The following is a 113945-nucleotide window of genomic DNA, read 5'->3' as shown; positions in this document are numbered from 1 at the left end:
CCCGAGGCGCCCCATACGGCATAGGTGAACCTTGACGGCTCGCTTCGCATCGCGCTGGGGTGTGGCCCGCCCTGCGGGCGGGCCACACGGCTACCAATCGTTACTTTGGCGGACCGGCTCTTGCAAAAAAGGCCTGCCCTCTTCCCCATCACCCGCAGCGGGAGGCGCGTAAACCAATGGTCAACCCAAACCTTGCAGGTTGTAGCCGTGTTTTCCGCCCGTGGGGCGGCAAACACCGTCCCGCGATGCGAAGCGAGCCGTCAAGGTTTTCCTAGCCCGTATGGGGCGCCTCGTCGGCAGGCAAAAAGAGCGGAAAAGAGGGGGCCATGTTTGAGTATCGCCTTAAGGCGATGCGAGTTTGGCCCCCGGCCGCTCTTTTTGTCTGACGGCGAGGAGGCTTTCGCCCCATCCGGGTCGCCTTCTTTGCCTACTTTCTTGGCGAGACAAGAAAGTAGGTCGCCCCCCGCAGGGGGGTGAAACCGCCTTTGACTTTGACTTTAACTTCCAAGTCAAACAACAGAATCCCCCCACCCCACAAACAAAAAAAGCCCACGTTTTCACGTGGGCCTCCATTCTATGCCACCTGCCGGCCTTGGACCTGCCGGCGAGGCACTCCCTGCACTCAGGAAGTTTGTTGGATCCCTGCCAGCAGCCAGCCGCCGGGGCCGCTTACCGGCTTGGCCAGGTTCCAGACTTCGGCGAAGGACTGCGCGGGATCGCCAGCCTTTTCGCGGATCATGCCGGAGAAGCGCACGCTGGCCAGATGCTGGGCCGGGCTGTCTTCGATGCCGAGCAGTTCGGCTTCCAGCGTGACCACGTCGGTCTTGTTGACCTCGGCGCCGCGTTCGGACAGGTCCATCTTGATCTCGGCGAACATTTCCGGCGTGGTGAACTCGCGGATGTCTTCAAGATTGCCGGCGTCCCAGGCTGCCTGCAGGCGGACGTAGTAGATCTTGGCATTGCGCAGGAAGGCTTGGGTGTCGAAGTCGGCCGGCACGCCCCAGGGCTGGGCCGCGCCTGCGGCTGCACCAACGGCGGCGCCAGCCATCACCGGTGCGGCGGACTGCATCGAGGCGACGGAACCGGGCGCAGGCATCACCGGGTTGGGTGCGCCGACCGGCACTTGCTGGCGCAGGACCGGTTCGTTGCTGCCACCAAATCCGTTACCCGAGCCGCTGCCGGCACCGGCTGCCGCACCTGCATAGGCCGGTTGCTGCGGCGCCTTGGCGCCGCCGCGGAACTTGCGGATCAGCCAGATTGCGGCGAATGCCACCAGGGCGATCAGGATCAGGTTGGACAGGAAGCCCATGGCGGCGCCGCCCAGGCCGAAGTGCGACAGCAGCCAGCCAATACCCAGGCCGGCGGCGATGCCGCCGAGCATGCCACCCCAGTTACGCTTGGGCGCCGCAGCAGCAGCAGCGCCGGCGCCTGCTGCTGCGGGCGCGGCTTGCTGGGCCGGTGCCTGCTGCGCGGGCGTCTGGTTCGGCGATTGCTGTGCCGGTGCCTGCTGGCGTTGCGTCACGCCGGACGATTGCTTGCCGATGCTGCGCGACCCGCCGAGGCGTTTGGCATTGGCGTCGAGCGCCATGCCGAGGGCAAGCGTGCCAATCAGCACACCCGCCATGAATTTTGCGCGAAATAGCGACATATCAGTGCTTCCCCTGTTAAGTTCGCTCATTTTTCTTTGAGCCTATATCAGTCTAGTACTTTCGCCCGACGTGGAGTGCCACCACTCCCGCCGTCAGGTTGAAGTATTCGACATTCTCCAGGCCCGCATGTTCCATAAGACGTACAAGTGAAGCCTGGTCTGGATGCATTCTGATCGATTCGGCCAGATAGCGATAGCTATCGGAATCCTGTACCACGCGCTGCCCCAGCCACGGCAGGAACTTCAGCGAATACATGTCGTAGGCCTTTTCCAGCGGCTTCCACACCTTGGAGAACTCCAGCACCATGACTTTGCCGCCCGGCTTGATCACCCGGCGCATCTCTGACAATGCCACCTCCTTGTGCGTCATGTTGCGCAGCCCGAAGGACACGGTGACGAGGTCGAAGTGGTTGTCCGGGAACGGAATCCGCTCAGCATCACAGAGACAGGTGGGGACGACGATGCCTTTATTCAACAAGCGGTCCCGTCCAACCCGGAGCATCGACTCATTGATATCGGTCAGCCAGACCTCGCCGGTGGGCCCGGCCTGGCGTGCGAAGGCCTTGGCCAGGTCGCCGGTGCCGCCGGCGATGTCGAGCACCTTGAAGCCAGGCCGCACGCCGGCCTGCGCGATGGTGAACATCTTCCACAGCCGGTGCATGCCGCCGGACATCAGGTCGTTCATGACGTCGTACTTGTTGGCCACCGAATGGAAGACTTCGGCTACCTTGCCGGCCTTCTCTTCTTCCTTGACCTTCTCGAACCCGAAGTGGGTCTCGCTCATAACTCGCTCCAGAACTCAGTAATGGCCCGCGGGGGCACGCAATCTCAATGGCTGCCGCAGGCATGGCCGCCGGGGGCCACCATGGGGGCGTCGCGATCGACGCCGGCCGCGTCCAGCCGCTCCAGGTAGGACTGCCAGATGGCGTCCTGCTGGGCGCCCAGGCGGTAAAGCAGTTCCCAGGAATAGATGCCGGTATCGTGGCCGTCGGAAAAACGGATCAGGATGGCGTAGTTGCCGACCGGCTCCACCGCGGCGATGGTGACGTCGCGCTTGCCGGTCTGCAGCACTTCCTGGCCCGGACCGTGGCCCTGCACTTCGGCCGAGGGTGAGTTCACCCTCAGGTATTCGAACGGCAGCCGGAAGCTGGAACCGTTGTCAAAACCCACCTCCAGCACGCGCGACTGGGTGTGCACGGTAAGGGCGGTGGGATGGGGAGTATCTTTTTCAAGGCCTGCCATGATGGGTGGCGCGCGGCTGTGGGCGAGCCGCAGGTTGCGGCCACACCGGCCTTTACGCTTCGTGTACGACCCGATAGCTTACCGCAGCCGCCTCGCCTTGCCCATTGTGCTCCGCCTCCCAGTGCGCTCCGTCGGCCGCGACATAGCGCAGGCGCTTGCCATGGAAGGCGGCAACCGTGCTGCGGTGGGCGATGCTGATGATCGCCGCGCCGGGCAGGGAGTCCACCATCAGGCGGTACATCGCGCTTTCCGTTTCCTCGTCGAGCGCGCTGGTGGCCTCGTCCAGGAACAGGTAATCGGGCTTTTGCAGCAGGGCGCGCGCAAAGGCCAGGCGTTGCTGCTCGCCCGGCGACAGCCGCAGCGACCAGTTATCGAACACGTCGAGCTGCTCGGCCAGGGCGCCGAGCCGGGCTTCGCGCAGCACCTTCTGCAAGGCTTCACGGCTATGCACGGTGCCGGCGTCGGGATAAGCCAGCGCATCAGCCAGCGAGCCGATCGGCAGGTAGCTGCGTTGTGGCAGGAAAAGCAAGCTGGCCGCACGCGGCATGGCTACCTTGCCGCTGCCATAGGGCCAGATGCCGGCCAGCGCGCGGAACAACACGCTCTTGCCGCAGCCAGAGGGACCACTGACCAGCCAACGTTCGCCGGCGCCGATCTCCAGCGAGAACGGCGCCACCAGCGGCCGCTGCTGGATTTCGCCGCCATTGCCGGTGCGCACCGGCAGCGCCAGCGCGAGGGTGTCGATGCGGATGCCGTCGGTATCGGCCTGGTCCACCTCGATATCGCGCACACCGGTGTGCTCCTCGTCCTGCCGCTCGGCTACCCGGATGGCGTCGCGGAAGTCGATCAGCCGGTTGGCCGCGGCCTTCCAGCCGACCAGCGTCGCGTAGTTATCGACGAACCAGGACAGAGCGCCCTGCACCGACCCGAATGCGGAACTCACCTGCATCAACCCGCCAAGCGTCAACTTGCCGGCGAAGTAGCGTGGAGCGGCCACGATCAGCGGAAAGATGATGGCGAACTGGGCATAGCCGGAATTGACGAAGGTCAGGCGCCGCGTATAACGCATCAACTGGTTCCAGTTGGCGCGAATGCGGTCGAAGCGCGAGCGTAGGCCGGCCTTCTCGGTCGGTTCCCCCCGGTACAGCGCCACGGGCTCGCTGTTCTCGCGCAAGCGCACCAGCGTGAAGCGGAAATCCGCCTCGTACTGCTCCTGCTGGTAGCTCAGGCCAATCAGCGGCCGTCCCACCAGGTGGGCGATCAGCGAACCGATCACCGCGTAGCCGATGGCGAACCACACCATATAGCCGGGAATGATGATCTCATTGCCGCCGAGCATGAAGCTGATCGGCCCTGACACCGCCCACAGGATGCCGACGAAGGACAGCAGCGTTACCACTGAGTTGAGCAGCCCGAGCGACAGCGTCAGGGCGCCGTCGGTAAACGAGCGCAGGTCGTCAGCCAGCCGCTGGTCGGGGTTGTCGGTGGTATGGGTCTGCTCGATGCGGTAGTACGCCTGGTGACTGAGCCAGTGGTCCATGAAGCGCCCCGTCATCCACGTACGCCAGCGCATTTGCAGCATCATGGTGTAGTACTGGCGCGAGATGGCCGCCACGATGAAGAAGCCGGCAATCCACGAGAAACGGATCAGCAGCGCCTTGAAGGAGGCGTAGTCGTGCTGCTCCAGCGCGTTGTAGAACACGCGGGTCCAGTCATTGAGCAGCACGTTGATATAAACGATGCCGAGATTGAGCGCGACCACGAAGGCCAGCAGCCCGAGGCCGGCCTTGCGGTCCTCGGATTTCCAGTAAGGCTTGATCAGGTCCCACGTCTCAGCCACCCGCAGGCGGCTCTGGATCTTGAGGGCACGGGCCGGCACGGCCGGGCCTGGAACAGTAACGGAAGTCGGTGTGGACATGGCACCTTTCGCGCAAGCGGGCCATGGCAGATCCACCGGCCCCGCTCTTGTGGGAATGAAGACAACGGGTATTAGAAGACGGCGCTGCCCGGCTGGTTCCGGAAATTCAAAAAAACCGACAGCAATGCCAACACGGCACGGGTACGGCTAGGCCAGGCGTCAGCCTGCTTCGTCCAGTTTCGCCAGGGCCGCACGCAACGCCGGCAGGCGCTGCGCAAGGCCGGCCAGGCGCTCAGCATCAGGCTCGCGCTGCACAGCCGCCCAGACGGCTTCGGGAAAATGGGTGTCCCAGCGGTAGCGTGGAATGATATGCCAGTGCAGGTGCGGCACCATATTGCCGAAAGCGGCCAGGTTGACCTTGTCGGGCACCATGGTCTCGCGCACCGCGCGCTCCACCCGCGCCACCAGCCGCATCAGCCAGGCCTGGTCGTCCTCGGGCAGGTCGGTCTGCTCGGCCACGTGGCCATTCCACACCACCCTGCAGAAGCCGGGAAAGCGCTCATGCTCGACCAGGATGACCCGGGCGCGCTCACCACGCCAGACCAGTTCGCCGCCGTCGGTCTCGCACAGCGGGCAGTTGGGGACGAGGTTCATGCGGGCGCTCCCGGGACTCCGAGGGCGTCAGTCAAATACCCAGGGTTGGCTCCCCTCTCTCCCGCAAGCGGGAGAAGGGAGAAAACCAGTGGCACCGCCCCCGCCTCCCCCATCACACCAGCACCCGCTCGATGCCGCCCGAGTTGGCCTTGGCCACGTAGTCCGGCATCCAGTTCTCGCCCAGCAGGTGCTTGGCCATCTCCACCACGATGTAGTCCGCCGTGACCGTGGCGTCTTCCTTGTAGCGCGACAAACCCTGCAGGCAGGACGGGCAGCTGGTCAGGATCTTGACGTCGCCCACAAAGCCGTCGGTGCGCAGCTTGTCCGCGCCCTTGGTCATTTCCTCTTCCTTACGGAAGCGGATCTGGGTGGAAACGTCGGGGCGCGACACCGCGAGCGTGCCGGACTCGCCGCAGCAACGCTCGTTCTTCTCGATCTTGCCGCCGCCTTCATTGCCGCCCATCAGCTCGTTGACGAGCTTGGTCGGGTCCATGGTCTTGATCGGGGTGTGGCAGGGGTCGTGGTACATATAGCGCGTACCGGTCACGCCCTCCAGCTTGACGCCCTTCTCCAGCAGGTATTCGTGGATGTCGATGATGCGGCAGCCCGGGAAGATCTTGTCGAATTCATACCCGGCAAGCTGGTCGTAGCAGGTCCCGCAGCTCACCACCACGGTCTTGATATCGAGGTAGTTGAGCGTGTTGGCGACCCGGTGGAACAACACCCGGTTGTCGGTAACCATCTTCTCGGCCTTGTCGAACTGGCCGTTGCCGCGTTGCGGATAGCCGCAGCACAGGTAGCCCGGCGGCAGCACGGTCTGCACGCCCACATGCCACAGCATGGCTTGCGTGGCGAGGCCCACCTGCGAGAACAGCCGCTCCGAGCCGCAGCCCGGGAAGTAGAACACCGCCTCGGTCTCGGGCGAAGTCCGCTTCGGGTCGCGGATGATCGGCACGATCTCGTTGTCTTCGATGTCTAGCAGCGCGCGCGCGGTCTTCTTGGGCAGGTTGCCCGGCATCTTCTTGTTGATGAAGTGGATCACCTGCTCTTGCACCGGCGCGCGGCCCACCGTGGCGGGCGGATGCGCGGTCTGCTTCCTGGCGAACTTCTTGAGTACGTCGTTGCCCAGGCGCTGCGCCTTGTAGCCCCAGTCGATCATGACCTTGCGGGTCATGTTGATGGTCTGCGGGTTGGTGGCGTTGAGGAAGAACATCGACGCGGCAGTGCCGGGATTGAACTTCTTCTGCCCCATCTTGCGCAGCAGGTTGCGCATGTTCATCGACACGTCGCCGAAGTCGATCTTGACCGGGCACGGCGTCACGCACTTGTGGCAGACCGTGCAATGGTCGGCCACGTCGGAGAACTCGTCCCAGTGCTTGATCGAGATGCCGCGGCGGGTCTGCTCCTCGTACAGGAAGGCCTCCACCAGCAGCGAGGTCGCCAGGATCTTGTTGCGCGGGCTGTACAGCAGGTTGGCGCGCGGCACGTGGGTGGCGCACACCGGCTTGCACTTGCCGCAGCGCAGGCAGTCCTTGACGCTGTCGGCAATGGCACCGATATCGCTCTGCTGCATGATGATGGACTCATGCCCCATCAGCCCGAACGACGGCGTATAGGCATTGCGCAGGTCAGCGCCGGGCAACAGCTTGCCCTTGTTGAAGCGGCCCTGCGGATCCACGCGCTGCTTGTACTCGCGGAATTCGCCGATCTCGTCCTCGGTCAGGAACTCCAGCTTGGTGATGCCGATGCCGTGCTCGCCGGAAATCACGCCGTCCAGCGAGCGCGCCAGCGCCATGATGCGGGCCACCGCGCGGTGGGCGTCCTGCAGCATGTCGTAGTCGTCGGAGTTGACCGGAATATTGGTGTGCACGTTGCCGTCGCCGGCGTGCATGTGCAGCGCCACGAAGACGCGGCCGCGCAGCACCTGCTTGTGGATCTTCTGCGCTTCGTCGAGGATGGGCTTGAACTCGCCGCCGTTGAAGATATTGCGCAGCTCGGCGCGCACTTCGCTCTTCCAGGACACGCGGATGGTGCGGTCCTGCAGCAGGTGGAACACGGTGGCATCCGGCTGCTGCTCGAGGCGCGCCTCGAAAGCCTGGCCGAGCAGGCCCAGGCCGTGGCCGATCAGCGACGCGCGCGCGGTGGCCAGCGGCGTATCCAGGTGGTCCTGCAGGTAGGTCCAGCGCGAGCGGATCTCGCGCAGCAGCTGCAGCGCGTGCTGCACGCGGTCTTCCAGCAGCTCGGCGCTGGGGATCTCGTTAGCGTCGTCGCTGCGGCCCAGCGGCAGGTTGCCGCGCGCGAAGAAGGCTTCCAGCGCATCGGTCAGCTGGAGCTTGTTCTTGATCGACAGCTCGATATTGATGCGCTCGATGCCGTCGGTATACTCGCCCATGCGCGGCAGCGGGATCACCACGTCTTCATTGATCTTGAAGGCGTTGGTGTGCTTGGCGATGGCGGCGGTGCGCGAGCGGTCCAGCCAGAACTTCTTGCGGGCTTCCGGGCTGACCGCGACGAAGCCTTCGCCGCTCTTGCCGTTGGCCATGCGGATGACTTCCGAGGTGGCGCGGGCGACCGCGTCCTGGTCGTCGCCGACGATGTCGCCGATCAGCACCATCTTCGGGAAGGCGTTGCGCTTGCTCTTGGTGGCGTATCCCACCGCACGCAGGTAGCGCTCGTCCAGGTGCTCCAGGCCGGCCAGGATGGCGCCGCCAGGGGTGCGCGATTCGGCGTCGAGGTAATCCTTGATTTCCACGATGCTCGGAATGGCGTCGCGCGCCTGGCCGAAAAACTCCAGGCAGACGGTGCGCACATGCGCCGGCATGCGGTGCAGGATCCAGCGCGCGCTGGTGATGATGCCGTCGCAGCCTTCCTTCTGGATGCCGGGCAGACCCGCCAGGAACTTGTCGGTGACGTCCTTGCCCAGGCCTTCCTTGCGGAACTTGCGCCCTTCGATGGCCAGGGTTTCCGTACGCAGCGGCTTTTCGCCGGGCGCGCGGTTGCCGTCCGACCACTTGAGCTCGAAGGTGGCGACCGCCACGTCATGGATCTTGCCCAGGTTGTGGTCCAGGCGCGTGACTTCCAGCCAGTTGCCTTCCGGATCCACCATGCGCCACCAGGCCAGGTTATCCAGCGCGGTGCCCCACAGCACGGCCTTCTTGCCGCCGGCGTTCATGGCCACGTTGCCACCGATGCAGGAGGCATCGATCGAGGTCGGGTCGACCGCGAACACCAGCCCGGCCTTGTCCGCCGCATCCGCCACTCGGCGCGTCACCACGCCAGCGCCGGAGAAAATGGTGCCGACCTTGTGCGACACGCCCGGCAGGTCGGTCTGCTCGACCGGCCCGAGTTGTTCCAGCTTCTCGGTGTTGATGACCGCGCTCATCGGCGTCAGCGGCACGGCGCCGCCGGTATAGCCGGTGCCGCCTCCGCGCGGGATGATGGTCAGGCCCAGCTCGAAGCAGCCCTTGACCATGCCGGCGATCTCTTCCTCGGTGTCCGGGGTGAGGACCACGAAGGGATATTCCACGCGCCAGTCGGTCGCGTCGGTCACATGCGAGACGCGGGACAGGCCGTCGAACTTGATGTTGTCCTTCTGCGTGATGCGGCCCAGCACGCGCTGGGTGCGCTTGCGCAGGTCATAGGCGTTGGCGAACTCCTGCTTGAAGTCCTCGATGGCCTGCTTGGCAAAGCTGACCAGCTGCTCGACCCGGTGGGAGCGGTCCTCGGCGGCCGGCTCGGCGTGCTCGGCACGGTCGGCGGCACGGCGTTTTTCCACCTCGGAGAGCCGGTGGTGCAGTGCCGTAACCAGCATCTGGCGACGCTTGGGGTTCTCCAGCAGGTCATCCTGCAGGTAGGGATTGCGGCGCACCACCCAGATATCGCCCAGCACTTCGTACAGCATGCGGGCGGAGCGGCCGGTGCGGCGTTCGCCGCGCAGCTCGGCCAGGATACGCCAGGCTTCTTCGCCTAGCAGCCGGATGACAATCTCGCGATCCGAGAATGACGTGTAGTTATAAGGGATCTCTCGCAGGCGCGCAGGCGCATCCTGCGCGGCGAGTTTGGCATCGAGCACGAGTGGGGCGTTCATGGGGAGGGGACCGCTTCCTGTAGCGCACGGGGACGGTGCGCCGGATCGTCTTTAAAGGGCAATTGTACTTCAAGGCCTGCTTTCGCCGCACCGCAACATGGCAGAACCTTGCTTGGGCAAGGGTTGCCTTACCCTTGCCGTGCCGTGAGAGGCGCTAGCTAGAACAGGCTTTTGAGGCTGGCTGCGATGCCGTGCCAGAAACTATCCGGGATCCAGAGCAGGGCAATCGTCATGGCAAGGTAGCGCAGAAACTTGCCAATCGCCATGTAAACCAGGCTCGGCCAGAATGACAACCGGAGCCAGCCGGATAAAGTGCACAAAGGATCACCAATTCCGGGGAGCCACGATACCAGCAGGGTCGGCGGCCCCAGCCGGCGCATCCACCGGAAGTAGCGCGCATCCAGCGACGGCTTGCGCGGCTGGCGGGGATGGCGGCGGTGTTCGGCGTGCTCCTCCTCGTGCACGCGCTGCTGGCGCCGCTTGCGCAAGCGCACCACGGCCAGCTTGGCCGCGTAGCCAAGCCACCAGTCGATGGCGCCGCCCGCGGTATTGCCGAGCGTGGCGATGACGATGGCCGGCCAGAACAGATGCGGATTGAGCTTGATATACGCGAAGACCGCCGGCTCCGAGCCCAGGGGCAGCAAGGTGGCCGACACCAGGCTGACCACGAAGATAGCCGGCAAGCCCACCTTGGGCAGGGCAACGGTTTCGAACAGCCAGTCGATAAAGCCTTCCATATTGAGAGATCTGGTGCCGGAGCGAGGTGAATGCGGTGTGGCGGCCGGACGGCGGGCCATTCTAGCAGCGCCATCCTGCACGCCCGCGCCCGACGCCGTCCGCACCCTCTGGCAGCGCCAGGTGGCGAAGGGGCAACCCGCATGGCATGCGCCGGAGATTTGTGATTAACTGTTAGAGCATGTCGTGGCCAAACGTTCGTGGCACGGCATTGCCAGGCCATTGTCAGGCATTGACGGGCAGCACCGCAGTACCAACATCACGAAATAGCCGTACCCAACAAACGGCAGTAACGCGTCGTGGCCAGTCCCGCGCAGTTTTTTCGGGATTCAGGGATTGGTCGTGCACGTGTCCACCCACATGGAGACAAGCATGGCGATTCCTATCCGCCTGACCGTCAACGGCCGCGCCGTCGACGCGCAGGTAGAACCCCACACCCTTCTCGTCCAGTTCCTGCGCGAACAACTCCGCCTGACCGGCACCCATGTCGGCTGCGACACCGCCCAGTGCGGCGCCTGCACCGTGCACATGGACGGCCGCGCGGTCAAGTCGTGCAACATGCTGGCGCTGCAGGCGGATGGCGCCAGCATTACCACCATCGAAGGGCTCGCCCCGGAGGGCCAGCTCCACCCCATGCAGGAAGCCTTCCGCAACTGCCACGGCCTGCAGTGCGGCTTCTGCACGCCCGGCATGGTGATGAGCGCCATCGCCCTGGTCACGCAGCAGCCCAATGCCGACGCCGCCGCCATCCGCGAGCAGCTCGACGGCAACCTGTGCCGCTGTACCGGCTACCACAACATCGTGCGCGCGGTGCAGGAAGGCCAGTCCGCGATGCATGGCGTCAGCGCTGAATAAGGGGACCGCCATGAACGCACCTGACAACCAGCACAACCAACACCTGATCGGCGCCTCGGTCAAGCGCAAGGAAGACTACCGCTTTCTCACCGGCAACGGCCAATACACCGACGACATCGTGCTGCCGCAGCAAAGCTACGGCTACTTCCTGCGCTCGCCGCACGCGCACGCCCGCATCGTCTCCATCGACAAGACCGAAGCACTCGCCTCGCCCGGCGTGGTCGCCATCTTCACCGGCGACGACGTGGCGGCCGACAAGGTCGGCGGCCTGCCCTGCGGCTGGCTGATCCACAGCATCGACGGCAGCCCGATGAAGGAGCCGCCGCACCCCGTGCTGGCGCAGGGCAAGGCCCGCCACGTGGGCGACCAGGTCGCGCTGGTGATCGCCGAAACGCTGCAGCAAGCCAAGGACGCCGCCGAGAAGATCGACGTGCAATACGATGAGCTGCCCGCCGTGGTGAACACCGCCCACGCTGCCTCGGCCACCTCGCTGGTGCATGACGACGTGCCCGAGAACACCAGCTATGTCTGGGGCCACGGCGACCGCGCCGCCACCGACGCCGCCTTTGCCAAGGCCGCCCACGTGACCACATTGGAGATCATCAACAACCGGCTGATCCCCAATGCCATCGAGCCGCGCGCCGTCAATGCCAGCTACACCCGGCAGGACGACAGCTACACGGTCTATGTATCGAACCAGAACCCCCACGTGGAGCGTCTGCTGATGGGCGCCTTCGTGCTTGGCCTGCCGGAGTCGCGCCTGCGCATCATCGCGCCGGATGTGGGCGGCGGCTTCGGCTCCAAGATCTTCCTGTACGCGGAAGACGTAGCGCTGACCTGGGCCTCGAAGAAGATCAAGCGCCCGATCAAGTGGACCGCCGAACGCTCGGAGTCCTTCCTGACCGATGCGCACGGCCGCGACCACGTCACCAAGGCCGAGCTGGCGATGGACGCCGACGGCAAGTTCCTGGCCATGCGGGTGCACACCACCGCCAATATGGGCGCCTACCTGTCGACCTTCGCGTCCAGCGTGCCGACCATCCTGTACGCCACGCTGCTCGCCGGGCAGTACACCACGCCGGCGATCTATGCCGAAGTGCGCGCCGTGTTCACCAACACCGCGCCGGTGGATGCTTACCGCGGCGCGGGCCGCCCGGAAGCCACCTATGTGGTGGAACGGCTGGTGGAAGCCGCGGCGCGCGAAATGAAGATGGACCCGGCGGAAATCCGCCGCAAGAACTTCATCCACGACTTCCCCTACGCCACCCCGGTCGGCCTGACTTACGACACCGGCGACTACGAACCGTGCCTGGCACGCGCGCAGGAACTCGCTGACGTCAAAGGCTTTCCCGCGCGTCGTGAAGAAGCGAAGCAGCGCGGCAAGCTGCGCGGCCTGGGCTACTCCTGCTACATCGAGGCATGCGGGCTGGCGCCGTCGAATATCGCCGGCGCGCTGGGCGCGCGCGCGGGACTGTTCGAAGTCGGCGAGATCCGTGTCCACCCGACCGGCACCGTGACCGTCTTCACCGGCTCGCACAGCCATGGCCAGGGGCATGAAACCACCTTCGCGCAGATCGTGGCGGACCGGCTCGGCATTGCACTGGATGCCGTGGAAGTGGTGCACGGCGACACCGGCCGCGTGCCGTTCGGCATGGGCACCTATGGCTCGCGCTCGCTGTCGGTAGGCGGCTCGGCCATCATGAAGGCGCTCGACAAGATCGAAGCCAAGGCCAAGAAGATCGCGGCCCACTTGCTGGAGGCCTCGGACGCCGACATCGAGTTCAAGAACGGCACGTTCAGCGTGGCCGGCACAGACCGCAGCAAGACCTTCGGCGAGGTGGCGCTCACCGCCTACGTGCCGCACAACTACCCGCTCGACAAGCTGGAGCCGGGCCTGAACGAGAACGCCTTCTACGACCCGACCAACTTCACCTATCCGTCGGGCGCCTACATCTGCGAGGTGGAAGTCGATCCGGACACCGGCGAGAGCAAGGTGATCAAGTTCACCGCGGTGGACGATTTCGGCAACATCATCAACCCGATGATCGTCGAAGGCCAGGTACACGGCGGCATCGGCCAGGGCCTCGGCCAAGCCATGCTGGAGCAGTGCGTGTACGACGACGACAGTGGGCAGTTGCTGACCGGCTCCTACATGGACTACGCCATGGCGCGCGCCAGCGACCTGCCGGACTTCACGGTGGAGACCGCCAAGGGCACGCCCTGCACGCACAACCCGCTTGGGGTGAAGGGCTGCGGCGAAGCCGGCGCGATCGGCTCGCCGCCGGCCTTCATCAATGCGCTGGTGGATGCGCTCTCGCCGCTTGGCGTGCACGACATCCAGATGCCCGCCACGCCGCATCGCGTGTGGCAGGCCATCCGCCACGCGCAGGCCCCTAACTGAGATCGGAGGCACATCATGTACGCATTCAATTTCGAACGCGCCGCCGATACCAAGGCGGCCGTGGACAAACTCAAGGCGGACCCCGACGCCAAGTACCTCGGCGGCGGCCAGAGCCTGCTGGCCGCGATGAAGCTACGCCTGGCCGCGCCATCCGCGCTGATCGACGTAGCCCGCATTCCCGGCATGGCGGATATCCGTGTCGAGAACGATGAGCTAGTGATCGGCGCGGCGGCACGCCATGCCGACGTGGCGGCCAACGCCGACGTGCGCAAGCGCATTCCCGCGCTGGCCGCGCTGGCCGACGGCATCGGCGATCGCCAGGTACGCGCGATGGGCACGCTGGGCGGCTCGCTCGCCAACGACGATCCGGCCGCCTGCTACCCAGCGGCCGTGCTCGCGCTCAACGCCACGGTGGTCACCGACCGCCGCAATATCGCCGCAGATAGCTTCTTCAAGAGCCTCTACGAAACCGCGCTGGAACCCGATGAGCTGATCACCGCCGTGCGCTTCCCCACGCCGGACAAGGCCGCCTACATCAAGTTTCGCAACCCGGCATCGCGCTTCGCGCTGGTGGGCGTGATGGTGGCGCAGTTCGGCAAGGTCGTGCGGGTCGCGGTCACCGGCGCGGCCGACAGCGTGTTCCGCAGCGCACCGCTGGAGCAGGCGCTGGCAGCCAGCTTCACGCCGGCGGCAGCACGCGCGGTGGTGGTGGATGCAAGCAAGCTGAACACCGACTTGCATGCTTCCGCCGAGTACCGTGCGCACCTGATCCCGGTGCTGGCGGCGCGCGCGGTGGAGCAGGCGTTGAAGGGATAAGGGAGAAAGCCGGAGCGAAAGCGCCGGCACTCGCCAAGCCGGGCGTGTTCACTTCGAGCGCACGCCCGCCCTCTCCCCCAGCCCCTCTCCCACGTGGTGGGAGAGGGGAGCCAACCGGCTAGCACCCATGCTTCCCCAGTCCATCGATCAAACCGCTGCCCTGCTGGAGGCACAGCAGTACTTCGCCGATCGCGAAACCGCCACCGTGCTGTACCTGGCACTGCGCATGCAGCGCCCGCTCTTCCTCGAAGGCGAGCCCGGCGTGGGCAAGACCGCGCTGGCGCGGGCCATGGCCGACGCGCTCGGCACGCGCTTGCTGCGCCTGCAATGCTACGAGGGGCTCGACGCCTCCAGCGCGCTGTACGAATGGGATTACCCGCGCCAGATCATGGCGCTGCGCCTGGCGGAAGCGCGCGGCGAGCGGCCCGACACGCAATCGCTGTATCACGACGATTTCCTGCTCAAGCGCCCCTTGCTGGAATCCCTGCTGCCCGACCCGGCCGCGCCCGGCATCCCGCGCGTGCTGCTGATCGACGAGATCGACCGCGCCGACGAGCCCTTCGAAGCCTTCCTGCTGGAGGTGCTGTCCGAGTTCCAGGTGTCGATCCCCGAAATCGGCGTGATCCGGGCCGAGCAGCCGCCGCTCATCATCGTCACCTCCAACCGGACCCGCGAGGTGCATGACGCACTCAAGCGCCGCTGCCTGTACCAATGGATGGGCTATCCCCAGCGCGAGCGCGAACTGCAGATCGTGGCCGCGCGCGCCCCCGAGGCCGCCGCCGCGCTGCAGCACCAGGCCATCGACTTCATCCACCGGCTGCGCGGCATCGACCTGTTCAAGTCGCCCGGCATCGCCGAGGCCATCGACTGGTGCCGCGCGCTGGCCGCGCTGGGCGTCTGTGAGCTCGATCCGCAATCGGTGCGTGACACGCTGGGCGTGCTGCTCAAGTACCAGGACGACCTGGCCCGGGTCGATGGCCCCACCGTGGCCGAGTTGCTCGCCAGCCGGGCGCCGGGAGCCTGAACCATGCCCCGGCTCCATCCGGACGCTCCGCTGGCCACCGTGCCACCCGCCGGCACGCTGCCCATGCTGGCGCGCAACGTCACGCATTTCGTGCGGCTGCTGCGCGATGCCGGCTTTGCGCTGTCGCCCGCACAGGCTGTGGATACGCTGCTAGCGCTGCAATACGTGGACATCGGCAGGCGCGATGAGGTGCGCGCAGCCATGGCGGCCCTGATGGTGAGCGGGCCCGATCAGCGCCTGTTGTTCGACGCCGCCTTCGACCTGTTCTGGCGCGACCCGGACTGGGAGGGCAAGCTGCGCGCCCTGCTGCTGCCGCGCGTGGATGCCGGCGCACCGCCGCCGCCGCGCAACAACCGGCTGGCCGACGCGCTCGCCGCCCAGCGCCCGCCCGAGTCCGGCCGACGTGGCGAGGACCATGTCGAACGCTTTACCGCGCCGCTCACCTTCTCCGCGCAGGAGCGCCTGGCGCAGCGCGACTTTGAAACCCTGGGCGCGGAAGAATGGCGCGCGCTGCAGCACATGATCCGCGCGCGCCACGCGCGCCTGGCCACCGAGCGCACGCGCCGCCTGCGCGCCGCCACCAGCGGGCCGTACGCCGACCTGCGCGCCAGCGCGCGGCTGGCGGTACGCCAGCAAGGCGAATGGCTGCGCTGGAAATACCGCCGCCGCGCCGAGCGCCGCCCGCCGCTGGTGCTGCTGCTCGACATCTCCGGCTCGATGAGCCAGTACTCGCGCGCGGTGCTGTACTTCTGCCATGCGCTGATGCAATCGCGCGAGCGGCTGTCTGTGTTCCTGTTCGGCACCCGGCTGACCAACATCACCCGCTGGCTGCGCGAGCGCGACCCGGACGAAGCGGTTGGCGCCATCACGGGCCAGGTGCGAGACTGGGCCGGCGGCACCCGCATCGGTGCCGCGCTGGCCACCTTCAACCGCCAGTGGGCGCGCCGCACGCTGTCCGGACGCGCCACGGTGCTGCTGGTCACCGACGGGCTCGACCATGAAGACATCGACCTGCTAGACGCCGAAATGGCACGCTTGCGCCGCTTCGCCCATCGCATCGTCTGGCTCAACCCGCTGCTGCGCTATGCCGGCTTCGTGCCGCAGGCACGTGGCGTGCAAGCCATCCTGCCGCATGTGGACGCCCTGCGCTCGGCGCACAACCTGGACAGCCTGTTCGCGCTCGAATCCCTGCTGGCCGCGCGCGACACCCTGGCCATGCCCGCGTTTCCCGCGGCGCCAAGGCCCGCAGACATTAAAAACATGAAGGACACCAAGGAGACGCCCCAACCATGGAAATGACACAGACGCGGCAACTGCCGGTAGCGCAGCAAACCGCCTGGGAAGCCCTGAACGACACGGCGCTGCTCAAGCAATGCATCCCAGGATGTGAGAGCATCGAGCCTGACGGCGACAACGCCTACCTGGTGGCGCTGACCGCCGCGGTGGGCCCGGTCAAGGCGCGCTTCAAGGGGCGCATGGCCCTGCAGGACATCCAGGCGCCCGACAGCTACACCATCCAGTTCGACGGACAAGGCGGGGTCGCCGGTTTCGGCAAAGGCACCGCGGCCGTCACGCTGGCCCCCGAAGGCGACGCGACGGTGCTGACTTACACGGTCAACGCCCAGGTTGGCGGCAAGATCGCGCAGATCGGCTCGCGCCTGGTCGACGCCGCCGCGCGCAAGATGGCCGATACCTTCTTCGACCGCTTCACGGCGGCGGTGAGCGGGTCCGGCGCGCAGGGTGACGAGCCAGGCACGGATGACAATGTCGCCAAGGACGGAGCGGCGGCCGGCGAAGGCAGCGCGCCCGATGAACAAAACGGTGAAACGAAGCGGAAACGATCATGGACAGCGTGGATCTCGAAGTCCTGAAAAGCAGTGTGAAGTGGCAGGCCGAAGGCCATCGCACGCTATTGGTGACGGTAGTCAGAACCTGGGGCTCCTCGCCCCGGCCGGAAGGCGCCATGCTGGCCGTGCGCGACGACGGCCTGGTGGTCGGCTCGGTCTCGGGCGGCTGCATCGAAGATGACATCATCGACCGGGTACGGCGCGAAGGCATTGCCGGCGCGCACCCCGAAGCCGTCAAGTACGGCATCAGCGCCGAGGAAGCGCACCGCTTCGGCCTGCCCTGCGGCGGCACCATCGAACTGGTGACCGAGCCGCTCGGCGCCGATAGCCACCTGGACGAACTGCTGGCCGCCGTGGAAGGCGGCAAGCTGGTAGCCCGCACGCTCGACATGGCAACTGGCCGCGCCACCCTGGGCCCGGCCGAGGCCACCGACGGCCTTGCCTTCGACGGCGCCACCCTGCTCACCATTCACGGGCCGCGCTACCGCATGCTGGTGATTGGCGCGGGACAGCTGTCGAAGTACCTGAGCCAGATCGCTGTTGGCCTGGGCTTCCAGGTCACCGTGTGCGATCCGCGCGAGGAATACACCGAGACCTGGGACATCCCCGGCGTCACCATGGTGCGCACCATGCCGGACGACACCGTGACCGACATGAAGCTCGACGAGCGCTGCGCGGTGATCGCCGTCACGCACGACCCCAAGCTCGACGACCTGGCCCTGATGGAAGCCTTGCGCACGCGCGCCTTCTATGTCGGCGCCCTCGGCTCGCGCCGCAACAACCAGGCGCGCCGCGAGCGGCTCAAGGAGTTCGACCTCAACGACCTGCAGCTCGCGCGGCTGCACGGCCCGGTCGGCATCTACATCGGCAGCCGCACGCCCCCCGAGATCGCCATCTCGATCCTGGCCGAAGTCGTCGCCGCCAAGAACCACGTCTCGCTGCCCGACATCCTCCAGGTAGAAGGCGCCAAGGCCGCGCGCGAACTGGCCGCCAACGAAGGCAGCACCTGCAGCCCCACCCCGTGACCAGCCCGCTGACGGGCCCCATCAACGGCGCCATCCACACTGCCGAGCCCCCCACCGGCATCTTGCTGGCAGCCGGCTACGGCCGCCGCTTCGACCCCGCCGGCCAGCGCAACAAACTCCTGGCCACGCTGCCCGACGGCCACACCGTAGCCGCCCGCAGCGCCCGCACGCTGGTCTCCGTGCTGCCCGGCACGCTAGCCGTGATCCGCCCGGGCAACGCCGCGCTAGCCGCCGAATTGCAAGCTGCCGGCTGCCGGGTCCTGGAGACGGCAGCCGCCGAAGCCGGCATGGGCGCCGCGCTGGCCGCGGCGGTGGCCGCCACGCCCGACGCCAGCGGCTGGGTAGTGGCGCTGGCCGACATGCCGTGGCTGCCGGCCGAGCTGGTGCGCGCGGTGGCGTTGACGATCACGACACGTGACGCGATTGCCGCACCGTGGCGCGACGGACGGCGTGGGCATCCGGTTGGATTCGGGTCCGCGTGGCGGGATGCCCTGCTGAAGCTTGATGGGGATGAAGGCGCGCGGGAATTGTTGAAGACGCAGCCGGTGATGAGGATTCTGACTGAGGATGAGGGGGCGTTTCGGGATGTGGATACTTTGGGGGATTTAGGGGGGAGGGGGTAAGGGGGTAAGGGGGTTGGGGGGGTGGGGGGTATTGGGGTGTTTGCTGGCGGTGTTGGTTTTTGCACCCAAGGGCCGTACGACATCTGCCTGCGGGGTTGGTCGCTGTTTGTTTCATCGGCGTTGGTTTTTGCACCCAAGGGCCATACGACATCCCCCTGCGGGGGCTGCCGGTCACTTTTCTTTGACCGGCAAAGAAAACTAACGAAAAGAAAGCCGCCCTGCCGGGAGCAGAGCAATCAGGCTGTTTTTGCCTCGGTGGTTGCGTCGTACGGCCCAGAGTGTTGGCTGGCGGATCCTACCGACTCAAAGGATATCGCACTTACATGACCCAATGGTCACGTGGTGGTGCCCCTGATCGCTTTGCTCGGTGAGCGTTCGAGCATCTGCCGTTCGCGGTGCGTAGCACCACTATCCTGCCTGCCTCGGTGGTTTCGTGGTTTTGTCTCTGGCGGCGGGCGCCCGGCCATTTGATGCCCTGCCGTACCGGCGCGAGCGGCGCCTTGCTTCACCCCCCTCTGGTTTCGTGGTGGGCACCGTGTCCCGTGCGCGAGGGCCGCGCTCGCACCCACGGCGCTCGTCCTCCGAGACAAAACCACGAAACCGGCCACACCCGAAACGGCGCAGCACTTCGCACCGCGAACGGCAGATGTGGGAACGGGCACCGCACACGAGGTCAGGGGCCGCACCACGTAACACATGGGCCATGCAGAAACGATGCCCTTGGGGTCGGTAGGATCGGCTAGCCAACACTCCGGGCCGTACGACGCAACCACCGCCCCACATAAGCCTGATTGCTCTGCTCCCGGCAGGGTCGGCTTTCTTCTCGTTAGTCTTCTTTGCCGACGCAAAGAAGAGTGACCGGCAGCCCCCGTAGGGGGATGTCGTATGGCTTTTGGGTGCAATAACCAACGCCGCTCAAAGAAACAGCAACCAAGCAAGCAAGGGCGATGTCGTCCGGCCCTTGGGTCCAAAAACCAACACCGCCAGCAAACACCCCAATACCCCCCTACCCCCTTACCCCCTCCCCCCCTTTACCCCCCATCCGTCTCCGCCAAAGTCCTCAAATACTCCCTCCTCCACCAATGCACATCCTGCGCCCGAATCCGCTCCAGCAGCTTCTGATGCCGGGACTGCCGCTCAGCCAGCGGCATATGCAAGGCCTGCTGAATCGCCTGCGCGGTAGCATTGATATCGTAAGGATTCACCAGCAACGCCTCGCGCAATTGCTCGGCAGCACCAGCAAACCGCGATAGCACCAGGACCCCGGGATCGTCCGGATCCTGCGCGGCAACAAACTCCTTCGCGACCAGGTTCATCCCATCGCGCAACGGCGTCACCAGCGCCACGCGGCAAGCGCGGCAAAGGCCCGGCAAACGGCGCCGTGCCGTGGTGCGGTGGATATAGCGCACCGGCATCCAGTCCAGCTCGCCATACTCGCCATTGATCGCCCCGGACAGCCCTTCCAGCTCGCGCCGCAGATCCGCGTAGGCGTCCACCGTTTCGCGCGACGGCGCGGCAATCTGGATCAGCGTGGCGCTGCGGCGGTTCTCCGGATACTGCGCCATCAGCGTCCTGACCGCCTTGAGCCGCTGCGGCAGCCCCTTGGAGTAATCGAGCCGGTCGATCCCAAGCAGAAGACGGCGGCTCGAATACTGGCCGCGCATCATCTCGTACGTCTCGCGCGATTCCTCGCACTGGCCCAGCGCGGCGAACTCGTCGACGTCGATGCCGATCGGAAACGCCTGCGCGCGCACGGTGCGGTGGAAAGCCCGGAAGCGATACTCGCCCATGGGCTCGGCCTGCGCTTCGCTTTGCACGTAGCGCGAGAAATGCTCGAGATCGAGCTGGCTCTGGAAGCCAACCAGGTCATAGGCGAACAGGGCTCGCATCAGCCATTCGTGCTGCGGGATGGCGGCAAGGATCAGCGGCGGGGGCAGCGGGATATGCAGGAAAAAACCCATGCGCTGGCCGCAGCCCATGGCGCGCAGCTCCGACGCAAGCGGGATCAGGTGGTAGTCGTGGATCCAGATCACATCGTCCGGGCGCAGCAGCGGGGCAAGCTTGCGTGCAAAGAGCTGGTTGACGCGGCGGTAGATGTTGAGATAACCGGAGTCGAAATCCGCCAGGTCGATGCGATAGTGGAACACCGGCCACAGCACGCCATTGCTGTAGCCCTGGTAGTACGCGTCGTGGTCCTCGCGGCACAGGTCGACCGTAGCCAGCGTGACATTGCCGGCTTGCTGGATATGCAGCTCGCCCTCGCCCGGCGTGCCGCCCTGCGCGGCCTCCACAATCTTGCCGCTCCAGCCGAACCACATGCCGCCGGTAGCCTTGAGCGCTTCGCCCAGTGCCACGGCGAGGCCGCCCGCGGCAAGGTTGCGCGGATCGGCCACGCGGTTGGATACCGCTACTAGTCTGCCCATACATTCCTTTGCGCTGGCCTTGCCGCGCGCGCCTTCAGATCACGGAATCCCATGGCGCGGACAGGCGCATGGCGCCGTTGATCAGGCCCACCATCGAGTAGGTCTGCGGAAAATTGCCCCACATCTCGCCGGTCACGGGGTGCGTATCCTCGGACAGCAGGCCAAGCGGATTGCGCGCCGCCAGCATGGCCTCGAAGATCTCGCGCGCTTGCTCCCGGCGCCCCACGCGCGCGAGCGCATCGATACGCCAGAAGGTGCAGATGTTGAAGGCGGTCTCGGGCTTGCCGAAGTCGTCCGGCGCCTCGTAGCGACGCATATAAGGCCCGTCGCACAGCGACGCTTCCATGGCCTTGAGCGTGGACATGAAACGTTCATCCCTGGGCTCGATAAAGCCGACCTCGGCCATCAGCAGCACGCTGGCATCGAGCTCGCGCCCGCCGAAGCTCTCGGCGAACGCCTGGCGTTCCTCGCTCCAGGACTCGCGCACGATGCGCACCTTCATGCCGTCGGCATGCTGGCGCCAGTAAGCCGCGCGATCGGGCAATTGCAGCGCATCGCCGATCTTGGCGAGGCGGTCGCAGGCGGCCCAGCTCATCAGCGCGGACGAGGTATGCACCCGCGCGCGCGTGCGCAGCTCCCACATGCCCGCATCGGGCGTGCCGAACACGCGTACCGCCTGCTCGCCCACGGTTTCCAGCACATGGTACTCAGCCACCCCGCCGCGGTGCAGCAGGCGATGGTCGTGGAAAGCCTGCGCCGCGCCCAGCACCACGTTGCCGTAGACATCATGCTGGAAGTGCTCCTGTGCCTGGTTGCCCACGCGCACCGGACCCATGCCACGGTAGCCGGACAAATGATCGAGCATGCTCTCCGGTAATTCGAGTTCCAGCCCGATGCCGTACAGCGGCTGGATATGGCCATTCTTGGATTGCATCACCACGTTGGACAACCAGCGCAGGTAGTCCTCCATGGTGCCGACCTCGGACAAGCTGTTGAGCGCACGGATCACGAAGAAAGCATCGCGCAGCCAGCAGAAGCGGTAATCCCAGTTGCGCCCGCTGCCGGGCGCCTCGGGAATGCTGGTGGTCATGGCCGCGACGATGGCGCCCGTCTCTTCATACAGCGACAGCTTGAGCGTAATGGCGGCGCGGATCACCGCGTCCTGCCACTCGCGCGGCACCGCAAGACGGCGGCTCCACATCCTCCAGTAAGCCGTGGTTTCCTGCTCGAAGTCGCGTGCGATTTCCTCCACGCCGCCCTGCAGGGTTTCGTCCGGCCCAAGGATGAAGTTGAGGTCGCGCGTGAGCAGGAAAGGCGTGTGCGACAGCACATAGGTCAGCGGCGCGTCGGTGGTCATGCGCAGCGTGGTGCCGTCGCCGATATAGCGCACGTGGCTGCTGCCGCGCGTGATCTCGGGCTTGATGCGCCCCCAGTCAAAACGCGGCGCCACCGTCACGCGCACACGCGGCGCGCCCTGAACCGGCCGGATGCGGCGGATCAGCGAGGTGGGGCGGAAGTAACGTCCGATGCGAAAAAAACGCGGCGCGAAATCGGTGATCTCAAGGCTGTTGCCATGCCGGTCGGTCAGCCGGGTCCTCAGCACGGCCGTATTGGGCTCGTACCACTGGTGCGCTTCCTGGAAGTCCTCGATTTCGATGGCAAAGTGGCCAGCGTTCTCGCCCGGATCGAGCAAGGCATTGAAGACCGGGTCGCCGTCAAAGCGCGGCAGGCAGCACCACACAATGCGCCCGCGCCCGTCGACCAGCGCGGAGATCGCGCAGTTGCCGATCATGCCCAGCGATAGCGAAGGGTCGGCGTAGCGGCCGGCACCTCCGGCGCGCGCCGGATTATCCTCGGTGGATGGGTTGCTCACAGCGAATCCCCCTCAAGACGTCGTTGTGGATGTAGCTCCGGAAACCTGCTGCTTGCCCTGCGCGGCGGCCATGACTTCGAGTGCCTTGGCGGAGCGATGCAGCCAGCAGCGCAGCGCGGCCGGGCCGGTCACGCTGACGGTGGCGGCGCTGGGCCGCGCGCCAACCAGCAGGCCGACGCCGCCGAGGCGGCGCACCACGGCAAAACCAGCCTCGTCGGTAATATCGTCGCCGGCAAACAGCGGCGTGCGCCGCGCAAATGGCGGGCTGCGCATAAAGGCGTCGATGGCGCCACCCTTGTCGATGCCTGCCGGCTTGAGCTCCACCACCATCTTGCCGTGCAGGACTTCGATGCCGGGCACGCCGCTGGCGAGTTCGGCCGCGAAGTTGCGCACCATGCCTTCGAGGTGGGGAACGGCGCGGTAGTGCACCGCCACCGCGACCGACTTGCGCTCGAGCTGCAAGCCGGGATGCGTACCGACCAGGACTTCCAGCGGCGGGAGCAGCAGCGGCACGCCGGGGTCGGGCTGGCGCAGGCGGTGGCCGCCCGCGTCGCGCAGCTCCGCGCCATGCACGCCGGCGCACGGCAGTTGCAGCGGATGCAGGAAATGATCCAGCTCGGCGATCGGCCGGCCGGAAACCAGGGCTAGCGCGCCACCCAGATGCAGATGCAGGGCGCGCAGCGTCCCCACCAGTTCCGGTTCGACCTGCACGAGGTCAGGACGCGGCGCAAGGTCGGCCAGCGTACCGTCGAAATCCAGGAACAGTGCGGTGTTCGGTTCGATGAGAGGTAGGGAAGGCATTGCGTTACACCGTATCACGAGTGTTCCGGCAGCGTCCACCGGGCTTCGTCCTACAAGGTGCGCAAGCGCCCCTTGGGCGCGCCACGGCGGTGCCTGCACCGCTGCGGTGCACAACGCGCCTCGGCGCACGAAGGTGAGCTTGCCTGCCCTTCGCGGCCGCCTGCACAGGGGTGCAGCCATCGCCGCCCCCCGCCATCCTTTATCATTACCGGTTTCCGCCAATCCCCGCCCCGGCTGTCCACGATGACCCGCAAACCCGATTACCTGAGAAAGATCCTGACCGCCAAGGTGTACGACGTGGCCCAGGAGACCGATCTCACCTATGCAAACCTGCTCTCCGCGCGCACCGGCAACAAGGTGTGGTTCAAGCGCGAGGACACCCAGCCGGTGTTCTCGTTCAAGCTGCGCGGCGCGTACAACAAGATGGCCTCGCTGTCGCCGGAAGAGCTCAAGCGCGGCGTGATCGCCGCCTCGGCCGGCAATCACGCGCAGGGCGTGGCGCTGTCGGCCGCGCGCCTGAAGTGCAAGGCGCTGATCGCGATGCCGGTCACCACCCCGCAGGTGAAGATCGACGCGGTACGCGAGCGCGGCGGCGAGTGGGTGGAAATCGTGCTGCACGGCGACTCGTACAGCGACGCCTACAACCACGCCGCGGTGCTGGAAAAAAAGCACAAGCTGACTTTCATCCACCCCTTCGACGATCCCGAAGTCATCGCCGGCCAAGGCACCATCGCCATGGAAATCCTGCGCCAGCACCCGGGCCCGCTGCATGCGGTGTTCGTGGCGATCGGCGGTGGCGGGCTGATCTCCGGCATTGCGTCCTACATCAAGGCCGTGCGCCCGGAGATCAAGGTGATCGGCGTGCAGACCGTGGACTCCGACGCAATGAAGCGCTCGGTGGACGCGGGCAAGCGCGTGGAGCTCAAGGAAGTGGGCCTGTTCTCGGACGGCACCGCCGTGAAGCTGGTCGGCAAGGAAACCTTCCGCATCACGCGCGAGCTGGTCGACGAGATCATCCTGGTGGACACGGACGCCATCTGCGCCGGGCTCAAGGACGTGTTCCAGGATACCCGCAGCATCCTGGAGCCGGCCGGTGCCATGGCCGTGGCCGGCCTGAAGCTCTACGCCGAGCGCGAGAAGCTCAAGGGCCAGCACCTGGTGGCCATTGCCTGCGGCGCGAACATGAACTTCGACCGCCTGCGCTTCGTGGCGGAGCGCGCCGAGGTGGGCGAGGCGCGCGAGGCGGTCTTCGCGGTCAGCATCCCCGAGGAACGCGGCAGCTTCAAGCGCTTCTGCGAGCAGCTCGGCACGCGCAATGTGACCGAGTTCAACTACCGCATCGCCGACAAGAGCATGGCGCATATCTTCGTCGGCGTGCAGATTGCGAGCCGCGCGGAGAACGAGAAGATCGCCGCCGGATTCCGCCGCCACGGCTTCGATACGCTGGACCTGTCCAACGATGAACTGGCCAAGCAGCACATCCGCTACATGGTGGGCGGGCACTCGCCGCTGGCGCATGACGAGCTGCTGTACCGATTCGAGTTTCCCGAGCGGCCGGGCGCGCTGATGCGCTTCCTGTCGAGCATGAGCCCGAACTGGAATATCAGCCTGTTCCACTACCGCAACCAGGGCGGCGACACCTCCAACATCCTGGTTGGTATCCAGGTGCCCAAGAACGAGAAGCGCGCCTTCCGCGCCTTCCTCGCCACGCTGGGCTATGTACACTGGGAAGAGACCGAGAATCCCGTGTACAAGCTGTTCCTGTCCTGATCATCCGAGGCAACCATGAGCCTTCCCGAACAATCGCCGCTAGGCAAACCCTCGGCCTACAAGACCGAGTACGACCCGACGTTGCTGTTCCCGATCCCGCGCCAGCCCAAGCGCACGGAGATCGGGCTGGCGCAAGGCCGCGCGCTGCCGTTCTTCGGCGTGGACATCTGGAACGCGTACGAGCTGTCGTGGCTGAACATGAAGGGCAAGCCGCAGGTGGCGCTGGCCAGCTTCATCATTCCGGCCGACACGCCCAACATCGTCGAGTCCAAGTCGTTCAAGCTCTACCTGAATTCATTCAACCAGAGCAAGATCGCCTCGCCCGAGGCGTTGCAGCAGTTGCTGCACCACGACCTGTCCGAGGCCACCGGCGGCACGGTGCAGGTGCGCCTGGTGACCGAGGCTGATCTCGGCACGCAGAAGATGGCCGAGCTGGACGGCGTGCAGCTGGACCGGCTCGACATCGAAACCGACATCTACGAGCCGGCGCCGCACTTGCTGCATGCCGCCCAGGACGAATCGCCAGTGGAAGAAACACTGGTCTCGCACCTGCTCAAGTCGAACTGCCTGGTAACCGGCCAGCCGGACTGGGGCAGCGTACAGATCCGCTACGTGGGCGCGCCGATCAACCAGGAAGGACTGCTCAAGTACCTGATCTCGTTTCGCAACCACAACGAGTTCCACGAGCAATGCGTGGAGCGGATCTTCACCGACGTGATGCGGCAGTGCAAGCCGGTGAAGCTGGCGGTTTATGCGCGCTATACGCGGCGCGGCGGGCTGGATATCAACCCGTTCCGCACCAACTTCAACACGCCGTGGCCGGACAACCGGCGCAACGCACGGCAGTGATGCCGTAGGCCTTGCAGCCAGCAGAGAAGAGAGAAGGCCCGGCGCGTGCGCCGGGCTTTTTTACGCCATCAGAACTTGTGCCAGTCTCCCGATTGCTCGAAGGCATGCGCGGCACGGTAGATGGTCGCCTCATCCCAATGCTTGCCCACCAGCATCAAGCCGATCGGCAGCCCGTTGCCCAGCCCGCAGGGCACGCTCATGGCCGGATGACCGGTGGCGTCAAACGGCGCCGTATTGGCCACCATCTCGAAGGCGCGCTGGATCACTTCGGCCAGCGGCGCACCGGGCGCGGGAATCGGCTGCGCCTTCAAAGGCAAGGTCGGCATCAGCAGCAAGTCATAGCGCTGCAAGGTGTCGTCATAAGCCTGGCGCAGCTGACGCGCGAGGTTCTGCGCCTTGGCATAGAAACGCCCGCCATACTGCTGCATGAAGAACTCGCCGACAAACATCGACAACTTGAGCGAGGGCGAAAGCTGGTCCGCCTGCTCGCGCCAGCCCGCATGGCGCTCCAGCAGGCTCGTGGTGTAAAGGCCCTTCCAGTTGAAGCCCATGCCGTTGCCATGCATCATCTGCGCCTGCAAGCCTTCCAGCGCGATGGGCGTCCAGATGGCGGCGCCGTCCAGATGCATGGGAATGCCGACTTCCTCCACCACCGCGCCAAGCCGCGCCAGGCGCTGGGCGCCCTCGCGTACCTTGGCATCGACATCGGCCTCGCTGTTGGCCAGGCCGAATCCTTCGCGCACCACGCCGATGCGCAAGCCCGCCACGCCCCTGCCGAGCGCCTCGGTATAGCGCTCGACCCTCGGCGCGTACTGGCGTGGGTCCAAGCCATCGGGCCCGGCGATCACCTCCAGCAGCAAGGCGTTGTCAGCCACGGTGCGGGTCATCGGGCCGGTGTGGTCGATGGTGGATTCGATCGGCATGATGCCGGTATAGGGAACCAGCCCATGCGTGGGCTTCATGCCATAGCAGCCGGAAAACGCGGCGGGAATGCGGATCGAGCCGCCCTGGTCGCCGCCGATCGCCATGTCCACCTCGCCCGCCCCGACCAGTGCGCCGCAACCGGAGGACGACCCACCCGCGATATAGCCCATCCGATAGGGGTTGTGCACGGGGCCGGTGGCGTTGGTATGGCTGCCACCGGACAGACAGAAGCACTCGCAATGCGCCTTGCCGACGATGGTGCCGCCGGCGTCGAGGATGCGCGTCACCACCGTGGCGTCGAGATCGGGGACGTAGCCTTGCAGCGTCGACGAGCCGTTCATCATCGGCACCCCGGCCAGGCAGATATTGTCCTTGAGCACGATCGAGCGCCCTGCCAGCGCGCCGCCGGCGGCCCCCTTCACTTCGGTCTTGACGTACCAGGCATTGAGGCGGTTTTCCTGGGGCGGCGGCTGGTGGCCCGCGTTGCGCGGGTACTTCGGCTCGGGCAGGAAGTCAGGCAGTTCGTCGACGCGGTCGTAGGCCTGGATGCTGCCTTCCATCAAGGCGAGGTACTCGGCGCATTCGGCCTCGCTCATCGTCATGTGCAGGCTGGCGATCAGCTCGTGCATCTGGGCCTGGGTGGGGCGCTTCACGGTCATGGCGTACTCCTGTGCAAGGTGGGAAAGGCATGAGAAGAATGGCCCGTTATCCTGGGGCAGCCGTCATATTATTTTCCAAAGAAATAATTTCCAAGGAAAATATTTAGCGGCTAGGGAAAACCATGGCGACACAGCCGTGGACTCAGAGTTGCCTGACGACGTTGAAAAAGTGGCCGTTGGCCTCGGCAAGGAAGACCGGTTGCTGCACCCGTGCATTGCCGCGCCACGACAGTCCGCGCACGCTGCGGAAAACCAGCGGCGCTGTGCGCCGCGCACGCTGCGGCGCAGCGGCCAGCGCCGCCAGGAAGTGCACGCCATCGTAGACGGACTGCCCCAGCGCATTCAGCACCGGTGCCCGTTCACCAAAGCGGCCGTGATAGCGTTCCTTGAAGGCCATGTTGGCCTCGTTGGGCAGGGCGGCGAAATAGCCGGCGGCCGCGAACAGCCCCTCGGTATTGGCGGCCCCGATGGCAAGCAAGCCGTTTTCCTCGATGGCGCACGACAGCCGGCGCACACGCCGCTGCAGGCCCGATGCGCCGAACTCGCGGTTAAAACGCACGGCATCTTGCCCGATCAGCGAAAGCAGGACCGCATCGGGCCGCAGCATCTCGATCTCCTGCAGGACCTTGCGATAGGACGCGCAACCGTGTTCCACATAGCGATCGGCCAGCACTTCCCCGCCCAGCGCCCTTAGTGCGCCGCTGGCCAGCCCGTGCGAGGCACGCGGCCAGACGCAGTCATTGCCGACGAACACCCAGCGGCGCGCGCGGTACTGGCGATACATCGCCGCCAGCGCGGGCAAGAGTTGCTGATCCGGTGTTTCGCCGATCGCGTAGACACCGGGCGCGCATTCGCCGCCTTCGTAGAGCGGCGTATAGACAAACGGAATCCGTCCCCCCGTGGCGGCGCGCACGCGCGAGCGCACCGCGCTGGTATGCATGCCGACCACAGCGTCGATTTCGCCCTCGCGCACCAGGCCGCCGAGCAAGTCGGGGATATCGCGGCACTCGTCGACGGCGTTGAACACGTGGAGGCGGAGCTCCCGCCCGCGTATGCCACCCTGCCGGTTCAGTTCTTCCGCCGCGAGCTGCGCGCAGGCGCGTGCCGACGGGCCCCAGATCCCTGCGGCGCCCCGCACCGGGACTAGCAGGCCGACGTTCAGGCAATCGGCGCGGCGCGCGCCGTAGCCGGCCGGCGGCGCATCGACCAGGCAGGTCAAAGCCGGGTCGTCCGGCGCCGGGGCGCAACTGGGCTGCAGTGGCTTCCATTGCATGGCTTCGTCTCCTTGCCGGGCGGGGCGGCAACGCCGCGTCTTGTCAGCGCGCCTCGATCCGCACGAATAGCAAGCGAGGACAAGGCCAGAAAACTTTCCTGGGAAAGTTTTCCCGTATTTTTCCCGTATACTAACGCAGTGTTTCACGCAGGCCTGCTCATGAGCGATTTCGACAGCTACCTAGCCCAACTCCTGTCACGCGCCCACCTCGCCGTCCACGCCCGGCTGGAACAGGCGCTGGCGGCGGAAGGCGTACAGGTCGAACATTGGAAAGTACTGCGGGTGCTGGCGGACGAGCAAGGGCACGCCATGGGCGAGGTGGCCCAGGCGCTGGCGATGCATCCGCCCACCCTGACCAAGCTGGTTGACCGCATGATCGGCCATGGCCTGGCCATGCGCAGCCCCGACCTGCACGACAACCGCCGCGTGCTGCTTTACGCCACCGACGATGGACTGGCTCTGTCCAAGCGGCTCAATCGGCTGGTGCAGCAGCATGAGGACGGCATCGTGCGCAGCCTTGGGCCCGCCAAGGCGAAACAGCTCAGGGCATTGTTGAGCGCGCTGGGCGACTGAGCCACCGGCAAGCCGCCGCCCCCGGGACTCAGAACTCCGCGTGCAGGCGCACGCCGTAGAACATCGCCGGGCCGCGGTCGCGGTTGTAGCCAGGATTGCGGATGTACTGGAAGTCCGGGCTGATGCTCAGGTACTTGACCGGCTGGAAGCTATAGAACAGCTCAACGACCTGCTCAGGACCATAGCGCAACGCGCCATCGCCAAGAAAGGCGCCCTGCCCGCCGGCAGCCAGGTAAGCCTGGTGCCGCGACCCCAGCATATTCACCGACATCGCCAACCCAACCACATCGCGCGGCCGGCCCCACGCATTGCCGTTGAGCACGCCGCCGGCGGCGACCTGGCGGCCGATTTCCGTAAAGGCGTAGGTCTCGGTCTTGTCGTCCGACATATTGGCGCGCGCGAACACACCGAGCGATTCGTTGACCCGCTGCATCAGCGACAATCCCGCGCCGATCTTGGCGTGCTCCTCGCGCACATTGGCCACGTCCGGCGCGGCGCCAGTGGCGGCGCCGAGTTGCACGGCATCGCTGAACGCGCCCATGCGCGCCTTGTTGCGCCAGAGCAGCAGGCGCGCCACGCCGGGCTGGCCGGCCAGGTTGTAGCGCTTCTCGAACTCGAGGATGTCGCCATAGTGCTGGAACATCCGCGTATCGAGTTCCAGCCCGTTGGACTCCAGCGGCTGCAGGAAGCGGCCAAGCCGCACCGACCACATGTCGCCGATGTACTCAAGCGCCACGCCCCAGTTGTAGCCGCGCGCATCGGCCGGGTAATCGAAGGAGCCGTGCGCCATGAACGACCAGTTCATGAACTGGGTGCGCGGGTCGGAGCCGTACTCGTTCTGGTCGAACACATCGAGCACGCCGAAGTTGCCGGCGGTCAGCACCACGCGGCGCTTGTCGACGCTGCCGGCCAGCTGGTTGAAATCGGCGTCCAGCTGTTCGCTGCCGCCGCCCAGCCCCCAGGTCTGGCGGACAAACGCGCGCGCCCGGTAGAACACCGGATTGGTGCTCGATACCTTGGCCAGCTCGCCGTTGCTCAGCCCGCCCAGGCCGTGCAGCTCGGAAAACGGCACGCCCTGCGTCACCTCCGGATTGAAGTGGAACTCCGCGCCGCGCCACAGGCGCAAGCCAAGATCGAGCGTGGTGCTGAACGAGTAGCTCTTGGCGCGGTCCGCCGTCAGGCTGTTGGCGCCGGAGTAGGCCGCGCCAAAGGACGGCTTGCGCTGCCAGATATAGGTGGTCTGGCCATGGAAGGCGTAGTCCTCGGGGGCATCGGCCTGCGCGGGCGCGTCGCTGCTTGTCCCGGCTTTTCCCTGCGCCAGGGCGGGCATGGCCGCCATGCCGGCAAGGCCGGCCAGCGACAAGGCCACACCCGCCAGGCGAGTGGCAAAAAACAGGCGTAGCCGCGCTGGGGCGGCGTGGAAGCGACAAAGCAGCATGAAAAAATCCGGGGAACAGCCGCAGGCAAATTCAGGGGCAAGCCCGGCTGATGGGCGGACGAAGCATAGCCAAGCGTTTATGACATGTCTACCTTGCATTGCTGCGGCGCAACATAATGAGAAGACAAGTTGCTTAAACATCACGTTGTAATCGGCCTTGAATTAATTAATTCACAAATTAATATTATCTGCAGATTCAGGAGCCGCCATGCCGCCTGCTACTGCCACCCCGCCCCCAAGCCGCCGTCCGGGCCGGCCTGCCGCCGGGCATGGGGGTAGCGCGGGCCAGCGCGAGCAATTGCTGGACGCCGCCACCGAGCTGTTCGCCCAGCGCGGCGTTGCCGCCACGCCGATCAAGACCATCGCCATCCATGCTGGCGTCACCCCGGCGCTCGTGCACTACTACTTCCGCGATCGCGACCAGTTGCTTGACGCGGTGGTCGACGAGCGCCTGCAGCCGCTGGTGGAACAGGTGTTCGCGCCGGCCGCCGCCGACAGCGCGGACGCGGCAGCCATGCTGGTGGGCATTGCCGGGCGGCTGATCCGCACCGCCGCCGCCACGCCATGGTTTCCCGGGCTGTGGATCCGCGAGATCGTCGGCGCGGACGGCCAGCTGCATCAGCGCGTGCTGCAGAAGATCGCGCTGCAGCGCGCTGGCCTGGTGATCGGCCCGCTGGCCGCGGCGCGCGCGCGCGGCGAGATCAACGCCAGCCTGGAGCCGGCGCTGCTGATGGTGTCGCTGATCGGCCTGACGCTGCTGCCGCTGGCCACTACCCATATCTGGCGCCGCCTGCCCGGCGCCGGCGCCATCGACAGCGAGGCGCTGGTGCGTCACGTGAGCGCGCTGCTGGCGCACGGCTTGGGCGTACCGCCGATCGCGCCGATCGCGCCGATACCGCATCCCGGGCCGGCCGCGCCGCCGTCCGCCTGAACCCAGCCTGCCCGCCACGGAGCCCGCATGCCTCGCCACGCTCAGCCTCATTCCTCCCGCCTCGTCGCGAACCTGCGTGCGGGCTGGCCATCGGCCGCCCTGATCGGCGCGGCGCTGCTATCTGCCTGTGGCGAGCCTGCGCCACCCTCCTGGCAAGGTTATGTGGAGGGCGAATTCGTCAGCGTGGCCTCCCCCTTTGCCGGCCGGCTGGACCAGATCTCCGTCCAGCGCGGGCAGCAGGTGGCAAGTGGCGCGCCGCTGTTCGCGCTGGAGGCCGACGACGAGCGCGCGGCCCGGCAGCAAGCGGCAGAACAAGTGCGCGTGGCCGAGTCCCAACTCGCCGACCTGCAGACCGGCAAGCGCGTGCCGGAAGTCGACGTGAGCCGAGCCCAGCTGGCGCAGGCGCAAGCCGCCTCGGTGCGCAGCGCCGCGCAACGCAAGCGCGACGAAGCCCAGTACGCCATCGGCGGGATCGCGCTGGCGCAGCTGGAAGAGAGCCGCGCCACCGCCGCCTCCGACGCCGCCCGCGTGCGCGAGCTGCAGCGCGATATCGACGTGGCCCGGCTGCCGGGACGCACCGCGCAGCAGGCGGCCCAGCAAGCCCAGGTGGCCGCCGCGCGCGCCGCGCTGGCGCAGGCCGAGTGGAAGCTGTCGCGCAAGACCGTGGGCGCCACGCAGGCCGGCCTGGTCTACGACACGCCCTTCCGCCTTGGCGACTGGGTGCCGGCCGGCAGCCCGGTGGTGCGGCTGCTGCCGCCGGGCAACGTCAAGGTGCGTTTCTACGTGCCGCAGGCCGTGCTCGGCGCATTCAAGAACGGCCAGGCCGTGCGCGTGCGCTGCGATGGCTGCGCCGCGCCCATTGCGGCCACGGTCACCTACATCTCCAGCCAGGCCGAGTACACGCCGCCGGTGATCTACAGCAATGAAACGCGCAACAAGCTGGTGTTCCTGGTGGAAGCGCGGCCCGCACCGGCCGACGCGCCCAAGCTCCATCCGGGCCAGCCGGTCGAGGTGGCAAGGCCATGAACGCGACCGTTGCTCCCCTGGACGGCGGGCCCGGCAAAGCCAGCGCCCTGGCCATCGACGTGCACGGCATCAACAAGCACTACGGTGACAAGCACGTCGTCAACAACCTGACGATGCAAGTCGCGCGCGGCGAGATCTTCGGCTTCCTCGGCCCGAACGGCAGCGGCAAAACCACGTCCATCCGCATGATGTGCGGGCTGCTGACGCCGGACTCCGGCACCGGCACCTGCCTGGGCTACGACATCCTGCGCGAGACCGCCGAGATCAAGCGGCGCGTGGGATACATGACACAGAAGTTCTCCTACTGGGACGATCTCTCCATCCGCGAGAACCTGGATTTCGTGGCGCGCGTGTACGGCATGCCGCGCCGGCGCGAGGTGGTGGACCGGGCGCTCGAGCACCTCGGCCTGGCCAGCCGCGCGCAGCAACTGGCCGGCGCGCTCTCGGGCGGCTGGAAGCAGCGCCTGGCGCTGACCGCCTGCCTGCTGCATGAACCGGAACTGTTGCTGCTGGACGAGCCCACCGCCGGGGTCGACCCGAAGGCGCGCCGCGATTTCTGGGAGCAACTGCACCAGCTAGCGGCGCGCGGCATCTCGGTGCTCGTCAGCACGCACTACATGGATGAAGCCGAGCGTTGCCACAAGCTCGCCTATATCGCCTACGGCAAGCTGCTGGCGCAGGGCACGGCAAGCGAAGTGGTAGCCGGCCAGAAGCTCGTCACCTGGAGCGTGCAGGGCGAGCAGCTCTCCGCGCTGTCGGATCAGCTCAAGGGCGCGCCGGGCGTGGAACAGACCGTGGTGTTCGGCAGCGCCCTGCACGTCACCGGGCACGACGCGCCCGCGCTGGAAGCCACGCTGCGCCGCGTTGCCGGCCCGCAGCACCGGATCGAGCCGATCGAGACCAGCCTGGAAGACGTCTTCATCCACATGATGAGCGGCGCTGAGGACAATATGCGCGCGGGCAAGCAAAAGCAAAAAACCAGGCAGGACGGCAAGGGAGCCCGGGCATGACGCGCGACGCAGGCGAACCGGCCAAGGCCACCAACGGCGCACGCTTCCCGCTCTCCCTGCAGCGCTGGTGGAGCATCGTGCTCAAGGAGTTCCTGCAGCTGCGCCGGGACCGCGTCACCTTCGGCATGATCGTCGGCCTGCCCATCGTGCAGCTGATGCTGTTCGGCTTCGCCATCAACACCGATCCACGCCACCTCACCACCGCGGTCATCGCCGCGGACCAGAGCGAGTTCACCCGCTCCTTCGTGGCCGGCATGCAGGCAACCACCTACTTCAACGTGGTCGGCACCCTGCCCGACGAAGCCGCCGGGCGCGAGGCGCTGATGAAGGGCGAGGTGCAGTTCGTGCTCAGCATCCCGCCCGACTTCACCAGCCGGCTGCTGCGTGGCGAACGCCCGGCGCTGCTGGTGGAGGCCGATGCCACCGACCCTTCCGCCACCGGCTCGGCCATCGCCGCGCTGTCGCAGCTGCCGTTCTCGGTCGCGGACAAGGACCTGCAGGGCGCGCTGGCGCACCTGGCGGGCGGCAAGCCGCCGTTCGACGTGCAGGTGCAGCGCCTCTATAACCCGGAGGGACTCACGCAGTACAACATCATTCCCGGATTGATGGGCGTGATCCTGACCATGACCATGGTCATGATGACGGGCCTGGCGATGACGCGCGAACGCGAGCGCGGCACCATGGAAAACCTGCTTGCCACGCCGGTCAGGCCGCTGGAGGTGATCAGCGGCAAGATCATCCCTTACATCTTCATCGGCCTGATCCAGTCCACCATCATCCTGCTGGCCGCGCGCTGGGTCTTCGGCGTGCCCTTTGTCGGCTCGGTGGTCGCGGTCTACCTGGCGGCGCTGCTGTTCATCGCCGCCAACCTGACCGTGGGCATCACACTGTCGTCGCTTGCGCAAAACCAGTTGCAGGCGGTGCAGCTGACGTTCTTCTACTTCCTGCCGAACCTGCTGCTATCCGGGTTCATGTTTCCCTTCCAGGGGATGCCGCGCTGGGCGCAGGCCATTGGCAACGTGCTGCCGATGACCTACTTCAACCGCCTGATCCGCGGGATCCTGCTCAAGGGCAACAGCTGGACCGAGCTATGGCCGAACGTGTGGCCGATGGCCCTGTTCACGGTCGTCGTCATGACCATTGCAGTGCGCTTCTATCGCCGCACGCTGGATTGAGGAGCCTGCCATGCCAGCCTCGCCACACGGTAAATCCACATCCCGCACGGTCCTCGCCGTGCTGGCGGCAGCCATGCTTTCGGCATGCGCGGTGGGCCCGGACTTCACCGAGCCGGCCGCGCCCGCTGCGCCGTCCTATACCGAGGGCACACAGCCAGCGCGCACCAGCGCCGCCGACGCACCGCACGGCCAGGCACAAACGCTGGAGAGCGGCGCCGACGTGCCGGCGCAATGGTGGACGCTGTTCCGCAGCCCCGCGCTGGACCACGCCATCCGCGCGGCACTGGATGCCAGCCCGACGCTGGCGCAAGCACAGGCCCGCATTGAACAGGCGCGCCAGGAACTGGTGGCCACCACCGGCGCGCGCCTGTTGCCGCGGGTGGACGCCAAGCTCAACACCACGCGCCAGCAGGTCGACTTCAACTCGCTTGGTATCACCGCCTTTCCCAGTCCCGGGCCGTTCACGCTGTACGGCGCCAGCGTGGAAATCTCCTACTCGCTCGACCTGTTCGGCGGCCAGCGCCGCGAACTGGAAGGCCTGCGCGCGGCGGTGGACTATCAACGCTTCGAGCTGGAAGCCGCGCGCCTGACGCTGGCCGGCAACGTGGCCACGGCCGCCATCCGCGAGGCCGGCTTGCGCGCGCAGATTGCCAACACCGAGGCCATCGTGGCGGCGCAGCAGCGCCAGCTCGCCATCACCGAGCAACGCTTGCGCGCAGGCGGCGTGGCGCAGGTGGACGCGCAGCGCCAGCACAATGAACTGGCGCAGAGCCAGGCCTTGCTGCCGGGCCTGGTGCAGCAGCTTGCGGCCACGCGGCATCAGCTTGCCGTGTACCTGGGACAGGCGCCCGCGAGCGTCCAGCTGCCCGAGTTCCGGCTGGAAGATCTCACCTTGCCCGCCACGCTTCCGGTGAGCCTGCCCTCCGCCATGGCGAAGCGGCGCCCGGATATCCGCGCGGCCGAGGCGCTGCTGCACCAGGCGTCGGCCAATATCGGCGTGGCCACCGCGCAGCTCTACCCGCAGCTCACGCTGTCCGGCAGCGCCGGCACGCAGGCGCTCTCCGCGCGCGATCTGTTTGGCAGCATCAACGTGTGGTCGCTGGCCGCGGGGCTGGTGCAGCCGGTGTTCCGGGGCGGCGAGCTGGTGGCGCGCAAGCGCGCGGCGCAAGCGGCCTACGCGCAATCGCTCGCGGCCTACCAGCAAACGGTGCTGCAGGGCCTGCGCGAAGTCGCGGATTCGCTGCGCGCGCTGGAGGCCGATGCCAACACCTTGCAGGCGCGCGCCGACAGTGCGAAACAGGCCGCCGATACGCTGTCGATCGTGACCGGCCAGTATCGTCTCGGCGGCGTCAGCCAGCTTGCGGTGCTCGATGCCGAGCGGCAGTACCGGCAGGCCGCGCTTTCGCTGTCGCAGGCTACCGCCAGCCGCTTTACCGATTCCGCGGCGCTGCTGCAGGCGCTAGGGGGCGGCTGGTGGCAGGCAGAAGCGGCCGCTGCGCAGTGAAGCGTAGTGCTAATGCTAGTGCTAGCGGTGCCGTCTCGACATGAAGATGGCGCACGCCAGCCCGCTCGCACCGCGAACGGCGCGGCGCTCAACGCCCCAGGAAACCGCGCAACCGCCGCACACCTTCATCCAGCCTCGCCGGATCACACGCGTAGCACCACCGCACAAAGCCCTCCCCCTCGTCCCCGAACGCGCTTCCCGGCGCCAGCCCGAGCCGTGCCTCGCGCACCAGCTGCTTGCACAACGCCAGGCTGTCGCTGGCGCCGGCCAGCCGGAAGAACACATACATGGCCCCCTCGGGCGCATGCACATCCACGCCTGGCACCACAGCCAACGCACCCACCAGGTGATCGCGCGCCGCGCGCAGCCTGCCGACCAGTTCACGGGTAAAGGCCTCGCCCTCCCGCACCGCCACAATGCCGGCTTCCTGCACGAAGGACGGCGCGCACGACGTGTTGTACTCAACCAGCTTGCCCAGGTCGTCGGTGAGCGCCGCGGGCAGCACCATCCAGCCCAGCCGCCAGCCGGTCATCAGCCAGGCCTTGGAGAACGAGTTGACGCAGATCACCCGCTCGTCGCGGCTGGCGATATCCAGGAACGACGGCGCGATGGCGCCATCGCCTTCGCCGTAATACAACCGTTCGTACACTTCATCGGCAATGATCCAGATGCCATGGCGCCGGCAGTGCGCGAGCACCGCTTGCTGGTCCGCGCGCGACATCACCCAGCCGGTCGGGTTGTTCGGCGAGTTGATCATGAGCAAGCGCGTATCAGGCGTCAGCGCGGCCAGCAGCTTGTCGAGATCCAGGGTCCAGCCGTGCGCGCCGTAATCGAGCGAGACGGTTTCCACCTCGGCGCCAAGGATCTTGGGGATTTCCACCAGGTTGGGCCACAGCGGCGTGACGGCAACCGCGCGGTCACCGGGCCCGGCCACCAGTTGGGCAGCCAGCATCAGCGCGTTGACGCCGGCGCTGGTCACCACCACATTGTCCAGGGCGGTGGCGCCATGCAGCGCGCTGACGTAGTCGGCCAGCGCGCTGCGCAGCGGGGCGATGCCCAGGTTGTGCGTGTAGAACGTCGCCCCGCCGGCCAGTGCCCGGCTGGCGGCGTCGCGGATAAAGGCGGGCGTGACCTGGTCGGATTCGCCGAACCAGAAGGGCAGTACGTCGGGCAGGCCGATGCCGGCATTGGCCACCTCGCGGATGCGCGAGGCGCGCAGGTGATGGACGGTGGCGCGGGCTGCGGCCGGGGCGCACGCAAAGCCGGACGGGCTGGTGGACATCTGAGCTCCTTGCGGTGTAAGGGTCGGACTGCGGGTCGGACTGCGGAACCCACAGAGCGTACCGCAAAGGCACTGCCGCCGGTATGCCCGGCAGCATGCCGAGCTGGCTGGCTAGCGCCCGGGCCCGCCGGAGTCGTCCTGCTGCGGCCAGCCGGGTTTCATCCGCAGGCCAAAGCTGCTGCGCGGCTGCACGTCGCGCTCGGGGCGCAGTGCGTATTGGTCGTGGTTGACCTGCGGCGCGGTGGTGGCTTGCTGAACGGCCCGGGAGGTTGGCGTCGGCGCCGAGGCCGCGCGCTTGCCCGCCTTGGCAGGCGCGCGTGCGCCGCTAGCGTCCGATGCGGCAGCGGGTGCCGCCAGCGCGGACGTGCTGGCCAGGGCGAGCCATAGCGCCGTCACGATGGCGGGTAGGGAGGGGAGGGAGAAAAGGGAAAGGGGTTTTGCTATCACGCTGTCATGCGGCGGCTACGCATGGCCCGCCCGGCCGCCACCTCTGTGGCGCACGGCTGGACTGGCGGCGGCCACCAGTTGCTGAATCCGTCATTGTGTCAGCTACCGGGGCCGCCGGGTGAAAACGGCCTGCAGCCTCGCCCTCCGGGGAGGGGCGAGGCCGCCGCGCTGGCTTTACTGCGCCGCCGCAAGGCGGTGCCCGGCGTCGTTGCCGCTCTCCGGCATTGCCTTGCCAGCCGACTTGCCGCGGGCCAGCACCGGCGCCAGCGCCGCGCCGGTGTGGCTGGCCCGCACCCGCACCAGCCCCTCGGGGTCGGTCGCGGCGACAATGCCGCCGCCCGCCACGCCGCCTTCCGGGCCCAGGTCGAGGATCCAGTCGGCCTCGGCGATCACGTCGAGATCATGCTCGATCACCACCACGCTGTGCCCGCCATCGGCCAGCCGGTGCAGCACGCGGATCAGCTTGGCCACGTCGGCCATGTGCAGGCCCACGGTAGGCTCATCCAGCACGTACAGCGTATGCGGCGCCTGCTGCCCACGGCGGGTGATGTCGTCCCGCACCTTGGACAGCTCGGTCACCAGCTTGATGCGCTGCGCCTCGCCGCCGGACAGCGTGGGCGACGGCTGGCCCAGCGTCAGGTAGCCCAGGCCCACGTCCTTCATCAGCTGCAGCGGGTGCGCGATATTGGACATGGCAGAGAAAAATTCCACCGCCTCGTCGATCTCCATCGTCAGCACGTCGCCGATATTCTTGCCGCGCCAGGTGACCGCCAGCGTCTCCGGGTTGAAGCGCTGGCCGTGGCAGACATCGCAATGCACCTTCACATCCGGCAGGAAGCTCATGCCGATGGTGCGCACGCCCTGCCCCTCGCAGGCCGGGCAGCGCCCGTCGCCGGTGTTGAAGGAAAAGCGCGAGGCGGAATAGCCGCGCGCCTTGGCCTCCAGCGTCTGCGCGAACAGCTTGCGGATGGTGTCCCACACGCCGATATACGTGGCCGGGCAGGAGCGCGGCGTCTTGCCGATCGGGGTCTGGTCGACCTCCAGCACGCGGTCGATGCTCTCATACCCGGTGATGGACTCGCAGCCCTGCCAGTTGTGCGTGACCTCCAGCTTGCGGCGCGGCTCGGTGCGCGCCGTGGCCTGCGAGCGCGCGGGCGCCTCGCTGCCCGCCGCCTTGCGCGCGCGCCGCGTGGCCGGCGACGACATCACCGAGCGGCCCACCGCGTCGAGCAGGTTGGCCATCAGCACATCGCGCGCCAGCGTGGACTTGCCGGAACCGCTGACACCCGTGATGGCAACCAGCCGCGCCAGCGGAATGCTGGCGGTCACGTTGCGCAGGTTATGCTTCGTGGCGTGATGCACGGTCAGCCAGCGCTCGGGTACGGCCTCGCTGTTCTTGCCCGCCGGCTTGACCACGCGGCGTGGCTGCAACGGATGCAGGATCGGATGGGCGAGGAACTGCCCGGTCAGCGAATCCGCACTGGCCGACAGCGCGGCCACGCCGCCTTGCGCCACCAGCGTGCCGCCGCGCTTGCCGGCGCCGGGGCCGATGTCGATGATGTGGTCGGCGCGGCGGATGGTGTCCTCGTCATGCTCCACCACCACCAGCGTGTTGCCCTTCTCGCCGAGCTTGCGCAGGGCGTCGAGCAGGATCTGGTTGTCGCGCGGATGCAGGCCGATGGTGGGCTCGTCAAGCACGTAGCACACGCCTTGCAGGTTGCTGCCAAGCTGCGCCGCCAGCCGGATGCGCTGCGCCTCGCCGCCGGACAGGCTGGGCGCGGCGCGATCCAGGCTCAGGTAGCCCAGGCCGACTTCTTCCAGGAACTGCAGGCGGCTGCGGATCTCGCTCACCACGTCGCGCGCGATCTCGCCTTCGCGCCCGGCCAGGTGCAGGCCCTGCACCCAGCGGTGCGTGTCGGACACCGTCCACTGCGCCACTTCCACGATGGGGTGCGCGTCGAAGGTGACCGCGCGCGCCACCGGGTTCAGCCGCGTGCCGCCACAATCTGCGCACGGGGTATCGGCGACGTCATCGGGCTCTTGCTGCTCCGAGGGCAGCGTCTGCTCGCGCCCGCGGTTGTCGTCGGCCATCACGGTATCGTCGTAGACCGCGCGCTGCTCCCGCGTGAGGGTCAGGCCGGTGCCGACGCAACTGGTGCACCAGCCGTGCTTGCTGTTGTAGGAGAACAGGCGCGGGTCCAGTTCCGGGTAGCTGGTGCTGCACACCGGGCAGGCGCGCTTGGTCGAGAACACGGTGGTGCTGCCGACGCGGGCGGTGCCGCCGTTGCCCATCGCGTGCTGCAGACCATCGAGCGGCGCCAGCAGGTGCATCACGCCCTTGCCGGCTTCCAGCGCCTGCCCGAGCAGCGCGCGCAATGCGGCTTCGTTGTCCGCGGACACGATGATGTCACCCACCGGCAGTTCGATGGTGTGCTCGCGGAAACGGTCCAGGCGCGGCCACGGGTCCACCGGCAGGAATTCGCCGTCGACACGCAGGTGCGTGTTACCGCGCGCCTTGGCCCATTTGGCCAGGTCGGTATAGACACCCTTGCGGTTGACCACCAGCGGCGCCAGCAGGCCCACATGCTGGCCCTTGTAGTCGCGCAGCAATTGCGCCGCGATGGACTCGGGGCTTTGCGAGGTGACTGGCGTGCCGTCGTGGATGCAATGCTGGATGCCCAGCTTCACATACATCAGCCGCAGGAAATGCCAGACCTCGGAAGTGGTCGCCACCGTGCTCTTGCGGCCGCCGCGCGACAGGCGCTGCTCGATGGCCACGGTGGGCGGAATGCCGTACACCGCATCCACCTCCGGGCGCCCGACGGGCTGCACGATGGAACGCGCATAGGCGTTGAGGGATTCGAGATAGCGGCGCTGCCCTTCATGGAAGAGGATGTCGAAAGCAAGCGTGGATTTGCCCGAGCCCGACACACCGGTGACCACATTGAATTTGCCGTGCGGGATATCGACGTTGAGCGCCTTCAGGTTGTGCTCGTGCGCGTTGACGATGCGCACCACGTCCTCGCCCTCGATGGCGCGGCGCGCGCGCGCCGCGCGCAAGGCGGCCTGCAAGGGCACGCCCGCGTCCTCCGCGACGAAGGCATGGCCGACGGCGCGGTCGTATTGCAGCAGCGCCTTGCCGGTATGCGAGTGCGCGCAGCGCTTGACGTCTTCCGGCGTGCCCACGCACAGCACTTCACCGCCGGCGTCGCCGCCCTCGGGGCCGAGGTCGATGATCCAGTCGGCGGCGCGCACCACGTCGAGGTTGTGCTCGATCACGATCAGCGAGTGGCCGCCATCGAGCAGCTTGCCGAATGCGCGCATCAGCTTGGCGATGTCGTCGAAGTGCAGCCCGGTGGTGGGCTCGTCGAACATGAACAGCTTGCACTCGTACGGCATCGGCTTGGCGCGCGTATTGCTCGCCTGCGCGGTCTCGGCCAGGTAGCCGGCCAGCTTCAGCCGCTGGGCCTCGCCCCCCGACAATGTCGGCACCGGCTGGCCCAGCTTCACATATTCCAGGCCCACGTCGACGATCGGCTGCAGCACGCGCAGCACCGCCGCGTCGCCAGCGAAGTACGCCACGGCCTCGCTCACGGTGAGTTCCAGCACATCGGCCACGCTGAACGCGCGCGGCGGCTGGCCCGGCAATGCGCGCTCGATCTTCACTTCGAGGATTTCCGCGCGGTAGCGCCGTCCATCGCAATCCGGGCAGCGCAGGTAGACGTCGGAGAGGAACTGCATCTCGACGTGCTCGAAGCCCGAGCCGCCGCAGGTGGGGCAGCGCCCGTCGCCGGAGTTGAAGCTGAACATGCCCGCGGTATAGCTGCGCTGCAGCGCCATCGGCGCCTTGGCGAACAGCTTGCGGATCTCGTCGAAGGCCCCCACATAACTGGCCGGGTTGGAGCGCGCGGTCTTGCCGATGGGCGACTGGTCGACGAACACCACATCGGCCACCTGTTCCGCGCCCGTCAGGCTGCGAAAGGCGCCGGGCGCATCCGTGGACTTGCCGAATTGGCGCGCCATGGCGGGATACAGCACGTCCTGCAGCAAGGTGGACTTGCCCGAGCCGGAAACGCCGGTCACGCATACCAGGCGCTGCAGCGGGATCTCCACGGTGACGTCACGCAGGTTGTGCTCGGAGGCGCCTTCGAGCACGATGCGCGGCGTGGCGGCATCCACCGCGCGAGGTTGCCAGCGGGAAAGATCGGTTACCTGGCGATGGCCGGCAAGATATTCGCCGGTGAGCGTGCCCGAGCCGCGGATATCGGCAGGCGTGCCGTCAAAGATGATGTTGCCACCACGCTCGCCCGGGCCGGGGCCCATGTCGATGAGCCGGTCTGCCGCGAGCATCACCGAAGGATCGTGCTCCACCACCACCAGCGTATTGCCGGCGTCACGCAGGCGATGCATGGCCTCGACGATGCGGTTCAGGTCGCGCGGGTGCAGGCCGATGCTGGGCTCATCCAGTACGAACAGCGTCTTGACCAGCGAAGTGCCCAGCGCGGTGGTGAGGTTGATCCGTTGCACCTCGCCGCCGGACAGCGTGCGGCTCTGGCGGTCCAGCGTCAGGTAGCCCAGGCCCACGTCGCACAGGTATTTCAGGCGCGTGCGCACTTCGGCCAGCAATAGCTTGAGCGCGTCATCGAGCATCAGGCTCGGCAGCGTGAGCTCGTCGAAGAACTTGCGGATGCGCTCGATCGGCATCAGCATCAGGTCGTGCACGGTGAGGCCCGGCAGCGCTTCGAGCTGCGTGCGGTCCCAGTCCACGCCGCGCGGCAGGAAGCGCTTCTCCGGCGCGCACACGGCGTCCGCACCCGGCTTGCTGCCCAGGCGCCACAACAGCGCCTCGGTCTTCAGCCGCGCGCCGTCGCAGGTCTCGCACGGCGTATAGCTGCGGTACTTCGATAGCAGCACGCGGATGTGCATCTTGTACGCCTTCGACTCCAGGTAGTCGAAAAAGCGCTTGACGCCATACCAGTGCGTATTCCACTTGCCGTTCCAGTCCGGCGAGCCGTCGATGACCCAGGCGCGCTCGGCCGGGGTGAGGCTCGACCAGGCCACGTCGCGCGGAATGCCCGCCTTGGCGGCGTAGCGCATCAGGTCGTCCTGGCACTCCTTCCAGGCCGGCGTCTGCATCGGCTTGATGGCGCCGCCGCGCAGCGTCTTGCGCTCGTCCGGGATCACCAGGCCGAGGTCGACGCCGATCACGCGGCCGAAGCCGCGGCAGGTCTCGCAGGCGCCGTAGGCGGAGTTGAAGGAGAACAGCGCGGGCTGCGGATCGGCATAGCGGATATCGCTTTCCGGGCTGTGCAGGCCGGTGGAGAAGCGCCAAACCTGTGGCTCCGCGCCCTCATTGGCAGTGTCGGGCACATAGACGTTGACCCGGCCGCTGCCGCGCTTGAGCGATGCCTCGATGGCTTCCAGCGCCCGCACCTTCTCGGTATTGCCGAGACGGAAGCGGTCGGCCACCACGTCCAGCACCTTGCGCGGGCCGGTGGGCGAGGCCACCACGCGCTGCGCCTGCACGCGCGCGTAGCCGCTGACGGAGAGCCACTGCTCGATCTCGGCATCGGTGGTGGTTTCCGGCAGTTCCACCGGGAAGGTGACGACCAGGCGTGGATCGCCCTGGGCTGCACGTGCTTGCAGCTCCGCGTAGATGGTCTCCGGCGAGTCATGCCGCACGGGCTGCGCGGTCTGGCGGTCGAACAGCTCGGCGGCGCGCGCGTACAGCAGCTTCAGGTGATCGTTGAGCTCCGTCATCGTGCCGACCGTGGAGCGCGAGCTGCGCACCGGGTTGGTCTGGTCGATGGCGATGGCCGGCGGCACGCCGTCCACCCGGTCCACCTGCGGCCGGTCCATGCGGTCCAGGAACTGGCGCGCATAGGCGCTGAAGGTTTCGACATAGCGCCGCTGCCCTTCGGCGTAGAGCGTATCGAACACCAGGCTCGATTTGCCCGAGCCCGACGGCCCCGTCACCACGGTCATTTCGCCGGTGTGCAGGTCGAGGTCGAGATTCTTGAGATTGTGCTGACGGGCTCCGCGGATACGGATGACACCGGATGACATGGGATGCGTCCTTTAAAGCGTGGCTTGCGAGTGGCTAGCTGATAGCTTGCGTGCGGCGTGCGAATTGCGAAGACAGGCCTGGCAGGGCACACGGGCCCCGGGAGCGCGGCGAAAGCCTTCGCGAGTCGCGGTGTTGGTACGGTCAGGCCGCTATCCTATCCCGAAGGACGGCAGCGTGCCGCGCGCTGAAGTGTGGCGCTGACATCTCCTGACAGCACGGTGTCAGGAGGAAATGGGGACGGATTGGAAAAAGGAAAGGCCTGCGAGGCGCCCGGCACGTTGCCGGGCGCCTGCCCACCCACCAAGGCGTGCTAACCCGAAAGCACCGGCAAACAGCCACTGCCGCCAGGTCCCTCAATGGGTTGCAGGCAAGCGGTAGCCGTCGTTGAGGGTCTTCAGGAACACGATGACGTCGCGGATCTCCGCCTCCGACAGCGCGGCCTTGCTGCCTGGCGCGCCGCCAAACGGGGGTTCCATATTGACGTTGTCACGATACCGCACCGGCAGGTCGTCGAACTTGTCGATGCTGCCGTCGGCCTTGCGCGGGTACCACTTGCCGGGATTGCTGTCCCGTTGCACGTAGAAACGCAACACCTCTTCCAGCGAATGAAAGGCGCCGTTGTGGAAGAAGGTCTTGCGTTGCGCCACGTTGCGCAGGCCAGGCGTGCGGAACAGCCCACAGTACTCTGCGCGCGCCTTCAGGTCGGTGCGATCCGGCCCGCACAGGCCCATGTCGAAGAAGGCCGGATCGGCATTGACCGCCAGCTTGCGGTTGCGCGGCACGCCCAGCGCGATGAAGCCAAAATCGCTGAAGGCGGGAAAGACGCCATCGGCGCTGATCGCGCTGGGGTGGCAGGCCGCGCAGTTGCCCTTGGCGGGATCGTTGAACAGACGCAGGCCGCGCGCTTCCTGCTCGCTCAGCTTGACCTTGCGCCGCAGGAACGCATCGTACTTGCTGCTGTAGGGATAGAACTCGGACGGGGTTTCCTGGAACACCTCGAGCGCCATCAGCGCTGCCTGGAAGGCTACCTCGTCGCGCTCCAGGATGTCGGCGCCGAACACCTCGCGCAAGGTCTGTGCATGCTTGCCGGCGCGCAGCCTGGCGGCCACCGCCGCCGCGTCCGCGTTCGCCATCTCATGCGGTGACAGCAAGGGAATGCGGGCCTGCTCGTGCGTGGAAGACGCCCGCCCGTCCCAGTTGTGGCCGCCGGTGGGGCCCTGGTCCTCGCTGTCGTTGCCGTCGTTCTCGTGGAAATGCTCGGAGAACGGCGGCACGTTCTGCACATAGCGCAGCGACGGCGCCGCGCGCGCGCCGGCGCGCAGCATGTCGGGGCCGCCCAGTTGCACCGACAGGTCGTTGGCCGGCCCATAGGCGTGTTCCGGGCTGTGGCAGCTTGCGCACGCGAGCCGGCCGGACGCCGACAACGCGGGATCAAAGAACAGCGCCTTGCCAAGCGCGGCCATGGCCGGCACCTGCGGCCGGCGCGTTGCCATCATGGTGTAGAACGCGTCGGCATAGGCTGGCCGCGAAGGCGCGGCGACCCGGCTGGCAGCCGGCGCGGATGCCGGGGCCGCGGCCACGCCCTCCTGTGCGGACTTGCCACAGCCCGCCAGGGTCAGGGCGAAAGACAGCAGCAAGGCCCCCGTGGCAAGGCGGCGGATCGGGGAAGGAACTGGCGGCAGAACAAAGCGCGGTGGCATCTGTGCGGCGAAGTGGAATGGCCAGGGCGGGATGGGTGCGGCAGCCCAGGCACAGGAGATTCAGGAACGGGCCGCCACGCTAGCACGCGTGCATGACAGCGGCGTGTCATGCGTGGCGGATGTCTTTTTCTCGTCCCGGCGCCATCATCAATCTGACATGGAGCGGCGCGAGAATCGCGCGGCTGTCCCAAAAAAACCGCCTTACACATAACGAAAAAAGGATATTCCATGCGCCGAGCCTTAAAACTTTATCCCCTTGCAGCGGTGGCCGCCGCTGCCATGGCCGCCTGCGGCGGCAGCGACTCCGGGAGCGGAAGCACGCCCGCAGCCGTCACCACCTCGGGCGTGGTGACCGGCAGCTATTTCGAGCACGCCAAGGTCTGCATCGATGCCAACAACAATGGCAAGTGCGAAAGCACGGAAACCAGCACCTACACCGACAAGAACGGCGCCTTTACGCTCACCGGCCAAGGCGCGATCGCCGCCGAGATCGGCAGCGACGCCTTCCGCAACGATGACACCGGCGGCCACGCAGCCGTGACCCGTCCGCTGGTGTTCCGCGCACCGGCCAGCGCCAACGGCGTGCTCAGCGCCATCACGACCGAACTGGTCGCGCTCATGGAGTCCAACGGCGGCGACCTCACCGCGGCCAAGGCACGTCTGGCCGCCCGCATCGGCGTGACGGCGGACAAGCTGCTGGCCGACCACAACAAGGAAACCGACAAGACCATCAAGGCGACCCTGCAGGCGGAGATCGATCAGACCATCGACCTGATCGCCGACTCGGTCGCCGGCGGCGGCGACATCGCCCAGGCCCTGCGCGACGGCGTCGCCAAGCGGGTCGCCCTCGACAACATCAAGACCGTGGTGGTGATCTATGCCGAGAACCGCGGCTTCGACAATCTCTACGGGCTGTTCCCGGGCGCCAACGGCGTCCCCGGCGTGAACCCCACCTCGACCGGCACCGTCGAACCGCAGAAGGACTTCGACGGCTCCGTGCTGCCGGTGCTGCCGCCGACCTGGGGCGGGCTCACCGCGGCAGGGCAAGCCGTGCAGCTGCCGCAGGCAAGCACCGCCAACTGGGCCAACAAGCCGTTCCAGATCGACACGCCACTCGCGTCCGGCGGCATCAACGGCAGCAACGTGGAGATTGCGCAGTCCGTCACCACACGCGACCTGGTGCACCGCTTCTACAACAACCAGATGCAGATCAACGGCGGCAAGAACGACAAGTACGCCGCGTTCTCGGACGCGGGCGGCCTGACGATGGGCTATTACGACGGCAGCCAGATGCAGATGTGGCAGCTCGCCAAGCAGTACGTGCTGGCCGACAATTTCTACATGGGTGCCTTTGGCGGCTCGTTCCTGAACCACCAATACCTGATCTGCGCCTGCGCGCCGCAGTACCCGAACGCCGACGCGGCCACCTCGCCGGCCAAGAACTCGATCTCGGCGATCGATGTCGACGCCAATGGCAACTTTGTCCGCCTGACCCCCGGCACCGGCAATCCCGCCTCGGTCCTCACCGGCAAGGCCACGTACCAGAACGACAGCACGTTGACGCCCGCGGATAAGAGCGGCATGTTCTACGCCGTCAACACCATGCAGCCGGACTACCAGCCGAGCGGCAACAAGCCCGCCACCACCGATACCACGGGTCTCTACGCCGACCCCACCAAGGCGACCACGCTGCCGCCGCAGACCCAGACCACCATCGGCGACCTGCTGAACGCACGCGGCGTAAGCTGGGCCTGGTACGCCGGTGCCTGGGCCAAGGCCACGCAGGACCCGACCGCCATCTACAACAACACGGTGCCCAACTTCCAGCCGCACCACCAGCCGTTCAACTACTACGCCAACTTCGACCCGGTCAACCAGGCCGCCAACCGCAGCGCGCACCTGAAGGACTTCGACAGCCAGTTCCTGCAGGACGCCGCCGCCGGCAACCTGCCCGCGGTCGCCTTCTACAAGCCGCAGGGCAACCTGAACCAGCACCCCGGCTATGCGAGCGTGACCGACGGCGACACGCATATCGCCAGCGTGATCGCGCAACTGCAGAAGAGCCCGCAGTGGAAGAACATGCTGATCCTCGTCACCTACGACGAGAACGGCGGCTTCTACGACCACGCGCAAGTGCCCACCGGCGACCGCTGGGGCCCGGGCACGCGCATCCCGGCGATCCTCGTGTCGCCGTACGCGAAGAAAGGCTTTGTCGACCACACGCAATACGACACGGCCTCGGCGCTGCGCTTCATCACCCGCCGCTTTGTCCTGCCGACTCTGCCGGGCCTGCAGCAACGCGATACCGCCCTGCTCGCCAACAAGGGCAAGGCCATGGGCGACCTGACCAACGCGCTGGACTTCACCGCCATGCCGCACTGAGCACGCACGGCGCCTTCGAGGAGCCAAGAAACAAAAAACCCCGGGAATCAACGATTCCCGGGGTTTTTTGTTTGCCGGTGCAGGCCGTACCGACTGTGTCGGCCTGGGATGGCGGGGATGCTCAGAACGGTCAGAACGGAATATCGTCGTCCATGTCTTCAAAGCCGTTCGACGGAGCCTGCTGCTGGCGACGCGCGCCGCCAGCACCTTGCTGGCCGCCGGCAGCCTGGCCGCCACCGCTGCGCGCACCGCCGCCGTAACCACCGCCGCCGCCCGACGATTCGCGGCCACCACCGTAGCCACCGCCGCCACCGCCCATGTCGTCGCCACCGCCGCCACCGCCGCCGCCCATGCCCTGGCGCGAGCCCAGCATCTGCATTTGCTCAGCCACGATTTCGGTGCTGTACTTTTCCGCGCCAGACTGGTCGGTCCACTTGCGGGTACGGATGCGCCCTTCGATATAGACCTGCGAGCCCTTGCGCAGGTACTGGCCGGCGATCTCGGCCAGCTTGCCGAAGAAGGCGATGCGGTGCCACTCGGTGGCTTCCTTCATCTCGCCGCTAGTCTTGTCCTTGTAACGATCGGTGGTCGCCAGGCGGATGTTGCTCACGGCGTCGCCGCTGGGCAGGTAGCGGGTTTCCGGATCCGCGCCCAGGTTGCCGACGAGGATGACTTTGTTGATCGATGCCATGTGAATGTTCTCCCAGGGCCACGCCCTCTGCTGCAAGCGGCGTGGCAATGCCTTGACTGTTGACTGATGCGTAAACGAATAACGCGCCCCCGGCCAAGAAGTCGGGCGCGCGGTCATGCTAGTGCCTAATTACGGCAAAAAGCTATACGAAGTGATGCGGGCAGCCCTTGCGGACCAATGACCGCGGGCTGCCAACTTCAGGCAGCGACGGCCTGGGCACTGCTTTTCCGGGCCGGCGGCGACTTCATGTTCCAGGCGATTATAAGCCAGAGGAGGAGCACCACGGCGCAGCCGATGAAGACCGCGCTACGGCCTTCGTGCTTGAGCAGCCAGCCACCCACGGCGCCGCCCAGGAACAGTCCCATCGCCTGCGTCGTGTTGTAGACGCCAAGCGCCGCCCCGCGCGCGGCGGCGGCGTAGCGCGACACCAGCGAGGGCTGCATGGCTTCCAGCACGTTGAAGGCCACGAAGAACAGCAGCAACACACCCACGATGCCCCACAGGCCGTGCACGGCGGCAAACAGCAGCTGCACCGCGGTCATCAGGCCGACCGCGCCGAGCAGCACGGGGCGTACCTTGCCATAGCGCTCGGCGGCCATCATCGGCCCGAGCATCAGCACGAAGGACACCAGCACCACCGGCAGGTAGACCTTCCAGTGCTGGTCCAGCGACATGCCGGCATCGCTGAGCATGGCCGGCACCACCATGAACATGGCCACCTGCGACGCGTGCAGTGCCAGCACGCCCACGTTCAGGCGGACCAGGTCGGGGTTGAGCAGCACGCTGCGAAACGGCAGCCGCACGGGATGCGGCGGCGGCGGCGTGGGCACCAGGAACAGGGTCACCAGGATGGCGACCACGCCCAGCACCGACATCAGCGTGAAGATCCCGGGCATGCCGATGCTGTGCAGCAGCGGCGAGGCAATCACCAGCGACAGCGCGAAGGTCAGGCCGATGCTGCCGCCCACCATGGCCATGGCCTTGGTGCGATGCTGCTCGCGGGTCAGGTCAGCGATGCAGGCGGTGATGGCCGCGGAGATCGCGCCCATGCCTTGCAGCGAGCGGCCGATGATGATGCCGGACAACGTGTCGGAGTTGGCCGCCACCAGCCCGCCGGCGACAAACAGCAGCAGGCCCGCCACCATCACCGGCTTGCGGCCAACGCGGTCGGACAGCCAGCCGAGAGGAATGTGCAGGAAGGCTTGCATCAGGCCGTAGATGCCCATGGCCAGGCCCACGCGCTGGGCGTCGTGCCCGTCGGGCAGGCCATGCGCATATTCGGCGAACACAGGCAGGATCAGGAACAAGCCCAGCATGCGCAGCGCAAAAATACTGGCGAGCGAAATGCTGGCCCGCACTTCCATGCCGGTCATGCGGTCGCGCCCGGCAGCGGGCTGAACCTTGGAATCGTCGGCCTTGGCCGCATCTTGGGAGGAGCTATGGATCGACGACATTGCGATCGTGGGGAATTTCTATGACGGATTGCCGGGTCGTGCACCGCGCACGCACCGCATCACCCCAATGCTGACGGGGCGGCGACAACTTCGATCCATGGCCGGAGCGGAAGTTGCGGCGCTTCTGCCACCGTTGCTGCAGGGCGCAGTCAATTGGCCCAAGCAACCCCCGGAAACCGAAGTTCGGTATATTAACAGGTTTGCTCCGCTGCGCTTTCGGCTCCGAATCGGACACCGCGAGCCCCGGCGCGGGCCGGCAAAGCCCGGCCTGAGGCTGGCCTGAAGCCGGTCGCAGCCCTGCTGGCATACTTTTTTCTTGAAATTCCGTGAGACCCGGCCTGTCGACCCGACCGGCGGCCCCGCCTGGCGAAGACAATCGGTATATGGAAGAAATTAGAATCCGTGGTGCCCGTACCCACAACCTGAAGAACATCAATCTCGATCTGCCGCGCAACAAGCTGATCGTGATTACCGGGCTGTCCGGATCGGGCAAGTCCTCGCTCGCCTTCGATACCCTGTACGCGGAGGGCCAGCGCCGCTACGTGGAGTCGCTGTCGGCCTACGCGCGCCAGTTCCTGCAGCTGATGGAAAAGCCGGACGTCGACCTGATCGAGGGGCTATCGCCCGCGATCGCCATCGAACAGAAGGCAACCAGCCACAACCCGCGCTCAACCGTGGGCACGGTCACCGAGATCCACGACTACCTGCGGCTGCTGTTCGCACGCGCCGGCACGCCTTACTGCCCCGACCACAACCTGGCGTTGCAGGCGCAAAGCGTCTCGCAGATGGTCGACGCCGCGCTGGCGCTGCCGGAAGACACCAAGCTGATGATCCTGGCACCGGTGGTGGCCAACCGCAAGGGCGAACATTCCGACCTGTTCGACACCATGCAGGCCCAGGGTTTCGTGCGCTTTCGCATCCGCTCCGGCGGCGGCACCACGCATGAGGCACCGGCGGTGGTCTACGAGGTGGACGCGCTGCCCAAGCTGAAAAAGACCGAGAAGCATTCCATCGACGTGGTGGTGGATCGCGTCAAGGTACGCCCGGACATCAAGCAACGACTGGCGGAATCGTTTGAGACCGCGCTGCGCCTGGCCGATGGCCGCGCCATCGCGCTGGAGATCGACACCAACCAGGAGCACGGGTTCAGCTCCAAGTTTGCCTGCCCGATCTGCTCGTACTCGCTGCAGGAGCTGGAGCCGCGGCTGTTCTCGTTCAACAACCCGATGGGCGCCTGCCCGAGCTGCGACGGCCTGGGCCAGATCACCTTCTTCGATCCCAAGCGGGTGGTGGCCTTCCCTAACCTGTCGCTGGCCTCGGGCGCCATCAAGGGCTGGGACCGCCGCAACCAGTTTTACTTCCAGATGCTGCAAAGCCTGGCGGCCTACTACGACTTCGAGCTCGATACGGCCTTCGAGGACCTGCCGGCCGAGGTGCAGGAAGTCGTGCTGCACGGCTCGGGCGACGTGGAGATCCCGTTCACCTACATGAACGAACGTGGCCGCACCACGGTGCGCGAGCATGCCTTCGAGGGCATCATTCCCAACCTGGAGCGCCGCTACCGCGAGACCGACTCCATCGCGGTGCGCGAGGAGCTCGCCAAGTACCAGAACAACCAGGCCTGCCCCGCCTGCCACGGTACCCGCCTGCGCACCGAGGCGCGCCACGTCAAGCTGGGCGAGAACGACCAGGCGCGCGCCATCTACGAGATCAACGGCTGGCCGCTGCGCGACGCGCTCACCTATTTCCTCACGCTGGACATGCACGGCGCCAAGCGCGAGATCGCCGACAAGATCGTCAAGGAAATCAGCGCGCGCCTGAACTTCCTCAACAACGTGGGGCTGGATTACCTGTCGCTCGAGCGCAGCGCCGACACGCTGTCGGGCGGCGAGGCGCAACGCATCCGGCTGGCGTCGCAGATCGGCTCCGGCCTGACCGGCGTGATGTACGTGCTGGACGAACCTTCCATCGGCCTGCACCAGCGCGACAACGACCGCCTGATCGGCACGCTCAAGCACCTGCGCGACATCGGCAACTCCGTGCTGGTGGTGGAGCACGACGAAGACATGATCCGCGCCTGCGACTACGTGGTCGACATCGGCCCGGGCGCCGGCGTGCACGGCGGCATGATCGTGGCCGAAGGCACGCCGCAGCAGATCGAGCAGTCGGCCAATTCGCTCACCGGGCAGTACATGTCCGGCGCGCGCCGCATCGAGGTGCCGAAAGAGCGTGCCGCGCCCGACGAGGAAAAGCTGCTGCGCATCATCAACGCAACCGGCAACAACCTGCGCAACGTCAGCGCCGAGATCCCGGTGGGCCTGCTCACCTGCGTGACCGGCGTGTCCGGCTCGGGCAAGTCGACGCTGATCAACGACACGCTCTACCACGCGGTGGCGCGCCACCTGTATGGCTCCACGGCGGAGCCGGCCGCGCACGACCGCATCGACGGGCTGGAGCATTTCGACAAGGTCATCAACGTCGACCAGAGCCCGATCGGCCGCACCCCGCGCTCCAACCCCGCTACGTACACCGGCCTGTTCACGCCGATCCGCGAGCTGTTCGCGGGCGTGCCCTCGGCCAAGGAGCGTGGCTACGATCCGGGCCGCTTCTCGTTCAACGTCAAGGGCGGGCGCTGCGAGGCCTGCCAGGGCGATGGCGTGATCAAGGTCGAGATGCATTTCCTGCCGGACGTGTACGTGCCTTGCGACGTCTGCCACGGCAAGCGCTACAACCGCGAAACGCTGGAGGTGCTCTACAAGGGCAAGAATATCCACGAAGTGCTCGACATGACGGTAGAGCACGCGCACGAGTTCTTCCTAGCGGTGCCTGTCGTGCGGCGCAAGCTCAAGACGCTGCTGGACGTGGGCCTTGGCTACATCCGGCTGGGCCAGTCCGCCACCACGCTCTCGGGCGGCGAGGCGCAGCGCGTCAAGCTGTCGCTGGAGCTGTCCAAGCGCGACACCGGCCGCACGCTCTACATCCTGGACGAGCCCACCACGGGCCTGCACTTCCACGATATCGAGCTGCTGCTCAAGGTCATCCACAAGCTGCGCGACCAGGGCAACACGGTGGTCATCATCGAGCACAACCTGGACGTGATCAAGACCGCGGACTGGCTGCTCGACATGGGCCCGGAGGGCGGTGCGGGCGGTGGCCAGGTGATCGCCAAGGGCACGCCGGAAACGGTGGCGGCTAGCCGCGCGAGCTTCACCGGCAAGTACCTGGCGCCGCTGCTCGAGCGCCGCTGACCACGGTGCGCACGCGTTTCCGCCTCATCCTTTGCGCCTGGCAATGCGCGCTGCTGCTCGGCAGCGCCGCCGTTGCCGGCCCGGCTGTGGCGCAAGCCACCGTCACGCCGATCGACCTGGCCGCGCCGGCGGCGCGAGCACTCGATGAACCCGCCGCGCCGGCGGCATCCGCTCCGCCCGCGCAAGGCGCCCGGGAGGCCAGTGCCGCCAGCGCTGCCCAGGTACCTGCCAAGGCGAGCGGCGCTGTATCCGGCAATCTGGCGCTGACGCTGGGCGGCGCGGCCGTGCTTGTGGCCATCGCCGCGATGCTGCAGCGCGCGCGCCGCAGACGCCGCCCGCCCTCCTCGAAGTAGGCCCGCGCTGCGCCTTGCATTCGACCTTGCCCGGCCTACCATAGACTGCGGAAGGCCGCGCCTCCTGAAGCCCTTTCCGGGGCTGGCACAGGCCAATGCAGGAGCACGGCCATGGAACTCACCGTAGTGCCGATCGCCAAGCCCGAGGCGACCAACTTCATTTTCGGGCAATCCCACTTCATCAAGACCGTGGACGACATCCACGAGGCGCTGGCCGGCGCGGTGCCGGGCATCCGCTTTGGACTAGCGTTCTGCGAGGCCTCGGGCAAGCGCCTTGTGCGCTGGTCCGGCACCGACGAGGCGATGATCGACCTGGCGTGCCAGAACGCGCTGGCAATCGGTGCCGGCCACTGCTTCCTGGTGTTCCTTGGCGACGGCTTCTATCCGGTCAATGTGCTCGCGACCGTGCGCGCGGTGCCGGAGGTATGCCGGATCTATTGCGCCACGGCAAACCCGACCGAGGTGGTGGTAGCGCAGACCGCGCAGGGGCGCGCGGTGCTTGGCGTGGTAGATGGCGCTTCGCCGCTCGGGCTGGAAACCGAGGCTGACATTGCCTCGCGGCGGAACCTGCTGCGGGAGATCGGCTACAAGCTGTAGCCACTCCTTAGTGGCTCCTTAGTGCGCCTGCGCGGACGGCACAGCCCTGGCCGGGGGTTCGCCATCATCTTCCTTCATGCGGCTGCGGTTAAGCACGCCAGCTTCTTCCAGCACCGGGTAGGCGGTGGCGCAGAACAACGAGTTCAGGCGCTTGAGATCGCTGATCACGTCGAGGTGCAGCGAGCTGGTCTCGATGCTCTCGGCGGTCTGCACGGCGATGCGTTGCAGGTGGGTGCGCGCGTACTGGCGCTCCAGCTCGCGGAAAGTCGCCTTCTCCGCCATCAGTAGCTGCGCGCTTTTCAGGTCGCCGGAGAGGAAGACCGACAGCCCGAGCCGCAGGTTGGCCACCACGCGCGCGTGCATCTGCGAGATCTCCTGCATGCCCGCTTCCGAGAAGGCCAGGTTATGAGCGATCTTCTTTTCGCGCGCGTCTTGCAGGATGCGCTCGATGATGTCGCCGGCATGCTCGAGGTTGATGGTGAGCGAGATGATTTCCGTCCAGCGCCGGCCGTCGCGCTCATCCAGCGCCTCCAGGCTGATCCGGGTCAGGTAGAGCTTGATCGCGGTGTAGAGATCGTCCACCTCGTCGTCGATGCGGCAGGTGGCGGTGGCGAGCTTGGCATCGTTGGTGCGCAGCACGCGCAGCATGTTGTCCAGCATCTGCTCGATGCGGTCGCCGATGCGCAGCACCTCGCGCGCGGCATTGGACAGCGCCAGCGCCGGCGTGGGCAGCGCGGCGGGATCGAGGTGGCGCGGGGTGACCTGGCTGTCGCCGGTGTTGCGCCCGGGCAGCACCGCCTCGCACAGGCGCGCCAGCGGACCGGTGGCGCCCAGCAGCAGCACTGCCAGCGCCACATTGAAGAGCAAGTGGAAATTCACGACCAGCCGCTGCGGATCGGCGTCGACCAGCGCCAGCAGGTGTTCGGCCTGCCCCAGCAAAGGCAGCGCGATCACGCAGCCGAGCAGGCGCGACAGCAGGTTGCCCAGCGTGACGCGCTTGCCGGGCTGGTTGTTGCCGGAGGTGGTCAGCAACGCGGAAATGCCCGAGCCCAGGTTGGCGCCTAGCACCAGCGCCATCGCCACATGCAGGGACACCACCCCGGCCGAGGCCAGCGCCCCGCAGAACAGCACCACCGCCAGGCTGGAATAGCAAAGGATGGTCAGTAAGGCGCCAATCAGCATGTCCAGCGTGGGGTCTCCGGTGAGCGTGCCGAACAACACCTTGACGCCAGCCGCTTCCACCACGGGGCGGGTGGCAATGGAGATCAGCTCCAGCGCCAGCGTGATCAGCCCCAGGCCGATCAGCACGCGGCCCACGTGGCCAGGCTTGTTGCCCTTCCAGGACAGATGCAGGATCACGCCAACGAAGATCAGCAGCGGCGACAGCCAGGACAGGTCCAGCGAGAACACTTGCACCATGATGGCGGTGCCGACGTTGGCGCCCAGCATGATGGCCAGCGCCGGCGCCACGGCAATCAGGCCCTGGCCGACGAAGGAACTGACGATGACGGCGGTCGCGTTGCTGCTCTGGACCAGGCCGGTCACGCCGAGGCCGGCGGCAAAGGCCGTGAACCGGTTGGAAATGCTGGACGAGAGCACGTGGCGCAGGTTGGCGCCATACACGCGCAGGATGCCGACCTTGACGATGTTGGTGCCCCACACCAGCAGCGCCACGCCGGAAAGCAAATGTAGTAGTACGCCCATGCTGCGCCCTTATGCCCTTATGTGACCGGTGCCTCCATTGCGGATCGCAAGATTTCGCCCGGCCATCGTATCGTTGTCAATGGGGCATTATGCGCCTGCCGGCATGTGTGGGCAACGCCATGTCCACGCGGTGGAAATGGCCGCAAGCCCAATGCGCAAGCCGCTCGGAGAGCGGCCGTCAATGCGGGTCAATGCCCGTCAAAGCGGCAAACCGTGAACAGCGGCAGGCCGCTATCCAGCAGGTGGCGCGAGCCGCCGAGCTCGGGCAGGTCGACGATGGCGGCGCCTTCCACCACGGTGGCGCCCAGCCGCTCAAGCAGCTTGCGGCCAGCCATCATGGTGCCGCCGGTGGCGATCAGGTCGTCCACCAGCAGCACGCGGTCACCCGGCTTGCAGGCATCGGCGTGGATCTCCACCGTGGCGCTGCCGTACTCCAGCTCATACTCCTCGGCCACGGTCTCGAACGGCAGCTTGCCCTTCTTGCGGATCGGCACGAAGCCCAGGTTCAGCTCGTACGCCACGATGGCGCCCAGGATAAAGCCGCGTGCGTCGATGCCGGCCACCACGTCGAGCTTGGCGTCCATGTAGCGGTGCACAAAGACATCGATCAGCACGCGCAGGGACTTGGGATCCTGCAGCAACGGCGTGATGTCGCGGAACATCACGCCGGGCTGGGGCCAGTCCGGCACGGTACGGATGCGTTCGCGCAGGTAGTGGGTAACGTCGCCAAGGGCGGACGACTGGATAGTGGTGTTGGGCATGGGGACTCGTTCGGGCAGCCCGCCAAATCGGCAGGCTGGATGCGGTAATGGGTTACCACCCGGGCTGCCGCAAACGGCAACACAATGGGCAACGCCTGGGCGGATGGCACGCTTTGCGGCGTGGCTCCCCCAGGACAACCGTAACCATACAGGAGACAGCGATGGCGAAAAAGATCTTGATGCTGGTCGGCGACTACGCCGAAGACTATGAAACCATGGTGCCTTTCCAGGCACTCCAGATGGTGGGCCACACGGTCCATGCGGTGTGTCCGGACAAGGCGGCCGGCGCCAGCTGCCCCACCGCCATCCATGATTTCGAGGGCGACCAGACCTATAGCGAAAAGCGCGGCCACAACTTCGCGCTGAACGCGAGTTTTGCCGATGTGGATCCGGCGGCCTACGACGGGCTGGTCATCCCGGGCGGGCGCGCCCCGGAATACCTGCGCCTGAACGAGCGGGTGCTGGAAATCGTGCGGCACTTTGCCAGCACCAACAAACCAATCGCCGCGGTGTGCCACGGCGCCCAGCTGCTAGCCGCGGCCGGCGTGCTGGAAGGCCGGACCTGCTCGGCCTATCCGGCCTGCGCGCCCGAAGTGCGCCTGGCGGGCGGAAAATATGCCGACATTCCAGTCGACCAGGCCTACACGGATGGCAACCTGGTAAGCGCACCGGCCTGGCCCGCGCACCCGGCGTGGCTGGCGCAGTTCCTTGCCGTCCTGGGCACCAGGATCGTACATTAGAGGCTACCGAACGCGGCCCGCGAGCCCACCTAGGGCTATCGCGGGCCGTTAAGCACGGGAGTTCTTCTATGTGTGAAATCTTCATCCGGGCTACCCCGCAGTCGTACCAGGGCCAGTCACGCTCGCTCCGGCTGCATGGCGTGGCCACCAGCATCCGGCTGGAAAGCCTGTTCTGGGAAGTGCTCGAAACGCTGGCACGCCGCGATGGCATGAGCGTGGGCCAGCTCATCACCCGGCTGCACGACGAACTGGTGGCCTACCGGGGCGAGGCGGCAAACTTCACGTCCTTCCTGCGCGTATGCTGCCTGCGCTACCTGATGCTGCAAGGCGAAGGCCGCATTCCCGCCGACCCGCGCGTCCCGATCGGCTCGCTCGACGCGCGCTCCGTGCTAGAGGGCCTGCCGGCATCGTGGGCGGAAGAGGCGCACACCGGCAGCCGCGTGGCGGCATGAACCCGAACTTGCGGCCACTGAGCGCATAGCGCAGGCTCAGCCGGCCAGCATGCGCGCCTCGGCCGCTTCCAGCGCCTCTGGCTGGCCGCGCAAGACCACGATATCGCCCGGCTCCAGTACGGTATCGGGCTCCGGATCGAACGCGCGGATGCCACGCCGGCGCACCGCCGTCACTTCCACCCCGATACGGTCCAGCCCGAGCGCGCCCAGGCGCCGCCCCACCGACGTGGCCTCCGGGCCAAGCGAAATGGAGTGCAGCCGCACGGACTCTCGCTCCACCATGTCTTCCTCGTCGTCACGGCCGTGGAAGTAGCCGCGCAGCAGGCTATAGCGCGCATCGCGCGCCTCCTGCACCCCGCGCACCACGCGCCGCATCGGCACGCCCAGCAGCACCAGCGCGTGCGAGGCCAGCATCAGGCTGCCCTCGATGCTTTCCGGCACCACCTCGGTGGCGCCCGCCTTTTGCAGGATATCGAGCTCCGAGTCGTCCATGGTGCGCACGATCACGGGCAGCGCCGGCTCCAGTTCCTGCACATGGTGCAGCACCTTGAGGGCCGAGGGCGTGTTGTTGTAAGTGATGATCAAGGCGGCCGCGCGATGCAGGCCCGCTGCGATCAGCGCCTCGCGCCGGCCGGCATCGCCGTACACCACCGTATCGCCCGCGCCGGCGGCTTCGCGCACCCGGTCCGGGTCGAGGTCCAGCGCCACATAGGTAATGCCCTCGCGCTCCAGCATGTGCGCCAGGTTCTGGCCGCTGCGGCCAAACCCGCAGATGATGGCGTGCTTCTCGGTCTGCAGGCTCTGCACCGCGATGCGCGTCATGTTGAGCGACTGCATCAGCCATTCGTTGGCGGTAAAGCGCAGCACGATGGCGTCGCTGTACTGGATCAGGAACGGCGCCGCCAGCATCGACAACAGCATCGAGGCCAGGATGACCTGGATCAGCACCGGGTCGACCAGGTTCAGGCCGTCGATCTGGTTAAGCAGCACAAAGCCGAACTCGCCGGCCTGCGCCAGGCCCAGGCCGGTACGGATCGCCACCCCCTGGCGCGAACCGAACAAGCGGGCCAGGCCGGAGATCAGCACCAGTTTGAAGACAATGGGCACCACCAGCAGCGCCAGCACCAGCCACAAGTGATCGAGCACCACATGGATATTGAGCAGCATGCCGATGGTGACGAAGAACAGCCCCAGCAGCACATCGCGGAAGGGCTTGATGTCCTCCTCCACCTGATGGCGATACGGCGTCTCGGAGATCAGCATGCCGGCCATGAAGGCGCCCAGCGCCATCGAAAGGCCTAGCCGCTCGGTCAGCGCGGCCATGCCCAGCGTGACCAGCAGCAGGTTGAGCATGAACAGCTCTTGCGAGCGGCGCGCCGCCACGATGTGGAACCAGCGGCTCATGAAGCGCTGGCCGACGAAGAAGATCAGGCTCAGGGCCACCACGATCTTCACCGTGGCCAGGCCCAGCGCCATCATCAGGTCGCCCGGATCGCGCGAGAGCGCCGGGATCACGATCAGCAGCGGCACCACGGCCAGGTCCTGGAACAGCAGGATGCTGATGATGTTGCGCCCGTGCTCGCTCTCCAGCTCCAGCCGCTCCGACAGCATCTTGGACACGATGGCGGTGGATGACATGGCCAGCGCGCCGCCCAGCGCCACCGAGGCCTGCCAGGACAGCGGAAACAGCCAGTTGAACGCCCAGCTCGCCGGAATCACGGCTAGGAGCGACAGCACCACCTGCGAGCCGCCCAGGCCGAACACCTGCCGCTTCATCGCCTTGAGCTTGCCCAGGCTGAACTCCAGGCCGATCGAGAACATCAAAAAGACCACGCCGAACTCGGCCAGGTATTTGGTTTGCGCGGTATCGCTGGCCAGGCCGAGCGCATGCGGCCCGATCAGGATGCCCACGACCAGGTACCCCAGCATCGGCGGCAACTGCAACATGCGAAACGCGACCACGCCAAACACGGCGGCGGCCAGCAGGACAAGGGTAAGGTCCAGCGGAGAGTGCATCGACAGGGTCAGGGTACGCCGCGCCGGGCACCGGGCCGGCCCGGTGCGGGCGGCCCTGCCGGCGGATTACGGCAAGCGCGATGGCCGCCCCGGCCGCCCGATCCCAGGAACAGCCCAAGCGCCATCGCATTCGTTGGTATACTTCGTCGCCATGATAGCTAATTTCAATGCGGATCGAGCACTTAGGCTCGCTCGCGAAACCCTCCAGATCGAAGCCGACGCCGTCGCTGCCCTCGCAGGCCGCCTGGACGACGGATTTGCGCAAGCCGTGCAACTGACGCTCAATTGCAGCGGGCGCGTCGTCGTGTCCGGCATCGGCAAGTCGGGCCACATCGGCCGCAAGGTCGCGGCCACGCTGGCCTCGACCGGCACGCCCGCGTTTTTCGTGCATCCGGCCGAGGCCAGCCACGGCGACCTGGGCATGGTCACGCGCGACGATGTGCTGATCGCCTTTTCCAATTCCGGAGAGACCGCCGAGTTGCTTTCGATTGTCCCGATCGTCAAGCGCATCGGCGCCAAGCTCATCTCCGTGACCGGCAACCCCGCCTCCACGCTGGCCCAGCTGGCCGACGCGCACCTCAATGCCGGCGTGGAAAAAGAAGCCTGCCCGCTCAACCTGGCCCCGACCGCCAGCACCACCGCCGCACTGGCGATGGGCGACGCGCTCGCGGTGGCGGTGCTGGATGCCCGCGGCTTCGGCGAGGAAGACTTTGCCCGCTCGCATCCGGGCGGCGCGCTCGGGCGCAAGCTGCTGACCCACGTGCGCGACGTCATGCGCAGCGGCAACGCGGTGCCCAAGGTACGCGAGAGCACGCCGCTGGCACAGGCCCTGATGGAAATCACCCGCAAAGGCATGGCAATGACCGCGGTGGTGGACCCGGACGACCGCCTGATCGGCGTCTTCACCGATGGCGACCTGCGCCGCCTGCTTGAAACCCCGCGCGACTGGAAGACCGTACCCATCAGCGAGGTCATGCACCGCACACCGCATACCGTCGGGCCGGACCAGCTGGCCGTGGAAGCCGTGCAGGTGATGGAGGCGAACCGCATCAACCAGATGCTGGTGGTCGACGCAGAGCGGCGCCTGGTCGGCGCGCTCCACATCCACGACCTGACCCGCGCCAAGGTCATCTGAGGCCAGCCCATGCCTATGCGGGAAATCCTGTCCTCCCTGAGCCGGCTTGCCATGCGAGCCCTGCCCCTGCTGCTGATGGCACTGGTGGCGGGCAGCACCTTCTGGCTGGTGCAGGTCAACTCCCCGAAAGAAGCGGACACCGGGCCGGTAGGCAAGAAGCATGAACCGGATTACTACATGATCCGTTTTTCCGCGACCGAGCTTGCCGAGGACGGCAACACCAAGCTGCGCTTCACCGGCGACAAGATGATCCACTTCGAGGACGACCAGACCTACGAAGTGACACGCCCGGCCATGCGCTCCTATGAAATCGACCGTCCGCCCGTCACCGGCCACTCTGATCGCGGCACGATGAACGCGGAAGGCTCGGTCATCGACCTGTTCGGCAATGCCTTCATCGTGCGTACCCAGGGCCCCGACCCCGCCAAGGATCCGCAGATGACGGCCGCCTCGGAGTATTTCCAGGTGCTGGTGAACGATGACATCGTCAAGACCGACAAGGCTGTCAAGCTGACCCGCGGCCCGTCGGTGATGACCGCCAACGGCCTGGTCTTCAACAATGTCACTCGCGAAGTACAATTGCTGGGTAACGTACGCGGCACCATCATCACGGGGCCGCCGCCGGCGAGTCCCACGAAGTAGCCCCGAAGCCGCCCGCGGGCACCAACCGCCCGCGTCAACCGCCATCACGCCAACATGAATCCATTCCCGACGACTTCGTCCTGTCTGCGCCGCAGCACGGCCGCTTTGCTGACGCTGGCCGCCGTCCTGGGCCTCACGCTGGCCGCGCCCGCCAGCGCCGAAAAGGCCGACCGCGAAAAGCCGCTGGTCCTGGAGGCCGACAATGCCAGCTACGATGACGTCAAGCAGGTCTATGTACTGACTGGCAACGTGGTGCTGACCAAGGGCACCATGGTGCTCAAATCCGACGCAGCCGAAGTCCGTACCGATCCCGAGGGCTACCAGTACGCGGTCGCGACCTCCAAGGGCGGCAAGCAAGCCTATATCCGCCAGAAGCGCGACAACGTCGACGAGTACATCGATGGCTGGGGCGACCGCATCGAATATGACGGCAAGCAGGAGTTGTCCAAGCTGATCGGGCGCGCCCGCATGGCCCGCCTGGCCGGCGCCAAGCTGGTCGACGAGATCCGCGGCGCGGTGATCACCTATGACAGCCGCAACGAGTTCTACACGGCCAGCGGCGGCGCCGAGAACGCGACCGCGGGCAGCCCGTCGGGCCGCGTGCGCGCCGTGTTGTCGCCGCGCCAGGAGCAGCCCGCCAGCGGTGCCGCAGCCAATCCGCTGCCGCTCAAGCCGGCAGCTGCCCCCGTCAACCCCTGACCTGACGCCGCCACGTCCCTGATCCACGGATTCTGACTTCACCTTCATGACCGCTACCCAAACCGCACCGTCCCAGCCCGCCACCCTGAAGGACAGCAGCACGCTGGTCGTGCGCCACCTGAAGAAGCGCTACGGCTCGCGCACCGTGGTCAAGGACGTGTCGCTCGACGTGAAGAGCGGCGAGGTGGTCGGCTTGCTGGGCCCCAACGGCGCGGGCAAGACCACGTCGTTCTACATGATCGTGGGGCTGGTGGCGCTGGACGAGGGCGATATCGTGCTCGACGACAAGCACATCAGCGGCCTGGCCATCCATGAGCGAGCGCGCATGGGCCTGTCCTACCTGCCGCAGGAAGCCTCCGTGTTCCGCAAGCTCAATGTGCAGGAGAACATCCGCGCAGTGCTGGAGCTGCAGCTCAACGATGGCAAACCCCTGGGCAAGGCCGAGATCGAGCGCCGGCTGGACACCCTGCTGGATGACCTGCAGATTGCCCACCTGCGCGACAACCCGGCGCTGTCGCTGTCCGGCGGCGAGCGCCGCCGCGTGGAAATCGCCCGCGCGCTGGCCTCCGCGCCGCGCTTCATCCTGCTCGACGAGCCCTTCGCCGGCGTCGACCCGATCGCGGTTGGCGAAATCCAGCGCATCGTCAGCTTCCTCAAGGCACGCAATATCGGCGTGCTGATCACCGACCACAACGTGCGCGAGACGCTAGGCATCTGCGACCACGCCTACATCATCAGCGAAGGCGCGGTGCTGGCGTCCGGGCAGCCTGAGGACATCATCGCCAACGAGTCGGTGCGCAAGGTCTACCTGGGCGAGAACTTCCGCATGTAAGGGCGCGCGGCGCCTGCCGCGCATCGCCCCCCCGGGCGGCTTCGGTGTCGCCTTTTATCCTTCAAACGATCATAGCGACACCAGCGATAGCAATTTCCGTTCCATCAGTACGGAAGTTGGGCATAAAATAGGTCGCATGAAACCGTCGCTACAGCTCCGCCTCTCGCAGCATCTCGCGCTTACGCCGCAACTCCAGCAGTCGATCCGGCTGCTGCAACTGTCCACGCTTGAACTGCAGCAGGAAGTGGAACAGGCGCTGACCGAGAACCCCTTGCTCGAGCGTGAGAACGACTGGCTGGACAGCCCGTTGCGCGTGTCCTCGGACGGCTCGGTGAACCTGCAGAGCGCGCCCGCGCCAGCGCCCGCCGATGGCCAGGGCACCAGCGAAAACCGTCCCGATGGCGCCCCCGAAGCCGACGACAGCTACTCCGACAGCAATGAGGATTACGGCAGCGACTGGAGCCTGGACGACTTCGCCCGCCGCCCGCAAGGCGAAGACGACGAAAAAACCCCGATGCAGCTGCGCGACGCCGAGCCCACGCTGCGTGAACACCTCATGGAACAGCTGGCGCCGCTCAAGATTTCCCTGCGCGACAAAGGGCTGGCTATCTTCCTGGTCGAGTCCCTGGACGATGACGGCTACCTGAGCACCACGCTCGAGGAAATCTGCAGCGAGCTGCCGGAGGAGCTCGAGTTCGAGGTCGACGAGATCCAGGCTGTGCTCACGCTGCTGCAGAGCTTCGATCCGCCGGGCGTCGGGGCACGCAACGCCGCCGAGTGCCTGGCGCTGCAATTGCGCAGGCTCAAGCATCCGCAGCGCGAACTGGCGCTGAGCATCGTCACCAACCACCTCGAGCTGCTGGCGGTGCGCGATTACACGCGCCTTAAAAAGGCGCTGCAAGTGGACGAACCGGAACTCAAGGCCGCACATGAACTGATCCGCTCGCTCGCGCCCTATCCTGGCCATGCCTACAGCCGGCCAGAAGCGGACTTCGTGGTGCCTGATGTTTTTGTTCGAAAGTTGAGCGGCGGATGGATCGCCCACCTCAACCCGGATGTGATGCCGCGGCTACGCATCAACGACATGTACGCGCAGATTTTGCGCGGTGCAAAAGGCGATGCAGGCGCGGCCGGACTGCAGCAAAAGCTGCAGGAAGCACGCTGGTTGATCAAGAATATCCAGCAAAGGTTCGACACGATATTGCGCGTCGCACAAGCCATTGTCGAACGTCAAAAGAACTTCTTCACCCACGGTGAAATTGCGATGCGCCCCTTGGTTTTGCGGGAGATTGCCGATACACTGGGTTTACACGAGTCCACCATCTCTCGGGTGACTACCAATAAATACATGGCAACGCCGATGGGGACTTTCGAGCTGAAGTATTTTTTTGGCTCTCACGTATCCACAGAAACCGGCGGCGCGGCCTCATCAACGGCAATCCGTGCGTTGATCAAGCAATTGATAGGAGCCGAAGACGCTAGGAACCCCTTGTCCGATAGCCGGATTGCCGAATTGCTCGGCGAGCAAGGCTTTGTGGTAGCACGGCGTACCGTTGCCAAATACCGCGAAGCGCTCAAGATTCCCGCGGTCAATCTCCGTAAGACTTTGTAGCCGAGCTGCATCGCCTGCCTGATGCAGCTCTTTCAGAAGGAGAAACGCTATGAACTTCAAGATCAGTGGACACCACTTGGACATCACGCCCCCTCTGCGTGAGTACGTGGAAACGAAACTGGAGCGTATCGTCAGGCATTTCGATCAAGTCATTGGCGTAAGTGTGCTGCTCTCTGTCGACAATACAAAAGAAAAGGACCGGCGGCAGTACGCGGAAATCAATCTACATCTCAAGGGCAAGGACATCTTTGTCGAAGCGCATCATGAAGACCTGTATGCCGCTATCGACGCACTGGTCGACAAGCTCGACCGGCAGGTGATTCGCCACAAGGATCGCGTGCAGAGCCACGACCGTGAAGCGGTCAAGTATCAGATGGCCGCATCGCAGATGCAGCAATGACCGTGCCTGGCGGCCCACATACCGGGCCGTCGGTGTCAGTCCCTTGAAAAATGGAATCAAGCCGCGCCCAGAGCGCGGCTTTTTCGTTGCAGCCTACCCGATCGGGCCACACAGGGGATTCCGCAACGCATATGTACCAGTGTATGCTGTGCAATACATGGTTGACCGGCCTAGCCATTCCGGTGCATGCAGCACCGCTTGAGCGCATCGGCTATTGCAATGCACAAAGCGGAAGCGGGCCTGCTCTATAATGGCCAGACGCCCGACACCGGCATGGGGGGACACCCGGTGGAAACCTCGGGCCTTGGTTTTTTACCTCTTTCCGCCCGGTGGGACGCCTCCTGGCCCCGGGCCTGCTTACTAGAAAACCCTGCGCATTCCACATGAATCGTTTGGCTAAATTGCTGCCACCCGGCAACATCAACCTCGACGTCAGCGTCACCAGCAAGAAGCGCGTGTTCGAACAGGCCGGGCTCCTCTTCGAGAACAACCATGGCGTAGCGCGCGCGACCGTGACCGACAACCTGTTCGCCCGCGAGTCGCTCGGGTCCACCGGCCTGGGCGCGGGGGTTGCGATCCCCCACGGCCGCATCAAGGGACTGAAGCAGCCACTGGCCGCCTTCATGCGCCTGGCTGAGCCGATCCCCTTCGAGTCGCCCGACGGCAAGCCGGTCGCGCTGCTGATCTTCCTGCTGGTGCCCGAACAGGCCACCCAGCAGCATCTGGAAATTCTCTCCGAGATCGCCCAGTTGCTGTCCGACCGCGAGATGCGCGAAGGACTGGCTACCCTGCCCACCCCCGACGACGTGCACCAGTTGCTGACGCAATGGCACCCTTGATCCGGCACTGAAAGCCCGTCCCTGAAAGCACCCGAATGGAACTCACTGGCGTCACCTCGCAGTCGATCTTCGACGACAACGCAGCCGATATCAAACTCTCCTGGGTAGCAGGACTGGAGGGCGCGGACCGGGCCTTCGATGTCGAGTTCGCGCGTGAAGCCACGTCCGCGGCCGATCTCGTCGGCCACTTGAACCTGATCCACCCGAACCGGATCCAGGTGCTGGGCAAGCCCGAAATCACGTATTACCAGCGCCTCGATGACGAGATGCGCAAGCGCCAGATGGGCGAGCTGATCCTGCTTGAGCCGCCGTTCCTGGTGATCGCCGACGGCATGGAGCCGCCGCCCGACCTGGAACTGCGCTGCACGCGCTCGTCCACACCGCTGTTCACCACGCCGGTGTCTTCGGCCGCGGTGATCGACCACCTGCGCCTCTATCTGTCGCGCATTTCCGCGCCGCGCGTGACCATGCACGGCGTATTCCTCGACATCCTCGGCATGGGTGTGCTGGTGATGGGCGAATCCGGCCTGGGCAAGAGCGAGCTCGGCCTGGAACTGATCTCGCGCGGACATGGGCTGGTCGCGGACGATGCCGTCGATTTCGTGCGCCTCGGGCCGGACTTCATCGAGGGCCGCTGCCCGCCGCTGCTGCAGAACCTGCTGGAAGTGCGCGGCCTGGGCCTGCTCGACATCAAGACCATCTTTGGCGAGACTGCGGTACGCCGCAAGATGAAGCTTAAGCTGGTGGTGCAACTGGTTCGCCGCAACGATGGCGAATTCGAGCGCCTGCCGCTGGACTCCCAGTATCTCGACGTGCTCGGCCTGCCCATCCACATGGTCAAGATCCAGGTGGCGGCCGGCCGAAATCTCGCCGTGCTGGTCGAGGCCGCCGTGCGCAACACCATCCTGCGCCTGCGCGGCATCGACACGCTGCGCGACTTCATGGACCGCCAGCGCGCCGCGATGCAGGCCGATGTCGCATCGCGGGGTCAGGGCCGGCTACTCTAGGTTTGGCGGGCCCACGCCATGCGACCACGACGGGGCCGTTTTCAATTGCTTACATCCGGCCGCGCTTCGATGGTCAACGCGATTGGGGCATAGGCCGTTTTGTGCAGTAATGGGCATTGGGCCCAGCCCCGAGTTGCCGAGCCGACAGGCCAGCAGCCATGAAGTCTTCCACAGCCAGGAGAGCAAGCATGAAAAAATTGATCGCGATGTGCGTGCTGGTAGCCCCGCTTTTTGCCACCGGCGCCTTCGCCCAGAATGCACCGGCCGCTGCACCCGCGGCACCGGCGGCACCTAACACCCAGCAGGACAAGATGAAGGCTTGCAACACGCAGGCCACCGGCAAGAAGGGCGATGAGCGCAAGGCCTTCATGAGCAATTGCCTGTCCAATAAGCCCGCGGCCGCACCCGCCAAGAACAGCCAGCAGGAAAAGATGAAGACCTGCAACGCCCAGGCCACCGGCAAGAAGGGCGACGAGCGCAAGGCCTTCATGAGCGACTGCTTGTCCAAGTAAGCTACCGGCATCACTTGCGGCGCGGACGTGTAAAAATGGCGAACCTCTTCGGTTCGCCATTTTTTCTGGCACGGCGCCGTCATGACGGCGTCATCACCTGATGTTATGCTTGTCGTGCTATGCGCATCATACTTATCACCGGGATCTCCGGCTCCGGCAAATCCGTTGCCTTGAACGTACTGGAAGACGCGGGCTACTACTGCGTCGACAACCTGCCGGCGCAGTTTATCCCGGAGTTGGCCCAGTACCTGGCGGCGCAGGGCTACACCCATCTGGGCGTCGCCACCGATATCCGTAGCCGTGAATCGCTGGACGAGCTGCCCGGCACGCTGCGCGACCTCGCCTCCGAACACCAGGTCCGGGTGGTCTTCCTGACCGCCAATACCGATGCGCTGGTGCAGCGTTATTCCGAGACGAGACGGCGCCATCCGCTGTCGATGCGCGCAGCCATGGCTGGCCTCTCGGCCAATCCCAGGAACGAGAATCTCGCCGATAGTGCCGCCGAGACCGCACTCAACGACACCTCGCTGATCGAGGCCATCGAGATGGAGCGCGAGCTCCTGAGCCCGCTGGCGGAGGCTGCGCACCGCATCGACACCAGCAATGTGCGCACCAATACATTGCGCGCGTGGATCAAGGAATTCGTGCGCGGCGATGACCTCAAGCTCACATTGCTGTTCGAGTCGTTCGGCTTCAAGCACGGCGTGCCCAGCGACGCCGACCTGGTGTTCGACGTGCGCTCGCTGCCCAACCCCTACTACGACCTGGCACTGCGCCCACTGACCGGCCGCGACGAGCCCGTGATCGACTTTCTGCAGAGCCAGCCGATGGTGCTGGCCATGGCCGAGGACATACGCGCCTATGTGGAAAAGTGGCTGCCAAGTTTCATCGCTGACAATCGCAGTTACCTGACCGTCGCAATCGGTTGCACTGGGGGGCAGCATCGCTCCGTGTACATCGCGGAAAGACTTGCCAACTATTTTCGCGCCCATGGTAATGTGCTGGTGAGACACCGCGAGCTCGCGCCGGGCGGCTAAACGCCGCACCGCCAGGTTTCGCGGTCAGGCTCGGCAATCCTCGCCCGAAACCTTTGCTGGCTCAGCATGTCCTCACCCGCCACGCCCGGCTCATCCGCATCGTTCGCCGCCCCGCACAGCACCTCGGCGGGGCCTACGTTGGATAGCCTGCCGCTGTTTCCGCTGCATACCGTACTCTTTCCCGATGGGCTGCTGCCACTGCGCGTGTTCGAAGCGCGCTATGTGGACATGGTGCGCGCCTGCATGCGCGATCGCACGCCCTTCGGTGTCTGCCTGATCGCCAGCGGCAATGAGGTCGCCCGCCCGGACGAGCCCACCATGCCCGAGACGATCGGCTGCCTGGCCGACATCATCGACTGCAATATGGAACAACTGGGTGTGCTGCTGATCAGCGCGCGCGGCCGCCAGCGCTTCCGGCTGCTGGGCCACAGCGTGAGCCCGGACGGCTTGCTGGTCGGCCAGGCGGAATTGCTGCCGCCCGACATCATCGACTGCAAGCTCGAACTGCTGGGCGAATGCCTGGCCGTGCTGCGGCGTATCGTTGCCTCGCTCCATGCCGAGCATCCGGGCGAGCTGCCTTTCTGCGAGCCGTTCCTGTGGGATGACCCCAGCTGGGTGGCCAATCGGCTGTGCGAGTTCTTGCCGGTGCCGCTCAAGGCCAAGCAGATGCTGATGGCGCTGCCGGACGCGGGCATGCGGATCGAGATCGTGCATAAATACATGCACCAGCACCACATCCTCTAAGCAACGTTAAAACAATCCCCCTTGGGCTTGCGCCTCCAGCAGCTTGCGCACCGGCGCGGGCGTGCCTACCGCATCCAGATCGTCCAGTGACAGCCAGCGTAGTGCGGGGCCGTTGGCGGCATCGCGCGCGGTGAGGCCGGTGACGTCGACGCGAATGGCGCGGATCAGCAGGCGGAAGTGAGTGAAGACGTGGGTGAGCTCGCCGACCATATTGGCCGTGCTGGGATTGCCGAATTCGCGGGCGCGTTCCAGCGCAGCGTCTTCGGCCAGTTCCGCATCGAAGGGCACGGTATCGACCGGCATTTCGGGCAGGCTCCACAGCCCGCCCCAGATGCCGCTGTCCGGGCGCAGTGCGAGCAGGACCTCGCGGCCGCGGCGGACCAGCAGCATCACGGTGCTGCGCTCGGGAATGGCGGCGCGCGGCTTCGGCGTGGGCAGCACGCCGGTCAGCCCGTCGCGGCGCGCCACGCAGTCGCCGGCCAGCGGGCACGACGCGGCGGCGGCGAGGCAGGCTGGCTTGCCGCGCGAACAGACAGTGGCGCCAAGGTCCATCACGCCCTGGGTGTAGGACACCATGTCCTCGGCTTGCGCCGGCCCCTTGGCGGGCAGGACCGCATCGGCAAGCTGCCACATGCGATTCTCCACCGCCTTGACGCCGGGATGGCCATGGATGCCAAAGAACCTGGCAAAGACGCGCTTGACGTTGCCATCCAGGATCGGCGAGCGCACGCCGGCGCTGAACGCGGCCACGGCTGCCGCGGTGGAGCGGCCGATGCCGGGCAGCGTCACCAGCACCTCGGGGTCGGTCGGGAACACACCGCCATGCTCGCTCATCACGGCCTTGGCGCAGCGGTGCAGGTTGCGCGCGCGCGAGTAGTAGCCAAGCCCGGCCCACAGCGCCATCACCTCATCCGCGCTGGCCTCGGCCAATGCGGCCACGGTTGGCAGCCGGCCGACGAAACGCTGGAAATACTCGATCACCGCACTGACCTGGGTCTGCTGCAGCATGATCTCGGACAGCCAGATACGGTAAGGGTCGCGGGTGTTCTGCCACGGCAGGTCATGGCGCCCGTGCAAGCGCTGCCAGCCCACCACGCGCGCGGCGAAATCGGCAGGAACCACGGCGGGGGAAAGATCGGATGAAACGGCAGGAGAAGCAGCGGGCTTGCGGGGCATCGGGTACGTGACGGGTAAGGCAACACAGCAACAGCGCCGGAAGCGGCGGCGCGTCATGATACCGCCTCGCCGCCACCAGCCCTCGCCACCTGCATTCGCCGCCGGACTTGCGCCGGCCGCGCTTCAGGCCGCGAACGCCCTGGGCTGCCCCTCGTTGGCGTCCGGCTGCAGAATCTGCCTGGAGAAGGATTCGATGCGCCCGCTGCGATCATCCAGGCCGTTGAGCACTTCCTCGAGCTGCGCGATGCGGCTCTCGAGCGTGTCGGTGGCCTCGTGGATGCGCTCGATCGAATCGACCCGGCGGCGCAACTGTTTCTGGTGCTCGCGCACCTGCGCCTCCAGCGGCGTCATCACCGACTTGAGCCAGATCTCGATATCGCGGTTCAGATCGCGGAAGGTTTCCAGCACGCGGGTGGCGATGGTGGAAAACGCGCTCTGCACCAGCTGCGGGCGCGAGCGCGTGAGCATGTTCATGGCGCCGAAGTGCGTGTGGGCCAACGCCAGCGTCTGCTGCAATTCGCTGACGTAGCGCGCGGTGACGAACTGGATCGGCGCAGGCAGCGTAAAGCCATGTTCGGCATTGAAGCGGCGGTACATGCTGTCGGTGAGCTGGTGGAGCTGGGCGATCTTCTGGTCCGCCTCGCTGACCAGTTCGCCAAGCCGCGCGAACAAGGCGTCCATGTCCTCGCGCATGCCGCGCGAGAAGAAACGCTCCTTCATCTGCTCGCGGCGCTCGCGCATGGTGCGGCGCACGTCGCGCAGCTGCAGGCTCTTGATGATGTCCGCGCTATGGCGCCCGAACACCAGCCGCAGCGCCTGGAACTTGGCGATGCTCTGCTCGAACTCTTCTTTCTCCGACTGCACGCGCATCAGCATGTGCTTGACCATCGCGTGGTTCTTGCCGCGCAGCCCGCGCAGCTCGAACAACTGCTCGACGATGCTGCGGCGGCGGCTTTGCAGCAGTTGCTGCGCGCCGCGCGCCATCTCCTCCACCGAGCGCTGCACCTGGTCGGCGACGATCTCGCGCCGCTGCGGGATCAGCTGGTCAGACAGCACGTGCTCGAATTGCGGCAGGCCGCTGCGCGCCAGCAAGTCGTCGTCGTTGGTGACCTTGGCCACCAGGCCCTTCTGCGCCGACACCGGGTAGACGCGCGACTCGTCGATGCCCAGCACATGAGCGCTGGTGGTGACCTGGCGCGTGATCTCGGCCGCGGTCTCGGCCGGCGACTTGAGCGGGTCCCACAGGCCGTCGATCTTGTTGAGCACCGCCAGGCACCCCTTGCGGTGGCCTGCGCTCACATGGCTGCGCCAGAGGTCGAGGTCGCTCTTGGTCACGCCGGCGTCGGCCGCCAGCATGAACACCACGACATGCGCATCCGGGATCAGGCGCAGCGTCAGCTCGGGCTCGGTGCCGATCGCGTTGAGGCCCGGCGTGTCGAGGATGACCAGGCCCTGGCGCAACAGCGGATGCGGGAAGTTGATGACCGCGTGGCGCCAGCGGGAAATCTCGACCATGCCGTCGGCATCGAGCGCGTAGGCGGCGTCGGGATCGTTCTCGTTGTACAGGCCAAGCGACTCGGCCATCTCGCGCGTGACACGGTTGGTCTCGACCACGTGCCGGAACGCATCCAGCATGCCATCGGGCGACGAGGGGTCGAGCGGCACGGTGTGCCAGTGCGCATCGACGTCAAGGAAATCGGCGGTGGAGGCTTCCTGCAGGCGCGTCTCGATCGGCAGCAGCCGGATGCACGGCGCCTCGGCTTCGTCGTAGCGCAGCTCGGTCGGGCACATTGTGGTGCGCCCGGCGGAAGACGGCAGGATGCGACGGCCGTAGTCGGCAAAGAAAATCGCGTTGATCAGCTCGCTCTTGCCCCGCGAGAATTCCGCGATGAACGCCACCTTGAGCCGGTCGCTCTTGAGCACGCCCTGGATGCGCTGGACGCGTTCGTCGGCCTGGGCGTCGTAGAGATCGTGCTGCTGCAGCCAGGAGCGGAATTCGGCCAGGGAATGGAGTACCCCGGTTCTCCAGGCGCCGTATTGTTCGAATTGAAGGGCGAGGGTTGTCATTGGCACTGGGATCGGCTTGGCGAAAAGCCCCCGCGACGGCGCTGCAGGCCTGACATCTTGATGTCCGATGGCCGGCACTCGGGCGGTGACATGGTGTCTTTGTAACACTTTTTTACGTATCTTCAAGATACAGGTTTACGGCGGATTTTTGTGAAATTCGAGTCGCCCGCCGCCCTCCCTGTTGCGCCGGGCCATCGGGTTGGCGCCACATTCGCAAGAAGATGGGCAATCATCACTCTCGTACGGCCTGCGCAACGAGAGCGGCAGGCCCGGCGCCGCCGCACTCAACGTTGGCAGCTCGGGCAGTAGAACGTCGAGCGCTGCCCCTGGACGATCTGCCGGATGGTGGTGCCGCAGACCCGGCATGGATGGCCGGCGCGGTCGTACACGGCGCAATCCAGCTGGAAATAGCCACTGCTGCCATCGCTGCCGACAAAGTCGCGCAAAGTGCTGCCGCCGCGCTCGATCGCGCGGGCCAGCGTGTCGCGCACGGCCTCGGCCAGGCGTTCGCAACGCGCCAGAGACAAGCGCCCGGCCGGCGTGGTGGGGCGGATGCCTGCGGCAAACAGGCTTTCCGATGCATAGATATTGCCCACGCCCACCACGATGTCGCCCGCGAGAAGCACGGTCTTGATGGCCGCGCTGCGCCCGCGTCCCAGGCGATAGAGCCAGGCCCCGTCGAAGCGTGGGTCGAAAGGCTCGATGCCGAGCTTGCTCAGCAGCGGATGGGTCGGCAATTGCGACTCTTCGAGCAGGCTCCACAGCACCGCGCCAAAGCGCCTCGGATCGCGAAAGCGCAGCACCAGGCTGGTGGCTGCGCCGGGCTGTGCATCGCCCGCACCGTCGGGGTCGGCAAGGACCAGGTCAAGGTGATCGTGCGTGCCCGGCGGCGGCGCCTGCGGCAACACCCGCAACGTGCCGGTCATGCCAAGGTGGATCAGCAGCCATCCGGGAGCCTCGCCGTCCGGGCGCACGCACTCCAGCAGCAGGTATTTGCCACGCCGCTCGATGCGCGCGATCACCCGCCCGGCCAGTTGCGACTCCAGATCCGGCTCGACCGGCCAGCGCAGGCCGCGATGGCGCACCACCACTTCGGCAATGCGCCGCCCAACCACATGCGGCAGCAAGCCGCGCCGGGTCACTTCGACCTCCGGCAACTCAGGCATCGAACCTCTCCCTTTTGTGCCACTCAAACCGCCAGAGACCCCAGCCGTGCCGGTGCCATGCGGATAAGCAAAGCATTGTAGCGGCAGGCTACAATGCCTTTACCTTCCCCATCGCCTTTGAGTGCTGGAGCACCCACCCACATGTCGGACCGCCTGGACCGTACCCCGATGACCACCGCTCAACTTCTCTTCCCCCGGCGGCCGCTGCGTCACAGGCTCGCGGCCACGGCTGCCGCCGCGGTGGCAGTCTGCGCCCTGGCGCCGCTCGCCAGCCACGCCGCGCCCGCGGACGGCAAGCCCGCGATGAAGGTCGCCGCGGAGGCCACCACGCCAATCCGCTCGAACCCGCTGCCACCGAAGATGCCCCTGCCGGCGGTGCCACTGACCGCGGACATCCTCTACCGCGTGCTGGCCGCTGAAATCTCCGCCCAGCGCGGCGTGGTCGGCCCCGCGTACCAGACGTACCTGGAGCTGGCGCGCAATACGCACGACCCGCGCTTTGCCCAGCGCGCCACCGAGATCGCGTTCAATGCCCGCAGCGCCCAGCAAGCGCTTGACGCCGCGCGGCTGTGGACAGAGCTTGCGCCCACCTCCGCCGGCGCGCGGCAAGTGCTGTCGACCCTGCTGGTCCTGAGCGGCCGATGGGACGAAGCCGAACCCCTGCTGGCCCTGCAGCTCAATGGCGTGCCGCCGAGCCAGCGGCCGGAGGCCATCCTGCAGATGCAGCAGCAGCTTTCGCGCACCAGCGATCCCGCCGGCGCGGCCGCGCTGCTGCAGCGCCTGGTGGCCAACGACCTGAAGTCGGCCGAGACTCACCTTGCCCTCGCGCGCGCCAAGGAAACCGCCAACGATATTCCTGGCGCCCTGGCGGAGCTCGACGAGGCCCAGAAGATCCGTCCCGACTTCGAAGGCGCCGCGCTGATGGCTGCCGAGCTGCGCGCCGACAGCGCGCCGGACCAGGCCATTGCCGGGCTCAAGGCGTTCGTCGACAAGGCCCCGGCCTCGGTCAACGGGCACATCACGCTGGCCCGCCTCTACCTGCAGCAAAACGACCTGCAAGCCGCGCGCTCGGAGTTCGAGACGCTGCGCAAGATTGCGCCGAAGGATCCGCGCGTGCCGCTCGCCCTCGGCCTCACCAGCCTGCAGTCCAAGCGCTACGACGAAGCCGAGCTGTACCTGAAGGAATACCTGCAGCTCGCCGAGCAAGTGCCGGCGGCCAGCCCGGATATCGCCTACCAGTACCTGGCGCAGATCGCCGAGGAAAAGAAGGACTACCCGGCAGCCGTAGCCTGGCTCGACCGCATCGACGACGCCCGCCTCGCGCCGGCTGCAGCCGTCAAGCGCGCGCAGTTGCTAGGCCGCATGGGCAAGCTCGACGACGCCCAGGCGGTATTCAATGACATGCTGGCCGATGCCGAGGATATACCCGAGCCCGACCAGCGCGCGCAGCGCATGACCGCTATCCGCCAGGCCGAAGTTGGCATGCTGATCGACGCCAAGTCCTATGACCGCGCCCGCAAGGTGCTGGATGAACGCGCCGCGGCGGAGCCCGACAACTCGGACTGGGTCTATGAACTCGCCATGCTCGATGAGCGCGAGAAGCGCTACGACAGCATGGAAAAGCTGCTGCGCCGCGTGATCGCCATGCAGCCGGAAGCCAAGCAGGGCTACAACGCGCTGGGCTATTCGCTTGCGGACCGCAACGTGCGCCTGCCCGAGGCCCTCAAGCTGCTGGAAAAGGCCTCCGCGCTGGGTCCGGACGATCCCTACATCATGGATAGCCTGGCCTGGGTCAAGTTCCGCCTGGGCCAGTTGCAGCCGGCCGCCGAACTGCTGCGCAACGCTTACGCCAAGGCACCCGAGGCCGAAATCGGCGCCCACCTCGGCGAGGTGCTGTGGCAACTCGGCCAGCAGGACGAGGCACGCAAGACCTGGACCGAAGCCGCCAAGATCGAGCCGGATAACGTCATCCTGATCGACACCCTGCGCCGCTATAACGTCCCGCTCTCCGCGCTGTCCAAGTAGCATCCTGCCGTACGCAGCCGTCACGCGGCATTCCGATCACCCGCAATCATCCGCCGCCCGGCCCTCGCGCCGGGCCGGCAGCCCGGCGCCCAGCGGCGCCGGCGCGCACGCCAAACGCCATGCCCAGATCCCGACGCCTTGCCCTGCTCTGCCTGAGCGCCCCCTTATGGCTCGCCGCCTGCGCCAGCATCACGCCCACGCGGCAGTTCGATGCCGGCGAGACCGCCCAGGCTCGCGACCTCAGCGGCCGCTTCGCCGCCAACTACGTGCGCTATGGCCGCGATGAAGGCGTGCAGGGCAGCTTCCAATGGCATGAGCAAGGCCGCAATGTGCGCCTGGACCTGATCTCGCCGCTGGGCCAGACCCTGGCGGTGGTCACCTCCACGCCTTCCGGGGCCACGCTCGACCTGCCCAACCAGCCACCACGCAACGCGCCCGAAGTCGATACCTTGCTGGAGGAAGCACTTGGGTTTTCGCTGCCGGTGGCAGGCCTGCGCGACTGGCTGCACGCGCGCCCCGCACCCGGCAGCCCGGCGCGCACCACGCGTGACGACAGCGGACGGCTGGCCACCCTGGCGCAGAACGGCTGGACCGTGCGCTACGTGGCATGGCAGGAAGCCACGCCCACAACGCCATCCACGCCGGCCACGGCGAGCCCGCGCCGCATCGACCTTGCGCGCGACGGCGCAGCCAACCCGCTCTCGGTACGCCTGGTCATCGATCCGGAGCAAGCACAATGAGCACGGCCCGCACCCTGCCTCCGCCTGCGCTGCGCGACTGCCCGGCGCCCGCCAAGCTGAATCTCTTCCTGCATGTGACCGGACGCCGCGCGGACGGCTACCACACGCTGCAGACGGTTTTCCAACTGGTGGACTGGAACGATACGCTCGACTTTTTCCGCCGCGATGATGGCCGCATCGAGCGCATCAACGACGTGCCGGGCGTACCGGCGCAGAGCGACCTGATCGTGCGCGCCGCGCAGGCCTTGCAGCAAGCTGGCGGCACCCGCTTTGGCGCGGACATCGCCATTGCCAAGCGGCTGCCGATGGGCGGCGGCATCGGCGGCGGCTCATCGGACGCGGCGACCACGCTGCTGGCACTGAATCATCTTTGGGGCCTGGGCCTGGGACGCGACGAACTCAAGCGCATCGGCCTTTCACTAGGTGCCGACGTGCCGTTCTTTGTGCATGGGGAAAACGCGTTCGCGCAAGGGATAGGCGAGGAACTGACGACGGTTGAATTGCCTGAAAGCTGGTTCGTGATCATCCATCCGCGGCAGCATGTTCCGACCGCTGCAATTTTTTCGGACAAGCGCTTGACAAGGGATACGGCGATCACCATAATAGCGGACTTCACTGGATGCACAAACAAGTTCGGTTTCGGTCGCAACGACCTGGAAGCGATAGCAACAGTGAAGTTCGGCGAAGTTGCCCGAGCCCTTGAATGGTTGAGACAGTACAGTCCACATGCAAGGATGACCGGTTCCGGAGCCTGCGTGTTTGCACGATTTAACGACGAGCAAACTGCGCAGCAGGTACTAGACCGGTTGCCTCCCGAATGGGATGGCAGGTGTGCGAAGAGTTTATCGCAACACCCACTCGCAACGCTCGCATAAAGAGTTTTTCGTTCGGCGTCGCATGCAGTTGAATGTGACGATGGACGTACCCGGTTGTGTAGGGGAGTCGCCAAGTTGGTCAAGGCACCGGATTTTGATTCCGGCATTCGAAGGTTCGAATCCTTCTTCCCCTGCCATTACATCCTACAGTGTCCTTACGGACCTGCACGAAAAGCTGCCGGCACTAGCCGGCAGCAATCGTTCCCCCTCCAGTAGCAAGACAGGTGCACCGAATGAGCAGCGAAGGCTTGATGGTTTTTACCGGCAACGCCAACCCCAAACTCGCGGAGGCTGTCGTTCAGCACCTCGGCATCCCGCTCGGGAAGGCCCAGGTCGGTCGGTTCTCCGACGGCGAAGTCCAAGTTGAAATCCAGGAAAATGTTCGCGGCAAGCACGTCATCGTGCTGCAGTCCACCTGCGCGCCGACCAACGACAACCTGATGGAACTGATGGTGATGGTCGATGCGCTCAAGCGCGCTTCGGCACGCAGCATCACTGCCGCCATGCCCTACTTCGGCTATGCCCGCCAGGACCGCCGCCCGCGTTCGGCGCGCGTCGCGATCTCGGCCAAGGTGGTCGCCAACATGCTGGAAGTTGCCGGCGTCGAGCGGGTCCTGACCATGGACCTCCACGCCGACCAGATCCAGGGCTTCTTCGATATCCCGGTTGATAACATCTACGCCTCCCCGGTTCTGCTGGGCGACCTGCGCGAGAAGAACTACGGCAATCTGCTGGTGGTCTCGCCCGACGTCGGCGGCGTGGTGCGCGCCCGTGCGCTGGCCAAGCAGTTGAATTGCGACCTGGCCATCATCGACAAGCGTCGCCCCAAGGCCAACGTGGCCGAGGTGATGAACATCATCGGTGAAGTCGACGGCCGCAACTGCGTGATCATGGATGACATGATCGACACCGGCGGCACCCTGTGCAAGGCGGCCCAGGTGCTCAAGGAACGCGGCGCGCTGAAGGTATTCGCTTACTGTACCCACCCGGTCCTGTCCGGTGGCGCGGCTGCCCGCATCGCCGACTCCGAACTGGATGAAGTGGTGGTGTGCGACACCATTCCGCTGCGCGACGATGCCATCCAGTCCGGCAAGATTCGCCAGCTCTCGACCGCATCGCTGCTGGCAGAGACCTTTACCCGGATCGTCAAGGGCGACTCGATCATGTCGCTGTTTGCCGATTCCTGATAGAATTCAAGGCTTTACCGCGTTTGCGGCTGTTTTTGGGGAGTAAGACCCCTACTACGGCACGTGACGAGGTTCATCGGGCTGTCTGGTCGCGGACAGCCCTCTTACATTTGGAGTCATCATGAAAGTAGTAGCCTTCGAGCGTAGCGTACAGGGAACGGGTGCGAGCCGCCGCCTGCGCAACGCCGGCAAGACCCCCGGCATCATCTATGGCGGCGCAGCCGAACCCAAGATGATCGAACTCGATCACAACGCACTGTTCCACGCGCTGAAGAAAGAAGCATTCCACTCGTCGATTCTCGACCTCGAAGTGGAAGGCAAGGCTGAAAAGGCCCTGCTGCGCGCTTTCCAGATGCACCCGTTCAAGCCGCTGGTCCTGCACGTTGACTTCCAACGCGTGTCGGCCACCGACAAGATCCACGTCAAGGTGCCGCTGCACTTCATGAACCAGGAAAACGCCCCGGGCGTGAAGCTGGGCCATGGCATCGTCAACCACATCCTGAACGAACTGGAAGTGTCGTGCCTGCCGGCCGACCTGCCTGAGTTCATCGAAGTGGACCTGGGCAATGCAGAACTGGGCCAGACCCTGCACCTGTCCGACGTGAAGCTGCCGAAGGGCGTGAGCGCCATCACCCACGGTGACGAAAACCCCGCTATCGCCAGCATCTCGCTGCCGGCCGGCGGCGTGTCGGAAGCTGCCGAAGGCGAAACGCCTGCTGCCTGAGTACCCTGAACGCGGCCTTTGGGCCGTGCAACAGGATGGCTCTCGCAGCCGCAAGAAAAAACCGCCGGCGCGTCCGGCGGTTTTTTTTCGTCCCGAGGTTCGCGTATGCTTGGCTTCTGGCAGCACACCCATGCGCGATGCGAAGCGAGCCGTCAAGGTGTGCCAAGGCCGTATGGCGCGCCTTTTTTGCCTACGTTTTTGGCAAGACAAAAAAGTAGGTCGCCGCCCCGCAGGGGTGGTGAAACTGCAGTTGATTTTGACTTTGCAGTTGTAGTTGCAGCCAAGCAGTTGCCAGCCGCCCCGCGCCTCGTGCGTCGAGCCCCATCAACCAAGAAGTACAACGCATGATCAAACTCATCGTCGGCCTCGGAAACCCCGGGGCGGAATACGAAGCCACGCGCCACAATGCCGGCTTCTGGCTGGTCGACCAGCTGGCCCGCATGGGCGGCGTCACCCTGCGCGTGGAAGGCCGCTTCCACGGGCTGGCAGCGCGTGCCCGGCTGTGGGACCAGGAGATCTGGCTGCTCAAGCCGTCCACCTTCATGAACCGTTCCGGGCTGTCCGTGGTATCGCTCGCGCGCTTCTACAAGATCCTGCCGGACGAGATCGCGGTGGCCCATGACGAGATGGACCTGCCCTCGGGCACCGTCAAGCTCAAGCGTGGCGGTGGCGCGGGCGGCCACAATGGCCTCAAGGACATTTCCGCACACCTGACCACCCAGGACTACTGGCGCCTGCGCATTGGTGTCGGCCATCCGCGCAATTCGGCCGGTGGCGGCGGCGAGCGCGAGGATGTGATCAATTTTGTGCTGAAGCCGCCGCGCCGCGAGGAGCAGCAGGCCATCGACGAAGCCATCGACCGCAGCATCGCACCGCTTGGGTTGCTGGCCAAAGGCGAGTCCGAACGCGCCATGCTGGAACTGCATACGAACCGCTGAAACCGCTGAATGCGCGCGCCCAAACAAAAAGCCCCATCACCGCGAAGGTCATGGGGCTTTTTGTGCTGCGAACTTCGTGCCGCCAGCCGCGGTGGTAGCTCAGGCTGCCCGTTTGGCCGCCGTAAGGAGACGGTAGCGATCCATCAGGATCTCGCGCGTCTCAATGCGGTTGGGATCGTGCGGGATGCAAGCCACAGGGCAAACCTGCTGGCATTGCGGCTCGTCGAAGTGCCCAACGCATTCGGTACATTTGTTGGGGTCGATCTCATAGATCTCGGGCCCCATCGAAATGGCTTCGTTTGGGCACTCCGGCTCACAAACGTCGCAATTGATGCAGTCGTCGGTGATCAATAGTGCCATGGTGTTTCCTTTGAACCCAGCATGTCCCGCGCCCGACTGGCCGCGGCCGACATGTTGCAAGACTCTATCTTATTCCGTTTTGCTGCTGATCTTTTCCGCAAGCCAGCGTTCGACCGAGGGGAACACAAACTTGCTGACATCGCCGCCAAGCACCGCGATCTCGCGCACGAAGGTGCCGGAGATGAACTGGTACTGGTCGGACGGCGTCAGGAACATGGTTTCCACGTCCGGCAGCAGGTAACGGTTCATGCCCGCCATCTGGAACTCGTACTCGAAGTCGGATACCGCGCGCAAACCCCGCACGATCACGCGCGCATTGTTCTTGCGGACAAAATCCTTGAGCAGGCCGGAGAAACCTTCGACGCGCACATTGGGATAGTGGCCCAGGACTTCACGGGCAATGCCTATGCGCTCTTCCAGCGAAAAGAACGGGCGCTTGTTGGGGCTATGCGCCACCCCGACCACGAGCTCATCGAAGATATTGGATGCTCTGCGCACCAGATCCTCGTGGCCCCGGGTCATTGGGTCGAAAGTGCCGGGATAGACCGCGACGACCATGCTTCCTCCTTGTTCTGCCCGCCGCCGGTCCTGGATGGACCGATCGACCCCGCCCACTATGGTGAGGGCTGGAGCCAAGGCTGCGTGACGAGCGTTGGCGACAGCGGCGTAGTGTAACTCTAAACGCGGCACTTGCAAGCCGCCACATCGCGGTTTTGCCGCGCCGCCGCATCTTGCGTTCAGGTGACCGGTCACAATGCTCGCGGCCACTGGCCCTTCAAAGGTTCCTGTGTTGCAGCAAATGGAAGTGCACCGCGCCAGCCCGCGCATGCCGCACGATCTCCAGCGCAGCCGGCACGGGCGCGTCGGGGCCGATCAGGGCGCGATCCGTTTCCACATACACGGCGCCGCCTGGACGTGATAGCCGCGCCGCATGCTCCAGCGCGGGGCCAAGCCAGTCTTCGGCAAAGGGCGGATCGAGGAACACCACGTCGAAGCTGGCCGACGGCATCTGTGCCGCGGTCGCGAATGCATCGCCTTGCACCACCCGGATCTGCTGGGCGTCGAGCCGGTACTGGTTGTCGCGCAGCTGCTTGGCCACGCGCGGATTGGCTTCGACCATGGTGACCTGCTGGGCACCCCGGGAGGCAGCCTCGAAACCCAGTGCGCCGGAGCCGGCAAACAGGTCGAGGCAAGCCAGCCCTGACATGTCCTGTCCAAGCCAGTTGAACAGGGTCTCGCGCACGCGGTCAGGGGTGGGACGCAGGCCTTCGGCATCGAGCACGGGCAGCGGCGTGCGCTTCCACTTGCCGCCAATGATGCGGACCTGGGCAGGAGACTGCCGCGGCGAGGGGGATGGGGATCGCCCGCTGGCTGCGGGCGAGGGAGATCGGGTACGCGAATTCATGCCGTGATTGTAGAGCCTGCGGCGCGGAAAAGCGCAAGCGCCGGGAACGCCTCCCGGCGCCCGCGCCTGTCACTGCGTTATTCCGGTCCACCCACGATGACAGTCGCCATGGCGTCCGGGAACACGTGGCGCTGGAAGGCTTCGCGGACCTGGGTACGGGTGACCTTGCCGATCTGGGCGGTCCAGGTGTCAAGGTAGTCCAGCGGCAGCCCATACCAGCCGATATTGGCCACATTGGTCAGCAGCTTGCGATTGCTGTCGATGCGCAGCGGGAAGCCGTTGACCAGATTGTCCTTGGCAGCCTTCAGTTCGGTGTCGGTGGGGCCTTGCGCCACGTACTGCGCCAGCACCTTGCGCACCAGCGCCAGCGCTTCGTTGGTCTGTGCCTTCTTGGTCTGCAAGCCGATGCCGAAGGGCCCTGCCTGCTTGGCCGGCGCGAAGTAGCTGTCGACGCCGTAGGTGAGGCCGCGCTTTTCCCGCACCTCGTCGGTCAGGCGCGAGCTGAAGCCGCCGCCGCCGAGCACGTAGTTGCCCACCAGCAGGGCAAAGTAGTCGGGATCACCACGCGCAATGGCGGGCTGACTGATGGCTACCGTAGCCTGCTGCGCCGGATGCGGCACGCGCTGCTCGCTGGCCGGGATCTTGAGTTGCACGGGGGGCATCGTGGGCGGCGTGGCGCCAGCCGGCAGGCCGCGCGTCAGCTGCTCGGCAATGGTCTCAGCCTGCTTGCGGTCGATGGCGCCGATCAGCGTCAAGACGGCACGCGACGCCGCGAAATTATCCCGCCAGAAGCGCTCGATATCGGCTCGCGTGATCGATTCGACACTGGCCTCGGTCGGCGACACACCATACGGGTGCGACGGATAGATCGCACGCGACACCATCTTGTCGGCGATCACGCCGGGCTTGGTATCGGCCTCGCGGATGGCGGTGATCAGGCGTTGCTTCTCGCGCGCCACCACGGCATCCGGGTAGGACGGCGCCTTGATCAGCTGCCCGGCCAGCGCGAGCGACTGGCTGAGCTCCGGCTCGGAGGTCAGCGTGCGCAGGCCGATGCCGCCGCGATCGCTGCTGGCGGCGCCGCCGAAGTCAGCGCCGGTGTCGGCGAAGGCATCAGCCACCTGCGCTTCATTGCGGGCCGGCTGGCCATCCTGCGCGGCCGCGCCCTTGTCGAGCAGGGCCGAGGCGAGCGTGGCAAGGCCGGCCTTGCCGGCCGGGTCGTAGCGGCTGCCGGCGTCGAAATCCATATTGACGTCGAGCATGGGAATGGACGGGCTGCGCACGAAATACACGCGGGCGCCGGTGGAAGTGGTCCACTGCTCGATCGGGATCGCAGCCAGCGCGGCCTGCGAGGCGATCAGGGCAAGCGCACCGCAAGCCGCGCCTGCCAGGCGGCGCAACAGGCGTGGCGACGGGATCGTCGGGGCAAAGAGAGGCATCTTGGGTCCTGTCCTCTAGAGAGCTCAGCGGAGCGAGTCGGCGGCGGCCGGAGCCTTCGCCTTGTTCGGGTCGATCGGCTGCGGCAGCAGGGTCGCCACGGTCAGGTTATCGTCATTGAAGTATTTGCCCGCCACCGCCTGCACCTGTTCCGGCGTGACGGCCTTGATCTTGTCGAGCATGCGGTCGAGCTGGCGCCAGGAAATGCCGGCGATCTCGGCCACGCCGATCTCCATGCCCTGCCCGAACACCGAGTCGCGCTTGTAGATCTGCGCCGCCACCACCTGCGCCTTGACCCGCTTGAGCTCTGCGGGCGAGACGCCTTCGCGCGCAATACGGGCGATCTCGTCGCGCAGCGCGCGCTCGATCTCCTCGGTGGTATGGCCAGTGGCCGGCGTACCGTCGAGCACCATCAGGGACTCGCCGCGGTTGATGCTGTCGTAGCCCACGTTGACGTCGTCGGCGATGCGGCGCTCGCGCACCAGGTCGCGCGTCAGGCGGGCGTTGTCATAGCCATTCAGTACGGCAGAGAGGACCTCCAGGGCGTAGGGATCGACGTCCTTCTCGACATCGTGCAGGCGCGGCACCTTGTACGCCAAGACCACGTAGGGGTTCTCGGCCGGGGCCTTGACCCAGATCCGCTTGATGCCCTTCTGCGCCGGCTCCTGCTGGTCCTTGCGCAGCGGCAGCGGGCGGGCCTTGAGCTTGCCGTAGGTGCGCTCCGCCAGCGCCTTGACCTCGGCCGCCGTGACGTCGCCCGTTACCACCAGCATCGCGTTGTCGGGCACGTACCAGTTCTTGTACCAGGCCTGCACGTCTTCCACGCGCATGTTGACCAGGTCGGCCGGCCAGCCGATCACGGGATGCCGGTAGGGCCCGGCGGTGTAGACGGTGGCCAGCAACTGCTCGTAGACGGTGCCGCGCGCGGAGTCGTCCGTGCGCAGGCGCCGCTCTTCCATCACGACCTTCATTTCCCGCTCGAACTCATCCTTCTTGATGATGAGGTTGGCCATGCGGTCGGCTTCCAGCTCCATCATCTTCGGCAGGTACTGCTTGCTGATCTGCTGGTAATAGAGCGTGAAGTCGCGGTTGGTCATGGCGTTCTCGCGCCCGCCCAATGCGGCGATCTGCTTGGAAAACTCGCCCGGCCCGACCTTTGGTGTACCCTTGAACATCATGTGTTCAAGCATGTGCGCCACGCCAGTGGTGCCACTGACCTCGTCCATGCCGCCTACGCGATACCAGATCTGGTGGGCTACGGTGGGCGCGCGATGGTCTTCCTTGACGATGACCCGCATGCCGTTGGACAGCTTGAACTCGGTGGTATCGGCCTGCGCCGCGGCGGTTTGCGCGGCGGTGGCCTGGCCAGTCGGCAACGGCGGCGCCACGGCGGTCTGCGCATAGGCAGCGCCGAACCAGGGCATCGCGATCAACAAAAGGGTGGGAACGAGGCGCCGGGAGAAAGCGGCCGGGCGAACAGCGCCGGCGCCGGCAAGAAGCGAAGCGGTACGGGCGGCGCCCGACCTGGACCTGACAGCACAATGGTTCATGCGACCCCGTCTGCTAGAATTTTGGCGATTGATTCTACCGGGGTATTGACCCCTTTCCCAATGTTTAGTTTCTGGAAGAAGCGCAAGGCCGAACCGGCCGGTGCGCCGCCCGAGGTGCAAAGCCCGGCGCCCGCCGCCACACCGGCCGCGGCGCCCGCCAGCGCACCAAGCCCCATTCCCGCGGCCGGGCCTGCCCCGGCCGCCGTCGTTCCCGTCCGGCCAACCGCCATCCAGCCAGTCCAGAACATGACTCCGGCCGCTGCCGAGGAACTGGTCCTGACCCCGCCGCCGGCCGCCTCCGCCGAAGCCAAGCGCGGCTGGATGCAGCGCTTGCGCACCGGGCTATCCAAGACCAGCCGCAATCTGGGCACGCTGTTTGTTGGCGTCAAGGTCGACGAAGACCTGTTCGAGGACCTGGAAACTGCCCTGATCATGGCCGACGCCGGCGTCGAGGCTACCGAGCACCTGCTGAGCGCGCTGCGCCGCCGGGTCAAGAACGAGCGCATCGATACCTCCGAAGGCGTCAAGGCCGCGCTGCGCGAACTGCTGACCGACCTGCTGCGCCCGCTCGAGAAGACCATGTCGCTGGGGCGCGAGCAGCCGCTGGTGATGATGATCTCGGGCGTCAATGGCGCCGGCAAGACCACCAGCATCGGCAAGCTGTGCAAGCACTTCCAGAGCTATGACCAGTCCGTGCTGCTGGCCGCGGGCGACACCTTCCGCGCCGCCGCGCGCGAGCAGCTGACCATCTGGGGCGAGCGCAACAACGTCACCGTGGTATCGCAGGAGAGCGGCGACCCGGCCGCGGTGATCTTCGACGCGGTCAACGCGGCACGCGCACGTGGCATCGATATCGTGATGGCCGATACCGCGGGCCGCCTGCCCACGCAGTTGCACCTGATGGAAGAGCTGAAAAAGGTCAAGCGTGTCATCGCCAAGGCGATGCCGAACGCGCCACACGAATCGCTGCTGGTGATCGACGCCAACACCGGCCAGAACGCGCTGTCCCAGGTCAAGGCGTTCGACGATGCGCTGGGCCTGACCGGGCTGATCGTGACCAAGCTCGACGGCACCGCCAAGGGCGGCATCCTGGCCGCGATCGCGCGCCAGCGCCCGGTGCCGGTCTACTTCATCGGCGTGGGCGAGAAGGTCGAAGACTTGCAGCCCTTCAAGGCCGAGGAATTCGCCGACGCACTGCTCGGCTGAGCAGTCCACCCGGCTCGCCAGTAAAAAAGCCCCGCAATCGCTTGCGGGGCTTCTTGCTTTTTGCGGCCTGCCGAACCTGGCGTGGCAGCTTATTCGGCGTCCGGCTGCGCCTTGGGCTCGGCCTGCTGGAACGCAGGCAGCGCCATGCAGGAGTCGAACACCTTGGCAATGGCCGGGTAGCGGGCCACGTCGATATTGAAGCGCTGCGCGTTGAACACCTGCGGTACCAGGCAGATGTCCGCCAGCGTCGGCGTATCGCCAAAGCAGAAACGCCCTGCCTTGCCCGAGCGCACGAGGTTGGTATTGACCGACTCGAAACCCAGCTCGACCCAGTGGCGATACCACGCGTCCTTGGCCTCCTCCGCCACGCCCAGCGTGTGCTTGAGGTACTTCAGCACGCGCAGGTTGTTCAGCGGATGGATCTCGCACGCGACCTCCAGCGCCAGCGCGCGGATGTAGGCGCGGTCGAGCGCGCTGCCCGGCAGCAGAGGCGGCTCGGGATGCGTCTCGTCGAGGTACTCGACCATCGCCACGGATTGGATCAATACGTGATCATCATCCAGCAGGGTCGGCACCAGCGCATCGGGGTTCAGCGCCCGGTAGGCCGGCAGCAGTTGCTGGCCGCCGTCGCGCAACAGATGAACTGGCATGTACTCGTAAGGCAGGCCCTTCAACTGCAGGGCAATGCGCACCCGGTACGAGGCGGAGCTGCGAAAGTAGCTGTAAAGCTTGAGCATGGACTCAGACTACCTTGACGGTGAGCTCGCCCACGCCTTCGATCTTGCACAGCATGACATCGCCCTTGACCACCGGGCCCACGCCTTCGGGCGTGCCGCTGTAGATCAGGTCGCCGGGTTGCAGCTCGAACAGCTTGGAGAGATACGACACCATCTCGGGCACCGACCAGATCAGGTCCGACAGGTCGCCGCGCTGCTTCTCCACACCGTTGACGGACAGCGTGACCGCGCCCTTCTCCGGATGGCCGATGGCGGACACCGGCACGATCGGGCCGATCGGGGCGGACTTGTCGAAGGCCTTGCCGGTTTCCCAGGGGCGACCGGTCTTCTTCGATTCGTTCTGCAGGTCGCGGCGCGTCATGTCGAGGCCGAGCGCGTAGCCAAACACGTGGCTCGCGGCATCCGCCTCGGCGATGTCCTTGCCGCCCTTGCCGATGGCAACGACCAGCTCCACTTCATAGTGGCAATTGCTGGTGCCCTGCGGATAGGGGAAGGCGCCTTCGGTACCGTCAGCCACATAGCTCACGGCGTCGGCAGGCTTGCAGAAGAAGAACGGCGGCTCGCGGTCGGGATCCGAACCCATTTCACGGGCGTGGGCGGCATAGTTGCGGCCCACGCAGTAGACCCGGCGCACCGGGAACTGAGTGCTGCTGCCGCGCACGGGCACGCCATTGGGCGCCGGCGGGGCAAATACGAATTCGGTCATCCATCTCTCCAAGCATATTCTGTGTTTTAGACTACGCGCCAGCATGCTGGCATCGCCAGTAGACGCCCTGCCGCGCAGCAGGGCAATAGCATACACCGGCGGTTCTGGCCGCGTGCGCCGGCAACCATTGAATCCGGGAAACCCCGCAATACAATGAAAGGCATCTCGGCGCGAATCTTGCATGGCAAGAGGCATTCCAAGTGACGCCATGAACAGACGCCCCCCTGCCCCCTCCACCCCGACGAGTCCTGCCAGCCCCGCGCCCGCCGCGTCGGGTTCACGCGCGCTGCGCATTTTGCTGGTGCGCGATCCGCATGACGAGGATCCGCTCAATATCGAGACGATCCGCGCCGGGCTTGTCTCTGCGGGCTTCACGGACATCGAAACGGTGGATGCCGACCTGCGGCTGCCCGACGCAATCGTCGCGCGGCAGCCGGACCTGATCATCATCGCCTCGGAGTCCGCTGCGCGCGATACAGTCGAGCATGTGTGCGTGTCGACCCAGCACGCGCCGCGCCCCATCGTGCTCTTCACGGACAACGACGACGCCCAGCGCATCAAGGCCGCGCTGAGCGCAGGGATCACCGCCTACATCGTCGACGGCCTGCGCGCCGATCGCGTCAAGACCGTGCTGGATGTGGCCTATGCGCGCTTCGAACTGGACCAGGAACTGCGCGCGGAGCTGGATGCCACGCGGCTGCAGCTAGCCGAGCGCAAGGAAGTGGAGCGTGCCAAGGGCCTGCTGATGAAGGAGCGCGGCATGACCGAGGACGAGGCTTACAAGCGGCTGCGCAGCATGGCGATGGAGCGCGGCATCAAGCTCGTCGAGGCGGCGCGGCGGGTCATCGATGTGATGAGCTAAGCCCGGAACAAACCATGATCGGGCGCCTCAATGCGCCCCGCACGCGCTTGGTGCAATGCACAAGGATGGCGCGACCGCATCACCTTTCACGCACCGGCAGCGCACGGACGCCGCTTTGGCGCGCCCGCTTCTGGCTCCTTGTCCACCCTCGCTGGCAGTCAGACCCCGACAACAGCCCTCCCAACCCTTGGCACGCGGCTTGCATAATCGAAGCATCGGCCAACGACGGCCGATCACATACCGATGTGCGCCGCCAACGACGGCCGCGCCGCATCACGGGACAACGGCGTCCTGACCTGCCCCCCGCATTTCTGGCGAAAGCGGAGCAGTTCAGGACGCTTTTTATTTGGAGCCGTGTCAATGCCCTCTCGCCTGAAGATTGCCAAGTCGCTGCATGCAGCAGTTGCCACCGACGCCAGCACCACGGGAGCCGATGCGGTGCCCGCCAGCAACGGACGGCGCCGCGCCCTGGCCACCATCGCCGGCGCCAGCGTGATCACCCTGGTCGATCCCCTGGTACGCGCTGGCGCATGGGCGGCAGGCTCCGACGCGCCGGAAAAACCGGAGGTGCGGATCGGCTTCATCCCGCTGACGGACTGCGCCTCGGTCGTCATGGCCGGCACACTCGGCTTCGACAAGAAGTACGGCATCAAGATCACGCCCACCAAGGAAGCCTCCTGGGCCGGCGTGCGCGACAAGCTGGTCAACGGCGAACTCGATGCAGCGCATGTGCTGTACGGGCTGATCTATGGCGTGCAGCTTGGCATTGGCGGCCCCAAGAAAGACATGGCGGTGCTGATGAACCTGAACCACAACGGCCAGGCCATCACGCTGTCATCCAAGCTGGCGGAGAAAGGCGTCAAGGACGGCGCCAGCCTGAAGGCGCTGATGATGAAGGAAAAGCGCGAGTACACCTTCGCCCAGACCTTCCCCACCGGCACCCATGCCATGTGGCTGTACTACTGGCTAGCCGCCAACGGCATCAACCCGATGCAGGACGCCAAGGCCATCACCGTGCCGCCGCCGCAGATGGTGGCCAACATGCGCGTGGGCAATATGGACGGCTTCTGTGTGGGCGAGCCGTGGGGGGCGCGCGCCATCGCCGACAAGATCGGCTTTACCGCGGAGACCACGCAGGCGATCTGGAAGGATCACCCGGAAAAGACCCTGGGCACCACGGCAGAGTTCGTGCAGAAGTATCCCAACACGGCACGCGCGATGGTGGCCGCCGTGCTCGACGCCTCGAAGTATATCGACGCATCGGCCTCCAACCGCCGCAAGACCGCCGAGACCATCGCCGCCAAGTCCTACGTCAACACCGACATGGACATCATCCTGGACCGCATGCTGGGCCGCTATGACAACGGCCTGGGCAAGACCTGGGACGACCCGGACTCGATGAAGTTCTACCAGGACGGCGCCGCCAACTATCCCTTCCTCTCCGACGGCATGTGGTTCCTCACGCAGCAAAAGCGCTGGGGCTTGCTCAAGGATCACCCTGACTACCTGGAGGTGGCGAAGAAGGTCAACCGCATCGACATCTACAAACAGGCCGCTGCGGCCGCGCAGGTGCCACTGCCCAAGAGCGATTTCCGTACCGCGAAGCTGATCGACGGCGTGGTGTGGGACGCTAGCAAGGACCCCAAGGCCTACGCCGACGGTTTCAAGATCAAGGCCTGAAGCGCACGCGCCCCGGCGTGATTCCGATTTTGATTGCCGCTTGAACGCCGGCGTGGCGACACGCCGGCTACCGAAGGAGCCTGACGTGAATGCACTAGCCCAGCCGGCCCCGCATGCCGCCAACCAAGCCGCCCCCGCCGATGCCGGCATCACCGCCGAGCTAGCCGTGGTTGGCGACACGCAAGCCCATGAACGCGCCCAGCTCCGCGCGCTCGCCGCGCAAACCGAGGCCCGCCGCGCGGCGCGGCGCGACGCCATCACCGCCGTGGTGCTCAAGGTGATGCCGCCCGTCGCGGGCTTTGCGCTGTTCCTGCTGATGTGGCACGGCATCGCCACCATGATCCCCGCCATCCCTACGCCGGCCGCCACCTGGCATGCCGCCGTGCCGCTGTTCGCCGACCCGTTCTACCGCAACGGCCCCAATGACCAGGGCATCGGCTGGAACGTGCTGGCGTCGCTGGCGCGCGTGGCGGCGGGCTTCGGGCTGGCCGCATTGATCGGCATCCCGGCCGGCTTCGCGCTGGGCCGCTTCGCCTTTCTCAACGCGATGATGGCGCCCATCATCAGCCTGCTGCGCCCGGTCTCGCCGCTGGCTTGGCTGCCCATTGGCCTGCTGCTGTTCAAGTCGGCAAACCCGGCGGCGATCTGGGCCATCTTCATCTGCTCGATCTGGCCGATGGTGATCAATACCGCGGTGGGCGTGACCCGCGTGCCGCAGGACTACCTGAATGTGGCGCGCGTGCTCGACCTTTCCGAATGGAAGGTGTTCACCCGCGTGCTGCTGCCCGCCGTGCTGCCGTACATGCTCACCGGCGTGCGGCTGTCCATCGGTACCGCCTGGCTGGTGATCGTGGCCGCGGAAATGCTCACTGGCGGCACCGGCATCGGCTTCTGGCTGTGGGACGAGTGGAACAACCTGAAGGTGGAACACATCGTTATCGCGATCTTCATCATCGGTGTGGTCGGGCTGCTGCTCGAATATGCGCTGCTCAGCCTGGCCAAGCGCTTCAGCTACGGCAACTAAGACGCTAAGTCGCAAAGACGCCAAGTCGCTACCCGCGCCCTGGCGCCCAAGGAGAAGCTCATGGAAAAGTTCGTCCGTATCGAGAATGTCGGGCAGACCTTCAAGACCAAGAAGGGGCCGTTCGTCGCCCTGCGCGATGTCAACCTGACCATCGCCAGCGGCGAGTTCATTACGCTGATCGGCCATTCGGGCTGCGGCAAGTCCACCTTGCTTAACCTGCTGGCCGGGCTGGACCGGCCCAGCGCCGGCGCGCTGATCTGCGCCGAGCGCGAGATCGCCGGCCCCGGCCCGGATCGGGCGGTGGTGTTCCAGAACCATTCGCTGCTACCCTGGCTGACCTGTTTCGACAATGTCTATCTTGGCGTGGAGCGCGTGTTCGGCGCCAGCGAGAGCAAGGCGCAACTGAAGGCCCGCACGCACGACACGCTGGCCTTGGTTGGCCTGACGCATGCCGAAGCCAAGTATCCGCAGGAGATCTCGGGCGGCATGAAGCAGCGCGTGGGCATCGCCCGGGCGCTGGCCATGGAGCCCAAAGTGCTGCTGATGGACGAACCCTTCGGCGCGCTGGACGCGCTCACCCGCGCGCACCTGCAGGACGAACTGATCAAGATCGTGGCGAAGACGCGCAGCACGGTGGTGATGGTGACCCACGACGTGGATGAAGCGGTGCTGCTGGCCGACCGCATCGTCATGATGACCAACGGCCCCGCGGCCACCATCGGCGAAGTGCTGAAGGTGGACCTGCCGCGGCCACGCGAGCGCATGGCGTTGGCCGAGGACAAGGATTACCACGCATGCCGCACGGCAGTGCTGGACTTCCTGTACCGCAAGCAGCGCAATCCCGCCCTGAAGGAAGCCGCCTGAGCGGGGGCGATGACGGGCCTGCCACTGCCGCGCCAGGGGCGAAGCCGAGCCGGCATTGCGGCTGTCATGGGCACGGCCGGCCCGCTCCGCTATCATGGACTTCAAACCACATAGTCCCAACCCGCCATGACCACCACGCCTACCTCCCCCGCGGCCCCCGCCGCCCCTGCTTTCGCTGCCGCGAAGTACATCAAGGAAATCGGCCGGGGCGTCAACGGCGCGCGCGCGCTGCCGCGCGAAGATGCCCAGGCGCTGTTCGATGCCATGCTGGCAGGCCGCGTGGCCGATATCGAGCTGGGCGCGGTGCTGATGGCCTATCGCATCAAGGGCGAGGCCCCGCACGAGCTGGCCGGGATGCTCGATGCCGCGCACGCGCATTGCCTGCCGCTGGCCGGCCCGGCGGACCGCGTCGTGGTGTCAATCCCCAGCTATAACGGCGCGCGCAAACAGCCTAACCTGGTGCCACTGCTGGCGTTGCTGCTGGCGCGCGAGGGCATTCCGGTACTGGTGCACGGCTCCCGCCAGTTCAACGGGCGCGTCACCAGCATCTCGCTGTTCGAGGCGCTGGGCATCGTGCCTTGCAGCTCCGTGGCGCAGGCCGAATCCCAGTTGCGCGGCAGGGATGCCCAGCCCGGCCCGCTGGCAGTGCTGCCGATCGACGTGCTGTCGCCGGCGCTGGCCCGGATGCTGGACAAGCGCATGCAGATCGGCTTGCGCAACTCTGCGCATACGGTGGTCAAGATGTTGCAGCCTGTGGGCGCGCACGGCCCGGCCGAGGCGCTGCGGCTGTATAGCTACACCCACCCCGAGTACCGCGAAACCCTGACCGATTATTTCTCGCGCGAGCCCGCCAATGTGCTGCTGGCGCGAGGCACAGAGGGCGAGGTGGTGGCGGACGCCCGGCGCAACAGCCGCATCGACTGGCTGCACGACGGGCATCAACGCACCTTGGTCGACCCGACGTCGGGCTCTATCGTTGAAGTACCGGAATTGCCGCCCGGCAGTGACGTGGACCAGACCGCGGCCTGGATCCGCCTCGTGCTGGACGGCGAGGCGCCTGTGCCTGCCCCGATCGCCACGCAGATCGACGCCATCCGCGACTGCCTGCAGCAAGGCACGCGCGTGGCCTGGGCCAGCCCGGTCTGAGCGTCGCCCGCCAGGCAGGCGCCTTTAGCGCTTGCGCTGTGGAAGCGGAATGCGATCGTTCTCGCCCGGCACGCGCGGGAACTGGTCATCTTCCCAGCGCTGGGAGGCTGCTTCGATCGCTTCCTTGGTGCTGGCAACGAAATTCCAGAAAATAAAGCGATGGCCATCGGTCGGGTCGCCGCCGAGCAGCATCACGCGCGACGCCACCTGCGCCGTCAACGTCACCGGCTGGCCCGGCACCAGCACCGCCAGGTGCCGCTCGGGCAACACTTCGCCGTCCAGGGCGATGGTGCCGTCCACCGGGTAGATGCCGCGCTCGGCGTGCTCCGCCGGAATCTCCAGGCTGGCGCCCGCCTCGAGCTCAATGGCCACGTAGAGCGTGCGGCTAAACACCTTCACCGGCGCCTCGGCGCCGAATGCATCGCCCGCAATCACCGTCATGCGTACGCCAGGGCGCTCCAGCTTGGGCAGCGTCGCGGCCGGATGGTGATGAAAGGACGGCTCGACGTTCTCGTGCTCCTTGGGCAGCGCCACCCAGGTCTGGATGCCGTGCAGGCGCGGCCCGGCATCGCGGGCGGACTGGGGCGAGCGCTCCGAGTGCGCAATGCCGCTGCCAGCCGTCATCCAGTTCACGTCGCCCGGCCTGATGACCTGTTTGCTGCCGAGGCTGTCGTGGTGCAGGATCTCGCCCTCGAACAGGTAGGTGACCGTGGCCAGGCCGATGTGGGGATGCGGGCGCACATCGGCGCCTTCCCCTGGCGGCATGGCCACCGGGCCCATGTGGTCGAAGAAGATGAATGGGCCGACAGTCTGGGTTGCCGCGGCGGGCAGCAGACGGCTCACGGCAAAGTCGCCGAGGTCACGGGTGTGCGGCTTTAGCAAGTGCTCGATAGCAGACATGATATTCCCCGATTTGGTCGATGCTGACGCTCAGCGCCACTGAGACAAATGAAAAGAGTGTAGCTGCTAGCGAAACACAGCATCTCAACTGGCGACAGAACCGGCAGGGGCATCAGCCCTCTAACCACTGTCGGATCGTTCGCGTACCCGCGTGAGATAGTGGCCTCGTCACATCCTGCAAGATGTCGGAATAAAATACTATGTAGAAGAACCATTCGATTATCAGGAACTATCAACCCTATTGGCACTCCAACTTAGCAGTCCCCCGGCTTGAGTGCTAATATGTGTTGCAATGCAGTGCGAGACCCCGAAAAGGGCCGCACACGCGGGCAACCCACCCGCCGGATGCGAAAGGAGCCATCGAGTGAACGCAGTCCTATCTGCTGACCAAACCCAAATGACCAACCGTCTGCCTGCGGTGCCACAAGGCGCCGGGACGTTTGCGCTGACCTTTCCCGGAACGCTGGGAAATATCGACAGCTATATCCAGGCTGTCCACCGTATTCCCCTGCTTACCCCCGAGGAAGAGCAGCGGCTCGCGCGCGAGTTGCGCGAGCACGACTCCGTCGATGCGGCGCGCCGCATGGTGCTGTCGCACCTGCGCCTGGTGGTGTCCATCGCCCGCCAGTACCTCGGCTATGGCCTGCCCCATGCAGACCTGATTCAGGAAGGCAATATCGGCCTGATGAAGGCCGTGAAGCGCTTCGACCCGGATCAGGGCGTGCGGCTGGTGTCTTATGCGATGCACTGGATCAAGGCCGAGATCCACGAATACGTGCTGAAGAACTGGCGCATGGTCAAGGTGGCTACCACCAAGGCTCAGCGCAAGCTGTTCTTCAACCTGCGCAGCCACAAGCAAGGTGCCCATACCTTCACGCCGGAACAGATCGACGCGGTTGCGCGCGAGCTGAACGTCAAGCCGGAAGAAGTGATGGAGATGGAAACCCGCCTGTCGGGCGGCGACCTGGCGCTCGAAGGGCAGATCGACGATGGCGAAGAGGATTTCGCGCCCATCGCCTACCTGGCCGACAACCACAACGAGCCCACCCGCGTGATCGAGGCGCAGCGCCACGACCGCCTGCAGGTGCAAGGCCTGGAAGAAGCGCTGTCCAAGCTCGACGACCGTAGCCGCCGCATCATCGAGGCGCGCTGGCTGCAGGTCAACGACGACGGCTCGGGCGGCTCCACGCTGCACGAACTGGCTGACGAATTCGGCGTTTCCGCCGAACGCATCCGCCAGATCGAAACCGCGGCGATGAAGAAGATGAAGGGTGCGCTGCAGGCCTTTGCCTAAGGCTTAAGCGCACCAAAAGTAGAACAGGGCCGGTCTCGCGACCGGCCCTGTTTTATTTTGCCTGCCGGCTTCGCGCCGGCGGCCCGCCTCATGACAGCATCAGGACAGCAGTTGCTTGAGGTCGTGCACGATCGGCTCCGGCCCCTGGCCGTGGCGGATAAACAGGCGCAGCTTGCCGCTCGGGTCGAACACATAGCTGCCCGCCGAGTGATCCATGGTGTAGTTATTCGGGGACGTGCCCGGCACCTTGGCGTAGAACACCTTGAAGTCCTTCGCAACCTTCTGCAGCGCGGCATCGTCGGCCGGGCGCATGCCCAGGAAGCGCGGATCGAAGGCCGGCACATACTGCGCCAGCAGCGCCTGCGTATCACGCTCCGGATCCACCGTAACGAACAACACCTGCACCTTGTCGGCGTCCGGTCCCAGTTGTTCCATCACCGCCTTGAGCTCGGCCATGGTGGTCGGGCACACGTCAGGGCAATGCGTATAGCCGAAGAACATCACTACCGCCTTGCCCTTGAAGTCGCCAATGGAGCGCACCTTGCCGTTGTGGTCGGTAAGGACGAAGTCCTTGCCGAACTCGCTGCCGCCGGTGATATCGACGTTCTTGAAGGAAGCCTTCTGCTGGCCGCATGCCGCCAGCAGCAGCGCGCACAGGGCCAGCAGGCAAAACCGGCGGAAGGCCGCGAAGGTGGGGAGAAAGCCTGAAGGGAAATGGTTTGGCATGCGAGTTCGGGTGGTGTTGGCGAGCCGGCGCCGCCCGGCAGGCGGCTAGGCGCGACAAGGTCACATTAACAGATGACACGCAGTATCGCCGATCGTGGCCGCCACGCGCGCAGGCCGCGACAAGATGCCGCAAGCCTGCGCGCCCCGCTCAGGCCTGCGGCAGGAATTTGAAGTAGTGATCGACCAGCAGCGCGGCGAACAGCAGCGAGAGATACAGGATCGAGAAGCGGAAGGTGCGTTGCGCCAGCGCATCCGAGTAGTTGCGATACATCTTCCACGAGTAGGCCAGGAACCCGCCCCCCAGGATCAGCGCGGCCGCCAGGTAGATATAGCCGCACATGCCGTACACAAAAGGCAGCAGCGTGGCCGCGATCATGATCAGCGTGTACAGCAGGATATGCAGCAGCGTGAAGCGCTCGCCGTGCGTCACCGGCAGCATCGGCAGGCCGGACTTGGCGTAGTCGGCGCGGCGATACAGGGCCAGGGCCCAGAAGTGCGGCGGCGTCCACGTGAAGATGATCAGCACCAGGAACCAGGCTTCCGCCGGCAGGTCGCCCGCGACCGCCGCCCAGCCAAGCGCCGGCGGCATGGCGCCGGACAGGCCGCCGATGACGATGTTCTGCGGCGTGGCCGGCTTGAGCAGGATGGTGTACACCACGGCGTAGCCCACGAAGGTGGCCACGGTCAGCCACATGGTCAGGTCGTTGGTGTAGACGTGCAGCAGCCACATCCCTGCCCCACCCAGCACGGCGGAGAACACCAGCGTCTGGATGGTGGTGATCTCGCCGGTGGCCGACGGGCGCCACGCGGTGCGGCGCATCAGCGCATCAACCTTCTGCTCCACCAGGCAGTTGATGGCGAAAGCGGCACCTGCCAACAGCCAGATGCCGGCGGCACCGCCGATCAGCACCGGCCACGGCACCATGCCGGGCGTGGCGAGGAACATGCCGATGATGGCGCAGAAGACGGCAAGCTGCGTCACCCGCGGCTTGGTCAGGGCGGCGTACTGGCGGATCAGGTGGCGAACCCGCCCGAGGGGATGTGTGTGGGTAGCTGTAACCACTGGAGAGTTCTTGTCTTTCATGTGGCGCGCGCGGCGGCCGGCACGTCGGTAGCAATGTCAGCGGACCGGGCCGCGAGCCCTATATTGTAGTTGAGGCGAACCAGGAGCAGCAGCAAGACCGCCGCGCCGCCGTTATGCGCCACCGCGGCACCCAGCGGCCAGTCGAACACGATGTTCGACAGACCTGTGGCCAGTTGCAGCGCGAGAAAGCCCAGCAACCAGCCCGCGCTGCGCGTGAGGCCACCATGGCGGCGTGCCTGCAGCCCAAACCAGGCCAGGAAAGCCAGCACGACGAAAGCGAAGCCGCGATGCACCCAATGGATCGCCACCAGGGCCGAGTGCGGGATGTAGTCGCCGTCGGCGGTCATGCCGAGCTGGCGCCACAGCGTAAAGCCGTGGTGGAAGTCCATGTCCGGCACGAGCTGGCCGTTGCACAGCGGAAAGTCGGTACACGCCAGCACAGCATAGTTAGTGCTCACCCAGCCGCCCAGGAAGATCTGCAGCACCAGCAAGGCTAGCGCGATGCGCGCCGGCCAGCGCAGCCCGGCCGCCTGCGGCGCCACCCGCAAGGGTGGATCGTTGCGCGAGCCCAGCCAGATCAACGCTGCCAGCAGGCTCATGCCGAGCATCAGGTGCGTGACCACGATGATGGGCTGCAGCTTGAGTGTGACCGTAAAGGCCCCGAATGCGCCCTGCACGCACACCAGCAGCAGCACCCCGGTGGCGAACCAGGGCGACTGCTTGAGTTCGCGCCGCTTGACCCAGGCCAGCACCATCAGCGTGATGATCAGCACGCCGACCGCCATGGCGAAGTAGCGGTGGATCATCTCGATCCACGCCTTGGTGATGCTCACGGGCCCGCTGGGCAGGGCCGTCTCGGCGGCGCGGATAGGTTCCTGCGCCGCGTGCGGGTTGGAGTGGCCATAGCAGCCCGGCCAGTCAGGGCAGCCCAGGCCGGAGTCCGTCAGCCGCGTGAAGCTGCCGAACATGATCAGGTCCAGCGTCAGGAAGGCGGTGATCCAGACCAGCTTGCGATACTTGTTGCGGTCCCCTTTGACCAGCACGTAGCTCAAGGGGAACAGCGCGATCAGGACGCCGATGATGGCGAGTTGGAGCAGCATGCGCGCCTCACCCGATGTGAGAGTACTTGAGCAGCTTCTTCAGGTCGGAGCTCATCTTCTTGGGGTCCGGCTCCTTGGGGAAGCGCATCATCAGGTTACCCAGCGGGTCGATCAGGAACAGGCTGTCCTCGATCCGGGCACCCGGTTCCGCCGGCAGCCATTTCTGCATGGCCTCGCGGTTGGCGCGCAGGAAGCGCACGCCGGCATAGGGCTCGTTGTAGGCAGCAGACAGGCGGGAATCGATCGGGCCTTCGTCACTGATCAGCCACACCGGCACGATGCGCTCGCGGTCCTGGCCTTGCCCCGCGCGGATCTGGCGGATGGTGAACAGTTTCTTGGCGCAGGCTTCGTCGCACGCCGCGCCGTCCGCCGTCACCAGCAGCCACTTGCCCTTGAAACTATCCAGCGGCACGGACTCGGCACGCTCATTGCCGATCTGTATCGCGGGCATCGGGCGCTGCGGCTCGATCAGCGTGCCGTAGTTGGTGGATCCGCCCGCCGGCTTGAACACGTAGTACGTCAGGTAGGAAGCGATGACAGGCGAAGCGCACACCAGCAGAAGCAGCAGCATCTGGATGCGGCCGCGACGGGTGCGGGCGTCGATGCGCGAGTCTTGCGGCGCGGCGCGGGCGGTCTGGGCCGAAGCGGGATCTGGCTGTTGCATAGTGTTTCGTCTGTCTGTCGTCTGTCTGTCGTTAGGGGCGGTTGCGCTCATCTGACCGCAACGCGCCGCTGTGGTTCGTGGGTGATACGGGTGCCACCCGCGTGAATGCTCAAGCCGTCATGCGGGCCGCGCGCCGCCAGCTCAACGCCACCAGTAGCACCAGGGTCAGCGCCGCCAGCCCGAACCACTGGAAGGCATAACCATAGTGGCGATCCGCGCCGATGTCCGCTGGCGCCCAGTCGCGCGCCAGCCCGTCGCCGCTGTCGTTGCGCTGTTCCAGCACAAAGGGTTGCAGGGGCACGCCAAGCTCCGCTGCATAAGCGGCGAGATCGACATTCTGGCGGATCTTCTGGCCGGCCTCGGCATTCGCGCCCTGGCCCAGGCTGAAGACCCTGGGCACGGTCGCCAGCGCGGTGCCGTCCAGCTCCACCTCGCCTTGCGGCGTCGGGAACGGCGCGATATGGGTACGATCCTGCGCGTCGCGAGGCAGCCAGCCGCGCAGCACCAGCACGGCCGGCGCGGCCGCATCGCCCCCGGCAACCCGCAGCGGCGTCAGCACCATGAATCCGGCACGGCTATCGGTGCCGTTGCCGTGGGGGCGATTGTCCAGCAAAACCGTATGCGCTGCATCGAAGCGCCCGCGCACGTGCACACGCCGCTCCGCCAGCGCGCCATCCACCAGGCTGCGCCCGATCTCCAGCGGCGGCTGGGCAGCCAGCGCCTCAAGGCGCGCGGCCCGCGCCACTTTTTCATGGGCCCGATTCAGCTGCCAGTTGCCCAAGGCACAGGTGAGCGCGATCACCACCAGCGCGGCGATGGTGGGCAGCGGGCTCAGTGCGCGCCACAGCTTCACGTGCGGCCTCCCTGGCATTTCCCGAGGGCGTTGCCACGCGCGCCGATGCGATAATGGCACTCTATCCCTAGCAGACCCCGCGCTTGCGGGCCCTCCATGCGCATCGTCATCCTCATCGCGTTCTTCCTCATCATCGGTAGCCTGGCCTGCGCCCTGTTCTTCATGATGCGCGACCGCGGCAGGACGCCAAACATGATGCGCTCGCTGATGTTCCGGGTCGGCTTCTCGGTGGCCCTGTTCGTCTTCATCCTGTTCTCGCACTGGATGGGATGGATACAGAGCACGGGCATCCGCATGGCGCCCTGAAGCCGGCACGGCCCGGCTACGCCAGGTTCAAACCACAAAAAACAAGCGCCGCAGGCTGGCTACTTCCCCTGCGGCGCTTGTTTTTTGTTGTTCCTCGCGAAGGAGGAGAACCTCCCCCGCGATGCCGCCGGCGTGGGCGGCGGGCACTGCAATCGGGTGTCTTACAGCCAGTACACCACGATGTAGAGGAACAGCCACACCACGTCGACGAAGTGCCAGTACCAGGCAGCGCCTTCGAATGCAAAGTGATGGTCGGGCGTCAACTGGCCCTTGAGCACCCGCACCAGCACCACCGTCAGCATGATCGCGCCGAGCGTCACGTGGAAACCGTGGAAGCCGGTGAGCAGGAAGAAGGTGGAACCGTAGATGCCCGAGGTCAGCTTGAGGTTCAGCTCCGAATACGCGTGGTGGTATTCGTACACCTGGAAGCACATGAAGACCGCGCCCAGCAGGATGGTCAGCACCAGGCCCTGGATCAGCTGGCTGCGCTTGTTGGCCAGCAGCGCATGGTGCGCCCAGGTCAGCGTCACGCCGGACATCAGCAGCAAGGCGGTGTTGATCGTGGGGATCGGCCACGGGCCCATGGTCTGGAAGCTCTCCACGACACCGGCCGGTCCGAGGTTCGGCCATACGGCGGCGAAGTCGGGCCACAGGATCTTGTTGTTCAGGTCGCCGAGCCACGGCATGGCAATGTTGCGGGCGTAGAACAGCGCGCCGAAGAACGCCGCGAAGAACATCACCTCGGAGAAGATGAACCAGCCCATCGACCAGCGGAAGGACAGGTCGATGTTCTTGCCGTACTTGCCCGTCTCGGATTCGTTGATCGCCTCGCCGAACCAGCTCTTGAGCACGAACAGGAACCACAGCAGGCCCAGGCCGCACAGGTAAGGCCCCCAGGTCTGCCCGTTTACCCAGCCAGCAGCACCCCCAGCCGTCAGCAGCAAGCCGAAGCTAGCCGTGATCGGATGGCGCGAGGGGCCCGGTACGAAGTAGTACGGAGCGTTTGCGCGGTTCGCACTCATTCTTTTTTCTCCAGCTCAGAGTCTCTGATTCAGTAATCGTTATCCGCACATCCAGCCCTGACGGGGCCGGCGGCATGCTTTTGCCCTGCTCTTTTTACTTACTCCTGCCCTGCCCCGTGCCTTGCGCTGCGTGGCCTCACCCTACCACCACACGCACGACCGTGATCAGCACCGCGATCAGGATGGCTACCCCGATCAGGCCGGCAATGATCACATGGACCGGGTTGAGCTGTGCCATGTCGCGCTCATGCTCGCTGCCCTTGCGCAGGCCGATAAACGACCAGAACACCGCGCGCAGCGTCTGCGCAAATGACAGCTTGCGCTTGACCGCGTCCTTCATCTCATCCACGGCTTTTCCCCTGCAACTTGCCTCGCCTGCAAACTCAAATGCCCTTGCCCGCGCCTGCTGGCTGCGCGTCGAGGGGACCTTGCGGCGCTTGCGCCACCGGCGTCCCGATCTCGAAGAAGGTATAGGACAGCGTAATGTTCTTCACGTCTTTCGGCAGGTCCGGATCGATCACGAACACAACCGGCATCTCGCGTGCTTCCTTCGCCTTGAGCGTCTGTTCCTTGAAGCAGAAGCACTCGATCTTCTTGAAATACTGCGTGGCCAGCTTGGGCAGGTAGCTCGGGATGGCCTGCGCCGAGATATCGCGTGCCTGGCCGTTCGCCACTTCGTAGACGATGGTGGTCATCTCGCCGGGGTGCACTTCCATGCTGCTCTTGACCGGACGGAAGGCAAAGGGCCCGCGCGCATTGGAGTCGAACTCGACCGTGATCGTGCGGGTTTTGTCCACCTGCGTGTTCTTGACCTGGCCACCGTACAGGTCCCGCGTGGTCACCACGTTCAAGCCGGTGATCTCGCAGATCTTCTTGTACAGCGGCACCAGCGCATAGCCAAACGAGAACATCAACGCCACCACCACCAACAGCCGCAGCATCATCCCGCGGTTGAACTTCTTGTCGGTGGCATTGCTTGACTGCTGGTTCGCGCTCATCTCAATACCCTGCAGCTTCAGCCAAGAAAGATCATCTTGGCGAAGAAACCCAAAAAGAAAACCATCACGATCGAGAAAAGGATCAGGCCGAGACGACGATTGGAGGCCTTGCGGTCTGCCTGCGATGGACTTTTGTTTGGATCCTGCATAACACCTTGCTTGCGTGGCGCGGAAGGACGGGCAGTGCCCATCCTTCCGTGCTTATTGCGGCTTGCCTGACTACGGCTTACTTGACTTGCGGCGGCACTTCAAAGGTGTGGAACGGGGCCGGCGACGGCACGGTCCATTCCAGGCCCTCGGCGCCATCCCAAGGCTTGTCCCCGGCTGCCTTGCCGCCACGGTAGGACGGCAGCACCACGAAGAAGAAGAAATACACCTGCATCAGGCCGAAGCCCAGTGCGCCAATCGATGCAATCGCGTTGAAATCCGCGAACTGGGTCGGGTAGTCGGCATAGCGACGCGGCATGCCGGCCAGGCCCAGGAAGTGCATCGGGAAGAAGGTGATGTTGAAGAAAATCATCGAGCCCCAGAAGTGGATCTGGCCGCGGGTTTCGTTGTACATGAAACCGCTCCACTTCGGACCCCAGTAATAGAAGCCCGAGAACATCGCGAACAGCGAGCCCGCCACCAGCACGTAGTGGAAGTGGGCAACGATGAAGTAGGTGTCCTGCAACTGGATGTCGATCGGGGCCACCGCCGGCATCAGGCCGGTGAAGCCACCGATGGTGAACACGAAGATGAAGCCGATCGCGAACAGCATCGGGGTCTCGAAGGTCATCGAGCCACGCCACATGGTGGCGATCCAGTTGAAGATCTTCACAGCCGTCGGCACCGCGATCAGCATGGTGGCGTACATGAAGAACAGCTGGCCGGTCACGGGCATGCCGGTCGTGAACATGTGGTGAGCCCACACGATGAACGACAGGATGGCGATCGAAGCGGTCGCGTAGACCATCGAGCTATAGCCGAACAGGCGCTTGCGGGCGAAGGTCGGCACGACGTGCGAGACGATCCCGAACGCCGGCAAGATCATGATGTAGACCTCGGGGTGGCCGAAGAACCAGAAGATGTGCTGGTACATCACCGGGTCGCCGCCGCCGGCAGCCGAGAAGAAGCTCGTGCCGAAGTGACGGTCGGTCAGCACCATGGTGATGGCGCCAGCCAGCACCGGCATCACGGCGATCAGCAGGTAGGCGGTGATCAGCCAGGTCCAGCAGAACATCGGCATCTTCATCAGCGTCATGCCGGGTGCGCGCATATTGAGCACCGTGACGATGATGTTGATCGAGCCCATGATCGACGACGCGCCCATGATGTGCATGGCGAAAATCGCCATGTCCATGCCGGGGCCCATCTGCACCGACAGCGGCGCGTACAGGGTCCAGCCGGCGGCGGTGGCGCCGCCCGGTGCGAAGAACGACAGCACCAGCAGCAGCGCTGCCGGGGGCATCAGCCAGAAGCTGAAGTTGTTCATCCGCGCGAACGCCATGTCCGATGCGCCGATCTGCAGCGGGATCATCCAGTTGGCAAAGCCGACGAAGGCCGGCATGATCGCGCCGAACACCATGATCAGGCCGTGCATGGTGGTGAACTGGTTGAACAGTTCCGGGCGGAAGAACTGCAGGCCCGGCTCGAACAGTTCGAGACGGATCAGCAGTGCCAGCGCGCCGCCAGACAGCAGCATGGTGAACGAGAACAGCAGGTACAGCGTACCGATGTCCTTGTGGTTGGTGGCAAACAGCCAACGGCGCCAGCCATGCGGTTGATCGTGGTGATCGTCATGCGCGTGGTCGTGCGGGTGGGCGAGCGCGTCCGGGGTAGCAGTACTCATCGCGAAAACTCCTGAAATCCTGTTCAACCTGCGGCGCGGTCGCCCGCGGCGCTGGCCTGCTTGGCAGCGGGCTTGTCTTCCGTCTTGGGCGCGGCATCGCCGCTCGCGCCAGGTGCGCCGCCGCCTTCGCGGAACTTGCCGGCACGCGCATTCACGAAATCGCTCGGTTGAATCACTTCACCCGTCTTGTTACCCCAGTTGTTGCGGGTGTAGGTCATGACGGCAGCGAGCTCGGTATCGGAGAGGTGCTTCCACACCGGCATGGCACCCTTGCCTTCCAGCAGGATATGCATCTGGCCTGCGTCCGGGCCGTTGACGATCTTGGAGCCGTCGAGAGCCGGGAAGGCGCCGCCGCCCTTGCCGTTAGGCTGGTGGCAGACCGCGCAGTTGGCGGTGTAGACCTTCTCGCCACGGGCCTTGAGCTCGTCCAGGGTCCAGGTCTTGTTGGGATCGTCCGCCTTGGCGGCGAGCTCCTTCTTCTTGCCGTCGACCCACTTGGCGTAGTCGGCGTCGGAGACGACGCGCACGACGATCGGCATGAAGGCGTGTTCCTTGCCGCACAACTCGGCGCACTGGCCACGGTACACGCCAACCTTCTCGGCCTTGAACCAGGTGTCGCGCACGAAGCCGGGAATGGCATCCTGCTTGACGCCGAAGGCCGGGATCATCCAGGCATGGATGACGTCATTGGCCGTCAGCACCATGCGGACCTTCTTGTTCACGGGCACCACCATCTCGTTGTCCACCTCCATCAGGTAGGTGTTCGACTTGGGGGCCTCGTTGTTGATCTGTTCGCGCGGGGTGGTCAGGGTGGACACGAAGGAGATGCCTTCGCCGTCGCCCTTCAGGTAGTCGTAGCCCCACTTCCACTGGTAGCCGGTGGCCTTGATGGTGATGTCGGCGTTGGTGGTGTCCTTCATCGCCACGACCGTCTTGGTGGCAGGCAGGGCCATGCCGATGACGATCAGGAAGGGGATGATGGTCCAGATCACCTCGACGGTGATGCTTTCGTGGAAGGAAGCCGACTTCGCGCCCTTGGACTTGCGGTGCTTGAACACGGAGTAGAACATCACCCCGAACACGCCGATGAAGATCACGGTGCACATGATCAGCATCATCCAGTTCAGCCAGTGAATCTGCTCGGCGATCTTGGTGACCGGCTCGGTCAGATTGAGCTGTCGCACGGCGGGGCCACCTGGCATGTCTTCCACTGCCAGGGCTGCGTAGCTGGTGAGCAGGGATGCCCCCACCAGACACGCTGCGGATGCCTTCTTCCACATTTTCATTTGTTATCTACCCAATTTACAGATTCAAATCTGTGACTCGCCGGCCCCCGCTGCCTCTCAGAGGCAGCGCAAAGCCGATGCGAGCTCCTGCGCGAACTTTCGCCGCTTGTACGGGTCCAGAAAACACCCCACCCGCACAGCGCTCTTGCCCGAGCGCAGCAACACCAGCGCCCGTAATGATTCACCCGGTTCAACCCGCACCCATAGCGGGTTGAATTCATGCCGTGTCAGCTGCCCTGCACTGACCGAAACCACTACCAGCCTGCCGTCGACGAGGCTGACGCGCTCGTAGTCCGACGCATGCCGCCCGTGCACCAGCAGGGCAATGCCCAGCCCCAGCAGTTCCAGCCCGGCAAAGGGAAGCACGAGCCATGACCCTCGCCACGCGAAGAACAAAGCGATGGCGAGCGAAACACTGACGATTGAGAGGTAAAACCAGCCAACCTGGCGCGGAGACAGCGAACAATTCCGCTTCATCAGCCAGTCTTTGTCCGGCGGGCCAAATCCGTCGGAACTGCCGCCGGATTTGCCTTGCGCCGTCTGGAGTGCGATACCCAAGTCTTGCATCGCCAACCTTGCATCGCCAACTACTCTGCGCTGGATGCACGCCTGGACGATTGCGCCTGGGACGCACCATTGAAGTGCGATTTCGGGCAAATTGTGCCAGGGAGACCACTGCGACAAACTGGCGCATTATAGGGCGCTTCGCCTACTCGGACAAGGCCGCTACTTGACCAAGGGGCTAGCGCGCGACAAGTTTTTGTGCATCAGTACGGTGCTCGCCATCGGCCGCTTGACTGCGCCGCCGATGCGTGCAGCAGCGCCGCGGACGTTACTTGCGCTGCCGCGCGCGCCCGATCTTGTCGAGCGGAACCACGGCGTGGCCGAGCTCATCGACAGCCTGCTTGCCGCGCGGCGCCAGCTTCCAGGCATGGCCGTAGACGATCTCGAACGTAAGCGGGATCAGTCCCTCGGCATTGCGCTGGCGCTCCAGCGCGGCCAGCAGTGCTGCGTGCCAGCGGCGAGCGCGCAGCCCTCCCTGGCTCGCGCCAGCCGGCAGGCGCAGCCCGCCGAAGGCCTGCACTTCACGCAGCAAGGTCCGCGGCGACTCATAGGTGATCGTCAGCGTCTCCATGTCCATCACGGGCGTGGACCAGCCGCTGTGCACCAGCATGTCCCCGATATCGTGCATGTCGACGAAGCGCAGCGTGTGGGTGTCGCCGTCCACTTCGGCAAAGGCGGCGCGCAATTGCGCCAGCGTATCCGGCCCGAACAGTGAGAACAGGACCAGGCCTTCGTCGCGGGTGACCCGGTGCCACTCCGGGAAGACCCGGTGCGGCTCGGGGTGCCAGTGCAACGCCAGGTTGGACCACAACAGGTCGAAGCTGGCCGGGGCGAAGGGCAATGTGGCAAGATCGCCCTGCACCAGGTCGAAGGTCGGGCGCTTGCCAAGCAGACGCCCAAGCCACCCGGACTGGCGCTGGGGATCGCGCTGGGCCGCCTCGCGCAGCATGGCGCCGGAAATATCCATCCCGGCGATCTGCGCATCCGGGTACTGGGCACGCAGCGCGGCCAGGCCGCGCCCGTGGCCGCAGCCGATATCGAGCGCGCGCGCCGGCGCCAGCCGGATCATCTGCATGCGCTCCTGCATGCGCTGGCCAATCTCGCCCAGCAGGAAGTCCAGTTGGCTGAATCCGGCGCTGCGCCGGTCGAAGGCGAGGCGGGTCAGCCGCGTGGGCGGCAAATAGGCATCGGGGGAGTCGGCGTCATGCAGGGACACGGTCAAACCAGGCAGCAAGAAACTAAGAATGAGGATGACGGCCGGCGTGAGGCGGCGGTCGGGCATGCGGTGCGCGCGCCAGCGGGCGCCGCAACAGGATCGCAAGTATACGCGTCCACCGCCAGGCCTGCCGCCGGCGCCCCCGACGTGCCTCATGCGGCAGTCGCCCCCGTGCCGTGCCGCCTGGCGCGCCCGGGCGAAGGCACCCTGCGCCATCATGCGCGGCGCTTGCTGCGCACGCTCCTGCCAGCGGCTTGCGCACTTTGCGGCACTGTGCAGGACGAAACCGTCTGCGCAGGTTGCGCGCAAGAGTTGCTAACGCCGCTGCCGCGTTGCCGCTGCTGCGCCCGGCCGCTAGCGCGCACCGCCGGGCCAGGCGCAACCTCGCTCTGTGCCCAGTGCCGCTACGAGCCGCCGCCTTTCGACGACGCGCTGGTGCTGGGCGACTACGCCAGCCCGCAGGACGGCCTGGTGCTGGCCTTGAAGTTCGGCGGCGTGCTGCCGCTGGCGGACTGGCTTGGGGGCGAACTGGCGTGCCGCTGGCAGGCCGAGTCCGGAAGATCCGGCGTGGCCCTGCCCGATGTGCTGGCGCCGATCCCGCTGTCCGCGCAGCGCCTTGCCGAGCGTGGCTTCAACCAGTCCTGGGAAATCGCCCGGCCGCTGGCACGCCGGCTGGGCGTGCGCGCCGCGCCGACGCTGCTGGCGAGGCTGCGCGATACGCCGGCCCAAGCCACGCTGGACCTGCCCGCGCGGCAGGTCAACCTGCAGGATGCCTTCGGCCTCGGGTCCGGCCATGACGTTGCGGGCCGGCATGTCGGCCTGGTCGACGATGTGATGACCAGCGGCGCCACCTTGGGCGAAGCGGCGCGGGTCCTGAAAGCCAACGGCGCGGCGCGCGTGACGCTGGTGGTCGCCTTGCGCACGCCGTAGCGCAGCCCACAGGCCCGGCGTGACAGCCGGCCCACGGCAGGGTAAGCTGCCCAGCGTTTCACGGCTGCGGCGCCCCTGGCCCGCCCCTCCCCCATGTTCAATGTCGTCCTGGTCGAACCCGAGATCCCGCCAAACACCGGCAATGTGATACGGCTGTGCGCCAACACCGGTGCGCGCCTGCACCTTGTCAAGCCACTCGGCTTTCCGCTGGAAGACGCGCGCATGCGCCGAGCCGGCCTGGACTATCACGAGTACGCCAGCATGCGCGTGCACGAGAACTGGGACGCGCTGATGGAAAGCGAGCGACCCGACCCGACCCGCATGTTCGCGCTGACCACGCATGGCTCGACGCCCTTCGGCCAGGTCAGCTTCCAGCCCGGGGACTGGTTTGTGTTCGGCTCGGAAACGCGCGGGTTGGCGCCGGAGCGGCGCGAATGGTTTCCCACCGCGCAGCGCATCCGGCTGCCGATGCGGCCGGACAACCGCAGCCTCAACCTCTCCAATACCGTCGCGGTCGTGGTGTTCGAAGCTTGGCGCCAGAATGGCTTTGCCGGCGGCGCCTGAGGCCGCCACCGGCGCACTTCCTTATTCCGGCTGCACGCCCGCCACGTGGATCACCTTGTCCCAGCGCACCTTCTCGCTCGCCATGGTCTGGCGCAGCGATTGCGGCGCGGTGCCGGCCGGCACGAAATACTGAGCGCGCATCTTGGCGCGCACGTCCTCGCTGCCGATGATGGCCACCAGCTCACGATAGAGCCGGTCGATCACCGGCGCGGGCGTGCCCGCCGGGGCCAGCACTGCTTGCCATGAGATCGCCTCGAAGCCGGGATAGCCGGATTCCGCCACGGTGGGCACCGCGGGCAGCAGGCTGGTGCGCCCGCTGGTGGTGACCGCGATGATGCGCAGCTTGCCTGCAGTCACCAGCGGCATGGCGATGGCCGGCACCATGAAGCCGGCCTGCACCTGGCCGCCGACCATGGCGGTGGTGATCTGCGCGAACCCAGGATAGGGGATGTGCTGCAGGTCGATGCCGGCGGCCGCCTTGAGCTGCTCCATGGCCAGGTGGGCAGCGCTGCCGTTGCCTACCGACCCGTAGTTCAGCACACCCGGCCGGGAACGGGCCAGGGCCACGAACTCCCGCACGTCATGCACCGGCAGGCGGGCATCCACCACCAGCACATTGGGCGAAGTCGCCACCAGCGACACGGGGGCGAGCTGGCGCACAGGGTCGTAGCCGAGATGGCGCGACAAGGTGGGCGCGGTGACCAGCGGCCCATTGATGGTGAGCAGCAAGGTATAGCCGTCCGGGGCGGCCCTGGCCACCATGCCGGTGCCGATATTGCCGCCGGCACCCGGACGGTTCTCCACCACGACCGCTTGTCCGAGCGCTGGGGCCAGCTTCTCGGTCAGCAGGCGCGCGATCAGGTCGGGCGAGGACCCGGCTGGGAACGGCACCACCATGCGGATCGGCTTTACGGGCCAGGGCTGGGCGGATGCGGGCGCAGCCAGCGCGGTGCCAGCCACGCCAGGCATGGCACAGACGGCAAGGGCCTTCAGGACGCGGCGACGATCTTCCATTGCGCGCTCACTCATCGCGTGCATCGCGCTGAAGCAGCCGCGCCACCGCATCGGCGGCGGGCAGCCCCTCGAAGAGCACGGCACATACCGCGCGCGTGATCGGCATGTCGACGCCCTTGGCCGCGGCCAGCGCCGCCACGGCCTGCGCGCAGCGCACGCCTTCGGCAACATGGCCAAGCTCGGCCAGAATCTGCGCCAGCGTCTTGCCCTGCGCCAGTTGCTGGCCAACCTTGCGATTGCGCGAGAGGTCGCCCGTGGCGGTCAGGATCAGGTCGCCCATACCGGCCAGGCCCATGAAGGTTTCGACGCGCCCTCCCAATGCCATGCCGAGCCGGGTCATCTCGGCCAGGCCGCGCGTTACCAGCGCGGCGCGCGCGTTCAGGCCCAGGCCCAGGCCATCGCTGGCGCCAGTAGCAATCGCCAGCACATTCTTGACTGCGCCCCCCACCTCGGCGCCGACCAGGTCGTCGCTGCCGTAGATGCGCATGGCATGGTGATGGAATGCCTGCTGAGCGAACTCGGAGAGCGCCGGCGAAGTGCCCGCCACGGTCAGCGCGCAGGGCAGGCCCAGCGCCACTTCCCGGGCAAAACTAGGCCCGGTCAGCACGCCGTAGCTGGTGTCGGCGAGACGGCCGGCGACGGTGAGTTCTTCCCGCACCATCTGGTGCGGCAACGCATTGGTGCCTGCTTCGAAGCCCTTGCACAGCCAGAGCATGCGCAAGCCCCCGGCCTGGCTCGCGGCCAGCCTGCGCGTCATTTCGCGCAGGCCCGAAACCGGCGTGGCGACGATCACAAGGCCATCGGGTTCGACATCGGCATGCGCCGCGGCCCGCTCGAAATCGGGTTCCACCACGAGCCGCCCGGACAGCGGCACGCCGGGCAGGTAGGTAGCATTGACGCGGTCGGCGCCGATAGCGGCCAGCTGGGCGGCATCACGCCCCCACAGCACCACATCGTGGGCCGCGGCGGCATGGCTGGCGAGCGCGGTGCCCCAGGCACCTGCACCGAAGACAGTGATTTTCATGGCGGTTTGCCTCGCTTGTTCGGCCTCGAAACCTTAAGCCCTGAGCCTTAAGCCTTGCGCGCCACGAATGACGCGAACCGGAAAGACAAAACGGGGCCGAAGCCCCGTCTTTGCGACATCCTGCAGCAGGATCAGTGACGAGCCTGGCTGCCGTCGGGCATCACGATGCCGCTGTTGCCACCTTGCGCGGTTTCCGCTTCTTCCATCGCGGCCTGCAGGCGCTGTTCGTACAGGGCCTGGAAGTTGATTTCCGACAGATGAATGGCCTGGAAGCCGGCGCGGGTGATCACGTCGGCGATATTGCTACGCAGGTACGGGTAGAGAATGGTCGGGCAGGCAATGCCCAGCAGCGGGTCGAGCTGCTCCACCGGCACGTTGCGGATATCGAAGATGCCGGCCTGGTGGGCTTCCACCAGGAAGGCAACCTTGTCCTGCACCTTGGTGGTCACGGTACCGGTCACCACGACTTCGAAGATACCTTCCTGGAGCTGCGAGGCACCTACGTTCACCTGCACTTCCACGGCCGGCGCTTCGGTCTCGAGGAAGATGCCGGGCGAATTCGGCTGCTCGAGCGACATGTCCTTCAGGTACACGCGCTGGATGTTGAAGAACGGCTGGTCTTCCTGCTGATTGTTCTGCTGGTCGCTCATGAAAGGCTTCCGGAAAAATGGGCGTTGGGGGCCAGGCGAGCGGGACATTGGCACCATGGGCGGGATTGGCCCAGGGTGAACGGCCCGGGTCGGCACCCGGTTGGAAAACGTATATGGTACATGACGCGGGTGGCGAATTCACCCGCGGCGAGACAGGCTGCGCTTCAGGCGCCCAGCAGCGGCACCAGGCCACCCTGGCGATCGAGCGCCGAGAGGTCGTCGAAGCCACCGACATGGGTCTCGTCGATGTAGATCTGCGGCACGGTGCGGCGACCGGTGCGGCTCATCATTTCCTCGCGCTTGCCGGGCTCGCGGTCGATCAGGATCTTCTCGATCGCCTCGACGCCCTTGGCCTTCAGAAGGCGCTCGGCCATCTGGCAATACGGACAAACTACCGTGCTGTACATTACAACGCGGGCCATGCGCATCTCCTTGAAAAACGGAATCCGGCGGTTGGTCGGGTGCTCGCAAGCCGGGACAGCGGCGGCAACGGAGGACGTGCCCCCAGCGCCGCTTGCCTGCGCCGCTTACTTGACCACGGGCAGACCGGCTTGCTGCCAGGCGGCAAGGCCACCTTCGAGCGAATAGATCTCACTGTAACCGGCTTCCTTCAGGGCTGCTTGACCCTTGCCCGAGCGCTGGCCGGTCTGGCACACGACGATGATGGGGACGGACTTGTCCTTTGCAAGGCTGGCGGCACGGCTTGCCAGGTCGGAAAGTGGCGCACTCTTTGCTTGCGGCAGGTGGCCCTTGGCGTATTCGGTGGCTTCCCGGATATCCACAACCACGGCATTGCGCTTGTTGATCAGCTGGGTAGCGGCGGCCGGGTTGACGGTCTTGCCGGAGGTTCCGCGCGAGATGGCGGGCCACGCCAGCAGGCCGCCCGACACGACGGCGAGGGCGATCAAGGCAAGGTTGTTGTAGTCGGCGAAGAAATTCACGTTGGCATTCCGGTGGGTTGAGTCGGCGGCATTATAAAATAGACGGTTTGGCGCCCGCGACCCGCTATTGTCTCCTAGTTGACACATGTGCGGCGGTATGTGGCAGGGCGCACACAGGTTTCTCACGCTTTGGAAGCAGCATGTACAAACTCGTTCTCATCCGCCACGGCGAATCCACGTGGAATCTCGAAAACCGCTTCACCGGCTGGGTCGACGTCGACCTGACCGACACCGGCGTGGCCCAGGCCAAGCTGGGCGGCAAGCTGCTGCGCGAGGCAGGGCTGGCCTTCGATGTAGCCTACACCTCGGTGTTGAAGCGTGCCATCCGCACGCTGTGGCACGTGCAGGACGAAATGGACCTGATGTGGATTCCGGTCCGGAACGAATGGCGCCTGAACGAACGCCACTATGGTTCGCTGTCCGGCCTGAACAAGGCCGAGACCGCCGCCAAGTTCGGCAACGAGCAGGTGCTGGTATGGCGCCGCAGCTACGACACCCCGCCGCCGGCGCTCGACGCGGACGATCCGCGTGCGGCTTACGACGATCCGCGCTACGCGCAAGTGCCGCGCGAGCAGATTCCGCTGACCGAATGCCTGAAGGACACGGTCGAGCGCGTGCTGCCGCTATGGAACGAATCCATCGCCCCCGACATCAAAGCGGGGAAGCGCGTGGTAATCGCCGCCCATGGCAACAGCATCCGCGCGCT

The 113945-nt window shown here is 66.0% G+C and carries 101 protein-coding genes and 1 tRNA gene (1 of these 102 only partly in view); 51 read left to right on the top strand and 51 right to left on the bottom strand.

The window, feature by feature from the left end; all coding sequences use genetic code 11:
* Positions 1–622: 622 nt before the first annotated feature.
* The 7 genes from AC07XB_RS12325 to AC07XB_RS12295 all read right to left on the bottom strand — a co-directional run bounded on the left by AC07XB_RS12325 (position 623) and on the right by AC07XB_RS12295 (position 10226).
* Entirely contained in the window at positions 623–1648 is a 1026-nt protein-coding gene (locus tag AC07XB_RS12325; RefSeq protein WP_492830546.1) for a Tim44 domain-containing protein, read from the bottom strand.
* Positions 1649–1700: 52 nt separating this feature from the next.
* Positions 1701–2432, bottom strand: a complete 732-nt coding sequence (gene ubiE / locus AC07XB_RS12320) for a bifunctional demethylmenaquinone methyltransferase/2-methoxy-6-polyprenyl-1,4-benzoquinol methylase UbiE (protein ID WP_492376396.1) — start codon at positions 2430–2432, stop codon at positions 1701–1703.
* A gap of 44 nt (positions 2433–2476) precedes the next feature.
* Positions 2477–2890 (bottom strand): gamma-butyrobetaine hydroxylase family protein, encoded by a 414-nt coding sequence (locus AC07XB_RS12315; protein ID WP_492376395.1) that lies wholly within the window; start codon positions 2888–2890, stop codon positions 2477–2479.
* Between the two features lie 52 nt (positions 2891–2942).
* On the bottom strand, positions 2943–4808 hold the full coding sequence (locus tag AC07XB_RS12310) for an ABC transporter ATP-binding protein/permease (protein ID WP_492376394.1): 1866 nt from the start codon (positions 4806–4808) through the stop codon (positions 2943–2945).
* Positions 4809–4967: 159 nt separating this feature from the next.
* Positions 4968–5402, bottom strand: a complete 435-nt coding sequence (locus tag AC07XB_RS12305; protein WP_183032725.1) for an HIT family protein — start codon at positions 5400–5402, stop codon at positions 4968–4970.
* A gap of 112 nt (positions 5403–5514) precedes the next feature.
* Positions 5515–9489, bottom strand: coding sequence for a DUF3683 domain-containing protein (locus AC07XB_RS12300; protein WP_492376393.1), 3975 nt, complete (start codon positions 9487–9489; stop codon positions 5515–5517).
* A 158-nt stretch (positions 9490–9647) separates the two neighbouring features.
* On the bottom strand, positions 9648–10226 hold the full coding sequence (locus tag AC07XB_RS12295) for a YqaA family protein (RefSeq protein WP_492830545.1): 579 nt from the start codon (positions 10224–10226) through the stop codon (positions 9648–9650).
* Positions 10227–10596: 370 nt separating this feature from the next.
* Here AC07XB_RS12295 and AC07XB_RS12290 point away from each other — a divergent pair, with 370 nt between their 5' ends.
* From AC07XB_RS12290 to AC07XB_RS12255, 8 genes are all read left to right on the top strand, one after another.
* The gene (locus AC07XB_RS12290) at positions 10597–11079 is read left to right on the top strand and encodes a (2Fe-2S)-binding protein (protein WP_416047565.1); all 483 of its coding nucleotides are present in this window, start codon (positions 10597–10599) and stop codon (positions 11077–11079) included.
* A 10-nt stretch (positions 11080–11089) separates the two neighbouring features.
* Entirely contained in the window at positions 11090–13480 is a 2391-nt protein-coding gene (locus AC07XB_RS12285) for a xanthine dehydrogenase family protein molybdopterin-binding subunit (RefSeq protein ID WP_492376390.1), read from the top strand.
* 15 nt (positions 13481–13495) lie between these two features.
* A complete protein-coding gene (locus tag AC07XB_RS12280; protein ID WP_492376389.1) occupies positions 13496–14296 on the top strand; it encodes an FAD binding domain-containing protein in 801 nt (266 codons plus the stop codon).
* Positions 14297–14423: 127 nt separating this feature from the next.
* Positions 14424–15320, top strand: coding sequence for an AAA family ATPase (locus AC07XB_RS12275; protein ID WP_150987835.1), 897 nt, complete (start codon positions 14424–14426; stop codon positions 15318–15320).
* A 3-nt stretch (positions 15321–15323) separates the two neighbouring features.
* Complete coding sequence (locus AC07XB_RS12270) at positions 15324–16619, top strand: vWA domain-containing protein (protein ID WP_492830544.1); 1296 nt, start codon at positions 15324–15326, stop codon at positions 16617–16619.
* Positions 16610–17191 (top strand): SRPBCC family protein, encoded by a 582-nt coding sequence (locus tag AC07XB_RS12265; RefSeq protein WP_183032719.1) that lies wholly within the window; start codon positions 16610–16612, stop codon positions 17189–17191. The genes AC07XB_RS12270 and AC07XB_RS12265 overlap by 10 nt, the downstream gene beginning before the upstream one ends.
* Positions 17164–18192, top strand: coding sequence for an XdhC family protein (locus AC07XB_RS12260; protein ID WP_492376387.1), 1029 nt, complete (start codon positions 17164–17166; stop codon positions 18190–18192). Before AC07XB_RS12265 ends, AC07XB_RS12260 begins: the two co-directional genes overlap by 28 nt.
* Positions 18189–18815: a nucleotidyltransferase family protein gene (locus tag AC07XB_RS12255; protein WP_492830542.1), complete on the top strand. Its 627-nt coding sequence runs from the start codon at positions 18189–18191 to the stop codon at positions 18813–18815. Before AC07XB_RS12260 ends, AC07XB_RS12255 begins: the two co-directional genes overlap by 4 nt.
* Positions 18816–19846: 1031 nt before the next feature.
* On the opposite strand, the gene AC07XB_RS12250 is transcribed toward AC07XB_RS12255, so the two are convergent.
* Genes AC07XB_RS12250 through otsB form a run of 3 tightly spaced genes read right to left on the bottom strand, consistent with a single transcriptional unit; the run spans position 19847 to position 23912 of the window.
* On the bottom strand, positions 19847–21238 hold the full coding sequence (locus AC07XB_RS12250) for an alpha,alpha-trehalose-phosphate synthase (UDP-forming) (protein ID WP_174425597.1): 1392 nt from the start codon (positions 21236–21238) through the stop codon (positions 19847–19849).
* 34 nt (positions 21239–21272) lie between these two features.
* Positions 21273–23111 carry a glycoside hydrolase family 15 protein gene (locus AC07XB_RS12245; protein WP_492830540.1) on the bottom strand — a complete coding sequence of 613 codons (1839 nt, stop codon included), beginning with the start codon at positions 23109–23111 and terminating at the stop codon, positions 21273–21275.
* Positions 23112–23123: 12 nt separating this feature from the next.
* Positions 23124–23912, bottom strand: a complete 789-nt coding sequence (gene otsB / locus AC07XB_RS12240; RefSeq protein WP_492375788.1) for a trehalose-phosphatase — start codon at positions 23910–23912, stop codon at positions 23124–23126.
* Between the two features lie 243 nt (positions 23913–24155).
* Between otsB and ilvA the strand changes: the two genes are divergently transcribed.
* The gene (ilvA, locus tag AC07XB_RS12235) at positions 24156–25682 is read left to right on the top strand and encodes a threonine ammonia-lyase, biosynthetic (RefSeq protein ID WP_174425600.1); all 1527 of its coding nucleotides are present in this window, start codon (positions 24156–24158) and stop codon (positions 25680–25682) included.
* A 15-nt stretch (positions 25683–25697) separates the two neighbouring features.
* Positions 25698–26531 carry an NADPH-dependent 7-cyano-7-deazaguanine reductase QueF gene (gene queF / locus AC07XB_RS12230; RefSeq protein WP_043343529.1) on the top strand — a complete coding sequence of 278 codons (834 nt, stop codon included), beginning with the start codon at positions 25698–25700 and terminating at the stop codon, positions 26529–26531.
* Positions 26532–26599: 68 nt separating this feature from the next.
* Here queF and AC07XB_RS12225 read toward each other — a convergent pair whose 3' ends face one another.
* Both AC07XB_RS12225 and AC07XB_RS12220 read right to left on the bottom strand, forming a co-directional pair.
* Entirely contained in the window at positions 26600–28114 is a 1515-nt protein-coding gene (locus tag AC07XB_RS12225; RefSeq protein ID WP_492830538.1) for an amidase, read from the bottom strand.
* Between the two features lie 142 nt (positions 28115–28256).
* Entirely contained in the window at positions 28257–29387 is a 1131-nt protein-coding gene (locus AC07XB_RS12220; protein ID WP_492375786.1) for a substrate-binding domain-containing protein, read from the bottom strand.
* A 159-nt stretch (positions 29388–29546) separates the two neighbouring features.
* Between AC07XB_RS12220 and AC07XB_RS12215 the strand changes: the two genes are divergently transcribed.
* Positions 29547–29960, top strand: a complete 414-nt coding sequence (locus AC07XB_RS12215) for a MarR family winged helix-turn-helix transcriptional regulator (RefSeq protein WP_309407351.1) — start codon at positions 29547–29549, stop codon at positions 29958–29960.
* Positions 29961–29988: 28 nt separating this feature from the next.
* Here the strand turns inward: AC07XB_RS12215 and AC07XB_RS12210 are convergent, their stop codons facing one another.
* On the bottom strand, positions 29989–31398 hold the full coding sequence (locus AC07XB_RS12210) for a carbohydrate porin (RefSeq protein WP_492375785.1): 1410 nt from the start codon (positions 31396–31398) through the stop codon (positions 29989–29991).
* A 208-nt stretch (positions 31399–31606) separates the two neighbouring features.
* On the opposite strand from AC07XB_RS12210, the gene AC07XB_RS12205 reads away from it, so the two are divergent.
* Genes AC07XB_RS12205 through AC07XB_RS12185 form a run of 5 tightly spaced genes read left to right on the top strand, consistent with a single transcriptional unit; the run spans position 31607 to position 37044 of the window.
* Positions 31607–32329: a TetR/AcrR family transcriptional regulator gene (locus tag AC07XB_RS12205; RefSeq protein WP_492375784.1), complete on the top strand. Its 723-nt coding sequence runs from the start codon at positions 31607–31609 to the stop codon at positions 32327–32329.
* 27 nt (positions 32330–32356) lie between these two features.
* A complete protein-coding gene (locus AC07XB_RS12200) occupies positions 32357–33355 on the top strand; it encodes an HlyD family secretion protein (RefSeq protein ID WP_492375783.1) in 999 nt (332 codons plus the stop codon).
* Positions 33352–34365, top strand: a complete 1014-nt coding sequence (locus AC07XB_RS12195) for an ABC transporter ATP-binding protein (RefSeq protein WP_492830535.1) — start codon at positions 33352–33354, stop codon at positions 34363–34365. Before AC07XB_RS12200 ends, AC07XB_RS12195 begins: the two co-directional genes overlap by 4 nt.
* Entirely contained in the window at positions 34362–35540 is a 1179-nt protein-coding gene (locus AC07XB_RS12190; protein ID WP_492810521.1) for an ABC transporter permease, read from the top strand. The genes AC07XB_RS12195 and AC07XB_RS12190 overlap by 4 nt, the downstream gene beginning before the upstream one ends.
* A gap of 10 nt (positions 35541–35550) precedes the next feature.
* Positions 35551–37044: an efflux transporter outer membrane subunit gene (locus AC07XB_RS12185; RefSeq protein WP_492830533.1), complete on the top strand. Its 1494-nt coding sequence runs from the start codon at positions 35551–35553 to the stop codon at positions 37042–37044.
* Positions 37045–37132: 88 nt separating this feature from the next.
* Here the strand turns inward: AC07XB_RS12185 and AC07XB_RS12180 are convergent, their stop codons facing one another.
* The 4 genes from AC07XB_RS12180 to AC07XB_RS12165 all read right to left on the bottom strand — a co-directional run bounded on the left by AC07XB_RS12180 (position 37133) and on the right by AC07XB_RS12165 (position 46540).
* On the bottom strand, positions 37133–38326 hold the full coding sequence (locus AC07XB_RS12180) for a pyridoxal phosphate-dependent aminotransferase (protein ID WP_492810517.1): 1194 nt from the start codon (positions 38324–38326) through the stop codon (positions 37133–37135).
* A gap of 111 nt (positions 38327–38437) precedes the next feature.
* Entirely contained in the window at positions 38438–38773 is a 336-nt protein-coding gene (locus AC07XB_RS12175) for a hypothetical protein (protein ID WP_492830531.1), read from the bottom strand.
* Between the two features lie 174 nt (positions 38774–38947).
* Positions 38948–44839: an excinuclease ABC subunit UvrA gene (uvrA, locus tag AC07XB_RS12170; protein WP_493688067.1), complete on the bottom strand. Its 5892-nt coding sequence runs from the start codon at positions 44837–44839 to the stop codon at positions 38948–38950.
* Between the two features lie 354 nt (positions 44840–45193).
* Positions 45194–46540 carry a cytochrome-c peroxidase gene (locus AC07XB_RS12165; RefSeq protein ID WP_492828744.1) on the bottom strand — a complete coding sequence of 449 codons (1347 nt, stop codon included), beginning with the start codon at positions 46538–46540 and terminating at the stop codon, positions 45194–45196.
* Positions 46541–46768: 228 nt separating this feature from the next.
* Here AC07XB_RS12165 and acpA point away from each other — a divergent pair, with 228 nt between their 5' ends.
* On the top strand, positions 46769–48922 hold the full coding sequence (acpA, locus tag AC07XB_RS12160) for an acid phosphatase (RefSeq protein ID WP_492828746.1): 2154 nt from the start codon (positions 46769–46771) through the stop codon (positions 48920–48922).
* 130 nt (positions 48923–49052) lie between these two features.
* Here acpA and ssb read toward each other — a convergent pair whose 3' ends face one another.
* Both ssb and AC07XB_RS12150 read right to left on the bottom strand, forming a co-directional pair.
* Positions 49053–49613: a single-stranded DNA-binding protein gene (gene ssb / locus AC07XB_RS12155; protein ID WP_174425613.1), complete on the bottom strand. Its 561-nt coding sequence runs from the start codon at positions 49611–49613 to the stop codon at positions 49053–49055.
* Between the two features lie 197 nt (positions 49614–49810).
* The gene (locus AC07XB_RS12150) at positions 49811–51067 is read right to left on the bottom strand and encodes an MFS transporter (RefSeq protein ID WP_492828748.1); all 1257 of its coding nucleotides are present in this window, start codon (positions 51065–51067) and stop codon (positions 49811–49813) included.
* Between the two features lie 383 nt (positions 51068–51450).
* Here AC07XB_RS12150 and uvrA (AC07XB_RS12145) point away from each other — a divergent pair, with 383 nt between their 5' ends.
* From uvrA (AC07XB_RS12145) to AC07XB_RS12135, 3 genes are all read left to right on the top strand, one after another.
* On the top strand, positions 51451–54315 hold the full coding sequence (gene uvrA / locus AC07XB_RS12145) for an excinuclease ABC subunit UvrA (protein ID WP_150991795.1): 2865 nt from the start codon (positions 51451–51453) through the stop codon (positions 54313–54315).
* Positions 54316–54320: 5 nt separating this feature from the next.
* Positions 54321–54668 (top strand): hypothetical protein, encoded by a 348-nt coding sequence (locus AC07XB_RS12140; RefSeq protein ID WP_492375329.1) that lies wholly within the window; start codon positions 54321–54323, stop codon positions 54666–54668.
* 111 nt (positions 54669–54779) lie between these two features.
* A complete protein-coding gene (locus AC07XB_RS12135; protein WP_492375328.1) occupies positions 54780–55265 on the top strand; it encodes an adenosine-specific kinase in 486 nt (161 codons plus the stop codon).
* Between the two features lie 18 nt (positions 55266–55283).
* Here AC07XB_RS12135 and AC07XB_RS12130 read toward each other — a convergent pair whose 3' ends face one another.
* Both AC07XB_RS12130 and AC07XB_RS12125 read right to left on the bottom strand, forming a co-directional pair.
* Positions 55284–56969: a Na/Pi cotransporter family protein gene (locus tag AC07XB_RS12130; protein ID WP_492810503.1), complete on the bottom strand. Its 1686-nt coding sequence runs from the start codon at positions 56967–56969 to the stop codon at positions 55284–55286.
* A gap of 188 nt (positions 56970–57157) precedes the next feature.
* Positions 57158–57730 carry an adenine phosphoribosyltransferase gene (locus AC07XB_RS12125; protein ID WP_267605425.1) on the bottom strand — a complete coding sequence of 191 codons (573 nt, stop codon included), beginning with the start codon at positions 57728–57730 and terminating at the stop codon, positions 57158–57160.
* A 161-nt stretch (positions 57731–57891) separates the two neighbouring features.
* Here AC07XB_RS12125 and AC07XB_RS12120 point away from each other — a divergent pair, with 161 nt between their 5' ends.
* Positions 57892–58470, top strand: coding sequence for a DJ-1/PfpI family protein (locus AC07XB_RS12120; RefSeq protein WP_006159426.1), 579 nt, complete (start codon positions 57892–57894; stop codon positions 58468–58470).
* 68 nt (positions 58471–58538) lie between these two features.
* Positions 58539–58922 (top strand): ribbon-helix-helix domain-containing protein, encoded by a 384-nt coding sequence (locus AC07XB_RS12115; RefSeq protein ID WP_492375326.1) that lies wholly within the window; start codon positions 58539–58541, stop codon positions 58920–58922.
* A gap of 36 nt (positions 58923–58958) precedes the next feature.
* Here the strand turns inward: AC07XB_RS12115 and AC07XB_RS12110 are convergent, their stop codons facing one another.
* On the bottom strand, positions 58959–60938 hold the full coding sequence (locus AC07XB_RS12110) for a monovalent cation:proton antiporter family protein (RefSeq protein ID WP_492375325.1): 1980 nt from the start codon (positions 60936–60938) through the stop codon (positions 58959–58961).
* 151 nt (positions 60939–61089) lie between these two features.
* On the opposite strand from AC07XB_RS12110, the gene AC07XB_RS12105 reads away from it, so the two are divergent.
* The 11 genes from AC07XB_RS12105 (at position 61090) to AC07XB_RS12055 (ending at position 70397) form a co-directional block, all read left to right on the top strand.
* Complete coding sequence (locus AC07XB_RS12105; RefSeq protein WP_492375324.1) at positions 61090–62073, top strand: KpsF/GutQ family sugar-phosphate isomerase; 984 nt, start codon at positions 61090–61092, stop codon at positions 62071–62073.
* A gap of 15 nt (positions 62074–62088) precedes the next feature.
* Positions 62089–62715 carry an LPS export ABC transporter periplasmic protein LptC gene (gene lptC / locus AC07XB_RS12100; RefSeq protein WP_492375332.1) on the top strand — a complete coding sequence of 209 codons (627 nt, stop codon included), beginning with the start codon at positions 62089–62091 and terminating at the stop codon, positions 62713–62715.
* Between the two features lie 54 nt (positions 62716–62769).
* Complete coding sequence (lptA, locus tag AC07XB_RS12095) at positions 62770–63414, top strand: lipopolysaccharide transport periplasmic protein LptA (RefSeq protein WP_492810499.1); 645 nt, start codon at positions 62770–62772, stop codon at positions 63412–63414.
* 46 nt (positions 63415–63460) lie between these two features.
* Entirely contained in the window at positions 63461–64246 is a 786-nt protein-coding gene (lptB, locus tag AC07XB_RS12090; protein ID WP_150991814.1) for an LPS export ABC transporter ATP-binding protein, read from the top strand.
* Positions 64247–64382: 136 nt separating this feature from the next.
* Positions 64383–65858: an RNA polymerase factor sigma-54 gene (locus AC07XB_RS12085; protein WP_043343436.1), complete on the top strand. Its 1476-nt coding sequence runs from the start codon at positions 64383–64385 to the stop codon at positions 65856–65858.
* 49 nt (positions 65859–65907) lie between these two features.
* Positions 65908–66258 carry a ribosome hibernation-promoting factor, HPF/YfiA family gene (hpf, locus tag AC07XB_RS12080; protein ID WP_006159435.1) on the top strand — a complete coding sequence of 117 codons (351 nt, stop codon included), beginning with the start codon at positions 65908–65910 and terminating at the stop codon, positions 66256–66258.
* A gap of 383 nt (positions 66259–66641) precedes the next feature.
* Positions 66642–67097 carry a PTS IIA-like nitrogen regulatory protein PtsN gene (gene ptsN, locus AC07XB_RS12075; RefSeq protein ID WP_006159436.1) on the top strand — a complete coding sequence of 152 codons (456 nt, stop codon included), beginning with the start codon at positions 66642–66644 and terminating at the stop codon, positions 67095–67097.
* 35 nt (positions 67098–67132) lie between these two features.
* Positions 67133–68104, top strand: coding sequence for an HPr(Ser) kinase/phosphatase (hprK, locus tag AC07XB_RS12070; protein ID WP_006159437.1), 972 nt, complete (start codon positions 67133–67135; stop codon positions 68102–68104).
* 188 nt (positions 68105–68292) lie between these two features.
* A complete protein-coding gene (locus tag AC07XB_RS12065) occupies positions 68293–68616 on the top strand; it encodes a PsiF family protein (RefSeq protein WP_459570989.1) in 324 nt (107 codons plus the stop codon).
* A 119-nt stretch (positions 68617–68735) separates the two neighbouring features.
* Positions 68736–69653, top strand: coding sequence for an RNase adapter RapZ (gene rapZ, locus AC07XB_RS12060; RefSeq protein ID WP_492375323.1), 918 nt, complete (start codon positions 68736–68738; stop codon positions 69651–69653).
* 66 nt (positions 69654–69719) lie between these two features.
* Positions 69720–70397, top strand: a complete 678-nt coding sequence (locus tag AC07XB_RS12055; protein ID WP_492375322.1) for an LON peptidase substrate-binding domain-containing protein — start codon at positions 69720–69722, stop codon at positions 70395–70397.
* A gap of 6 nt (positions 70398–70403) precedes the next feature.
* Here the strand turns inward: AC07XB_RS12055 and mutY are convergent, their stop codons facing one another.
* The 3 genes from mutY to mutM all read right to left on the bottom strand — a co-directional run bounded on the left by mutY (position 70404) and on the right by mutM (position 74806).
* Complete coding sequence (gene mutY / locus AC07XB_RS12050; protein ID WP_492810492.1) at positions 70404–71573, bottom strand: A/G-specific adenine glycosylase; 1170 nt, start codon at positions 71571–71573, stop codon at positions 70404–70406.
* Between the two features lie 123 nt (positions 71574–71696).
* Positions 71697–73640: a dynamin family protein gene (locus AC07XB_RS12045; protein ID WP_492375320.1), complete on the bottom strand. Its 1944-nt coding sequence runs from the start codon at positions 73638–73640 to the stop codon at positions 71697–71699.
* A 284-nt stretch (positions 73641–73924) separates the two neighbouring features.
* A complete protein-coding gene (gene mutM / locus AC07XB_RS12040; RefSeq protein WP_459372766.1) occupies positions 73925–74806 on the bottom strand; it encodes a bifunctional DNA-formamidopyrimidine glycosylase/DNA-(apurinic or apyrimidinic site) lyase in 882 nt (293 codons plus the stop codon).
* A gap of 141 nt (positions 74807–74947) precedes the next feature.
* On the opposite strand from mutM, the gene AC07XB_RS12035 reads away from it, so the two are divergent.
* The 7 genes from AC07XB_RS12035 to pth all read left to right on the top strand — a co-directional run bounded on the left by AC07XB_RS12035 (position 74948) and on the right by pth (position 81295).
* A complete protein-coding gene (locus AC07XB_RS12035) occupies positions 74948–76831 on the top strand; it encodes a tetratricopeptide repeat protein (protein ID WP_492810489.1) in 1884 nt (627 codons plus the stop codon).
* Between the two features lie 119 nt (positions 76832–76950).
* Positions 76951–77571 carry a lipoprotein insertase outer membrane protein LolB gene (gene lolB, locus AC07XB_RS12030; RefSeq protein WP_492375317.1) on the top strand — a complete coding sequence of 207 codons (621 nt, stop codon included), beginning with the start codon at positions 76951–76953 and terminating at the stop codon, positions 77569–77571.
* Entirely contained in the window at positions 77568–78446 is an 879-nt protein-coding gene (ispE, locus tag AC07XB_RS12025) for a 4-(cytidine 5'-diphospho)-2-C-methyl-D-erythritol kinase (protein WP_492828752.1), read from the top strand. Before lolB ends, ispE begins: the two co-directional genes overlap by 4 nt.
* Positions 78447–78506: 60 nt before the next feature.
* A tRNA-Gln gene (locus AC07XB_RS12020) sits at positions 78507–78583 on the top strand.
* Positions 78584–78679: 96 nt separating this feature from the next.
* Positions 78680–79633: a ribose-phosphate pyrophosphokinase gene (locus tag AC07XB_RS12015; RefSeq protein ID WP_017229695.1), complete on the top strand. Its 954-nt coding sequence runs from the start codon at positions 78680–78682 to the stop codon at positions 79631–79633.
* A 121-nt stretch (positions 79634–79754) separates the two neighbouring features.
* On the top strand, positions 79755–80357 hold the full coding sequence (locus tag AC07XB_RS12010) for a 50S ribosomal protein L25/general stress protein Ctc (RefSeq protein WP_150991842.1): 603 nt from the start codon (positions 79755–79757) through the stop codon (positions 80355–80357).
* Between the two features lie 344 nt (positions 80358–80701).
* Positions 80702–81295, top strand: a complete 594-nt coding sequence (pth, locus tag AC07XB_RS12005; protein WP_043343405.1) for an aminoacyl-tRNA hydrolase — start codon at positions 80702–80704, stop codon at positions 81293–81295.
* A 99-nt stretch (positions 81296–81394) separates the two neighbouring features.
* On the opposite strand, the gene AC07XB_RS12000 is transcribed toward pth, so the two are convergent.
* From AC07XB_RS12000 to AC07XB_RS11980, 5 genes are all read right to left on the bottom strand, one after another.
* On the bottom strand, positions 81395–81655 hold the full coding sequence (locus AC07XB_RS12000) for a YfhL family 4Fe-4S dicluster ferredoxin (protein WP_150991846.1): 261 nt from the start codon (positions 81653–81655) through the stop codon (positions 81395–81397).
* A 69-nt stretch (positions 81656–81724) separates the two neighbouring features.
* Positions 81725–82213: a pantetheine-phosphate adenylyltransferase gene (gene coaD / locus AC07XB_RS11995; protein WP_043343402.1), complete on the bottom strand. Its 489-nt coding sequence runs from the start codon at positions 82211–82213 to the stop codon at positions 81725–81727.
* A 217-nt stretch (positions 82214–82430) separates the two neighbouring features.
* Complete coding sequence (gene rsmD / locus AC07XB_RS11990) at positions 82431–83060, bottom strand: 16S rRNA (guanine(966)-N(2))-methyltransferase RsmD (protein WP_183032820.1); 630 nt, start codon at positions 83058–83060, stop codon at positions 82431–82433.
* A 77-nt stretch (positions 83061–83137) separates the two neighbouring features.
* Entirely contained in the window at positions 83138–84499 is a 1362-nt protein-coding gene (locus AC07XB_RS11985) for a M16 family metallopeptidase (protein WP_492810481.1), read from the bottom strand.
* 24 nt (positions 84500–84523) lie between these two features.
* Positions 84524–86047 (bottom strand): M16 family metallopeptidase, encoded by a 1524-nt coding sequence (locus AC07XB_RS11980; RefSeq protein ID WP_492828754.1) that lies wholly within the window; start codon positions 86045–86047, stop codon positions 84524–84526.
* A 60-nt stretch (positions 86048–86107) separates the two neighbouring features.
* Between AC07XB_RS11980 and ftsY the strand changes: the two genes are divergently transcribed.
* Complete coding sequence (ftsY, locus tag AC07XB_RS11975) at positions 86108–87253, top strand: signal recognition particle-docking protein FtsY (protein WP_492828756.1); 1146 nt, start codon at positions 86108–86110, stop codon at positions 87251–87253.
* 89 nt (positions 87254–87342) lie between these two features.
* On the opposite strand, the gene maiA is transcribed toward ftsY, so the two are convergent.
* Positions 87343–87990 carry a maleylacetoacetate isomerase gene (gene maiA, locus AC07XB_RS11970; protein ID WP_441632303.1) on the bottom strand — a complete coding sequence of 216 codons (648 nt, stop codon included), beginning with the start codon at positions 87988–87990 and terminating at the stop codon, positions 87343–87345.
* Between the two features lie 4 nt (positions 87991–87994).
* Complete coding sequence (locus tag AC07XB_RS11965; protein ID WP_492375312.1) at positions 87995–88696, bottom strand: fumarylacetoacetate hydrolase family protein; 702 nt, start codon at positions 88694–88696, stop codon at positions 87995–87997.
* A 208-nt stretch (positions 88697–88904) separates the two neighbouring features.
* Here AC07XB_RS11965 and AC07XB_RS11960 point away from each other — a divergent pair, with 208 nt between their 5' ends.
* From AC07XB_RS11960 to ybiB, 5 genes are all read left to right on the top strand, one after another.
* Positions 88905–89558: an ANTAR domain-containing response regulator gene (locus tag AC07XB_RS11960; protein WP_492810476.1), complete on the top strand. Its 654-nt coding sequence runs from the start codon at positions 88905–88907 to the stop codon at positions 89556–89558.
* A 360-nt stretch (positions 89559–89918) separates the two neighbouring features.
* Positions 89919–91238, top strand: coding sequence for a CmpA/NrtA family ABC transporter substrate-binding protein (locus tag AC07XB_RS11955; protein WP_492374353.1), 1320 nt, complete (start codon positions 89919–89921; stop codon positions 91236–91238).
* Between the two features lie 166 nt (positions 91239–91404).
* Entirely contained in the window at positions 91405–92262 is an 858-nt protein-coding gene (gene ntrB, locus AC07XB_RS11950) for a nitrate ABC transporter permease (protein ID WP_492828819.1), read from the top strand.
* Positions 92263–92322: 60 nt separating this feature from the next.
* The gene (locus tag AC07XB_RS11945; protein WP_174426599.1) at positions 92323–93126 is read left to right on the top strand and encodes an ABC transporter ATP-binding protein; all 804 of its coding nucleotides are present in this window, start codon (positions 92323–92325) and stop codon (positions 93124–93126) included.
* Between the two features lie 126 nt (positions 93127–93252).
* Positions 93253–94272 (top strand): DNA-binding protein YbiB, encoded by a 1020-nt coding sequence (ybiB, locus tag AC07XB_RS11940; protein WP_492374355.1) that lies wholly within the window; start codon positions 93253–93255, stop codon positions 94270–94272.
* Between the two features lie 24 nt (positions 94273–94296).
* Here the strand turns inward: ybiB and AC07XB_RS11935 are convergent, their stop codons facing one another.
* Complete coding sequence (locus AC07XB_RS11935) at positions 94297–95172, bottom strand: pirin family protein (protein ID WP_492374356.1); 876 nt, start codon at positions 95170–95172, stop codon at positions 94297–94299.
* A 397-nt stretch (positions 95173–95569) separates the two neighbouring features.
* On the opposite strand from AC07XB_RS11935, the gene rpoH reads away from it, so the two are divergent.
* The gene (gene rpoH / locus AC07XB_RS11930) at positions 95570–96466 is read left to right on the top strand and encodes an RNA polymerase sigma factor RpoH (RefSeq protein ID WP_220810654.1); all 897 of its coding nucleotides are present in this window, start codon (positions 95570–95572) and stop codon (positions 96464–96466) included.
* Positions 96467–96565: 99 nt separating this feature from the next.
* Here rpoH and AC07XB_RS11925 read toward each other — a convergent pair whose 3' ends face one another.
* From AC07XB_RS11925 to AC07XB_RS11905, 5 genes are all read right to left on the bottom strand, one after another.
* Positions 96566–97192 carry an SCO family protein gene (locus AC07XB_RS11925; protein ID WP_492374357.1) on the bottom strand — a complete coding sequence of 209 codons (627 nt, stop codon included), beginning with the start codon at positions 97190–97192 and terminating at the stop codon, positions 96566–96568.
* A 148-nt stretch (positions 97193–97340) separates the two neighbouring features.
* Positions 97341–98276 (bottom strand): heme o synthase, encoded by a 936-nt coding sequence (locus AC07XB_RS11920; RefSeq protein WP_492374358.1) that lies wholly within the window; start codon positions 98274–98276, stop codon positions 97341–97343.
* Positions 98273–99376 carry a COX15/CtaA family protein gene (locus AC07XB_RS11915; RefSeq protein WP_492374359.1) on the bottom strand — a complete coding sequence of 368 codons (1104 nt, stop codon included), beginning with the start codon at positions 99374–99376 and terminating at the stop codon, positions 98273–98275. The genes AC07XB_RS11920 and AC07XB_RS11915 overlap by 4 nt, the downstream gene beginning before the upstream one ends.
* Before the next feature lie 7 nt (positions 99377–99383).
* Complete coding sequence (locus AC07XB_RS11910) at positions 99384–100040, bottom strand: SCO family protein (protein ID WP_492374360.1); 657 nt, start codon at positions 100038–100040, stop codon at positions 99384–99386.
* A gap of 109 nt (positions 100041–100149) precedes the next feature.
* Positions 100150–100911 (bottom strand): SURF1 family protein, encoded by a 762-nt coding sequence (locus AC07XB_RS11905; RefSeq protein ID WP_492374361.1) that lies wholly within the window; start codon positions 100909–100911, stop codon positions 100150–100152.
* A 78-nt stretch (positions 100912–100989) separates the two neighbouring features.
* Between AC07XB_RS11905 and AC07XB_RS11900 the strand changes: the two genes are divergently transcribed.
* Complete coding sequence (locus tag AC07XB_RS11900; protein WP_492374362.1) at positions 100990–101199, top strand: twin transmembrane helix small protein; 210 nt, start codon at positions 100990–100992, stop codon at positions 101197–101199.
* A gap of 161 nt (positions 101200–101360) precedes the next feature.
* Here the strand turns inward: AC07XB_RS11900 and AC07XB_RS11895 are convergent, their stop codons facing one another.
* The 8 genes from AC07XB_RS11895 to AC07XB_RS11860 all read right to left on the bottom strand — a co-directional run bounded on the left by AC07XB_RS11895 (position 101361) and on the right by AC07XB_RS11860 (position 108182).
* The gene (locus AC07XB_RS11895) at positions 101361–102221 is read right to left on the bottom strand and encodes a cytochrome c oxidase subunit 3 (protein ID WP_006159467.1); all 861 of its coding nucleotides are present in this window, start codon (positions 102219–102221) and stop codon (positions 101361–101363) included.
* A 136-nt stretch (positions 102222–102357) separates the two neighbouring features.
* A complete protein-coding gene (locus tag AC07XB_RS11890; protein ID WP_035861042.1) occupies positions 102358–102570 on the bottom strand; it encodes a DUF2970 domain-containing protein in 213 nt (70 codons plus the stop codon).
* A 34-nt stretch (positions 102571–102604) separates the two neighbouring features.
* Positions 102605–103219, bottom strand: coding sequence for a cytochrome c oxidase assembly protein (locus AC07XB_RS11885; RefSeq protein WP_150989703.1), 615 nt, complete (start codon positions 103217–103219; stop codon positions 102605–102607).
* Positions 103220–103236: 17 nt separating this feature from the next.
* A complete protein-coding gene (locus tag AC07XB_RS11880) occupies positions 103237–103368 on the bottom strand; it encodes a cytochrome oxidase small assembly protein (protein ID WP_006159470.1) in 132 nt (43 codons plus the stop codon).
* A gap of 77 nt (positions 103369–103445) precedes the next feature.
* The gene (gene ctaD, locus AC07XB_RS11875; protein ID WP_150989700.1) at positions 103446–105050 is read right to left on the bottom strand and encodes a cytochrome c oxidase subunit I; all 1605 of its coding nucleotides are present in this window, start codon (positions 105048–105050) and stop codon (positions 103446–103448) included.
* 23 nt (positions 105051–105073) lie between these two features.
* Positions 105074–106336, bottom strand: coding sequence for a cytochrome c oxidase subunit II (coxB, locus tag AC07XB_RS11870; RefSeq protein WP_492374363.1), 1263 nt, complete (start codon positions 106334–106336; stop codon positions 105074–105076).
* A gap of 57 nt (positions 106337–106393) precedes the next feature.
* Entirely contained in the window at positions 106394–106903 is a 510-nt protein-coding gene (locus tag AC07XB_RS11865; protein WP_253929796.1) for a DUF2244 domain-containing protein, read from the bottom strand.
* Positions 106904–107168: 265 nt separating this feature from the next.
* Positions 107169–108182, bottom strand: a complete 1014-nt coding sequence (locus tag AC07XB_RS11860; protein WP_492828759.1) for a methyltransferase domain-containing protein — start codon at positions 108180–108182, stop codon at positions 107169–107171.
* Between the two features lie 81 nt (positions 108183–108263).
* On the opposite strand from AC07XB_RS11860, the gene AC07XB_RS11855 reads away from it, so the two are divergent.
* Together AC07XB_RS11855 and trmL are read left to right on the top strand one after the other, a co-directional pair.
* On the top strand, positions 108264–109046 hold the full coding sequence (locus AC07XB_RS11855) for a double zinc ribbon domain-containing protein (RefSeq protein ID WP_492828761.1): 783 nt from the start codon (positions 108264–108266) through the stop codon (positions 109044–109046).
* Between the two features lie 93 nt (positions 109047–109139).
* Complete coding sequence (trmL, locus tag AC07XB_RS11850; protein ID WP_492374366.1) at positions 109140–109610, top strand: tRNA (uridine(34)/cytosine(34)/5-carboxymethylaminomethyluridine(34)-2'-O)-methyltransferase TrmL; 471 nt, start codon at positions 109140–109142, stop codon at positions 109608–109610.
* A gap of 21 nt (positions 109611–109631) precedes the next feature.
* Here the strand turns inward: trmL and AC07XB_RS11845 are convergent, their stop codons facing one another.
* From AC07XB_RS11845 to AC07XB_RS11825, 5 genes are all read right to left on the bottom strand, one after another.
* Positions 109632–110624: a Bug family tripartite tricarboxylate transporter substrate binding protein gene (locus tag AC07XB_RS11845; RefSeq protein ID WP_492374367.1), complete on the bottom strand. Its 993-nt coding sequence runs from the start codon at positions 110622–110624 to the stop codon at positions 109632–109634.
* Positions 110625–110631: 7 nt separating this feature from the next.
* Positions 110632–111648 (bottom strand): NAD(P)H-dependent glycerol-3-phosphate dehydrogenase, encoded by a 1017-nt coding sequence (locus AC07XB_RS11840; protein ID WP_492374368.1) that lies wholly within the window; start codon positions 111646–111648, stop codon positions 110632–110634.
* 131 nt (positions 111649–111779) lie between these two features.
* Positions 111780–112298 (bottom strand): protein-export chaperone SecB, encoded by a 519-nt coding sequence (gene secB, locus AC07XB_RS11835; RefSeq protein ID WP_043343340.1) that lies wholly within the window; start codon positions 112296–112298, stop codon positions 111780–111782.
* Between the two features lie 164 nt (positions 112299–112462).
* Positions 112463–112720, bottom strand: coding sequence for a glutaredoxin 3 (gene grxC, locus AC07XB_RS11830; RefSeq protein ID WP_492374369.1), 258 nt, complete (start codon positions 112718–112720; stop codon positions 112463–112465).
* Positions 112721–112825: 105 nt separating this feature from the next.
* Positions 112826–113239, bottom strand: coding sequence for a rhodanese-like domain-containing protein (locus tag AC07XB_RS11825; protein ID WP_150989682.1), 414 nt, complete (start codon positions 113237–113239; stop codon positions 112826–112828).
* 140 nt (positions 113240–113379) lie between these two features.
* On the opposite strand from AC07XB_RS11825, the gene gpmA reads away from it, so the two are divergent.
* A protein-coding gene (gpmA, locus tag AC07XB_RS11820) for a 2,3-diphosphoglycerate-dependent phosphoglycerate mutase (protein ID WP_416047507.1) crosses the window boundary here: on the top strand, positions 113380–113945 show its 5' portion. It continues 181 nt past the right edge of the window; 566 of the gene's 747 nt are visible here — the first part of the coding sequence; it begins with the start codon at positions 113380–113382; the stop codon falls past the right edge of the window.

This window comes from Cupriavidus sp. GW821-FHT02F09 (genome assembly GCF_059421605.1).
The sequence above is the reverse complement of the archived record's forward strand: the minus strand, read 5'-3'. Positions and strand labels throughout refer to the sequence as shown.

Bases quoted from the DNA above. Each gene is read 5' to 3' on its own strand.
- AC07XB_RS12300 (WP_492376393.1), bottom strand. From the start codon at position 9,489: ATGAACGCCCCACTCGTGCTCGATGCCAAACTCGCCGCGCAGGATGCG.
- AC07XB_RS11880 (WP_006159470.1), bottom strand. From the start codon at position 103,368: ATGCAGGATCCAAACAAAAGTCCATCGCAGGCAGACCGCAAGGCCTCC.
- AC07XB_RS12135 (WP_492375328.1), top strand. From the start codon at position 54,780: ATGGAACTCACCGTAGTGCCGATCGCCAAGCCCGAGGCGACCAACTTC.
- AC07XB_RS12250 (WP_174425597.1), bottom strand. From the start codon at position 21,238: ATGGGCAGACTAGTAGCGGTATCCAACCGCGTGGCCGATCCGCGCAAC.
- ubiE (WP_492376396.1), bottom strand. From the start codon at position 2,432: ATGAGCGAGACCCACTTCGGGTTCGAGAAGGTCAAGGAAGAAGAGAAG.
- AC07XB_RS12130 (WP_492810503.1), bottom strand. From the start codon at position 56,969: ATGGGCGTACTACTACATTTGCTTTCCGGCGTGGCGCTGCTGGTGTGG.
- acpA (WP_492828746.1), top strand. From the start codon at position 46,769: ATGCGCCGAGCCTTAAAACTTTATCCCCTTGCAGCGGTGGCCGCCGCT.
- AC07XB_RS11840 (WP_492374368.1), bottom strand. From the start codon at position 111,648: ATGAAAATCACTGTCTTCGGTGCAGGTGCCTGGGGCACCGCGCTCGCC.
- rapZ (WP_492375323.1), top strand. From the start codon at position 68,736: ATGCGCATCATACTTATCACCGGGATCTCCGGCTCCGGCAAATCCGTT.
- grxC (WP_492374369.1), bottom strand. From the start codon at position 112,720: ATGGCCCGCGTTGTAATGTACAGCACGGTAGTTTGTCCGTATTGCCAG.
- AC07XB_RS11920 (WP_492374358.1), bottom strand. From the start codon at position 98,276: ATGAAAGACAAGAACTCTCCAGTGGTTACAGCTACCCACACACATCCC.
- AC07XB_RS12185 (WP_492830533.1), top strand. From the start codon at position 35,551: ATGCCAGCCTCGCCACACGGTAAATCCACATCCCGCACGGTCCTCGCC.
- AC07XB_RS11900 (WP_492374362.1), top strand. From the start codon at position 100,990: ATGCGCATCGTCATCCTCATCGCGTTCTTCCTCATCATCGGTAGCCTG.
- rsmD (WP_183032820.1), bottom strand. From the start codon at position 83,060: ATGAATTCGCGTACCCGATCTCCCTCGCCCGCAGCCAGCGGGCGATCC.
- AC07XB_RS12195 (WP_492830535.1), top strand. From the start codon at position 33,352: ATGAACGCGACCGTTGCTCCCCTGGACGGCGGGCCCGGCAAAGCCAGC.
- AC07XB_RS12290 (WP_416047565.1), top strand. From the start codon at position 10,597: ATGGCGATTCCTATCCGCCTGACCGTCAACGGCCGCGCCGTCGACGCG.
- AC07XB_RS12105 (WP_492375324.1), top strand. From the start codon at position 61,090: ATGATAGCTAATTTCAATGCGGATCGAGCACTTAGGCTCGCTCGCGAA.
- AC07XB_RS12000 (WP_150991846.1), bottom strand. From the start codon at position 81,655: ATGGCACTATTGATCACCGACGACTGCATCAATTGCGACGTTTGTGAG.
- AC07XB_RS12270 (WP_492830544.1), top strand. From the start codon at position 15,324: ATGCCCCGGCTCCATCCGGACGCTCCGCTGGCCACCGTGCCACCCGCC.
- AC07XB_RS12200 (WP_492375783.1), top strand. From the start codon at position 32,357: ATGCCTCGCCACGCTCAGCCTCATTCCTCCCGCCTCGTCGCGAACCTG.
- AC07XB_RS11845 (WP_492374367.1), bottom strand. From the start codon at position 110,624: ATGGAAGATCGTCGCCGCGTCCTGAAGGCCCTTGCCGTCTGTGCCATG.
- AC07XB_RS12120 (WP_006159426.1), top strand. From the start codon at position 57,892: ATGGCGAAAAAGATCTTGATGCTGGTCGGCGACTACGCCGAAGACTAT.
- AC07XB_RS12180 (WP_492810517.1), bottom strand. From the start codon at position 38,326: ATGTCCACCAGCCCGTCCGGCTTTGCGTGCGCCCCGGCCGCAGCCCGC.
- queF (WP_043343529.1), top strand. From the start codon at position 25,698: ATGAGCCTTCCCGAACAATCGCCGCTAGGCAAACCCTCGGCCTACAAG.
- AC07XB_RS12265 (WP_183032719.1), top strand. From the start codon at position 16,610: ATGGAAATGACACAGACGCGGCAACTGCCGGTAGCGCAGCAAACCGCC.
- AC07XB_RS11925 (WP_492374357.1), bottom strand. From the start codon at position 97,192: ATGCCAAACCATTTCCCTTCAGGCTTTCTCCCCACCTTCGCGGCCTTC.
- secB (WP_043343340.1), bottom strand. From the start codon at position 112,298: ATGAGCGACCAGCAGAACAATCAGCAGGAAGACCAGCCGTTCTTCAAC.
- AC07XB_RS11945 (WP_174426599.1), top strand. From the start codon at position 92,323: ATGGAAAAGTTCGTCCGTATCGAGAATGTCGGGCAGACCTTCAAGACC.
- AC07XB_RS12295 (WP_492830545.1), bottom strand. From the start codon at position 10,226: ATGGAAGGCTTTATCGACTGGCTGTTCGAAACCGTTGCCCTGCCCAAG.
- AC07XB_RS12015 (WP_017229695.1), top strand. From the start codon at position 78,680: ATGAGCAGCGAAGGCTTGATGGTTTTTACCGGCAACGCCAACCCCAAA.
- AC07XB_RS12055 (WP_492375322.1), top strand. From the start codon at position 69,720: ATGTCCTCACCCGCCACGCCCGGCTCATCCGCATCGTTCGCCGCCCCG.
- AC07XB_RS12260 (WP_492376387.1), top strand. From the start codon at position 17,164: ATGGACAGCGTGGATCTCGAAGTCCTGAAAAGCAGTGTGAAGTGGCAG.
- AC07XB_RS12275 (WP_150987835.1), top strand. From the start codon at position 14,424: ATGCTTCCCCAGTCCATCGATCAAACCGCTGCCCTGCTGGAGGCACAG.
- lptA (WP_492810499.1), top strand. From the start codon at position 62,770: ATGAATCCATTCCCGACGACTTCGTCCTGTCTGCGCCGCAGCACGGCC.
- AC07XB_RS12150 (WP_492828748.1), bottom strand. From the start codon at position 51,067: ATGTCGTCGATCCATAGCTCCTCCCAAGATGCGGCCAAGGCCGACGAT.
- AC07XB_RS12210 (WP_492375785.1), bottom strand. From the start codon at position 31,398: ATGCTGCTTTGTCGCTTCCACGCCGCCCCAGCGCGGCTACGCCTGTTT.
- AC07XB_RS11955 (WP_492374353.1), top strand. From the start codon at position 89,919: ATGCCCTCTCGCCTGAAGATTGCCAAGTCGCTGCATGCAGCAGTTGCC.
- AC07XB_RS11865 (WP_253929796.1), bottom strand. From the start codon at position 106,903: ATGCAAGACTTGGGTATCGCACTCCAGACGGCGCAAGGCAAATCCGGC.
- coxB (WP_492374363.1), bottom strand. From the start codon at position 106,336: ATGAAAATGTGGAAGAAGGCATCCGCAGCGTGTCTGGTGGGGGCATCC.
- AC07XB_RS12010 (WP_150991842.1), top strand. From the start codon at position 79,755: ATGAAAGTAGTAGCCTTCGAGCGTAGCGTACAGGGAACGGGTGCGAGC.
- AC07XB_RS11960 (WP_492810476.1), top strand. From the start codon at position 88,905: ATGAACAGACGCCCCCCTGCCCCCTCCACCCCGACGAGTCCTGCCAGC.
- AC07XB_RS11915 (WP_492374359.1), bottom strand. From the start codon at position 99,376: ATGCTGCTCCAACTCGCCATCATCGGCGTCCTGATCGCGCTGTTCCCC.
- AC07XB_RS11935 (WP_492374356.1), bottom strand. From the start codon at position 95,172: ATGTCTGCTATCGAGCACTTGCTAAAGCCGCACACCCGTGACCTCGGC.
- pth (WP_043343405.1), top strand. From the start codon at position 80,702: ATGATCAAACTCATCGTCGGCCTCGGAAACCCCGGGGCGGAATACGAA.
- AC07XB_RS11860 (WP_492828759.1), bottom strand. From the start codon at position 108,182: ATGCCCGACCGCCGCCTCACGCCGGCCGTCATCCTCATTCTTAGTTTC.
- coaD (WP_043343402.1), bottom strand. From the start codon at position 82,213: ATGGTCGTCGCGGTCTATCCCGGCACTTTCGACCCAATGACCCGGGGC.
- ilvA (WP_174425600.1), top strand. From the start codon at position 24,156: ATGACCCGCAAACCCGATTACCTGAGAAAGATCCTGACCGCCAAGGTG.
- AC07XB_RS11895 (WP_006159467.1), bottom strand. From the start codon at position 102,221: ATGAGTGCGAACCGCGCAAACGCTCCGTACTACTTCGTACCGGGCCCC.
- AC07XB_RS12045 (WP_492375320.1), bottom strand. From the start codon at position 73,640: ATGACAACCCTCGCCCTTCAATTCGAACAATACGGCGCCTGGAGAACC.
- AC07XB_RS12325 (WP_492830546.1), bottom strand. From the start codon at position 1,648: ATGTCGCTATTTCGCGCAAAATTCATGGCGGGTGTGCTGATTGGCACG.
- ftsY (WP_492828756.1), top strand. From the start codon at position 86,108: ATGTTTAGTTTCTGGAAGAAGCGCAAGGCCGAACCGGCCGGTGCGCCG.
- hpf (WP_006159435.1), top strand. From the start codon at position 65,908: ATGAACTTCAAGATCAGTGGACACCACTTGGACATCACGCCCCCTCTG.
- trmL (WP_492374366.1), top strand. From the start codon at position 109,140: ATGTTCAATGTCGTCCTGGTCGAACCCGAGATCCCGCCAAACACCGGC.
- AC07XB_RS12085 (WP_043343436.1), top strand. From the start codon at position 64,383: ATGAAACCGTCGCTACAGCTCCGCCTCTCGCAGCATCTCGCGCTTACG.
- AC07XB_RS12310 (WP_492376394.1), bottom strand. From the start codon at position 4,808: ATGTCCACACCGACTTCCGTTACTGTTCCAGGCCCGGCCGTGCCGGCC.
- mutY (WP_492810492.1), bottom strand. From the start codon at position 71,573: ATGCCCCGCAAGCCCGCTGCTTCTCCTGCCGTTTCATCCGATCTTTCC.
- AC07XB_RS12315 (WP_492376395.1), bottom strand. From the start codon at position 2,890: ATGGCAGGCCTTGAAAAAGATACTCCCCATCCCACCGCCCTTACCGTG.
- AC07XB_RS12225 (WP_492830538.1), bottom strand. From the start codon at position 28,114: ATGACCGTGAAGCGCCCCACCCAGGCCCAGATGCACGAGCTGATCGCC.
- AC07XB_RS11910 (WP_492374360.1), bottom strand. From the start codon at position 100,040: ATGCAACAGCCAGATCCCGCTTCGGCCCAGACCGCCCGCGCCGCGCCG.
- AC07XB_RS12065 (WP_459570989.1), top strand. From the start codon at position 68,293: ATGAAAAAATTGATCGCGATGTGCGTGCTGGTAGCCCCGCTTTTTGCC.
- AC07XB_RS12285 (WP_492376390.1), top strand. From the start codon at position 11,090: ATGAACGCACCTGACAACCAGCACAACCAACACCTGATCGGCGCCTCG.
- ispE (WP_492828752.1), top strand. From the start codon at position 77,568: ATGAGCACGGCCCGCACCCTGCCTCCGCCTGCGCTGCGCGACTGCCCG.
- AC07XB_RS11980 (WP_492828754.1), bottom strand. From the start codon at position 86,047: ATGAACCATTGTGCTGTCAGGTCCAGGTCGGGCGCCGCCCGTACCGCT.
- uvrA (WP_493688067.1), bottom strand. From the start codon at position 44,839: ATGTCATCCGGTGTCATCCGTATCCGCGGAGCCCGTCAGCACAATCTC.
- maiA (WP_441632303.1), bottom strand. From the start codon at position 87,990: ATGCTCAAGCTTTACAGCTACTTTCGCAGCTCCGCCTCGTACCGGGTG.
- rpoH (WP_220810654.1), top strand. From the start codon at position 95,570: ATGACCAACCGTCTGCCTGCGGTGCCACAAGGCGCCGGGACGTTTGCG.
- AC07XB_RS12190 (WP_492810521.1), top strand. From the start codon at position 34,362: ATGACGCGCGACGCAGGCGAACCGGCCAAGGCCACCAACGGCGCACGC.
- lolB (WP_492375317.1), top strand. From the start codon at position 76,951: ATGCCCAGATCCCGACGCCTTGCCCTGCTCTGCCTGAGCGCCCCCTTA.
- AC07XB_RS12125 (WP_267605425.1), bottom strand. From the start codon at position 57,730: ATGCCCAACACCACTATCCAGTCGTCCGCCCTTGGCGACGTTACCCAC.
- AC07XB_RS12035 (WP_492810489.1), top strand. From the start codon at position 74,948: ATGTCGGACCGCCTGGACCGTACCCCGATGACCACCGCTCAACTTCTC.
- AC07XB_RS12165 (WP_492828744.1), bottom strand. From the start codon at position 46,540: ATGCCACCGCGCTTTGTTCTGCCGCCAGTTCCTTCCCCGATCCGCCGC.
- uvrA (WP_150991795.1), top strand. From the start codon at position 51,451: ATGGAAGAAATTAGAATCCGTGGTGCCCGTACCCACAACCTGAAGAAC.
- AC07XB_RS11905 (WP_492374361.1), bottom strand. From the start codon at position 100,911: ATGCCAGGGAGGCCGCACGTGAAGCTGTGGCGCGCACTGAGCCCGCTG.
- AC07XB_RS11885 (WP_150989703.1), bottom strand. From the start codon at position 103,219: ATGAGCGCGAACCAGCAGTCAAGCAATGCCACCGACAAGAAGTTCAAC.
- AC07XB_RS12305 (WP_183032725.1), bottom strand. From the start codon at position 5,402: ATGAACCTCGTCCCCAACTGCCCGCTGTGCGAGACCGACGGCGGCGAA.
- AC07XB_RS12205 (WP_492375784.1), top strand. From the start codon at position 31,607: ATGCCGCCTGCTACTGCCACCCCGCCCCCAAGCCGCCGTCCGGGCCGG.
- AC07XB_RS11965 (WP_492375312.1), bottom strand. From the start codon at position 88,696: ATGACCGAATTCGTATTTGCCCCGCCGGCGCCCAATGGCGTGCCCGTG.
- AC07XB_RS12215 (WP_309407351.1), top strand. From the start codon at position 29,547: ATGAGCGATTTCGACAGCTACCTAGCCCAACTCCTGTCACGCGCCCAC.
- ctaD (WP_150989700.1), bottom strand. From the start codon at position 105,050: ATGAGTACTGCTACCCCGGACGCGCTCGCCCACCCGCACGACCACGCG.
- AC07XB_RS12280 (WP_492376389.1), top strand. From the start codon at position 13,496: ATGTACGCATTCAATTTCGAACGCGCCGCCGATACCAAGGCGGCCGTG.
- AC07XB_RS11985 (WP_492810481.1), bottom strand. From the start codon at position 84,499: ATGCCTCTCTTTGCCCCGACGATCCCGTCGCCACGCCTGTTGCGCCGC.
- AC07XB_RS12115 (WP_492375326.1), top strand. From the start codon at position 58,539: ATGTGTGAAATCTTCATCCGGGCTACCCCGCAGTCGTACCAGGGCCAG.
- ybiB (WP_492374355.1), top strand. From the start codon at position 93,253: ATGACCACCACGCCTACCTCCCCCGCGGCCCCCGCCGCCCCTGCTTTC.
- AC07XB_RS12110 (WP_492375325.1), bottom strand. From the start codon at position 60,938: ATGCACTCTCCGCTGGACCTTACCCTTGTCCTGCTGGCCGCCGCCGTG.
- mutM (WP_459372766.1), bottom strand. From the start codon at position 74,806: ATGCCTGAGTTGCCGGAGGTCGAAGTGACCCGGCGCGGCTTGCTGCCG.
- ssb (WP_174425613.1), bottom strand. From the start codon at position 49,613: ATGGCATCGATCAACAAAGTCATCCTCGTCGGCAACCTGGGCGCGGAT.
- otsB (WP_492375788.1), bottom strand. From the start codon at position 23,912: ATGCCTTCCCTACCTCTCATCGAACCGAACACCGCACTGTTCCTGGAT.
- lptC (WP_492375332.1), top strand. From the start codon at position 62,089: ATGCGGGAAATCCTGTCCTCCCTGAGCCGGCTTGCCATGCGAGCCCTG.
- hprK (WP_006159437.1), top strand. From the start codon at position 67,133: ATGGAACTCACTGGCGTCACCTCGCAGTCGATCTTCGACGACAACGCA.
- ptsN (WP_006159436.1), top strand. From the start codon at position 66,642: ATGAATCGTTTGGCTAAATTGCTGCCACCCGGCAACATCAACCTCGAC.
- AC07XB_RS12220 (WP_492375786.1), bottom strand. From the start codon at position 29,387: ATGCAATGGAAGCCACTGCAGCCCAGTTGCGCCCCGGCGCCGGACGAC.
- lptB (WP_150991814.1), top strand. From the start codon at position 63,461: ATGACCGCTACCCAAACCGCACCGTCCCAGCCCGCCACCCTGAAGGAC.